This is a genomic window from Actinoplanes sp. ATCC 53533 (assembly GCF_003947245.1).
The window spans coordinates 1-91,802 of sequence record NZ_QHHV01000103.1; the positions used below are offsets into that span (position 1 = coordinate 1).

Genomic DNA, 91,802 nt, shown 5'->3' on the forward strand with positions numbered 1-91,802 from the left:
TGGTCGGCACGGACGGCGCGGGAAAGTCCACCGTCGCCGACGGCCTGCACGACCGGTTGCGCGGCTACGGCATCTCCACCAGCGCGGCGTACTTCGGCATGGCGCGCGGCAATCTTCCCGGCGTCGCCCTGGCCCGGCGCGTGTGGGGAGTCGGCGCCACCACCCCGCCGGCTTCGCCCGCCCGGATCCCCGACCCGGGCGGGGCGGCCGTTGTGCCGGCGGCTGACCACCCCCGGGCGCGGCGGGTCGCCGCCTGGTTCTACGCCGGTGAGTATCTCTGGCGCTACCTGCGCACCGTGGCGCCGGCGCTGGCCCGGCGCCGCGTCGTCATCGCCGACCGCTGGGTGTACGACCTGCGCGAGTCGCCGTGGCCCGGCTCGCGGGCCGCCCGGGCCGCCGAGTTCCTGGTGCCGGCGCCCGACCTCCTGGTGCTTCCGGACGCCCCGCCCGAGCTCATCCACGCCCGCAAGCCCGAACGCGGCCTCGCCGAGCAGGCCGCGCAGCAGCTCCGGTTCCGGCGGCTGCTGGCCGAGCACCCGGCCCGGGTGGCCGAGGTCGTCGTGGACACCTCCGGCGCGGCACCCGACCCGCTCGCGCTGCTCGTCGCGGCGGTGGTGCAGGCGGCGCACGGCCCCCGGCGCCGCCGCCGGTGACGCACGCCGCGGGCAAGCCGCACGCCGCGGGCAAGCCGCACGCCGCGGGCAAGCCGCACGCCGCGGGCAAGCCGCACGGCGCGGGTCCGGCGGGCAGGCCGCCGCCGGTGACGCACGCCGCGGGTAAGCCGGGCGCACCGCGGCGGGGGCCGAGACACCGGCGGCTGCCCGGCCTCGACAAGCAGGCGGCCCGGCTGACCGCCGAGTCCGCACTGCTCGGCCTCGTGGCCGGGATGGCCGTGGTCGCGCCCTGGACCCGCGACGGCTATCTACTGCTGCTGGACTGGGTGTCCGGACCGCACCAGGCCATCAACCCCGGCCTGTACGGGCTCGACCCCGCCGCGCTGGACGCGCTGCCGTACCGGCTGGTCACGCACGCCCTGCGCACGGTCGTCGGGTCCGGCGCGACGAGCTGGCTGATGATCCTGCTGTACTTCCCGGTGGCGGCCGGCGGCGTGGCCGCGCTGGTCCGCGGCGGCCGGCTTCGGCGGTACCCGGCGGCGCTTTTCGTCTGCTGCAACCCGTTCGTGGTCGAGCGCATCCAGGCGGGGCACGTGCCGTTCCTCGTGTCGGTCGCCCTGCTGTGCTGGCTGCTCGCCTCGGCGCTGCACGCCCGCCGCCGCGGCCACTGGTTCGCCGCCCGCCCGGCCGGCTGGTACGCGCTGGCCATGGCCGTCGGGCCGCACGCGGCCTGGCTCGGCGGCGCGGGGCTGCTCGCCATCGCGCTGCTGCCCCGCCCGCGGCGCGCCGACCTGGTCCGGACCGCCGGGGTCATCGCCGCCGCCGGCGGCATCTACGCGTACGCCCTGGCGGTGCTGGCCAGCGCGATCCTGACCGTCCGGGTCGGCGAGAACGACCTGCAGGTGTACGCGCCGCACGCCGGGCCCGGTGGCATGCTCGCGACGCTGGTGTCGTTGCGTGGCTTCTGGCGCGGCGCCGCCGACAGCAGCCCGCAGCTCGGCCTGGGCCTGGTGCCGGCCACGCTGATGGCGGTGGCCGCGCTCGCCGGGCTCGTGCGGCTGTGTCGCAGCGACCGCGCGGCCGGGGCGGCCCTGTCGGTGCTGGCGCTGGCCGGGGTGCTGCTCGGCGCCGGCATCCGCGGCCCGCTCGGCGCGGTATACCAGGCCGCCTTCGACGTCGTCCCGCTCTTCGTGGCCATGCGTGAGCAGCAGAAATGGGTGGCGCTGACGATGATCGCCTACGCCGTGGGCATCGGGATGGCGGTCGAGGGCCTGGCCGTCGCGTGCCGCCGTGCCCGCCTGCCCATGCAGCGGCTGACCGCCGCGGGGGCGCTGCTGGCCGTCGGCACCGTCTACGCCGCGGTCGCGCCATCGCTGTTCTGGGGCCTGGGCGGCAGCGTCCGGATCAGCAGCTACCCGGAGTCCTGGTACGCCGCCGACGACATCATGGGTGCCGGCGACGAGGCGGTGCTGTTCCTGCCCTGGCACGAGTACCAGCCGTTCGGGTTCACCGACTCCCGGACCGTCGCCACGCCCGCCGCGGCGTTCTTCCGCCGTCCGGTGCTCAGCAGCGACGCGGTCGAGCTCGGTCCGGTCCGGACGAACTCGGTGTCGCGGCGGATGGCCTACGTGCACCGGCTGCTGGCGGCCGGCGGCGCCGGCGGCCTCGGCCGGCTGGTGGCCCCGCTCGGGGTGCGCTACGTGGCGCTGGCCCGCGACCGGGAGGCCGAGTCGTACGCGTGGCTGAACCGGCAGGACGACCTGACCCCGGTGCTCCGTACCCCGAATCTCGACCTCTACCGGGTCGAGGTGGTCGGCACCGGGCGGGTGGTGTCGGCCCGGACCGGCGACTACGCCGAGGCGGTCGGCTGGGCGGCCCGCGGGGTGCTGGGCTCCGAGGCGGTGCTGGTGGACGGCCCGGACCGGGGTGCGGTTCCCTCGTCGTCGTCCGGGGGGATTCACCGGACGGGCTCGACGAGCTGGCAGGTGCGCCGCGGGGCGCCGGGCTGGGTGGTGATTCCGGAGGAGTGGTCGCCGGGCTGGTCCGCCGGCGGCCTGCCAACGCGGCGCACGGCGGCCGGAACGGTGGCCGTGCGGGTCGGTACCGGGGCGGTGGCGGTGCGGTACACGCCCTGGCGGTGGTTGCGGCTGGGACTGATCACGTCGCTGGTGTCGCTGGCCGTGCTGATCGCCGCCGGCCTGGTGGAGCACCGCCGGGACCTGTCGCAGTGGTGGGCGACCCCGGAGGGGGATGGTGTCCAGGTCAGGCGGCCTCACCGAACGCGCGGAGGGTGCTGAGGGCCTGCGGGCGGACGATGACGGTCACCGGCGCGACGGCCGGACGGTACTGGCCGGTCAGGTTGCGGCCGAAGATGACGAAAGTGTCGCGGATGGTGCGCAGGATGGCCTTGCCGGTCACCGTCGAACCGGCGACCCGCTCGCTGAGCCGCACCGGGGCGGCGACGAAGCCCTGGATGCCGGCGGCCTTGGCGGCGACGAAGAACTCCAGGTCGAAGGCGAAGCGACGCTCGCGCAGCCGGGGCAGCAGGTCGGCGAGCACGTCGCGGCGCAGCACCTTGCAACCGGTCTGGGTGTCGCGCATGCCGAGCACGAACAGCAGCGTCACCAGCGTGGAGTAGAAGGTCGAGACCAGCTTGCGGAACGGCGAGGAGGCGCTCACCGAGGCGGCGTGCCGCTTGTCCGCGTAGACACCGGCGTGCCCGCCGTCCCGGGCCAGCAGCAGGTAGTCGATCAGGTGCTCGGGGTCGATGTCACCGTCGGCGTCGACGAAGCCGACCCAGGAGCCGCGGGCCGCGGCGAAGCCGAGGTGCAGCGCCGCGCCCTTGCCCTGGTTGATCCGGCTGTCGACGACCCGGACCCCGGCGATGCCGTCGAGGCTGCGCTCGGAGCCGTCGGTGGAGCCGTCCGAGACGGCGATGACCTCGAACGCGACGTTCGCGTCGGTCAGGCAGCGGACCAGGCGCTCGACGGTGGGCCGCAGCGCCGCGCCCGGGTTGTAGAACGGGACCACGACGCTGAGCTCGACACCGGCGTCGGCTGGCGACCACAGGCGCGTGGCGTCGTACAGCTTGGCCGGGCTCGAGGGGGCAACGGTTGCGGTGGCGAGCGTCGTGATGGTCATGCCGCTCAGTTCGGCGGCGCACCTCAACGCAACCTCTAGGCCACTTAAAGGCTTCGGCAAGGCTGTCCGCAACCTGGGCCTGGCACTCTGAACGCCATGGGGGGACTTCGTTCGGGCAGGTCAGCGCCGCTGCTGCTGACCGCCGCCGTGCTCGCTGCGGTCGGCTACCCGGGCGCGGCGCTGGCGGACGGGCCCGGCTACGGCGGCACGGCCGACACCCTGACCGTGCAGTGGCAGCAGCCGGAGGGCGCGAGCGCCGAAGGACTGGCCGTCTACGCGCTCGGCTTCCGCGGCGGCTCGCCGGTCAGCCTGCGGGTGGGCTCCGCGCCGACCACGACGGTGAACGCGGACCTGTCCGGCGCCGTCCGGGTGCTCGTGGTGGGCCAGAGCCCGGCCCCGGCCACCCCGGCCAGCACGGCCCCCCTGGCCACCCCAGCCAGCACGGACGCCGCGGTGCTGCCGGTCGAGTACATCTCGAGCGGGCGGTTCGCCTCGGGGATGGTCGTGTCGGCGGTCGGCCGGACCCCCGCCGGGGTGATCCGCAATCTCGTCGGCGCGATCCCGCCGGCCGAGGCCGGCAGGGGGCGCGCAGGACGTGGTGTGGTGGGGAGCCGCCGTGGCGTTGCTCGCCGGGGCCGTCGGCTGGATCCGGCGCCGCGGCGTGGGCCGGGACACGATCCAGCGCTACCGGCACCCGGCCCGCCACCGGGCCTGAGCGGCACGCGAGGGGCCCTCACCCGGGGACGGAGTGCGGGCCTGGGCCATCAAGGCGGACCACCGGCTCGGTGCGCAGGCCGCCCAGCACGTGATCAAGAAGGTCTGCGACGCCTACAAGACCTGAAGGCGAACATCCGGGCTGGGCGCGGTGTCGAGGGTTGGGGCGCAGTCAACCGCCCGCACGCGACCTGACCTCGCAGCCAGCGAGGCAGAGACCTGCAAACCTACCCATTCATGGGTGTTGGGTGGTTGGCGGCTCGAAGCGGTAGCCGACGCCGCGCAGCGTGCGGATGTAGCGGGGAGCCGACGCCGACTCGCCCAGCTTCTTGCGCAGGTTGCCGACGTGCACGTCGATGATGTGGTCGTCGCCGTACCAGTTGTCGCCCCAGACGTCCTCGAGCAGCTGGTTGCGGGTGAACGTGCGGCGGGGCGCGGACGACAGCAGGTCCAGCAGGCCGAACTCGATCTTGGTGAGGTCGAGGACCTGCCCGTCGACGGTCACCTCCCGCACGTCCGGGTCGATGCGCAGCGTGCCGAACTCGCGGATCGCCGCACTCGGGGCCGCCGCCGCGGCCCGGGGGCGCCGTCGCATCGCCTGGATGCGGGCCGCGAGCTCGCGCGGCGAGAAGGGCTTGGTCACGTAGTCGTCGGCGCCGACGGACAGGCCGACGATCTTGTCCACCTCGTCGGTGCGGCCGGTGACCATCACGATGTAGGCGTCGGTGAACTGGCGGATCCGCCGGCACACCTCGATGCCGTCGACGCCCGGCAGGCCGAGGTCGAGGATGGCGATGTCGGGCCGCTCGCGCTGGGCCACCTCGACCGCCGAGATCCCGTCGGTGGCGACCACGACGTCGAAGCCCTCCTTCTCCAGCAGGTGCCGGCAGAGCAGCATGAACTCGGGTGAGTCCTCGACGACGAGCGCGCGTGGCCTGGACACACGACACCTCCGGTTCTCTGCGGGACGACGGGCGGCACCGCTGCGCGGGCCGGATGGGGCGGGGCTGACCCGAGACCTATCGGTCGCCCCGGTTGCCAGTGAAGGACTCGCCGGGCCCCACGCCGCGATCAGTAGGTGATCTGTGCCAGCGCCGGCAGCGGGCCGGGCCGGGCCATGAAGTAGCCCTGGCCGAGCTGAACGCCCAGCGACCGCAGCTTCTCGTGCTCGGCGAGCGTCTCGATGCCCTCGGCGATCAGGGTGGCGCCGATGTCCTGGGCGAAACCGACCAGCGACCGGGCCAGCGCCATCCGGACCGGGTCGACGTCGATGCCCCGGGTCAGCGTGATGTCGAGCTTGATGATGTCCGGGCGCAGCTGCAGGATGTGGCTGAGGCTGGCGAATCCCGCGCCCGCGTCGTCGACCGCGATGAGGATGCCCGCGGCCCGCAGTTCCTCGGTCACCTTGATCAGGGACGGGTAGTCGTGCACCTGGGTGTGCTCGGTCAGCTCGACCGCGATGCCCCGGTCCGCGTGCGCCAGCAGCGTCGCGATGACCCCCGGGGTCAGCAGGGCCTCCACCGACAGGTTGGCGCTCATCCAGGCGCCGGCGGGCATCTCGCCCAGGTGCTCGAACGCCCGCTCCAGCGCGACCAGCTCCAGCTCGACGCCCACCCCGCCGGCCATCGCGGCGGCGAACGCCTCCGCGGGGCCGGGGAAGTGCGACTTGTCGAACCGGGCCAGCGCCTCGTACGCGTTGACGATCCCGTCCTCCAGCCGCACGACCGGCTGGAACATCGGTTGGATCGCCTGGGAGCGGATGATCTCGCGGAGGCTACGCATGGTCGGCAGGGCGGGCATCGTCAGCGTCATGCACCTAGGTTCGGCCGTCACCCTCAAGGCAACCTCTGACCGGCTTCAAAACCAGGGCAAGCCCGAAAAACAATACGATAGCCCCCACACAGACCTGACCCCGGCACGCGTCAGACGCGGCCGGGGTCGTGTGGTGATCAGGGTGAAGTTGTGGGTGCGCGCGGTGGTTCAGACCAGCACGTCGACGCGCTCGCTCTCGCGGGCGCGGTGCAGGCACTCGACGAGCTCGTACGGGTCGACCTCGGTGTCGGCGTCGATGTCGACGAAGCCGATCCAGGCGCCGACCGCGGCGGCGAAGCCGTAGGTCAGGGCCGCGCCCCGGTCGCGGATGTCGGGGTCGCTGCTGACCCAGGTGCCGTGCAGCCCGGTGAGGGTGAGCTCGGAGCCGTCGGTGCAGTCGGCGGCGACGGCGATGACCTGGAACGAGACGTTCTGGGCGTACAGGGCATCGGTGATGCGCTGCACGGTGTGCCGCAGGGCGCTGCCGGGGTTCCGGAACGGGATGATGACCGAGAACTCGACAGTGGGCCGCGGGGTGCCGGCGGCGAAGACGACGGGCGGGTTGGCGATCATGTTCGCGATTGTCATGCCACTATGTTCGGCCCGCATCGTCAACGCAGCTTCAGCCCGAACTCAAGACCGGCGCAAGGCGCCGCGACCCGTCGCCACCTGCGGCGACGTAACCGGACACCGACCCTGAAGGCGGCATCATCCGGGTGATCTCTCCGCGGGGGTACCCCCGGAGTGATACACGGTTTTCACCGTCGTAACACGATCTACGCGCGGAGGTAATGCCTGCTGGGGAGCCTGCTCCCATGGCCGACCCGACCGGGCCGGTGACGCCCGCGGGCGTTTCCGGTCCATATCCCCCTGCCGGCCCGCTGGCCGGCTTCACCATCGCGGTGACCGCCGAGCGGCGCCGCGAGGAGCTGTCCGCCCTGTTCGAACGGCGTGGCGCCAAGGTGATCATCGCTCCCACGATCACGATCGTGCCGCTCGGCGACGATCAGGCGCTGCACGCCGCCACCGAGGCCTGTGTCGGGCTGGCCCCCGACATCGTCGTCGCCACCACCGGGATCGGCTTCCGGGGCTGGCTGGAGGCGGCCGAGGGCTGGGGGATGGGCGACACGCTGCGGGCCGCGCTCAACCGGGCCCGGCTCATCGCCCGCGGCGCCAAGCCGTGCGGGGCGATCCGGGCCGCCGATCTGCGGGAGGACTGGTCCGCCGTCACCGAGTCGTCCGAGGAGATCCTCGAGCGGCTGCTGGAGCAGGGCATCGCCGGGCGCCGCATCGCCGTGCAGCTGCACGGCGGGCCGCAGGCCGAATTCACCGGCGCCCTGCGGGCCGCCGGCGCCGCCGTCGTGGAGATCCCGGTCTATCGCTGGACGCTGCCGCCGGACGTGGCACCGGTACGGCGGCTCGTCGGCCAGCTCACGGCCGGGCAGATCGACGCCGTCACGTTCACCAGCGCTCCCGCCGTGCTGGCGCTGCTGGAGATCGCCGGGGACAGCGCGGGCGAGGTGCTCGAGCAGTTCCGGGGTGACACGATGGCTGCCTGCGTCGGCCCGGTGACCGCCGCCCCGCTCGTCGAGCAGGACGTGCCCGTGGTGACTCCGCACCGGTCCCGGCTGGGCGCCCTGGTCAAGACCGTCACCGACGAGCTGCCGCTCCGGTCGACCCGGCTCGGCGTCGCCGGCACGGTGCTGGAGATCCGCGGTCACGCCGTGCTGATCGACGGCCGGGTGCAGGCGCTCGCCCCGGCCGCGATGGCCATCCTCAGCACGCTGGCCGCCCGGCCCGGCACCGTGGTCTCCAAGGATCGCCTGGCCGCGGCCCTGCCGCGGGGCACCGACGGGCACGCCGTCGACGTCGCGATCGCCCGGCTGCGGACGGCGCTGGGCCCGGCGGGATACATCGAGACCGTGATCAAACGCGGCTACCGGCTGCGCGTCGACGAGCCCGCCGCGTGACCGGCCTGAGCGGCCGGAGCGGCCGGCCACTGGTCTCACAGGGCGCCCGTTCGGCGGCCGGCCAGGCGATCGGCCCGGCGGGTCAGCCGACGGGCCGGGAGGGCAGGCCGCCGGTGCTGCTGGCGGTCGCGCACGGCACCCGTTCGGCGGCCGGCCAGGCGCAGATCCGCGACCTGGTCGACCGGGTCGCCTGCCGGCGTCCCGACCTGGACGTCCGGCTGGCCTACGTGGACGTGCAGCAGCCGCGGGTCGGCGAGGCGATCAGGGGCCTGAACGCGGTCGTCGTGCCGCTGCTGCTGTCGGCCGGCTATCACGTCCGCGTCGACATCGCCGAGGCCGTCGCCGCGAACAACGCCGTCGCCACCGCCCCGCTGGGCCCCGACCCGGCGCTCGTGCGGAGCCTGGAGAGCCGGATCGGCGGAGCGGACGCGGTGGTGCTCGCCGCCGCCGGTTCCTCCGATCCGTCCTGGCGGGCCGACATCGCCACGGTCGCCGCGCGGCTGGGCGCGCACGTGGCCTACGCCTCCGGCACCGAGCTGCGGGTGCCGGACGTGGTGGCCCGGCTGCGTGCCCAGGGCGCCCGGCGGATCACCATCGCGGCGTATCTGCTGGCCGAGGGGCTGTTCTACTCTTCACTGCACCGGGCCGGCGCCGACGTGGTGACGCCGCCGCTGTGCGCGGATCCCGCCGTGGAGGAGCTGGTACTCGCTCGTTACCAGGACCTCACAATGGCTCCGAGCCGGTTGTAGGGATTTCCGAACGCCGTGGCAACCGCAACGGTCTGGTGGGGAAACGGTTACCGGCAAGAGTCATCCACGTGACGGTGACCGAGACGCATTGCCCGTACTGCGCACTGCAGTGCGGCATCTTGCTGACGCCCGGACTGCCGGGTGTCCGCCTCGAGCCCGCCGAGTTCCCGGTCAACCGCGGTGGCCTGTGCGCCAAGGGCTGGACCGCCGCGGAGCTGCTCGACCACCGGGACCGGCTGCTGACCCCCCTGGTCCGTAAGGACGCCGCCGACCGGACCAGCCCGCTGCGCGAGGCCACCTGGGAAGAGGCGTACGAGCGCATCGTCGCCGGCATCCAGCGCAGTCAGCGGGAGTACGGCCCGGACAGCGTGGGCGCGTTCGGCGGCGGCGGCCTGACCAACGAGAAGGCGTACACGCTCGGCAAGTTCGTCCGGGTGGCGCTGCGGTCCGCGTCGATCGACTACAACGGGCGCTTCTGCATGTCCTCGGCCGCCACCGCGTCGAACCGCGCCCTCGGCATCGACCGCGGCCTGCCGTTCCCGCTGGAGGACGTGGCACACGCCCGTACGGTGCTGCTGGTCGGCGCCAACCCGGCCGACGCGATGCCGCCGTCCATGCAGTACCTCGACGCCGGGCGGGCCGAGGGTGCCCGGCACATCGTCGTCGACCCGCGCCGGACGGCGACCGCCGCGGGCGCGTACCGGCATCTGCAACCCCTGCCCGGCACGGACCTGGCGCTGGCCAACGGCCTGTTGCACATCGCGGTCCGGGAGGGCCTGGTCGACGAGGACTACATCCGGGACCGGACCACCGGCTTCGCCGGGGTGCGCGCCTCGGTCGCCTCCTACTGGCCCGAGCGGGTCGAGCGGATGACCGGCGTCAGCGAGGCCGACCTGCACGAGACGGTCCGGCTGCTGGCCACCGAGCGCCCGTCGATGATCCTCACCGCCCGCGGCGCCGAGCAGCACAGCAACGGCACCGACACCGCGCAGGCGTACGTGAACCTGGCCCTGGCCCTGGGCCTGGTGGGCCGGCCGTACTCGGGCTACGGCACCATCACCGGGCAGGGCAACGGCCAGGGCGGCCGCGAGCACGGGCAGAAGGCCGACCAGCTGCCCGGCTACCGGCGCCTCGACGACCCCGCCGCCCGCGCGCACGTCGCCGGCGTCTGGGGGATCGACCCGGACGAGCTGCCGCAGCCCGGCAAGTCCGCCTACGAGATGCTCGACCGCCTCGGCACCGACGGCGGCGTGCGGGCCCTGCTGGTGCTGGCCAGCAACATGGCCGTCTCCGCCCCGCACGCCGGGCACGTCATCGACCGGCTGCGCGCGCTGGACCTGCTGGTCGTCTCCGACATCTTCCTCTCCGAGACCGCGGCGCTGGCCGACGTGGTGCTGCCCACGGCCCAGTTCGCCGAGGAGGAGGGCACGATGACCAACCTGGAGGGCCGGGTCATCCGCCGCAAGATGGCGCTCCCGCCGCCCCCGGACGTCCGCACCGACCTGCAGTTCCTCAGCGGGCTGGCGGACCGGCTCGGCCGCGGGCAGTTCTTCAGCGACGACCCGCGGACGGTCTTCGACGAGCTGCGCCGGGCCAGCGCCGGCGGGATCGCCGACTACGCCGGCATCACCTACGAGCGGATCGAGGCCGAGCAGGGCGTCTTCTGGCCGTGCCCGGCCGAGGACCACCCGGGTACGCCGCGACTGTTCGCCGACGCCTTCCCGACCGCCGACGGGCGCGCCAAGTTCATCCGGGTCGAGCACCGCGACCCGCACGAGATGCCGGACCGCGACTACCCGTACGTGCTGACCACCGGCCGCAACATGCAGCAGTACCAGAGCGGCAACCAGACCCGCCGGGTCGCCGCGCTGACCGTGTCGCTGCCCGAGCCCCGCGTCGAGCTGCACCCGGACCTGGCCCGCGGGCTCGGCGTCGCCGACAGCGACATGGTCGAGCTGGCCAGCCGCCGCGGCAAGGCCCGCTTCCGGGCCCGGCTCAACCCCGGTATCCGGCCGGACACCGTCTTCGCGCCGTTCCACTGGGGCGGTGACCAGGCGGTCAACCTGCTCACCGACCCCGCCCTCGACCGGCATTCCAAGATGCCCGCCTTCAAGGCCTGCGCCGTGAAGATCACCCTCGTTTCGGACTGAGCCCACCCGCAGCGGAAAACCCAGGCCAGTTCGCGGATCTGAGAGGAACACCTGATGCAGCGACTAGTGGTGATTGGCAACGGCATGGCCGGCGCCCGGACGGTCGAGGAGATCCTCGCCCGCGACGGCGCTGACAAGTTCGCCATCACGATGTTCGGTGACGAGCCGTACGGCAACTACAACCGGATCATGCTCTCCAACCTGCTCGCCGGGGTGGAGGACGAGGCCGGGATCTTCCTCAACGACCTCGGCTGGTACGCGGACAACGACATCACGCTGCACACCGGCGCCAAGATCGAGAAGATCGACCGGGACGCCAAGGTGGTGATCGCGGCCGACGGGACCACCACCCCGTTCGACAAGCTGATCATCGCGACCGGCTCCAGCTCCTGGACCCCGCCGATCAAGAACATCAGCAACCCGAAGCGCGGCTACCACCAGGGCGTCTTCGCCTTCCGCACGCTCGACGACACCCGCGGCATGATCCGGTACGCCCGGGACCACGAGCGCGCGGTCGTGATCGGCGGCGGCCTGCTCGGCCTGGAGGCGGCCCGCGGCCTGCAGAGCCACGTCAGCGAGGTGACGCTGCTGCACGCCATGGGCCACCTGATGGAGCGGCAGCTGGACGAGAAGGCCGGCCACATGCTGCAGGCCAGCGTCGAGAACAAGCTCGGCATCAAGGTCATCACCAACGCGATGACGACCGAGATCCTCGGCAAGGACCGGGTCACCGGGGTCAAGCTGGCCGACGGCACGGTCATCGACTGCGACGTGATCGTGGTGGCCGCCGGCATCCGGCCGAACACCCAGGTCGCCGTGGAGAGCGGGCTGACCGTCGAGCGGGGCATCGTGGTCGACGACCAGATGCGCGCCGCCGGCGAGGACGACATCTACGTGGTGGGCGAGTGCGCCCAGCACCGCGGCGACCTCTACGGCCTGGTCGCGCCGCTGTGGGACCAGGCGAAGGTGCTCGCCGACCACATCACCGGCCGGCACACCGAGGCCGCCTACACCGGCTCGAAGCTCTCCACCAAGCTGAAGGTCGCCGGCATCGACGTCGCCTCGATGGGCCTCATCGCGCCGGAGAGCGACGACGACGAGGTGATCATCTACAACGAGCCGAAGAAGGGCATCTACAAGCAGCTCATCATCCGCGACGGGGCGCTGGTCGGTGCGATCCTGGTCGGCGACAACAGCAAGGCCGCCGGCCTGATCCAGTCGTTCGACCGGGCCCAGGCCCTGCCGGAGGAGCGGGCCGAACTGCTCTTCGACATCGGCGGGCCGGCCGGCGAGGTCAAGCCCGAGGACATGCCGGACGACACCCAGGTCTGCAACTGCAACGGCGTCAGCAAGGGCGCGATCTGCGGCGTCGTCAACGCCGGCTGCAAGACGATCAGCGGCGTGATGGACAAGACCCGCGCCGGCAAGGGCTGCGGCACCTGCAAGCCGCTGGTGCAGCGGATCGTCGAGTGGGCCGCCGGCGGCGCCGTCGAGGAGGACCCCAAGGCGAGCTGGTACGTCCCGGGCGTACCGATGCCCAAGGCGGAGCTGATGGCCGCGATCCGCACACACGGGCTGCGCTCGGTCTCGTCGGTCTTCGCCAAGCTGGTGCCCGGCGGCGAGGAGGACGCCAAGAGCAAGATGGGCCTCGCCTCGCTGCTCAAGATGATGTGGGGCGCGGAGTACATCGACGAGCGGGACGCCCGCTTCATCAACGACCGGGTGCACGGCAACATCCAGAAGGACGGCACCTTCTCGGTCGTACCGCAGATGAAGGGCGGCGTGACCACCCCGGCCGAGCTGAAGCGGATCGCCGAGGTCGCCGAGAAGTACAACGTGCCGATGGTCAAGCTCACCGGCGGCCAGCGCATCGACCTGCTCGGCGTGCCGAAGGAGCAGCTGCCGGCGATGTGGGCGGACCTGGACATGCCCTCCGGGTACGCGTACGCCAAGAGTTTCCGGACCGTGAAGACCTGTGTCGGCTCCGACTTCTGCCGCTTCGGTGTCGGTGACTCCACCGCGCTGGGCATCGCGCTGGAGGAGCGCTACCAGGGTCTCGAGGGCCCCGGCAAGATGAAGCTCGCGGTCACCGGGTGCCCGCGCAACTGCGCCGAGGCGTACGTGAAGGACCTCGGGGTGGTCGCCATCGACGGCGGCCGCTGGGAGCTCTACGTCGGCGGGGCCGCCGGTGCGCACGTCCGCAAGGGCGACCTGCTCGCCACGGTGAGCTCACCCGACGAGGTCATCACGCTGACCGGGCGCTTCCTGCAGTACTACCGGCAGAGCGCCAACTGGCTGGAGCGCACCTACGCCTGGGTGCCCCGGCTGGGCATCGACCACATCCGCGCGGTGGTGGTCGACGACTCCGAGGGGATCGCCGCCGACCTGGACGCCGCGGTCGCCGCCGCGGTGGGTGCCTACCGGGATCCCTGGAAGGAGCGGGCCGAGCCCGCGACCCCCGGGCAGTTCCGCACCTCGCTTCCGCTCCTCGTGCTTCCGCAGGTTCCGATCAGGGAGACCGTATGACCCGCCTGGGCCCCGTAGACGACATTCCGATCGGCGAGGGACGCACCTACGCCGTCGACGGCGAGATGGTCGCGGTCTTCCGGCTGCGCGACGGCTCGCTGCGCGCCCTGCAAGCTCTGTGCCCGCACCGTGGCGGGCCACTGGCCGACGGGCAGATCGACAACAAGGTCGTCGTCTGCCCGCTGCACCTGAACGCCTTCGACCTCAAGACCGGTTGCTCGCTGACCGGCGAGAGTGATCTCACCGTTTACCACGTCTCCGTCGATGCCGACGGCCATCTCGTCATCTCCTCGCTAGCTGCTGCCTCGGAGGTCCCGTCATGACCGCTACCGCCACCCCGCCACCCCTGCTGGAACGACCCCCGCTTTCCGTCCGCGGCCACTGGATCGACGACTGGCGGCCCGAGGACAAGTCGTTCTGGGAGCGCACCGGCGCGCGGATCGCCCGCCGCAACCTGATCTTCTCGATCTTCTCCGAGCACATCGGCTTCTCGGTGTGGACGCTGTGGTCGGCGCTGGTGCTCTTCCTGGGCCCCGCGTACGGCATCGACCCGGCCGGCAAGTTCCTGCTCACCGCCGTGCCCGCGCTGATCGGCGCCGCGCTGCGGATTCCCTACACGTTCGCGGTGGCCCGTTTCGGCGGCCGCAACTGGACCATCTTCAGCGCGGCGCTGCTGCTGATCCCGGCGATCCTCGCCTCCTTCATGATCAAGCCGGGCGTCTCGTACACCACGCTGATCGTGCTGGCCGCGATCGCCGGTGTCGGCGGCGGCAACTTCGCGTCGTCGATGACGAACATCAACGCGTTCTACCCCGACCGGCTCAAGGGCTGGGCGCTGGGCATCAACGCCGGCGGCGGCAACCTCGGCGTGGCGGCCCTGCAACTGGTCGCCCTGTTCGTGCTCGCCTTCTTCGGCGCCGGGCACCCGGGCATCGTCGCCGGCATCTACATCCCGCTGATCGTGCTCTCCACCCTCGGCGCGGCGCTGTACATGGACAACCTGACCCAGGCGCGCAACGAGAAGCGCGGCATGCGCGACGCCGCCCGCGAGGGCCACACCTGGATCATGTCGCTGCTCTACATCGGCACCTTCGGCTCGTTCATCGGCTTCGGCTTCGCCTTCGGCCAGGTGCTGCAGGTGCAGTTCGCGGAGGACTTCAGCACCCCGGTCAAGGCCGCCTACCTGACCTTCCTGGGCCCGCTGCTGGGCTCGCTGATCCGCCCGGTCGGCGGGGCGCTGGCAGACAAGCTGGGCGGCGCCCGGGTGACCTTCTGGAACTTCGTCGCGATGGCGGGCGGCGCGAGCATCGTGCTGATCGCCTCGCAACTGCGCTCGCTGCCGCTGTACCTGGTCGGTTTCATCGCCCTGTTCGTCTTCAGCGGCATCGGCAACGGCTCGACGTACAAGATGATCCCCCGGATCTTCGCCCTGAAGAACCCGGGCGACGAACACGAGGCCCGCCGGCTGTCCGGCGCGGTGATCGGCATCGCCGGCGCGATCGGCGCCTTCGGCGGGGTGCTGGTGAACCTGGCCTTCCGGCAGTCCTTCCTGACCTACAAGACGGCGGACGCGGCGTACATCGCCTTCATCGCCTTCTACGCGCTGTGCGTGCTGGTCACCTGGGCGGTCTACCTGCGCTCGTCGAACCGCAAGCTCGTCGGCGTCTGACCTGACCTGATCCGACCGCGGCCGCCCGGGCCATCGACGTCCCGGGCGGCCGCGTTCTGCGTCGCATTCGAAGGACCGGCCCGATCAGCGTGGGTTCCACAGCTCTGTCGCGCCCAGTGCGATCTTGTACCAGGCGACGCGAACCAATACCCCTTCCAGCATTCCGCAGGGTCCCGTTTCTGGATCCGGGACCACCACCCCGCCGCGCACACGATCCAGGAGATCGAACGACCCAGTCGCTGCCTGGACAGCAATGGCGCCGGCGACCTCTACGGCATCCCGCCCGCCCGCAGGATGGCCGTCGGAGCCGCGAAGCTCGCCACGCCGGGGTCGGCTCATCCCCATTAGGAAAGATGCACTAAAAAGCTCCTAACACGATCTCCTGGCCGGGTCCAGTTGATCCGCAACACCTGGAGGCGGGCCGGGGAAGCTTTCGATCACGGATCGGGCCGGCCCACGCCGGTGGAGGAGTTCGCTGGTCGCGCGTGTGCTCGATGTAAGACCCCGTTCGAGTGTCCATCGGGCAGGGTCGCACGCCCAGTCGTGCTGAAGTTGAAGATCGGCCGGGATGGGCAGCCGTCCGTCCTTTCTGAACCGAAGACCCTTTTCATCAGCTTCCGGGGCGGTAATTCTGTTTTCATTCCCCTTAACCGGAGGTTCCTTTGAAAAAGCGACTTATCATGAAACATCTCGCAGCGACGGCGTCGACGGCTGTTCTGCTCGCCGGATCGGCGGCCTTCGGGGTCGCCACCCCGGCGGGAGCGGCGGGCCGCGAGTCCTGCTGGGAGTGGAGCAAGAGCAGTGCGTACAAGAACATGAAGGTGAGTCTCTGGAAGGGCAACATCACCTTCCGGTGGTGCGCCCAGGACAACCGGATCACGAAGTTCTGGATGCTGCGCTGCGACACCTCGGGCGGCCGTTCGATGTTCGTCAGGGAACTCGGTCCGGACAAGCCCGAGGGCGACTGCCAGCCCCGCATGGCCCTCGGCGGGCGGGATCTCCCGATCTACGGCGACATGTGGGTCGAACCCACGCAGTCGTTTGAGGACAAGTTCCACTGGAAGCCCGGCAAGTTGTCGATGCATTACGAACTGGTCCTGCACACCAACGGATACGTCACCGGCGGCGCGGACTGAGCTGAACCGTTTCCCGGGCCGGCGTGCGATGCACGCCGGCCCGGCGTGCGCAGCGACGAACGGTCTGACGAGACCGTCGTGGATGTCGAGGCGGCGTTCCCAACGCACGGCGATCCGGCGGAACTGGTGCAGCAGGGCGAAGGTCTGTTCGACGACGTAGCGCAGCTTGCCCAGACCTTTGATGTTCGGGGTCTTGGGCTCGGCGATGATCGGTTCGGTGCCGTACCGGCCGGCTTCGGCGCTCGATGGGCGCGCGGAAATCGGCCCGGCTCCGGAAAGAGGCTGGTCTCGTCCGGTGCGTCGAAGTGTTGCTCGAGGCGGGAAGTCCCTGCCCGCGGACCGGCGGCTCAGTGATCGGCCCTGGCCGGAGGCGACGCCCGCCCGGTGAGTGTCGCGGCGACGGCCGGGGCCAGCATCGGGGTGAGCGGCAGCCGGGCGGTCAGCGTCGCCTGCAGGCTGTGGTAGAGGTCCGGCTTGCCCGGCCAGACCGTGTCGGTCGGCGCGTTCTCCGCGTCGAGCTGGTGGAACCACGACCCGTGGTCGTGGTCGATCAGATACTCCGCCGCGTAGTCCCACCAGGTTCGATACCAGGTGGCGTACTGCTCGGTGCCGAACCGCCGGTGCAGAGCCGCGGCGGCGCTGATCGCCTCGGTTGTCACCCAGTGCATCCGGTCGCGGACCACCGGCGCGCCGGTGAAGTCGGTGGTGTAGACGAAGCCGGGCCGGCCGTCGACCGCCCAGCCGTCGGCCACCGCCCGGTCGAACAGGGACTGTGCGGCCTCGGCCAGCCACGGTTGCGACCCCGCCGGGCGGGCGGCCTCGGCGTGCAGGAGCAGCCGCGACCACTCCAGGCCGTGACCGACCGTCACCCCGTACGGCTTGAAGGGGTGATCCGGCCGGTCGCGGTGGAATTCCGGCAGCGGCCGCCAGTGCTCGTCGTAGTGCTCCGGGATGCGCCAGTTGTGCTCCCGTGCGGTGTCCGCCACGAACCGGCAGACCCGTAGCGCCCGGTCGAGCCACTCGTCGTCGCCGGTCACGCCGGCGACCGTCAGCATCGCCTCGACCGCGTGCATGTTGGCGTTGATGCCCCGGTAGTCCTCCAGGATCGTGAAGTCCGCGTTCCAGGTGTCGACGCACCGCCCGGCCTCGTCGTCCCAGAAGCGCCGCACGAAGACCGCCTCGGCCGCGGCGAGCAGCGCGGGACCGCCGCTGAGCCCGGCGCTGGTCGCGGAGGCGCCGGCGAGCAGCACGAACGCGTGGTCGTAGCAGGCCTTGACCGTGTGGTCGGTGGCCGTGGGGAACCAGCCGCCGTGCTCGGCGTCGCGCAGCCGGCCGGAGAGCCCGCGCAGGGACTGCTCCGCGACCGGGGCGGCGCCGGGCACGCCGAGCAGGGTGCCGACCGCGTACACGTGCGCCATCCGGGAGCTGAGCAGCGTGGAGGCCGGCTGCCGCGGGTCCGGCTGGCCGCGGGCGTCGAGCCAGCGGGCGCCGCCCGCGGGGTCGGCGGTCCGGCGCCCGAACGCCAGCAGCTCCCGGGTGTGCCGGTCGAGCCAGCGGTGATGGGCGGGGTTCGTCGGCCAGGGGGACATCTGGATCACTGTACGGCGGCCGGGGTGCCGGCCGGGTCGACACTCAGGGCCATCAGGGCGACGTCGTCGTCGAGCTCGTCGAAGGTGCCGAGCAGGCTGACGAGGGCCGCGACGGCCCCCGGCGCGTCCGTCGGCCCCAGCTCTTCGACGTACTCCTGCAGCGCCTCGCCGCTGTAGCGACCCGCCCCGATCCGCGCGTCCGTGAGCCCGTCGCTGTACAGCACCAGCGTGTCGCCCGGGCCCAGCCGCAGCGTGCGGCTGACCAGCCGGGGCGCCGCGATGATCCCGATCAGGGTGCCGCCGATGGTGTCCTGGTAGCCGGCGGTGCCGTCCGCGCGCAGCAGCAGCGGCGGGGGATGCCCGCCGCCGGCGATGGTCGCCGTCCAGCCGTCCCCGTCGGGCGTCAGCAGGCCGAAGACCACCGTGCAGTGCCGGTGCGCCCGGCTGCGGTATTCCTGGTGGAGCACCGCGTTGAGGTTGCCGAGCACCGCTTCCGGCGTCGGGTCGTAGACGGCGGCGGCGCGCAGCGTGTATCGGGCCGCCGCGGTGACGGCCGCCGCCTCCACCCCCTTGCCGCAGACGTCGCCCAGGAAGAAGCCCCAGCGGCCGGCGCCGAGCGGGAACAGGTCGTAGAAGTCCCCGCCGACCTCGTCGGCCGAGGCCATCCGGTAGTGACCGGCCGTGCGCATGCCGGCCGGGGTGGGCAGGCTGACCGGCAGCAGGCTGCGCTGCAGGCCGGCCACCAGCCCGCGCAGGCGTTCCCGCTCGCCGTCGGCGTCGCGACGGGCCCGGAGCAGTTCCTGCTCGTACGCGCGGCGCTCCCGGGCGTCGAAGACGGTCATGCGCACGATCAGCGGGCGGTTGTCGGCCCCGGTCTTGACCGTGGCGGTGACCAGCACGGGCAGCCGGGCACCGTCGGCGGCGCGCAGGTCCAGGGCGATGCCGTTGATCTCGCCGCGCATCCGCAGCAGCGGCGCCAGGTGGGTCTCGTGGAAGATCTGGCCGCCGACGGTGAGCAGGTCGCTGAAGCGCCGCCGGCCGACGAGCTCCCCGCGGGTGTGGCCGAGCCAGCCCAGCAGCGTACGGTTGATCTTGACGATCGTGCCGTCGGGCAGGGTGGCGAGGTTTCCGCAGGGTGCGTTGTCGTAGAGCTCGTCGGTGTCGTCCCCGATGAGCGCGGCGAGCTCCGTGCTGTCCCCGGCGTCGCGGGACGAGACCGCGTCCATCCATGCATCCTGTCACCAGCCCGGACCGGGGGCGAATCGCGGCGAGCGGGGCCGAACCGGACATGATGGCGAAATACCACGACCTGACCCGGCGGCCCGGCAACCGATAGAGCATTGAGGAGTCTCACCGGGCGAGCGGCGAAGGAGCGGTGCCTGTGATCTCTCGTGCCCTCGGCCCGCTGTTCCGGCCGGCCGCCGCGCTGATCGGGCGGCTGCGGTACGCGCAGAAGTTCGTCGTGGTGGGCCTGGTGCTGCTGGTGCCGCTGGGGTTCGTCGCGACCGCGTACGTGGATCTGCAGCGCGACCAGATCGCCTTCAGCGCCAAGGAGCGCAGCGGCGTCGCGGTCATGGCACCGCTGGTCGAGCTCGCCGGCCGGATCGCCCAGGGCCGGCACGCCGCGGTCACCGCTGGCGGCGGCGAGGCCGTTGTCAACGAGGCTGTTGTCAACGAGGCCGCGATCGACCGGGCCGCGATCGACCGGGCCATCGCCGTGGTGGATGCCGCCGACCGGCGGACCGGACCGACGCTCGGCACCGCCCAGGGATGGGCGGCGAGCCGCCGGCTGGTGCTGGCCGCGCGGCACGCCACCGGTACGGCCGCCGACCGGTACGCCGCCTACGACGCCGCCATGGCGGCCCTGCTCGGCCTGATCGTGCGGGTCGGCGACGAGTCCAACCTGACCCTCGACCCGGATCTCGACACCTACTACCTGATGGACACCCTGCAGTTCCGGCTGCCGGTGGTGCTGGACAACGCGGGGCGCGGAGTGGACCTGGCGCTGCTCGCCGACACCCGGCCGGCCGGCGCCCGCACCGACGCGCTGATCCAGCTCGGGTTGACCAACGGGGTGCTGATCGCCACCCGCGCCACGATCGGCCGGGCGGTGGCGACGGCCGTCGCCAAGACCGCCGACGACGCGGTGCGGCGCCGGACCATCGCCGACTTCCGCCGGCTGGACGACGCGACCGCCGCGCTCACGGCGATCCTGACGACGGCGGTCAAGGACCGCCGGCCGGGCCGCGTGCCGGCCGGCGCCTCCGACGCGGTCCGGGCCGCGGCCGCCGACTTCGCGGCGAACGCGGCGACGTCACTGGACCGGTTGCTGCGGGCACGGATCGAGGGCTTCTCCGGGCGTGCGTACCGGGTCCAGCTCGCCGCCGGGCTGGCCGCATTGCTCGGCGCGTACCTCTTTGTCGGGTTTTATCTGTCGGTGGTGCCGCCGATCCGGCGGATGGTCGCCGCGCTGCACGCCGTCGCGGCCGGCGATCTGACCCGGCGGGTCGTGGTCGACACCCACGATGAGCTGAGTGTCGTCGCGCGGGCGCTCAACGACACCGTGGCCAAGACCGAGATCGCCACCGACCGGCTCGCCCGGGAAGCCACCCACGACATTCTCACCGGGCTGCCGAACCGGGCGCTCGCCCTCGACCGGCTGGACCAGGCGCTGGCGGCCGGGCGGCAGCGCGGCGCCCTGCTGGCGGTGCTCTTCATCGATCTGGACCGGTTCAAGCCGATCAACGACTCGCTCGGTCACCACGCCGGCGACGCGGTGCTGTGCGAGATCGCCGGCCGGCTGGCCCGGCTGCCCGGCCTCGACACCGTCGCCCGGCTGGGCGGGGACGAGTTCCTGGCGATCTGCGAACGGCTCGCCCACCCGGCGGTCGCCGTCGAGCGCGCCGACCGGGTGGTGGCCGAGCTGAGCCGGCCGTTCGTGCTGGGCGCCGGCGCGACCGCGCGGGAGGTCAGCGTGGGCGCCAGCATCGGGGTCGCCTACGCCGACGGGAGCACGGTGCAGGCCCCGGCGGACCTGATCCGCGACGCCGACGTCGCCACCTACGAGGCGAAGCAGCGCGGTCGCGGCCGGGCGGAGGTCTTCGACGACCAGCTGCGCACCGCCATCGAACGCCGGCTGCAGACCCACGTCGACCTGCGGCACGCGATCGGCAGCGGGCAGATCCGCGCGTTCTACCAGCCGATCGTCGACGGCGGCACGGCGGCGGTGCTGGGGTTCGAGGCGCTGGCCCGCTGGCAGCATCCGGCACGCGGCCTGCTCACGCCCGACCAGTTCATCGCGGTGGCCGAGGAGACCGGGCTCATCGTGCCGCTCGGCGCGGAGATCCTGACCCAGGCCTGCGCCCAGGCCGTCCACTGGCGCCGCGAGCACCCCCGGGCGCACGTGGCAGTCAACGTGGCCAGCGCGCAACTGGCCCACGAATCGCTGGTCCCGACCATCGCGCGGGTGCTGGCCGACACCGGTCTCGACCCGGACGCGCTCTGGCTCGAGATCACCGAGACCACGATCATGGCCGACACCGAGGCGGCGGTGGAGACCTTGCGCGCTGTCCGCGCGCTGGGCGTGCACCTGGCCATCGACGATTTCGGTACGGGCTACTCGTCGCTGGCCTACCTGCGCCGGTTCCCGGTCGAGATCCTGAAGATCGACCGGTCCTTCGTCGCCGGGCTCGGCCACGACCGCGAGGACGAGGCGATCGTCGGCATGATCCTCAGCCTGGCCGGCGCGCTGGGCCTGCGCGTCGTCGCCGAGGGCGTGGAGTCGGCCGAGCAATGGGGGCAACTGCGTCAGCTGGGGTGCGGGTTCATGCAGGGCTTCTTCTTCGGCCGCCCGATGCCGGCCGCCGAAACGCACACCCTGCTGACCCGCCCCCAGCCGATCCTGTCCTGAGCCACCCTCAGCGGCGCGCCTCGTACACGTTGTTGAAGGGTGTCTCGCTCGCCCGCCGGAAGCGGGTGAAGCCCGCGTCGGTCACCAGTTGCCGGATGGCCGCCTCGCCCGCCTGGGCGCCCAGGGCGTAGCCGCCCGGCTGGGACATCGCGTTCGGTACGCACAGGAACGTGGAGAACGAGTAGTAGACCCGCCCGACCGGGTTCATGTTGTCCTCGACCGTGTCGCCGGCGGCCGGCTCGACGATCATCCAGGTGCCCTCCGGGGCCAGGGCGCCCAGGATGTGCCGGGCCGCGCCCAGCGGGTCGCCCATGTCGTGCAGGCAGTCGAAGGTGGTCACCAGGTCGTAGCGCTCGCCGCCGAACTGCTGGGCGCCGGCCGCCTCGAAGCTGACCCGGTCGGCGACCCCGGCGTCCGCCGCGCGCTTGTGCGCCAGATCGATCGAGCCCTGGTGGTAGTCGGAGGCGTGCACGGTCGACTTCGGGTACGCCTTGGCCATCAGCACCGAGGACGCGCCCAGGCCGCAGCCCACGTCGGCGATCTTCGCGCCGGCCCGCAGCTTCGCCTCGACGCCGTCCAGCGCCGGGATCCAGCTCGGGACGAGGTTGCCGATGTAGCCGGGGCGGAAGAATTGCTCGCAGCCGACGAAGACGTCGGCGTCGTGGGCGTCCCAGGCCAGCCCGGCGCCGCTGCGGAAGGCCGCGGTGATCCGGGGCTCGGCCCGCAGGGCGCCGAGGGCGAGCAGGAAGGCACCCGGCATGTACAGCGGGCCGTCGGGGTTCGCCAGCGCGAACGCCTGCTCCTCGCTCAGGGTGTAGCGGTCGCCGTCGTGGTCGACGTAGCCGCCGGCCGCCTGGCCACGCAGCCACTCGGCGACGTACCGCGGATCGGTCTCGGTCCTCGCGGCCAGCTCGCCGGGGGTTGCCGGGGCCTCGGCCAGCGCCTTGTAGTAGCCGAGGCGGTGACCGATCACGACGTTGCCGGCGGCGACGGTGGCGCCCAGGTCGCCGACGAACTTGTTGATGAACTCGTTCAGCTTGTCTTCGTTGATAGCCATCCCGCCACCGTGCCGGTGGGCGTTGCGCCACCGTTGCAACCGGGCTGCAATGGCGGGGGAGAGGGTGGCGCGATGAGAGCACGGGAACCCGACGCCGAGGGTTACGTCAACCATGACGGTGTCAAGGTCGGCTACGCGGTCTACGGCGAGGGCGACCGCACCGTCCTGCTCGCACCGGGCTGGCTGGTCGTGGACTCGCGGATCTGGAAGCTCCAGGTCGCCTACCTGGCCCGGTACTTCCGGGTCATCACCGTCGACCCGCGGGGCAACGGACGTTCCGACCGGCCGACCGACCCGGCGGCGTACACCGACCGGGCGCACGCCATGGATCTCGTCGCGGCGCTCGACGCGGCCGGTGCCGACCGCGCGGTGGTCGCCGGGCTGAGCCGGGGCGGGTGGCGGGCCGCGATCGCCGCGGCGGAGCATCCCGAACGCTTCACCGGCCTGGTCGCGATCGCACCGCGGGTGCTCGGCCTCGCCCCGCCGCCGCCGGAGCGCGCGGTGGTCGACTTCGAGGCGGTGCGGGAACGCTACGAGGGCTGGCAGCAGTTCAACCGGCACTTCTGGCGCCGCGACTACCGCGCGTTCGTGGAGTGGTTCTTCGCGATGCTGCTGTCCGAGCCGCACTCCACCAGGCAGTTCGAGGAGTGCGTCGGCTGGGCGCTGGAGACCGGTCCGGAGGCGCTGATCGCGGGCGAGGAGGCGCCGGCCTCGGTGCCCGGGCTGCCGGCGACCGAGGCGCTGCTGCGCGGGCTGCGCTGCCCGGTGCTGGTCATCCACGGCGAGAACGACCGCTGCGTACCCGTCGGCGTGGGTGAGCGGTTCGCGGAACTGACCGGCGGGCGGCTGATCCGGATGGCCGGCGCCGGGCACCTGCCGCCCGCACGGCACCCGGTGCCGGTCAACCGGTGGCTGCGAGGCTTCGTCGACGAGTGCGGCCCGCCCTCGCCGCAGCCGCCGCTGCGCTGGTCCCGCGCCCTGGACCAGCCGCGCCGGGTGCTCTACCTGTCCTCACCGATCGGGCTCGGGCACGCCCGCCGCGACCTGGCCATCGTGGCGGAGCTGCGCCGGCTGCGCCCCGGCGTGCGGGTCGACTGGCTGGCGCAACATCCGGTCACCGCGCTGCTGGCGGCGCGCGGCGAGCGGGTCCATCCGGCGTCGCGCTGGCTGGCCTCGGAGTCGCGGCACGTGGAGGCCGAGGCGCACGGGCACGACCTGCACGCCTTCCAGGCGATCCGGCGGATGGACGAGATCCTCGCGGCCAACTTCATGGTCTTCGCGGACCTCGCCGAGGAACGCCGCTACGACCTCTGGGTCGGCGACGAGGCCTGGGATGTCGACCGCTTCCTGCACGAGAATCCGGAGCTGAAGCGCGCCGCGTACGCCTGGCTGACCGACTTCGTCGGCTGGCTGCCGATGGCCGCCGGCGGGCCGGCCGAGGCCGCCCTGACCGCCGACGCCAACGCGGAGATGATCGAGCACATCGAGCGCTTTCCCCGGGTACGCGACCGCGCGCTGTTCGTCGGCGACCCGGAGGACGTGCTGGCGGGGCTGTTCGGCCCCGGCCTGCCCGCCATCGCCGACTGGACGGCCCGGCACTACGACTTCACCGGCTACGTCACCGGCTTCCCGCCCGCCGACCTCGCCGACCGGCAGGCGGCGCGGGCCGAGTTCGGCTGGGGGCCGCAGGAGCGGGTGTGTCTCGTCGCGGTCGGCGGCACCGCAGTCGGCGTCCATCTGCTGCGCCGGGCCCTGGCGGCGTACCCGTCGGCGGCCCGGCAGGTGCCCGGCCTGCGCATGGTCGTGGTCGCCGGGCCGCGCATCGACCCGGGCGCCCTGGCCGCGCCGCCCGGCGTCGACGTGCACTCCTACCTGCCGGAGCTGCACCGCTACCTGGCCGCGGCCGACCTGGCGGTGGTGCAGGGCGGGCTGAGCACCACCATGGAGCTGACCGCCGCCGGCCGCCCGTTCCTCTACGTGCCGCTGGAGAACCACTTCGAGCAGCAACTGCACGTGCCGCACCGGCTCGCCCGCTACGGCGCCGGACGCCGGGTCGCCTTCGCCGACACCGGCCCGGAACAGCTCGCCCGGGCCATCGCCGAGGAGATCGGCCGGACCGTGCGGTACCGGCCGGTCACGCACGACGGCGCCGTCCGGGCGGCGAACCGGCTGGCCGAGCTGATCTGACAACGAACCCCGCCTCACCGGCAGCCGCTCCGATCGCCTGTGGTCAGGTGGCTCCTGGTCCAGACCCGGTCAGGTCCGCACAGCGTCACGACGCCCCAAGCGCCCGCTGCGCCTTGACCACGGTATGAGCGGATGTCGTTGGGGTCGGCGTCACTTGGCCGGTAGTGATCGGGCGTAGCGCACGCCCCGGGCAACCCACGATTCCAGCTGGCGCTTCGCAGCCAGCTCGGTCGCGTCGATGCGGAGCCAGCCGTCCATTTCCCGTCCGCGCATCTCGAACCGGCTGGCCTCGGGACGCCCGATCAGGGTCGGGGTATCCGCCGGATCGACCCGCAGCAGCATGCCGCCCTGGCCGCTGGCACTCACCGCCATGTTGCCGTTGATCAGGAACGCCAACCCGCCGAACATCCGCTTCTCCGTCAGACCCGGTTCGCCCTGCACGATCTCCCGGATGCTGTTGGCGAGGTCCTCGTCGTAAGCCACGACGGGTAGTGTCCCACCGCTTGGCGGCACGGTGTTGCTTCCTTGCGCGACCTGATCTCACCGCCCGGGTCTCTGTCCGATCGCCGGACCGGCTACCGAAGAACCGTTCGGGTATGAGCATTCGGGGAGCTGCAACGACGATGGACGAATCCAGGGTGAGCCGCGGCCCGACATCGGCCTACCGAATAACGTACCGCTGCTCACCTACCACGACCTGGACAACTATTTGTTTCCTTTGGTCCCGAAGCTCACCGCGAGCACCGGGCGGCAGTTTGTCTCGGTGTGGGCGACCAAGCGGCAGATCCGTATGCCTACTCGATGCTCATTCAGGCGAAGGATCGGCGAAGGAATCGGCGACCGGCCGCCGGGCCCTAGTGTCGCGTGTCTGAAGTTGTTTTGTGGTGTGGGTGCGGGACAATGAGGTATGTCTGTCGCTGCCGCGCTGGTTCTTCGTCCTGGTGATGGTGCTCGTCTGCGGGAGTTGACCCGTTCATCGACGGCGCCGGCAGGATTGGTGCAGCGAGCGAGGATCGTGTTGCTGGCCGCGGACGGGACGGCGAACGCGGCGATCGGCCGGCAGGTCGGGGTGTCCACGCCGACGGTCCTGGCGTGGCGTAACCGCTACGACGCTGGTGGCATCGACGCTCTGGTTGATCTGCCTCGTTCGGGTCGCCCGCCGGTGATCGACGAGGCGGCGATCATCACCCACACGCTGAACCCACCACCCGATGATGTAGCCGTGACGCACTGGTCCGCCCGACTCCTCGCCGATCACCTGACCAAGGCGGGGTTGCCGGTCAGCTTCGCCGAAGTGGCCCGGATCTGGCGAGACTGGGGCCTGCAACCACATCGCGCGGAGACATTCAAGTTCTCCACCGACCCCCACCTCGAAGCGAAGATCCGCGACGTCGTCGGCCTCTACCTCGACCCACCGGCGAATGCGGTCGTGGTCTGCATCGACGAAAAGAGCCAGATTCAAGCCCTGGACCGGACCGCGCCTCTGCTGCCGATGCGGTTCGACCAGGCCGAGCGCCGCACCCACGACTACCGCCGACACGGCACCACCACGCTGTTCGCCGCCCTCGAAGTCGCGACCGGGAAGATCACCGCGGACGCCTGCTACCAACGGCATCGCAACGGCGAGTTCCTCGCCTTCCTCAAACAAGTCGCCAAAGCCCACCCGAGGGTGAAGCTGCACGTCGTGTGCGACAACTACGGCACCCACAACCACCCGAACGTCAAAGCCTGGCTGGCCAAACACCCACGCATCACCATGCACTTCACCCCGACCAGCGCCTCCTGGATGAACATGGTCGAAGTCTTCTTCGGGATCATCACCCGCCAGGCCATCCGCCGCGGCACCTTCGCCAGCGTGCCCGACCTGATCGGCGCGATCCGCGCGTTCATCGACGCCTACAACCAGCGCTGCGAACCGTTCCGCTGGACCAAGACCGCCGACCAGATCCTCACCAAAGCCAACCCGAAAAAGACTTCAGACACGCGACACTAGTTGTCGGCTGGCTGTGCTACCTGAGAAGTCGGTCTCCGACCACCGAAGAGCCAAGGTAAATCGAGGGCGTACGCGTTCGGAGCTATGCCATCCTGCCCGGATGGAATGCTGGGTCCACGCCGACGAGACCTACCAGATGAACTCGATGTACCTGCTGCCGGACGATGCCTGGGCGTACGAGATGACGCCGGCTGCCCGCGACCGCGGCAGGATGAGCCTCATCGTGTTGATTCCGGACGCCACCCCGGATGACGGGCCGTTCACGCCAAAGGGCTCGACCCACGCTCGGGTCGTCCTGGAGGAGGGCAACCTGCCGTGGCCCGTGCTTTCCCGTTTCCTGCAGTCGGTCGACTCCTCCGGTGACATCGTCGACGACGAACTGGGCGAAGTCGTTGGGGATCTGTCCCTGTCGTGCAACACGTGGCGCTTCGCCGGCCGGTCCTTCGAGGTCAACTCGTACTATCGCTGCGACCACGACTGCTGGTGTTACGAGATCTACGAGACCAACAGCGCGAACTCGAACAACGAGTACCTCGAAGTCCGTATCCCTGACCTGCAACCAGTTGGTGGGTCGTTCGCTCCTGCCGCAGCTGCCCAGGTCATGATGCGCGCGCAGGGATCATGGCTGGTTCCGTGGCCGGTCTTCCGCCACTTCGTCAACGCCATCAGCAGCAGCGGCGACATCATCGAAGATCTACCAGCGCGCGGGTAGCCGCGACCGCGGCGTCCCAGGAACGACGGGGCCGCGCCCACACCGACCCGCGCGTTTGTCGCGGCAGAGATGAGGTCGTCGTCTTCAGCGCCGATCCGACCTCGATAGACGGAAGGCGTTTCCTTCGAGATGCGTAAGCGAAAGGGAGGGCGGGCTGCTCTTCGGCCAGGGCGCTAGCCGCTGGCTGAGCAGCCAGCGGCCGACGTCAGCGCTCCGGAGCTCAGTGCATCTTGCCCAGAAGGATTCGGACAACGGGATCACGACGCGTCCGAAGTCCATAAGATCGACAATGACATGGCTCCAATCGGGCGAAAAATGCGAATCCCGATCTTTGGGTGATACGCGAATGCCATATCCAGCCCCCGTCGAACGGTGTGATCCGTTGTTCCAAGCAGTCGCCCGCATCTCGACCCGTCCTCCTCGGGGGCGAGGATCCCAGAACGCACCGTAGCTGTCGAGGCCGGCTGCAGCCATGAAGGCGGACAGATTCTGGCAGACTATGTCGCTCGCGGCGCTTCCGGACCGTACTTTCGACTCGTGGACGTCTTCCTGCTGTGGCACGTCAGACACGCACCCTTTGCCGGTGGACGCCCGACTCGGCATCGCGACGAAGATGGCGAACTGGACTGGGACGAGACAGCGGGCGACGACGCAAAGATCCTTGGTGCCTACTCCACGAGGGAGAAGGCCGAGGATCGCATGGTCCGGGCGCGATCACTCCCCGGATTTCACGAGGAACCGGACTGCTTTCTCATCGACCGGTACTCCCTCGACGAGGACCTGTGGATCGATGGTTTCGTCACCGTGCTCCACAGGCCGTGACCTCGGCCGCCTCGACCAGTCCGGGATTACCCGCTGGCCTGGTTCCCGAGGCGTAATTGCGGGAAGGCGCCCCATAAGTCGGTGAGGAACTGGGTGTACTGATCGGCGCCGTACGCGGCTGCGGTGTGCTGTACGGCGTTGAGTGCCGCGCTGAGGGAGTCGCTGTTGTTCGTCGCGGTCACGGCATATAGCGCCGCTACCGAGCGTTCTTGCGGTCTGTCGTCGCCGGGCTCGCAGGTCCATGGCAGCCTGGGGACACCGACGCCATCGGGGATGTGATCCTTGTAGGCTGAGTAGTCGGGCACCTGCTCGTCGAATGGTGCCGGCGGGTGCTCTCCTTGCTGTAGCGCGGACACCGTTGGTGCGACCATCGGGTTGGCGGTGAGCTCGGCGATACTCAGAGCGCGAAGCGCCGCCCATCGCGCGACGGCTCGATGCAGTTCGTCGTCGGCGCCGCCCAACGCCCACATCAGGTCGTCGTCGAGGGCCCGGAAGCTGGGGATGTAGGTCTCGGCATCGCGGAGCCGGTCGTTGGGTACTCGGTCTCCGAACCGTGTCCGGTCGTATTGTTCCTGCTCGGCGGCGATGCGCCGCTCCTCGACCAGGCGCTCGTCCGGCGGGATTTCGATATCGCGGTCCTGGCGGTGCCAGTAGGCCGCAGCGTTGCTGGTCTGCCTCAGGATGCGGTCCGGTGCTGGTGGGCGTGACGGCCAGAACTGGAGCAGGTAGAAGTCGATCGGCTGCTCACCGCTGAGGGTGTCCTCCTCCTCGCCCTGCTGCATGCCGCGCGCGCAATAGCGGACTCGGTAGTCACCGGGTGGCAGGCTGAACTCATAGCTGTCATCGAAGGCGTGCAGTCCCATTTCGGCGGTGGTGGTGCGGAAGGAGACCTCGACGGCCTCCTCCCAGCGGGCACCGAGCGGTGGCTCTTTCGTGTGGAGCTCGATGCGGAAGCCCACATCTCCGGTGTGCAGGCCCGTCACCATGTGCAGCTGTCCCGGCACCTCCGCACCGCACAGGCCGTTTCGCTGCCCGCGCCGCTGAGCGGCAAAGTCGCCGCGCGGCTCGTCGTCGATGCCGCGCACATCGATGAAGCGGTAGTGCACATGCGCGTGTCCCTCAAACAACACCTGCGCCGCCATGCCGTTGCCCCCGTCCGTATCGTCGTCCCCATAGTCGCAGCCCGGGTGATCGCCGGACGCTACCGTCTGATGAGCCAGCTCGGCCGTGGCGGGATGGGTGTGGTCTGGCAGGCGCGCGGCGAACCCGCCCGCCGGCGACGTCACGCCCAACGGGCCTGGGGTTTCCGCCGCCGGTGGGCTCAGTCCCCGGGGAGCAGGTAGGCGCGGTCGGAGTCGAAGGTGAGTTCGACCGCCGTTCCCTCGGCCAGTGCGTCGCGCGGGTCCCCGCCCTGGTCGGTGGCCGCGATCGTCCCCGCCCTCGTCTCGATCTCGTAGTCGAGGCTCGGGCCGTGGAATGTCGAGCGCAACACCGTGCCGTTGCCGCCGCCGGTGACCGGGGTCAGCCGGACGTTCTCGGGCCGGACCATCAGGTAGGCGCCGCCCGTCCCGGCGATGGTCCGCGGATGGGCGGCGACGGTGACCTGCCGGCCCAGCACGGTGAGGGTGGCCCTCCCGGCGACGATGCGCTCGGGCGCGGCCGCCAGGAAGTTGGCCTGGCCGATGAAGTCGGCCACGAACACGCTGGCCGGCCGGGCGTAGATCTCCCCGGGGCTGGCCACCTGCTCCACCTTGGCCTTGTTCATCACCACGATCCGGTCCGACATGCTCATCGCCTCGTCCTGGTCGTGGGTGACGTAGATGCTGGTGATGCCGAACATCTTCTGGATCCGGCGGATCTCCGCCCGCATCGCGGTGCGGAGCTTGGCGTCCAGATTCGACAGCGGCTCGTCGAAGAGCAGCACCTTCGGCTGCACCACCAGGGCCCGGGCCAGCGCTACGCGTTGCTGCTGGCCGCCGGAGAGCTCGTGCGGGCTGCGTTCCTCCAGCCCTACGAGGTTCATGCTGGTCACCGCCATCCGCATCGCGGTCGCGATCTCGTCCTTGCCCCGGTGCGCGCGCTGCAGGCGCAGACCGTAGGCGATGTTCTCGGCCACTGTCAGGTGCGGGAACAGCGCGTAGCTCTGGAACACCATGGCCATCGGCCGCCGCTGGGGCGGAAGATGATCGATGGCCCTGCCGTCGAGCTCGATGCGGCCACCGGTCGCTTCCTCGAAGCCGGCGACCATCCGCAAGGTGGTCGTCTTGCCGCAGCCGGACGGCCCGAGCAACGTGATGAACTCTCCCGGCAGCACGTCGAGGTCGACCCGGTCGACCGCGGTCACCGTCCCGGTGCGGCCGCGGAACTGCTTGGTGAGCCCGTCCAGTCGCAGATGCCCGGCGCCGTTCTCCGGGTGCGGGGCGGCGCCCGGCTCGACGACCGGTGCCCCGGTGTGCGCTGCTGGGGTCATCTCTTCTGCCTTCCGGACGTGGCGGTGCGCTGCAGCGAGGCTCCCGCGCCGACGATGACGCGGATGAGCAGGAAGCCGGCGAGCACGATGGCGGTGAGCACGGCGCAGTAGGCGAACGCCACCCCGTACCGGCCGGTGCTGGCGGCGCTCATCACCTGGGCGGTGATGATCTTCGTATCCGGGGTGACCAGCAGCACGATGGTCGACACGGAGGTCATGCTGCGGGCGAAGCTGTAGCTCAGCCCGGTGAGCAGGGCCGGGCGGATCAGCGGCAACGTCACCCGGCGGAAGGTCTGCAGCGGGCTGGCGCCCAGGTCGGTGGACGCCTCCTCGATGTACGGATGCAGCTGGGTCAGCGCCCCGACCGCCGTGCGCTGTCCGGCCGGCACACTGCGGATCACGTAGGCCAGCACGATCACGACCGCGCCCGCGGCCAGCGCGCTGCCGCCGACGAGGCTGGGAAACACCATGACGTCGCCGACGTACCGGTCCGGGCGGTAGGCCAGGACGAAGCCGATGCCCAGGACGGTGCCGGGAACCGCGACGCCCAGCGTGCCGCCCAGGTCCAGCAGCCAGGCGGTGTGCCGCAGGTGCCTGACGACCAGCCAGGCCACCACCAGGCCGGCCGCGCCGGCGATCGGGGTGGCGATGGCGGCGAACAGCAGGGTGTCCAGGACCGCCTCCACGCCGGGGCCGGCCAGGACCTCCCGCAGGTAGTCGAGGGTGACCGTGTTGTCCACGCCGAAGACCCTGGTCACCGATCCGGCGATCACGGTGCCGTACAGACTGACGATCACCGCGGCGACCAGCAGCGCGAGCCCGTAGATCGGCCAGCGGCCCCAGCCGGTGAGCAGGTGCACGCTGCCCGACGGCCGGCCGGTGATCGTGGTGCGCACCTTGCGGTTGAGCCACCACCGCTGCCCGAAGTACAACGCCAGCGACGGCACCAGCAGGATCACGCAGTAGACCGAGGCGCTGGTCAGGTCGTACTCGCCGGTGACCGCGAGATAGGCGCGGCTGGCCAGGACCGTGTAGTCGCCGCCGAGCACCAGCGGGTTGGCCAGGTCGGCGATCGCCTCGACGAACAGCAGGAGGAACGGGGCCACCAGGCCGGGCGCCAGCAACGGCAGAATCACCGTACGGAGAATGTGCCACCGGCTGGCGCCCATGTTCATGGCCGCCTCCTCCACCGCCGGGTCGAGGCCGCGCAACATGCCGAGCAGGCCCAGGTAGGCCACCGGGAACAGGGACAGCGAGAGGACGAACACCAGCCCGTCCAGGCCGTAGATGTCGTACTCCAACCCGAACACGCCGTTGCTGATGGCGCCGCGGCGCCCGTAGAGCACCACGGTCGCCGTCGCCACCGCGAACGGCGGGCTGACGATCGGCATCATGGCGATCACGTGCAGGATCCGCTTGCCCGGGACGTCGAGCCGGGCCTGCACGAAGGCGAACAGGAAGCCCAGTGCCGTACCGCCGGTGCCGACCAGCAGGCCGAGCACGAGCGTGTTGCGCAGGATGGCCAGGTCGACGGGTGAGGTGAAGAATTCCGCGTAGCGCGGCAGCGCATCCGGCGCGAAGGCGGTGGCCAGGACCGCGATGAGCGGAACGGCCGCGCCGAGCGCCACCAGCAGCACGCTGGCGGCGATCAGCGACCGGATCCCCAGGTCGCCCCGGCGCCGCCGGCGGCCGGTGGGCACCGGCGGCGGAGCGGAACGTCCCTGGTCGGGCAGCAGCGTCGTCATGACTTCGGCGCCTGGGTGACCTCGGCGTCGAACCGCTTGTTCAGGGCCGTCTTCGCCCGACCGGCGGCCGTCGCGTCGTAGTCCACCATGGTGATGGTCGACAGCTTGACCACCTTGTCGGAAACCTTGGCGTCGGGATGGGTGGGGAACTGGTAGGCCTTGACCGACGGGCCGATCTCCTGGGCCGCCGGGGTCAGCGCCCAGTCGACGAACTTCTTGCCGCTGACCGGGTTCTTCGCGCCCTTGACCAGGGCGACGCCGCCGGTCTCGTAGCCGGTGCCCTCGGCCGGGAAGCTCACCCGCAGATCCGGGAAGCCGGCCTCGATGGTCGCCACGCAGTCGTGCGAGAAGATGACCCCGACCGCGACCTCGCCCCGGGCGGCCATCTGCGCCGGCGCCGCGCCGGACTTGGTGTACTGCAACACGTTCGGGTGCAGCTCGCGCATGTAGCCCAGGGCCTTGCTCTGGTCGCCGCCGGCGAGCTGGACCTGGGTCCACAGCGCCGTGTAGGCGGTGCCGGAGGTGGAGGGGTGTGCCATCCCGATCTCCTTGGCCAGCTTCGGGTTGAGCAGGTCGGCCCACGACTGCGGCACCGGCACGCCCTTCTCGGCGAGGATCTGGCTGTTGCTGCAGAAGCCGAGCGCGCCGACGTAGACGCCGGTCCAGAGGCCGGCCGGATCCTTGTACTGGGTCGGGATCGCCGCGGCGCCGGCGGAGACGTAGGGATCGAGCAGGCCGTCGACACCCGCCGCGGCGTAGCCGTCGGCGGGTCCGCCGTACCAGACGTCGAACTCGGGGCTGCTCTTGCCGGCCTTGATCCGGGCCAGCGCTTCGCCGCTGGACAGCCGGACCACGTCGGCCCGCACCCCGGTGGTCTCGGTGAACGTCTTGGTGGTCGCCGCGCACCAGTCCTCGGTGGCGCCGCAGACCACGTGCACGATGGTGGCGTCGCCGGCGCTGTTGTCACCGCCGGCGTTCTGCTTGGTGCAGGCCGGCACGGCGACTCCGGCGAGCATGAGCGTGACCGTTAGCGTCGCGAGACGACGCGTGCGTGGTGCCTTCACGGACTCGACCTCCTTGGCGATGGCGGATCGCTACGATGCGATGCGGTGCTGCGGTCAGGCTATGAGCGCGTGAGCGCCGCCACGGTGACACTCTCGTGAGTGCGGGTGACAGTCCTGTCACCAACCGGGCGCCCCGGCGGGGCCGCGGGAATGAGACCATGGACGCCCTGGAACTGCGACAGGGGAAGCGCGGTGACGAGCGCCTGGTGGGGACTGGCCATCGCGGTGATCGGTGCCCTCGGCGGGGCCGCCGGGACCGCGCTGGTGCTGCGCCGCGGCGCCGGCCGGATGCGAGCCGAGCTGGCCGCGCTGGAGCTGATGGTGCAGAGCCGTGCCGACCAGGTCAATGCGCTCAGCCACGAGCTGCGCACCCCGCTGAGCATGATCAAGGGCGCGGTCGACCTGCTCCGCGAAGGCACGCCCGGCCCGCTCACCGGGGCGCAGGAGAAGTTTCTCCAGGTGGTGGACAACCAGTCGACGCAGGTGATCAGCCTCTGCGAGAGTCTGCTGCTGCAGGCGAAGATCGAGGCCGGCTTGTTCACCCCGCGTCCGGAGAAGACCGATGTGGCGGTGATCGTGCGCGATGTCACCGCCGCCATGCGGTCCCTGTGCGAGCAGCGCGACCAGCGGATCACTCTGGACACCCCGCAGGTGATGCCGCGCATCCTGGCCGACCCGATGCTGCTGACCCAGGCGATGACCAACCTGCTGTCCAACGCCAGCCGCTTCACCACCACCGGCGGCAGCATCGACGTCCGGGTGATGGTGGTGGACTCCGGGGTGGCCGTCTACGTCACCGATGACGGGGCGGGGATGACCCGGACCGAGCGGGAAAGGCTCTTCCAGCGCTTCGCCACCGGCCGGCCGCTGCTCGACGGGACCGGCCTCGGCCTGGTGATCACCAAGATCATCATCGAGCTGCACGGCGGCGAGATCCTTGTGCACACCGCGTCGACCCGGGGGACGACGTTCCTGCTGACCCTGCCGAGCGGGTCATGAGCGCCCCGCCCCGGCCCACCGCGCTGGTGGTCGACGACGAGCCGCAGATGGTGATCATCGTCGAGTTCGCGCTCCGGACCCAGGGCTTCGACGTGCTCACGGCGTCGGACGGAGCCACCGCGCTGCACCTGCTGAAGACCCGCCGGGTCGACCTCGCCATCCTCGACATCCTGATGCCGACCATGAGCGGGCTGACGCTGTGCCAGCTCATCCGGGCCCGCTCCGATACGCCGGTCCTGCTGCTCAGCGCGCTCGGTCAGCAGCAGGACGTGATCGCCGGACTGGAGCACGGCGCCGACGACTACGTCATCAAGCCGTTCCATCCCCGCGAGGTGGCGTTGCGCGCGCAGGCACTGGTCCGCCGGCGGCGTGACCACCCGGGCCTGATCACCGTCGGGCAGCTGGTGATCGACCCCGCCACCCAGAGCGTGACACTGGGCGGCCAGCGCATCGACCTGCCCTTCACCGAGTTCAAACTGTTGCTGCACCTGGCCAGCCGGCGGGGCGTCCCGCAGTCCTGGCAGGACCTGCTGCGCACGGTCTGGGGAACGCCGGACCTGCTCGGCGGCCGCGACGTGGTGAAGTCCACGGTGTACAGGCTCCGCTCCCGGCTGGCCGCGCTGCCGGGCGGAAGCAACTATCTGTGCACCCTGCGCGGCGTCGGCTACCTCATGCCGGACGTCCCGTCGCCGTAGCGCCGTCCCGATGCCGACGCCCATCCGGGACCGTGCGCGCGACCGGCGGGTCAGCCCAGCAGGTGGGTGAGGCCGAACCGGCGGGCCAGCCGCTCGGCCGCGGCGGCCTGCGGCGCGGACTCGGCGCCGGCCGCTGCCGCCGCCTCGGCGTCGAGCAGCAACGCCGGCACCTGGACGGGCCGCCACCGGACGCGGCCCGCGGCCGCCAGCAAGGGCGCGATCACGGTACGGGCCCGGGCCGGCTCGCCGTGCCGCAGCCACCCGCGCCCGACCGACAGATACGCGTCAGCGCCGAACAGCCAGGCGCTGCCCGGCGGCGTCTCGATCCCGGCGACCAGCCCGTCCGCCTCCTCCAGCAGGGCGCGCGAACCGGTCACCGCCGCGAGCGGGCCCAGGCAGCGCACCAGGTAGGCCGCGCCGCCCTCGCCGCCACCGCGGTCGCAACCCTCCTCCAGCAGCGCCACGGCCTCGGCGTCCGCGCCGGCGGCCAGCAGCGAACCCGCGAGCTGCGCGCACGCGGCGACCCGCCACCACGGGTGGTTCGCGTCGCCGGTCAGCGCGTACGCCTGGCGCCCGTACCCGATCGCCGGCCGGTACGCGCCGCGGAGCTGGTGCACCCAGCCCAGGTTGCCGACGAACCAGCCGGCGTAGGCGCCGTACCCGCTGCGCCGGTTCACCTCCCGGGCCGACTCGATGCGGTCGATCGCGTCGCCCCACCGGGCCGCGGCGATCGCCGGGAACGCGCCCTCGAACAGCGCCCACTGCAGCCGCCACAGGTCGTTCTGCTTGTGCAGCAACGGTTCCAGCTCGTCCAGCACCGGGATCAGCCGGCCGATCTCACCCAGGTAGGCCCAGCTGGTCTTCACCCCGTCCAGGGCCACGGCCAGGGCCCGCTCGTCGTTGCCGGGCCTGGTGGTCTGGACGGCGCGCTGGGCGTACCCGAGGGCCGTGGAGAATTTGAGCCGGCTGCTGGAGACGATCGCGAGCCGGCTCAGCAGGTCGGCCTCCATGGTGCGGTCCGCCAGCGACTCGGCGATGGCGAGACCGCCCCGCAGATGCTCGACGCACCGGGCGATCGGCTGGCCGAGCGCGATCGGCACGTCCCCGCCGAGTTCCCGCAGCCCGATCATCTCCAGCCGCCGGTCACCGACCCGCCGGGCGGTGCGCACCGCCGCGTGGAAGTCGGCCAGCGCCGCCGGATAGGCGGCCAACGCCTCCCGGACCCGGCCCCGCGCCTGGTACGCGCGCCCGGTCACCTCCGGCGCGCCCGCCCGGTGCGCCGCGTCCAGGGCGCTGGTCAGCAGCGCCTCGGCGTCCGCCGCGGCGAACCGGCGGCCGGCCTGCTCCCCGGCGACCAGGAACGCCCGGGCGGCGCGATCCCAGTCACCGGCAGCCCGGGCGTGCGCGGCCACCTGCTCCGGGTGATCGCTGAGCAACTCCGCCGCCCGCCGGTGGTACGCCACCCGGGCCGGTGCGGGCGTCGTCGTGTAGAGCACCTCGCGGATCAGATCGTTGGCGAACTCGTACGCCCGGCCGGCCACCACCAGCAGCCGGGCGGTCAGCGCCTGCTCGCAGCGTCGGACGGCCTCGGCGGGCGGGACCGCGAGCAGGCCGGCCAGCAGGTCCGGCTCCATGGTCGCGTCCAGGGTCGACGCCGCGCGCAGCAGCTCCTCGACCGCCGCGCCCGTGCGGGCCACCCGGGCGAGCACCGCCGCCTGCAGGGAGTCCGGGATCCCGTCGTCGCCGGCGGCCAGCGCCCGCAGCGTCTCCACCACGAACAGCGCGTGCCCGCCGGTCCGGTGCAGGATCCGCGGGGCCAGCTGGGCCTGCCCGGCGCGGGTGGCGAGGCTGGTCACGGCGTCGGCGGGCAGGGGGCCGAGCTCCAGCCGGGTCGCCACCTCGTCGAGGGTCCGCAGGGTGGCGGCACCTTCCTCCGCCCGTACCGTGGCAAGAATGAGCAGCCGGCCGCGGGCGTGCCGGGCCAGGTAGTGCAGCAGCTCGACGGTGGCCAGGCCGGAATTGTGCAGATCGTCGAGCAGCAGCAGGGCCGGCTGCCGGGCGGCGATCCCGGACAGATATCCGCTGACCGCCTCGTAGGCGCGTCCCCGGGCGAGTTCGGGCGCGACCACCGGCGCTGGCGAGTCCCCGAGCAGGGCGCCGACCTGCGGCACCAGCTCCGCCAGCACGGGCGCGGCCAGCGCGCGCACCAGCGCGGCCGGTGACCGCGCGGCGTGCGCGCCCAGCGCGTCGACGAACGGCTGCAGGAACAGCGAGCTCTCCGCGGCGTAACAGCGCACCGACAGCACCACCCCGCCGGTGCGGCCGGCCAGGTCGACGGCCGCACCGGCGAGCCGGGTCTTGCCGATCCCGGCCTCCCCGCTGATCAGCACCAGGGCCGGCCGGCCGGCGACCGCGTCCCGCCAGGCACCGGCCAGGCGGGCGGTCTCCGCGGCGCGGCCCGCCAGCGACGATTCCGTGGTGACGGCGGCCGGGCCGGAAGTGGCCGGGCCGGCCGCCTGGGTGGTCGGCGGCTTCTCCTCGCGGAGGATGCCGAGGTGGACCGCTCGGGTCTCCGGGGCCGGATCCGTGCCGAACTCCTCGGCCAGTGCCACCCGCAGCCGCTCGTAGGCCGACAGCGCCCGGGCCGGCTGGGCCAGGGCGGCCTCGGCGCGCATCAGCAGCCGGCAGGCGGCCTCGTCGTAGCCGTCCGCCGCGATCGCCGCGACCGCCAGCTCCCGCGCCGTCTCGGCGTCGGCACTGGCCAGGGCGGCCTCGGCGGCCAGCTGCCGGGTGCGCCGGAGCAGCTCGCCCGTCTCGGTGCGGGCGGGCCGGGCCCACTCCGCGTCCCGGTCCTCCGGCAGCGCCTCCCCGCCGCCGAGCAGGTCGAGCACCCGGCCGGCCACCGCGGCCGCCAGCCCGGGCTCGGCGGCGGCCAGGTGCCGGGCCGCGGCGGCGAGATCGGCGGCGGCCAGATCCAGGTCGACCAGGACGGCGGGCGGGCGGCCCAGCCGGTAACCCTCGCGGCCACCGGTGACGATCTCCGCCCCGAACCGCGACCGCAGCCGGCTGACCAGGGTGGCGACGTTGTCCGCGGCCCGTCGCGGCGGGCTGCCGGCCCAGAGCACCTCCAGGACGCGGTCCATCGGCACCGGCCCGGCGCGGTGCACGGCGAGCAGCTTGAGCAGGGTGCGCGCCTTGCGGCTGCCGACCATGGGCACGCCGTCGGCGGCACCGCCGGCGCGGATCGCGAACGGACCGGCCAGGCGCAGCCACACCGCGCCCGCCGTCTGGGTGGCCACGCCGCCAGCCTACGAGGATCACCGGCCCGGTGGATCGCCGCCGGCGGCCGGATTCCCGACAGCTTCCGGCGCGATTCTCGGCAATACGGTCAATGCCGGATAACGCTGTTCATCGCTCGGCGGTGGCCGCCGGGACAATCGCCGAAACAGCGCTGCTCCGTCGTCGGTCATCGTGGTTCCGTGGTGTCGGTGATCCGGCTGACCAGCAGTTATCCGATGGTTGCCGTGACCGCGTGCCACCAGGCGGTCGCCCGTGGGGGGAGGCCGGCAACCGAACGGCGACCGGGAGGCAGCCAAGCTGCGATCAACGCGCCCGGAGCAGGGCCGAAGGGAACAGTGAACCTGGCAGCAAGCCAGGCGCCGTTCTCCGAAAGGGTCCTCCTTGCGCTCGCTGCTTCGCCGTTTCGCCCTGGCCGCCCTCATCGCCCCCGCCGCCGCTTTCGGCGTCTCGATGTTCGCATCCCCGGCCGAAGCCGCCCCCGCGGCGGTGCAGGAGCAGAGCCTGCAGACCGAGGTCACCCGCCTCACCAACGCCCAGCGCACCGCCCACGGCTGTGCCGCTGTCACCGTCAACGTGCGGCTGACCGCCGCCGCGGTCGACCACAGCGCCTGGATGGCCCAGACCGGCACGTTCTCGCACACCGGCCGCGCCGGCTCCACCTTCCTGGTCCGGGCCCGGGCCGCCGGCTTCGCCCGCCCCGCCGGTGAGAACATCGCCTGGGGCTACCGCACCGCCGCGGAGGTCGTCAACGCCTGGATGAAGAGCCCCGGCCACCGCGCCAACATCCTCAACTGCAAGTCCAAGACCGTCGGGGTCGGCGCCGTCCGCAACGCCGTCGGCGCCCCGTACTACACGCAGGTCTTCGGCTTCTGAGCAGGCTTCTGCCCCGCGTCGGCCCGGCCGGCGCGGGGCATCGCCGCGTCCCTCGAACGGGGGGAAAGCGGCTGTTTCTTCTCGGCGGGACGTCATGACCTGTCTCCGCCGGCCTCTCCTCACCATGGCGAAATCCTCGAAACTCTTCCGCAAGGCGGGGGTGGCCGGCCTGGTCGCCGCCGCACTTTCCCTGCCCGTCCTCGGTGGGGCCGCCGGAGCGGCTCCGTCCGACCCGGCCGCTCCCGCGGCGGCCGTCCAGGCCCCGGCGCTGAGCAAGGCGGCGAAGTCTCAGCTGGCGCGTCCCCGCGGCGCCGTCTGCGTCAACGCGCACATCCAGAACATCGGCTGGCAGGGGTGGCGCTGCTCGCGCGGCGGTAGGCCCGTGCTGGCCGGCACCGTCGGCCAGTCGCTGCGCCTCGAGGCATTGTCGATCTCCACCAGTCGTACCGGTGGCGTGTGCGCCCAGGCGCACGTGCAGGATCTCGGCTGGCAGCGGACGCGCTGCGGCCGCGACAATGAGCAGATCACGGTCGGCACCGTCGGGCGCTCACTGCGCCTGGAGGCGCTGCGGCTCAGCACCCGCACCGGCGTGTGCGCCCAGGGGCACGTGCAGAACATCGGCTGGCAGCCGTGGCAGTGCGTGCCGCGCTCCGCCACCGCCACCATCGGTACGGTCGGGCAGTCCCTGCGCCTGGAGGCGCTGCGCGTCCGCGTCTGACCCCGCCGACGTGAAGACGGGAACGGGAGCGCTGAGAGCGGATCCTCAGCGCTCTCGTTCCCGGTGGTGGACGATGTTGATGACGTTTCCGTCCGGCGCGCGCACGAAGAAGCGGCGCACGCCCCAGGGCTCTGTCGTGATCGGGTGCACGATCTCGTAGCCGAGCCGCTGAGCCTCCGCATAGGCGGCTTCGATGTCATCGGTGTGTACGGAGATCACCGAGTCTTCCGGTGCGGTGGCGTCGCGAGTGACGAGCTGGACGTGCGCCCCGGTGTCGGGAGAGGTGTATCGGGCCACCCATCCCATGTTGAACTCCTCGGTGCTCAGCCCGAGGTAGCCGCTGTAGAAGTCCTTCGCCGCCGCGACCTCGGGCACGCGCAGGTTGGCCGTGATACGGGTGACGCGCATCCCCCGAGGCTAGCGGCAGGTGCGACGAGGTGCAGCGCGGCCGGGGTCAGGCGCCGGTCGCCTTGCTCAGGTCGTTGCCGTAGTAGGCGCCGGCGCCGTGCTTGCGGGTGAAGTGCCGGTCCAGCAGCCACTGCGGGGCCGAGGCCGCCGGGTTGAGGGCGAGCGTCTTGAGGGCCATCTCGGCGACGGCCTCGCAGATGATGGCGTGCTCCACCGACTTGCCGGCGTCCTTTCCCCAGGTGAACGGGCCGTGGTTCGCCGCGAGGGCCGCCGGGGTGGCCTGCGCGTCGGCGTCGGTGCCGATGAGTTCGATGATCGCCCGGGCGGTGTTGAACTCGTACTCGTGGGCGCATTCCTCGGCGGTCAGGTCGCGGGTCACCCGGACCGGGCCGCTGAAGGTGTCGGCGTGCGTCGTGCCGAAGACCGGCACGTCCCGGCGGGCCTGCGCGAACGCGACAGCGTTGGTGGAGTGGGTGTGGGTGATCCCGCCGACCGACGGCCACGCCAGGTAGAAGGCGCGGTGGGTCTCGCTGTCCACCGACGGCTTGAGCCGGCCGGACACGACGCGGCCGGACTCGAGGTCGACCGGCACGAGCAGGTCGGCGGTCAGGTCGTCGTAGGCGACGCCGGACGGCTTGATCAGGTAGATGCCCGCCGCGCGGTCGACGCCGCTGGCGTTCCCCCAGGTGAGCGCGGCCAGGCCGGCCTTCGGGATGAGCCGGTTGGCCCGCAGCACGGCGTCGCGCAGGGCCTGGTCGTCGGCGTTCGTCATCCGGTCATCCTTCGGTCTCCGTGTGCGGTGGGCAACCGATGTTAACGTTCACATCAGGTTGCGTCCAATGAAAGCCCGGACTTCCCGCCCCCGGCACGGCGGGCGCCGTACCGGGGGACAACCCGCCGGTCAGCCGGGCAGGCCGACCAGGGGGACGACCTCCGGCGCGCCCAGCCGGGCGGCGTCGGCGGTCTCGTCGTCGGGTTGTTCCTGGGATGCCCGTTCCGCCCGCACCCGGGCCGTGTAGTGCTCGACCTCGCGGTCGGTCTGCTCCGGGCTCCAGCCCAGCACCCCGGCCATCAGTTCGGCGGCGGGCCGGGCGGCGGCCACCCCGCGGTCGAAGGTCTGCACGGAGATGTGGGTGCGCCGGGTCATGACGTCCTCCAGGTGCCGGGCGCCCTCCAGCGCGGCGGCGTACGCGATCTCCGCCCGCAGGTAGTCGCCCGCCCCGGCCAGCGGCTCGCCCAGCGACGGGTCCCGGCGGACCAGCGCCAGCACCTCCTCGACCAGCGTGCCGTACCGGCGCAGCAGGTGCTCGACCCGCGCCACGTGCAGGCCGGCCTCGCGAGCCAGCACCCGGCGCTGGTTCCACAGCGCGGCGAAGCCCTCCGCGCCGAGCAGCGGCACGTTCTCCGTGCACGAGGCGGGCACCCCGTCGCCGAGGCCGTGCGCCGCGGCGTCGACCGCGTCGCGGGCCATCACCCGGTACGTCGTGTACTTGCCGCCGGCCACCACGACCAGGCCCGGGGCCGGGCTGCCGACCGTGTGCTCGCGGGACAGCTGCGACGACATCTCCGACTCGCCGGACAGCAGCGGGCGCAGTCCGGCGTAGACACCCTGCACGTCCTCGCGGGTCAGCGGGGTCACCAGGACCTTGTTGACCTCCGTCAGCAGGTAGTCGATGTCGCGGCTGGACGCGGCCGGGTGGGCCTTGTCCAGCGCCCAGTCGGTGTCGGTGGTGCCGACGATCCAGTGCCGGCCCCACGGGATGACGAACAGCACGCTGCTCGCGGTCCGCAGGATCAGCCCGGTGCTGGAGTGGATGCGGTCGCGCGGCACGACCAGGTGCACGCCCTTGGAGGCGCGCACGTGGAACTGCCCGCGCTCGCCGACCAGGGCCTGGGTGTCGTCGGTCCACACCCCGGTCGCGTTGATCACCTGACGGGCGCGGATCTCGAACGGGACGTCGTGTTCGAGGTCGACCGCCGTCACCCCGGTGACCCGCTCACCCTCGCGCAGGAAGCCGGTGACCCGGGTACGGGACGCGACGTGCGCGCCGTACGCGGCCGCGGTCCGGGCCAGGAACATGGTGTGCCGGGCGTCGTCGACCTGGGCGTCGTAGTACTGCAGCGCGCCGATCAGGGCTTCCGGCTTGAGCCCCGGGGCGACCCGCAGGGCGGCGCGGCGGCCGAGGTGCCGGTGCCGGGGCAGGCCGCGGGCGTTGCCGCCGGAGATGCCCATCGTGTCGTAGAGGGCGACGCCCGCGCCGGCGTACACCCGCTCCCAGCCGCGGTGCTGCAGCGGATAGAGGAACGGCACCGGGCGGACCAGGTGCGGGGCCAGGCGCTGGATCAGCAGGCCGCGTTCCCGCAGGGCCTCGCGGACCAGTCCGAAGTCGAGCATCTCCAGATACCGCAGGCCGCCGTGGATCAGCTTGCTGGAGCGGCTGGAGGTGCCGCTGGCGAAGTCGCGGGCCTCGACCAGCCCGACGGACAGCCCTCTGGTCACGGCGTCGAGGGCGCTGCCGGCGCCGACCACGCCCGCGCCGATCACCAGCACGTCAAGTTCCTCGCCGCCGGCCAGCGCCGCGATCGCCTGGGCGCGGGCCTGCGGAGACAGTGTCCCGGTTTTCATGACCGATTCCCTTCTGTGGGGCCGGATGCGGCCCTTTCCTCAGTGGTGCGGCTCATCCGACGTCGACCCAGTCGAGGGTCCGCTGGACGGCCTTCCGCCAGCCCGCGTACCCGTCGGTCCGCTGCTCCGCCGACCAGCCCGGGACCCACCGCCGGGCCTCGCGCCAGTTGGCGCGCAGCTCGTCGGTCGAGGACCAGAAGCCGACCGCGAGACCGGCCGCGTAGGCCGCGCCGAGCGCGGTGGTCTCGGCCACCGCGGGACGGCTCACCGGTACGCCCAGAATGTCGGCCTGCAACTGCATGCACAGCGCGTTGGCCGTCACCCCGCCGTCGACCTTCAGCACGTCCAGCCGGACGCCGGAGTCCTGCTCCATCGCCTCGATGACGTCGCGGCTCTGGTAGCAGATGGCCTCCAGGGTGGCCCGGGCGAGGTGCGCGCCGGTGTCGTACCGGGAGAGCCCGACGATCGCGCCGCGGGCGTCCGAGCGCCAGTAGGGGGCGAACAGCCCGGAGAACGCCGGGACGAAGTAGACGCCGCCGTTGTCGCGCACCCGGGCGGCGAGTTCCTCGCTCTGCGCCGCGTCGGTGATGATGCCGAGCTGGTCGCGCAGCCACTGGACGGCGGCGCCGGTGACGGCGATCGCACCCTCCAGGGCGTACACCGGGGGCTGGTCGCCGAACCGGTAGCAGACCGTGGTGAGCAGCCCGTGCTTCGAGCGCACCGGCTCCGTGCCCGTGTTGAGCAGCATGAAGTTGCCCGTACCGTAGGTGTTCTTGGCCTCGCCGGGCGCGAAGCAGACCTGGCCGACGGTCGCCGCCTGCTGGTCGCCGAGGGCGCCGGTGAGCGGCACCTCGCCGGCGAGCGGGCCGTCGGCGCGGGTGACGCCGTAGCCGGCCGGGTCGCTGGAGGGCCGGATCGCGGGCAGCATGGCCCGCGGCACGCCGAAGATCGCGAGCAGCTCGTCGTCCCAGTCCAGCGACTCCAGGTCCATGAGCATGGTGCGGCTGGCGTTGGTCACGTCGGTGACGTGCGCGCCGCCGTCGATGCCGCCGGTGAGGTGCCACAGCAGCCAGGTGTCGATCGTGCCGAAGGCCGCGTCGCCGCGCTCGGCGGCGGCCCGCAGCCCGTCGACGTTCTCCAGCAGCCACTGCAGCTTGCCGCCGGAGAAGTACGGCGCCGGCGGCAGCCCGGTGCGCTCGCGGATCAGCTCGGCGCGGCCGTCGCGGTGCAGCGCGGCCGCGATCCGGTCGGTCCGGGTGTCCTGCCAGACGATCGCGTTGTAGTAGGGCCGGCCGGTCCGGCGGTCCCACACCACGGTGGTCTCGCGCTGGTTGGTGATGCCCAGCGCGGCCAGGTCCACCGCGACCAGCCCGGCGCGCGACAACGCGGTGCCGATCACCGTCCGGGTGTTCTGGATGATCTCCACGGGGTCGTGCTCGACCCAGCCGGCCCGGGGCATCAGCTGCCGGTGTTCCAGCTGGTGCCGGCCAACCTCGGCGCCCGACCGATCGAAGATCATGAACCGGGTGCTCGTGGTGCCCTGATCCACCGCGCCGACGAAGTCCGCCACCGGCCTGGCCCCTTTCGCGTCCGAAGGTTTGATCGAGACGGTAGGCAGGCCGGCGGGCCGCGGCAACGCGCCCGGTTCGACGATGTCGAACGTTTTCGCGCACCGGGCGGGCTACCATCGCGGTCGTGCCCGGCCTGATCCAGTCCATCCAGCGCGCGGCGGCCGTCATCCGGCTGCTCGCCGCCGGGCCCGGCTGGCTGCGCGCGAGCGAGATCGCCGCCTCCCTGGGCCTGGCCAAGGCCACCACCCACGGCATCCTGCGCACCCTGCAGCACGTCGGCTTCGTCCAGCAGGACGCGGCCTCCGGGCGCTATCAGCTCACCGCGTCGGTGCTGGTGCCGGGCACCCGGCCGATGGACCGCAACGAGCTGCGCTCGCGGGTGATCAACTGGGCCGACCCGCTCGCCGCCCGCAGCGGTCAGGCGGTCCGGGTCGGCACGCTGCTCGACGGCCAGGTGCTGGTGGTGCACCACGTGTTCCGGCCCGACGACACCCCGCAGGAGCTGGAGACCGGTGCGCTGCTGCCCGCGCACGCCACCGCCCTGGGCAAGGTGCTGCTCGCCCACGACGCCGGCAGCGCGCGGGCGGCCGGGGCGGGGCCGCTGACCGCGTACACCCGGCGCACGGTGCGCCGGGGTGTGGCGCTGCGCCGGGCGCTCGCCGAGGTCCGCGACCAGGGCTGGGCCGCCGACGTCGAGGAGTCGGTGGCCGGGCAGTCCGGCATCGCCGCGCCGATCCGCACGTACGGCGGGCTGGTGGTCGGCGCCATCGGCGTCTCCGGTCCCACCGACCGGATCTGCGACAGCGCGGGCCGGGCTCGGCCCGCGCTGGTGGCCCTGGTCCGCGAGATCGCCCGCGCGGTCTCCCGCGACCTGACCAAGGCCGGCACGTGACCGAGACATACGTGGTCGCGATCGACCAGGGTACGACCAGCACCCGGTGCATCGTCTTCGACCGGCAGGGCCGGCTGGTGTCGGTGGTCCAGCGCGAGCACCACCAGTCGTACCCGCGGCCCGGCTGGGTCGAGCACGACGCGGCCGAGATCTGGCGCAACGTGCGCAAGCTCGCCCCGCAGGCGCTCGCCGAGGCCGGCATCGCCGCCACCCAGGTGGCCGCCGTCGGCATCGCCAACCAGCGGGAGACCACGGTGCTCTGGGACCGGCACACCGGCGCCCCGGTGCGGCCGGCGATCGTCTGGCAGGACACCCGGACCGCCGCGATGGTCGCCGACCTGGCCCGCGAGCCGGCGGCCGCCGCCGTGCGGGAGCTCTGCGGGCTGCCCCTGGCCGGCTACTTCTCCGCCCCGCGGATCCGCTGGATGCTCGACGACACCCCGGGCCTGCGCGAGCGTGCCGAGCGCGGCGACGTGCTGTTCGGCACGATGGAGAGCTGGCTGATCTGGAACCTCACCGGCGGCCCGGCCGGCGGCGTGCACGTCACCGACGTCACCAACGCCAGCCGCACCATGCTCATGGACCTGAGCACGCTGCGCTGGCACGACGATCTGCTCGCGTTCTTCGGGGTGCCGCGGGCGATGCTGCCCGAGATCCGGCCCTCGGCCGAGGTCTACGCCACAGCCACGGCGGCGCTGCCCGGCGTGCGGATCGGCGCCGCGCTGGGCGACCAGCAGGCCGCCCTGTTCGGGCAGACCTGCTTCGCGCCCGGCGAGGCCAAGTGCACCTACGGTACGGGCGGCTTCCTGCTGCTCAACACGGGTACGGCGCCGGTGCGCTCCCGGCACGGGCTGCTCACCACGGTGGCGTACCAGATCGCCGGCGAACCGGCCGCGTACGCCCTGGAGGGCTCGATCGCGGTGACCGGCTCGCTGGTCCAGTGGTTCCGCGACGGCCTCGGCCTGATCGCCAGCGCGCCCGAGATCGAGACGCTGGCCCGCACCGTCGACGACAACGGCGGCTGCTACATCGTCCCCGCGTTCGCCGGCCTGTTCGCCCCGCACTGGCGCAGCGACGCCCGCGGTGTGATCGCCGGACTGACCAGCTATGTCACCAGGGGACACCTGGCCCGTGCGGTGCTGGAGGCCACCGGCTGGCAGACCCGCGAGGTGGTGGACGCGATGAACGCCGACTCCGGGCTGGCGCTGCGCTCGCTCAACGTCGACGGCGGCATGACGTCGAACAACCTGCTGATGCAGTTCATCGCGGACGTGCTGGACGTGCCGGTGGTCCGCCCGATGGTGGCCGAGACGGTGTCGCTGGGCGCGGCGTACGCGGCCGGGCTGGCGGTGGGCTACTGGCCGGACGTGGCGGGGCTGCGGCGCAACTGGCACCGGGCGGCACAGTGGACCCCGGCGCTGGACCCGGCCCGGCGCGCGGCGGAGCACGAGAACTGGCGGGCGGCGGTCGAGCGCACGCTGGGGTGGATCCGTACGCCGGAGGCGGAGCCCGATATCCGGCATTGACCGGCCGGCGAGGCCGGCGGCCGCTACCGTGGAGGCGATATGTCGTGAATTGCGGGAGAAGCGATGCGGATCGGCCTACTGCGCTCTTTCGGCTCGGTGCTCGCCTCGGCCGCCATGGCGGTGCCCACCGTCTGGTTTCCCGCTCCGGCGGGCGCGGCCCCCGGCGACGACCCCGCGAAGATCCGGGCGTACGTCGCCAACTTCGGCAGCAACTCGGTGTCCGTCATCGACATGAGCACCGAGACCGTGGCGGAGACCATCGCGCTGAGCGGCGACTACTCGTTTCCGGTCGACGTGGCGTTGTCCGCGGACGGCACGACCGGCTACGTGGTCACGGCCGACGGCTCCCTGGCGGTGCTCGCCACCACGCCCAACCTCCTGCAGGACACCGTCGCGGTCCCGGGCCAGCCGAGCGCCGTGGCGGTGGCACCCTCGGGAGAGCGGGTCTACCTCACCGACCGCGCCGGCGACGCGCTCACCGTCCTCGACGTCGCCGACCTCACCAACCCCGGCACGGTCCCCGTGGGCGACGAGCCCGCCGACGTCGCGGTCTCGCCCAGCGGTGCCGCCGTCTATGTCGCCAACTTCGGGTCCGACACCGTGTCGGTGCTCGACGCCGCGACCGCGACCGTCGTCGCCACCGTCCCGGTCGCCGACGAACCCGCAGGCGTGACGGTGTCGCCGGACGGCACCCGGGTGTATGTCGCCACCGCGGCCAACACCGTCGACGTCATCGACGCGGACACCAACACCGTGACCGCCCGCTACGCCGCGGGCGGGGCGGTCCACCACGTCGCGGTCGCCCCGGACGGCGTCACCCTGTACGCCGCCACCACCGGGATCCGCGCGATCCGCGCCGCGGACGGCGTGACCGAGCACACGCTCGCCGCCGCGTCCGGCCCGGGCGGCGCCGAGGTCACCCCGGACGGCGCCGCGGTGCTGGTGAGCGCGCAGGCCACGGACCGCGTGACGGTGTACGACACCGCGCTCGGCGCGGCGGGCGCGGCCCGGCACATCGCGGTCGGCGAGCAGCCGGCCGGGATCGCGGTCGCCGCCGTCCCCGCGCGGCTCTATCCGGAGAACCTGACCGCGGCGCCGGCGCCCGGCACCGGGGAGATCGGGCTGAGCTGGGACGCGCCGTCGGACGACCCGGCGTCGTACCGGGTCTACGCGGGCACGGCGAGCACCGGCCCGTTCGCGGAGGTGACCGCGGGGTCGTGCACGGCGGTGGCGGGCACCGACACGTCCTGCACGGTGGCCGGGCTGACGCCGGGGACCGAGTACTACTTCACCATCATCGCCCAGGCCGGCGGCTTCGACAGCGCCGAGTCCGACAGAGTCTCGACCCGCGCGATCGAACCGCCCGCCGCCCCGGTCACCCCGTCCGCCGCGGTCACCGCCTCCCGGACGATCACCGTCACCTGGACGGCCGCGACCTCCACGGACGCGGCCCCGGTCGAGGAACACCAAATGGAGATGTCCGACGACGACGGCGACACCTACGGCGCGATCCCGGCGGGGACGTGCGTGTCGATGGCGGCGAGCCCGTGCACCGTGACCCTGCTCGGCAACGGGATCACCTACCGGTTCCGGGTGGTCTCGGTCAACAGCGCCGGCACGGGGGTCTCGGCCGGGTCCACCGGCGTCACCGCGGTCAGCGCGCCGGCGGCGCCGAGCAACGTGGAGGTCGAGACCGCCGGCGTGGCCGAGGTGGAGGTGTCCTGGACGCCGCCGGGCGGCACCGTCGACAGCTACCGCGTCTCGGTGGCCACGGCGGCGCCGTCCGGGCCGTACACGAAGGTCACGAGCGGGGCGTGTGCCACCCCGGCGGCGAGCCCCTGCCTGCTCACCGGACTGACCCCGGGCACCGTGTTCTGGGTCAAGGTCAGCTCCGTGCGCGGCGGCGTCGAGGGCACCCTCTCCGGCGTCTCCACCGGAATCTGGGCGCTGGGCCTGCCGGGCCGGCCCGGCACCCCGGCCGGGGCCATCGCCGGCGACAAGGCGCTGGCGGTGACCTGGTCCGCGCCGAGCGCGCCGGCACCGAGCGACGGCACCCCGGTGGACGGCTACCGGGTCGAGGTGGCGGCCGGCGCCGGTGGCTACACCACGGTGTCGACGGGCGGCTGCGCCGAGCCGGCCACGAGCCCCTGCACGCTGACCGGGCTGACCGCCGGCACGAGCTACAAATTCCAGGTCACGGCCGTCAACACGCTCGGCCCCGGCCCCACCTCCCCGGAATCGTCCGCGCTGACCGCGGCCACCACGCCGAGCGCGCCGACCCTGCTGACGGCCACCCGGGGCAACGGCTCGGTGAGCCTGGGCTTCACGGCGCCGGCCAGCACCGGCTGGAGCGACCTGACCAGGTACGACGTGTCCACCGACGGCGGATCGACGTGGGCGCCGCTCACGGTCGTCGACGGTACCGGCGGCGCCCGGACCGCGACGGTGCCGGGCCTGGCCAACGGCACGACGTACGCGGTGAAGGTGCGCGCGGTGAACGCGGTCGGGGAGGGGACGGTGGCCGACGCGGGCTCGGTGACACCGGCGACGTTCCCGGCGGCCCCGTCCAGCCTGACGGTCACGCCGGGCGACGCCGGCGGTGCCCTGTCGTTCGTGCCCGGCGGCGACGGGGGCGACACGGTCCTCCGGTACGAGGTGTCGACCGACGACGGGGCGAACTGGGAGCAGGTGAGCACGGAGCCGGGCCCGGGCGGCACCCTGACGGCGACGCTGACCGGACTCGCGAACGCCACGTCGTACCCGGTGCGGGTGCGTGCGGTCAACGGCGTCGGCGGGGGCACGGCGAGCGACGGTCAGTCGTTGACACCCGTAGCCGCCCCCACCCCTTCGGCGTCGGCCAGTCCCTCGGTGTCGGCCAGTCCCTCGGCTACGCCTTCTGCCACGGTCTCGGCCACTCCCTCTTCCACGGTCTCGGCCACTCCCACGGCTACTGCCACCGCTGATCCCACTCCCACGGCTACGCCGACTCCCACTGCCACGGCTACGGCTACGCCGACTCCTACCCTCACGGTTACGCCGACTCCTACCCTCACGGCGACACCGGCTCCCACCGCCACGGCGACACCGGCTCCCACCGCCACGGCGACACCGATTCCCACCGCCACACCGGTTCCCACCGCCACGGCGACCCCGACTCCCGCTCCCACCGCGGCTTCGCCCGGTGTGCCCACCGCTGTGTCCGCGGCCGCCGGCACCTCCTCGATCACCGTGCGCTGGGCCGCGCCCACCGAGAACGCCGGCCTGGTGACGCGGTACACCGCTTTCGCCGACCCGGGACCGGCCTCGTGCACCACCGCGACGGCACGGGAGACCACCTGCACTCTCGGCGCGGTCGCCGGCACCTCCTACACGGTCACGGTCGTGGCGCACACCTCCGCCGGCGTCGACTCGGCGCCGTCCCGCCCGTCCGCCCCGGTCACCGCGACGCTCCCGGCCGTCCCGGTGATCGTCCCCGACACCGACGCCACCATGACCACGGACCAGGGGCCGATCAGCGCCGCGGCACCCGGCCAGCAGATCGTTCTCATCGGCACCGGCTTCGCCCCGCACTCCACGGTCACCATCGCCATCTACTCCGCGCCGATGCTGCTGGCCACGGTGACCACCGACGCCCGTGGCGACTTCACGCACGGCGTCACCGTGCCGGCGGACCTGCCGGTCGGGGAGCACACGTTCGTGGCCACGGGCGTCGACGCGGACGGCGATCCCTACGCCATGAAGCTTCCCGTCGCGGTCGCGCCCACCACCGGCACCGGCACCCTCGCCGCGACCGGCGCCGGAACCGCACCCCTGGTGGCGACCGGCCTGCTCCTCATCGTCGTCGGCGCGATCGCCCGCCGCGCCGGCGTTCGCGCGGGACCGGTGCGACGGCCCGGCTGAGCCGCTGCGCGCCCCGCCGGTCGCCGATCCGGTGCTGAGGCTGGCCCCCGCGGGGCCACGATCGGGTGCGGAGACGGCACTAGGCTGCGGTGGTGAGCACACCGGTGAGCAACAGTGAGCTGGGCGCCTTCCTGCGCGGCCGCCGCGAGGCGTTGTCCGCGGCCGAGGCCGGGCTGCCCACCGGCAGCCGACGGCGCACCCCCGGCCTGCGCCGCGCCGAGCTGGCCACGCTAGCCGGGGTCAGCGTCGACTACCTCACCCGGCTGGAGCAGGGACGCGACCGCCATCCGTCCGCCGAGATCCTCGGTGCGCTCGCCGACGCGCTGCGGCTGTCCGCCCCGGAGCGCATCCACCTGCGGATGCTCGCCAAGGTGACCGGCGGCCCGGCCTGCCGGGGCATGGCGGTCGAAGCGCCGAACCGCACGGTCCGGCCCACCGTCCGGGCGCTGCTGGACCGGCTCGAACCGGCCCCGGCGTACGTGGTCAACCGGCTGGGCGACGTGCTGGCGTGCACCACCGGCTACCGGCGGCTCGCGGCGCCGCTCGGCCTGCTGGACGGCGAGCGGCCCAACCTCGCGCGGTTCGTGTTCACCGACCCGCGGGCGCGGGCGGCGTACCCGGAGTGGGAGCGCGTCGCGGGCGAGTTGGTCGCCGCCCTGCCGGTCGCGGCCCGCCACTCCGATCCGTATCTGGCCGACCTCGTCGACGAGCTGACCGTCGCCGCCGGGGCGGCGTTCACCGACCGGCTGGCCTCGGCCGAGCCCGCCCGCCGGGCCGGGGTGGAACGCCTGGCCCATCCCGGCGTCGGCGAGCTGCGGCTCGCGTACGAGATGCTCGAACTACCTGACGCGGACGACCAGCGCCTCGTCGTCTACCTGCCCGCCGACGACGCCTCGTCCGCCGCGCTCGACCGCCTCAGCGGGCTCCGGCCGGGCGGCCTGCGCGCGGTTCCCGGGAGGTCCGCCGGCACCAGGTCGGCCTGACCGCCGGGTGCCGCGGCCCGGCGGGATTCGTTCAGGTCCGGTTGCCCGGTGTCGATAGGGGGAGAGGAAGGCGGCGAGGGGCGGCACGCGATGAGACCAGGTCGACGGTTGACCGTGCGCAAGCGGCTCTTCGTCATCGCGCTGATCGGCGCCCTGCTCACGGGAGTCGTCGGCGGCGTCGGGCTCTCCGGGTACGCGCGGCTCACCGCCGCCAGCCGCGCCGAGGCGCGGCTCGGCACGATCCAGGCGCTCACCCTGGTGTCCCAGTCGCTGCAGCACGAGGTGCGGGCGCAGGCCTGGTTCGGGGTCGCGATCGCCGAGGGCGACACCAGGCGGTCGAGGGTCGAGGTACGGTCCGAGTTCGACGAGGCCCGCACCACCATGCTCGCCACCAACGCCCAGCTCTCCGCCCTCACCGACGGCACCGTCTACGAGGCGGAGCTGCGGGAGATCGGCGCGGCCCAGGACCGGCTGCTCGGCCGGGCCGACTCGGTCATCCGGCTCAGCGCCGCGGACCGTCCCGCGGCGTTGACCGGCATCGGCATCTTGGAGGACCAGGCCGACACGCTCAACGACCAGATCTCGGGCCTGATCGAGAAGCTGTCCGCCGACCGGGCCGAGCAGCTCGCCGCCGCGGACCGCATCAAGCAGACCGACGCCCGGCGGCTGCTCGCCGCGGCGCTGCTGGCCGCGTTGCTGGTGCTCGGGCTGTCGGCCCGGCTGACCCGGTCGATCCTGCGCGACCTGCGCGCGGTCGACGAGGTGGCGCACCGCGTCGGCGCCGGCGACCTGGACGCCCGCGTCGAGAAGCCCCGCGACGACGAGATCGGCGCGCTGGCCCGGTCGTTCAACCACACCGCGGAACGGCTGAGCGAGACGGTGCAGCAGCTCACCGCGGAGGCACGGCGCGAGAAGCTCGGTAGCCAGCTCGCCGACGCCTTCGACATGGCCGAGACCGAGCACGACGCGTACGAGGTCGTCGCGAACACCCTGACCGTCCTCGGCCCGGACCGGCCCGCCGAGCTGCTGCTCGCCGACCACTCCGAGGCCCGGCTGACCACGCGCGCCACCGGCCGTACCAGTGAAGCGCCGTGCTGCCCGGTCACCTCGCCCTTCCATTGCGTCGCGGTGCGCCGCGGCCACCTGGTGTCGTTCGACGACAGCGACGCGCTCGACGCCTGCCCCAAGCTCCGGAACCGCCCGCAGGGCCGGGTGTCGGCGGTCTGCGTGCCGGTCACCTTCATGGGCCGCTCGCTGGGCGTCGTGCACACCACCGGCCCGGCCGGCCGGATGCCGGCCGGGGAGGCCCTCGCGGGCCTGGCGCTGCTCGGCGCGCAGGCCGGCAACCGGATCGGCACCCTGCGCTCGTTCGAGCTCGCCCAGCTGCAGGCCAGCACCGACGCGCTGACCGGGCTGCCCAACCGGCGCGCGTTCGAGAGCGAGGCCCGGGAACGGCTCCGGGGCGGTGGCCGGCTGGCGTTCGTGATGGCCGACCTGGACAAGTTCAAGCTGCTCAACGACGCGCACGGCCACGAGGCCGGCGACCGGGCGCTGCGGCTGTTCGCCCGGGTGCTGCGCGCCGGGCTGGGCAAGGACGACCTGGCCGGCCGGCTCGGCGGCGAGGAGTTCGGCATGGTGCTGAGCGAGGTCACCGTGGACCGGGCGGTGCTGGTGCTGGACCGGATCCGGGCCGCGCTGAGCGACGCGATCGACGGCGGCACGCCGCGGTTCACCGCCAGCTTCGGCGTGTGCGGCAACGACGGGCAGACCGGTTTCGAGGACCTGCTCCGGACCGCCGACAAGGCCCTCTACCGGGCCAAGCGCGAGGGCCGGGACCGGGTGGTCGCCGCCGGTGCGCCGAACCACGACCGGCAGCCGCCGGTCGAGGCCCCCGCGCCGGTCTACTCGCCCGCCGGTTAGCGGCCGGAGCCGTACCCACCCACCGTCGGGTAGCAAGATCGATAGCTTTATGATCTTGCCGCGTGATCCACAAAAGACTGTCCATAGTGGTAACGATCGGATTGATCGCGTTATCCACCCTCATGCCCGTCGAACCCGCCCTCGCCGAGGAGCCGTCCACGGCTGAACCACCCCGGGTGGAGCTGGTCCTCGACGTCAGCGGTTCGATGCGGGCCGCCGACATCGACGGCGCCACCCGCATGTCGGTCGCCAAGCGCGCCTTCGCCGAGGTCGTCGACGCCCTGCCGGAGACCACCCAGCTCGGCATCCGGGTGCTCGGTGCCACCTACCCCGGCGACAACAAGAAGGTCGGTTGCCGCGACACCCAGCAGATCGTCGAGGTCGGTCCGGTCGACCGGGACCGGGCCAAGGACGCCATCGCCACCCTGCGCCCGACCGGGTTCACCCCGGTCGGCCTCGCGCTGCGCTCGGCCGCCCAGGACCTGGGCACCGGCGGGTCGGCCCGGCGGATCGTCCTGATCACCGACGGCGAGGACACCTGTACGCCGCCCGACCCCTGCACCGTCGCCCGCGAACTGGCCGCCCAGGGCACCAGCCTGGTCGTGGACACGCTGGGCCTGGCGCCCGACGAGAAGACCCGCGAACAGCTCGTCTGCATCTCCACGGCCACCGGCGGCACGTACACCGCCGCGCAGAGCGAGCAGGAGCTGACCGGACGGATCAAGCAACTGGTCGAGCGGGCGGCCGTACCGCCAACGGTGGCTCCCGCACCGGTGGCCGGCGCCGCGGACTGCGCGACCGCGCCCATGCTGGCGGCCGGCGTCTACACCGACCGTGAGCGCATCGGCGAGCACCGGTACTACCGGGTGCCCGTACCGGCGGATCAGGAGCTGCGCGCCGCGGTGAGCGTGGCGCTCGACCGGCCGCTGAACCGTGATTACGGCGTACTGCTGAAGGCCGCGACCCTCGACGGCCGGGAGTTGGTCCGGGGCACCGACGCGGGCAGCGGCCGGGCCGACGTCCTCTCGGCCGGCCTGCGCTGGTCGGGCGACGAGGAGACCGGGCCCGCCGCTTCGTCGCCGCCCGGAGACGAAGAGCCGGCTCCGCCGGCGGAGGTCTGCCTGATCGTCAGCAACTCGTTCGCGTCGTCGACCGCGGCCACCGCGCCCGGCATGCCGCTGGAGCTGAGCATCGGCCTGGTCGAGGCGTCGTCCGCCCCGGACGCTCCCGGGCTCGGCCGTGGCTGGCTGTTGCTGCTCGTGCTCGGCGCCGCCGGGCTCGTCGCCGGCGTGCTCGCCGGCTGGCTGACCCGCTGGTGGGTCGCCACCTGGAGGGAGAACTGATGCGGCACACCCTGACCACCGCCGGGCTGATCGCCGCCGTGGCACTCTGCACCGCGGCGGCCACGCCCTCGCCGGCCGCCCCCGTCGGCAGCGCCGGCACCACCTTCCTGACCGCCGTCGCCGTCGCCCCGGCCCAGCCGGTGCACGTCGCCGCGGTCACCGGCGACTACCTCTACTGGTCGTTCACCGCCGAGGCCGGGCAACGGCCCGACGTCACCGCGACGGTGCGGTTGCCGCCGGCCGCCGACCGGCACGGCGCCCAGGCCTGGACGGTCGAGGTCTTCGACGGCCTGCGCCGCCGGCAGTCCTGCGTGGCCGGCGAGCAGAGCCCGCTCGCCGCCGCGGCCGCCACCCAGGTGGCGCTGCGCTGCCAGCTGCGGCAGGTCCGCTCCTGGGCCGAGCCGTGGGACGGTGACCCGCTGCCCGGCACGTACTACGTGCGGCTGTCCAGCACCGAGCTGCCCGACCGGGACCTGGGCCTGCCGGTGCAGGTCGACCTGCTGCTCGCCGCGCCGGCCGGGGACGACGGCGCCGACCAGGGCGTCCTGGCCGCGCCCCTGGTGCCGGACAACCGGCCCGGAAGCGTGCTGACCGGCTCCGCGCCGGCCTCGGCGGCACCGGTCGCGGACGACGACGACGGCGGGAGCTGGCTGCCGGCCCTGGGCTCCCGGTGGTTGTGGACCGCCGGCGGGGGAGTCCTGGCCGCGGTGGCCGGCCTGTTCGGTTTCTCCCTGACCCGCCGCCGCCCCCGGGCGGCCTGACGAATTCCGTGCTGCCCCCGGTCGCGGGCTTCGTGTCGCCTCGGTCGCGGGGCTTCTTGTTGCCCTCGGTCGTGCGGCTTTGTGTTGCCCCCGGTCGTGGGCCGGGGGCAGCCGGGAATCGCGTCGCCGGTCAGCCGGTGGCGGACGCCTGGTGCTGCTCCGCCGCGCGGCGCTCGGTGGCGTCGATGTAGTCGTGGAGGAGGCCGCGGGAGCGGGTGAGGGTGCCGATGCGCTCGTCCAGCTCGTCCCGGCGGGCGCGCATCGTGGCCAGCAGCTCCGGGCAGGGCGCGAGGTCGGGGGTGGTGCCCGTCACACACGGCAGCAGGACGCCGATCTCCTGGGTGGACAGCCCGGCCTCGAGCAGCTTCCTGATCTGCGTCACGGTCACGACGGCCTCGTCGGCGTACTCCCGGTAGCCGCTGGGGCCGCGGCCGGGACTGAGCAGGCCCTGGGACTCGTAATACCGCAACAGGTGCGCGTGGACTCCGGTCCGCCGGCTCAATTCCCCGATCAGCACGCGCACCCCGCCTTGACCTTCATACCGGTGTGAACGTCGATGATTCTGCCATGACATCTCCCGGCGACGCCGCACCGTTCGATCCCCGCTCGCTGCTCGCGGAGAGCCGCCTCGGCGTCCTGGCGACGATCAAGGCCGACGGGCGGCCCCAGCTTTCCCCGGTCACGCCCTACTACGACCGGCAGGCGGACCTGCTCTACGTCTCGATGACCGAGGGCCGGGCCAAGACGGCCAACCTGCGCCGGGACCCCCGGGCCGCCCTCGAGGTCACCAGCCCCGAGGGGTGGTCCTGGGCCACCGCCGAGGGCACAGTGACCCTCACCGGGCCGGGCACCGACCCGAACGGTCCCGAGGTCGAGGCGCTGGTGGCCTACTACCGCGCCGCGGCCGGCGAGCACCCGGACTGGCTGGAATACCGGTCGGTGATGGTGTCCGACCGACGGGTGCTGATGACGATGACGGTCGACCACGTGTACGGCGCCAGGATCCGCTGACAGCCCGCTCGTCGACACCGGTCTCGGCCCCGAGCTAGGGCCGTCAAGCCGGCGGAGGGCCCGGGGTCGACGGGCGCTGGGTGCCGCCGCCAGAATGACTTATGCGCGGAGTTGCGACGGTGACGGGAAGTTCGGGGCGGGTCGGCGCAGCGGTGGCGGTGGCCTTGACCGCCGCCGGCTGGTCGGTTCGGGGAGTCGATCGCGCGCCGGGGGGCCGGACCAGCGTCATCGGCGATCTGCGAGATCCGCGGGTGCACCGGGCCGCACTTCGGGAGTCGCAGGTCGTGGTCCACGCCGCCGCGCTGCACGCGCCGCATGTCGGCCGGGTCGACGACCGGGAGTTCCACGCCGTCAACGTCGGCGCCACCGAAACGCTGCTCGAAGAAGCCGAGCGCACAGGCGTCCAGCGCGTCGTCTACATCAGCAGCACCAGCGTCTACGGGCACGCGCTGATACCCACCGACCGTGCGGTCTGGGTCGACGAGGGCCTGGAGCCACGCCCCCGCGACATCTACGACGAGACGAAACTGGCCGCCGAGCGGCTCGTCGCTTCGGCCGCCAGTTCCTCGGCCGTCCTGCGCATCGCCCGCTGTTTCCCGGAGCCCCTGCCCTTGCTCGCCTCCCACCTTCTGCATCGGGCTGTCGGGCTGACCGACGTCGCTGCGGCCACCGCGCGCGTCGCGGAGCAGGACGCCGCGACCGGGACCTTCAACATCGCCGGGCCGTACCCGTTCACCCGCGCGGACTGCCCAGCCTTGCACCATGACGCGGCGACCGTGATCGCCGAGCGGCTCCCTGACGTCGCTGCGGCGTTCCACGCCAGGAACTGGCCACTGCCGCGAACGCTCGACCGGGTCTACGACTCCGGCGCCGCCGCGGCGGCGTTCGGATACCGGCCGGTCCACGGAATCCAGCAGATGCTGCGCACGCGGGGCAAAGGATCAGAACCCACCCCGCCGGAGTGACCTGGCGGCGCCGGACCGAGCCGGCTCCGGGCAGGCGCTCAGTCAAAGTCGTAGTCGCTCTCCGGCCGCAGCGCTCTGACGAAGCCGACGAAATCCGGCGCCAGCACGGTGATCCGGTAGCCGACCTCCTGATCGACATGGACGACGCGCGGTTCACCCTCCGGCCCGCAGTCGCGGTAATCGAACGCGATCATGTCGTGGCCCGCCGAAGGACAGTCAGCGAAATACACGCCGATCGCCGGATAGCCCCACTCCTCGATGAGGAAACGGCTGCCCGATCGCCCCGCCAGCGAGCACTCCTTCTCGCGACCGATCCCCATGATCGCGGTGAGGGCGACGTGGTCCTCGGACCAGGTCGTGCTGCTCGGCGCCGGACAGCAGGTGTTACGGGGCATTCCGCCGTTGCGCGCCCGCATGAGCGCCACATACGAGGCCGGCAGCCGGAACCCCAACTCCGCCTCGACCGACACGACCACCTCATCAGTGGGAAACCCGCCACGATAGGTGTCCTCCGCATACTCGCTGTCCTCCCAGAACGCGTCGAGGTCCAGATCCGGAAACATGCGTTCGAGCTGTTCGTCGGCCATACGTCTCATGATCCGGCAATCGTTCTCAGCGGGCCCGTCCACCTCAGATACCGGATGCTTGCTGCCTCCGGGCCGGCGTTTAGGTCACCGGCGGTGCCGGGCGTCGAGGTCGGTGACCTGCACGGCCGGCGCTCTGTGGCAGCCTCGGCGTCCAGGCGTCATGGCGTGGTCGGCGCGATGCGACCAGATCGGGCGCCGGCCGGCGGGGCAGGCGCTGGCCTGGTTCGAGGTCGCACGCGACTTCTGAGCAGCCCGTTCCTTGTTGTCGGCGGTCGCTCACGGCATCGTCAACGTCCTGCCGGACGGCCGACAGGCACCTCAGACCTCGCCGAGGTCGGTGCAGTGCGCGATCGTCGCATCGTCGGACGCCTCCGCGTGGCGCGCCTCCGCCTGCCGGACCCGGCGGATGATCTCGGCGGGACCGTTCGCCGCGAGGACGGCCATGACCTCCGGCCAGTCGGCGAGCCGGAACCGGTCCACGATGCGGCTGGCGCCGTTGCTGAGCAGAACGGCGCCGGTCACCTCGGAGACCGGGCAGCTGCCGGTGATCGCCTCGGCCGCCGCCCGCGGGTCGTCCTTGGCCACCCAGAAACCGCCCGGCCGGTTCCGCTTGGCGCGCAGGTCGCGCAGGATCCGACGGTACGCGTCGGTGCCCTCGGCGGCGGCACCGAGGGCGGATTCGTACGACCGACTGATGATCACCTCCCGGGGATCGGTGACGACGAGCGGCGGACCGGCCACCTTGTCGAGCACGAGCACCGCGTCGCCGAGCACCAGGTGCTCGATGACGCCGCCGGAGCGGCGCAGGATGGCGACGGTCGCCGAGGGACTGATGGGGTCGGCGACGGCGCAGGTGGCCCGGTGATCGTCCGTCACCTGCTCGATTGCCTCGGCGAGCAGCGCCGACAGGCTCCGGTCCGGCGCCAGTGCCAGGAGGCTGAGGAGGCTGCCTCCGAGCCGGCCGGCATACCAGGCCACGCCGTGCCGGCAGATCGCCTCGGCGCCGGGGATGCCGGCGCCGTCGATCAGCACCGCTGCCATGGGTACGGCGCCGGCGAAGTCCTCGTTCACCCGGCCGGGCCGGGCCGACGCGGCGCTCGTCATCGTCACCCGCATGTGCCGCCGCCGTCCTCCCGCCGATCAAGGCGTCAACAGTAGCCACCCGCCACGGGCCGGCGGAGTTGTCGGACCCTCGTGCGATGCTCCTGCCGTGGTTGTTGAATTTGAAGCCGAGCTGTGGCTCTGGCAGGCGCGGCGGCCCGAGAGCTGGACCTTTGTCAGCCTGCCCGCCGACGCCTCCGAGGAGATCCGGGAGCTGACCGGCGGGCAGGCGCGGGGCTTCGGGTCGGTCCGGGTCCGGGTCACGGTGGGCGGCAGCGTCTGGACGACGTCGATCTTCCCGGGCAGCGCGCAGGCCGGCTACGTGCTGCCCGTCAAGCGGGCGGTCCGCAAGGCCGAGGCCCTCGACACCGGCGACACCGTGAGCGTGACCGTTGAGCTCGTCGACTTCTGACCCGCGTCCTCCGGCTCGCGTCGCTGACTCACGTCGTGGCTCAGCCCCGGCGCAGCACCAGCGTCACGAAGCCCAGCACCTTGCGATATCCGCGCAGCCACTGGTCGCGGTGCTCCCGGGCCAGGGCGAGCGCCGCCTCCGCGTCGGGGTGGCCGGGGTTGTCGAGCGCCCATTCGGTGAGCGACCCGGTCCACGACCACTCGTAGTTGTCCCATTCGGCGGTGTCGCTGACGTGGGCATAGACCGGGGTCCAGCCCGCCTGCTCGGCGGTCGCGACCAGATCGGCCAGGCCGGTGTAGTCCTCCGATTTCACCCCGAGTGCCGCCAGCGCCTCCGGCGTCGGCGGCACCTCCCAGAAGCATTCACCGAGCAGCAGCACGCCGTCCGGGTGCACGTGCCGGCTCACCAGGTCCAGCGTCTCGGTGAAGCCGCCGAAGGCGTGGGTCGAGCCGACGCAGAGCACCAGGTCGTAGTCGCCGTCGGGCACGTAGGTGCGGGCGTCCCGTTCGTGCAGGGTCAGCCGGTCGGCGAGGCCGCGCTCGGTCGCGGCGGTCGCCGCGCGTTCGAGGCCGTAGCGGTCGATGTCGACGCCGTCGGCGTGGCCGTCCGGGTAATGGGCGAGGGCCTGCAGGGCCCACGCGCCCTCGCCGCAGCCCAGGTCCAGGATCCGGGCCGCCGGTTGCCGGTCCGCCCGGCGCAGGAGCCGGTTGACGTTCACCCCGAGGATCGGGGCCGCGATCGGATGGTGCGAGTGCGCGATGCTGCTGAATCGGCGGTCCACCCTTGAAGTCAACACCAATGGCGCCGCAGCCAGGGGACCAGGAGGGGGAGCACCTTGTCCGCCTGCATGGCGCTCATGTGGTCGGTGCCCGCGACCAGTTCCACCGCCCAGCCCTGCTTGGTGAGCTCGTCGCGGTTTTCGCGCACGGCGTCGGCGATGGCGACGTAGGCGTTGTCCCACCGGGGTCCGTATCGAATGTTGTCGTCGGCGCCGGCGAACACCAGCCGGGGCAGGTCGAGCCGGCCGAGGGCGGCCCGCTCGTCGAAGCCCCGCAGCGATTCGTAGAGGGTGACGTACTGCTGGATCTGCTCGGGGGCCTGGGTGGTCTCGGCCGAGTCCCAGTCGCCCGGCTGCACCTCCGCGGTGCTCGGCGGCTTGCCGACGTTGGCCACCGCCTCCCGGTGGCTGGCGTGGGTGACGGTCAGCATCGGGCCGTAGGGGCCGTCCAGCGGCGGAAAGCCGCCCATCGCCAGGGCCGCGAGCCGATCGGTGCGGGTGGCGAGTTGCAGGCCGGCCAGCGCGAGCCAGGAATAGCCGTAGTAGGCGAAGCGGTCCGCGCCGGCCGCGTCGGCGACGGCGAGCAGGTCGGCAGCGACGGCCGTGGCGGTGAGGGTGCGAGCCTTCGGATGCTGCGCGAGGTGACCTTCGTAATCGGCGGTGATCACCCGGAAGCCCGCGTCGGCGAGGCCGATGGCGAGGGTGTGTCCGAGGTTCGGATCGGTGCCCCAGGCGCGGATCCGCTCGGCGGCCTCGCCCTCGAGCAGGGCCGTGCCGACGGGAACGACGACCGCGGGTCCGTCGCCCCGGGTCGACACTTCCAGCGTGGAGTCGTCATGCAAGTGAGCGGTAACCATGAAAACACTATACACTGTAAGGACTATGGATGTGAACGCCCATGTGCGCCGGCTCTGGCGGCACCGCGGCACGACCCTGCCGACCCCGCGCCGGGGCCCCCGGCAACAGCTCGACCTGGACGAGATCCTGCGGACCGGCATCGCCATCGCGGACGCCGACGGCCTGGCGGCGGTGTCGACCCGGGCGATCGCCGCGACGTTCGGCAAGACCGCGATGGCGCTGTATCCCTACGTCGGGTCCAAGGAAAACCTGCTCGCCCTGATGCAGGACCACGCCTCGGCCGTGCCGGAGTGGGCCGATCCCGGCACGAGCCTGGCCGACGACCTGCAGGCCTGGGCCGCCGCGCTGTACGAGGTCTACCTCGCCCACCCGTGGCTGGCCGAGCGGCCCTGGTCGCAGGCCACCCAGGGCCCGCACGAGCAGGACTGGCTCGAGCGGCTCCTGCGGATCCTGGAGGGTTGGGCCGTCCCGCCCACCGTCCGTCCCCCGGCGATCACGATGCTGTATGCCACGGTGCGCGCCACCGCCGAGACCACGGCCGCCTACCGGCGGCTGGACCAGCAGGGCATGGCCGCGTGGCGCGAACAGGCGGAGGAGACCAGGCAGCAGATTCCGGACCTGGGCCGGCGCTACCCGCTCTCGACCAGCCTCGCGCCACTCACCCCGGACTGGCAGGACAATCCCCGCGCCGCGCTCACCGGGGCCGTGCGACTGCTGGCTGACGCCCTCGCGAAACGGTCACCTACCCGCCCATGAACCGCCGGGTTCGCGGGCCTCTGCTCTGGCCGGCTGCGTGGTCAGGCCGCGTGGGGGCGGTTTGACCGCGCCCCGGCCCTGGACACCACGCTGGGCGACGGCGTGGGCAACGACCGCACACGACCGACAGGCGAAGGTTTCCTGATCCGGGCGATTCCGCTTGTCGCGGTGCCTGGATCGGTGGCAGGTTTGCGGTGTGCGAGGGGTCGACTTTGACCAGCGGCACACCGGCCTGGCGGGCCGGGAGCGCGCCGAGTTGGTGGAACGACCACGGGGAAAGGGTGACCCGTTGGGGCTCGCAGGATGAGTAGGCCTCCTGCAGGCTTGCGGACCCCGGGTCCGGACCCGGACCCGGACCCGGTTGCGGTCCCGGTCGCGGTCCCGGACCCAGACCCGGTCCCGGTTGCGGTCCCGGTCGCGGTCCCGGACCCAGACCCGGTCCCGGTTGCGGTCCCGGTCGCGGTCCCGGACCCAGACCCGGTCCCGGTTGCGGACCCCGGTTGCGGTCGCGGTCCCGGTCGCGGATGCCCGGCAGGTCTTCGACGGCGACGCCGCGCCCGGCACCGCACCGGGGCCGCTGTCCTCCCGGCTGTCAAGGCCCCGAGGCTCAGCCTCGCTCACGGCTGAAGCACGCCAGGGCCGGCCGGGGCTTGCGCTCCCCGGCCGGCCCCGGCGGACCACCAGCCTCGCCGACGCGACCAGGACCTCGCCGTGGGTCGCTACCCACCCGGCGACTGGCCGACCATCGCCACGGGCCGATCCCCCGTTGGCTCTGGTCGGCCGGCAGCCGTGCCCCTACTGCGGGTCGCTTCCCGGCTGGCCCTGGCGCCGCGTCGGTCAGAGACCGATGGTGGCCTGCGGTCCGGCGTACTGCTTCAGCAGTGCGGGTACGTCCGCGGCCTTGTCCAGTGTGTATGAGTAGTAGCTGCTCGGGGTGAATGCGGAGCCGAGGGTTGTCTGCTTGCCGGTGGAGTTGACCACGATGCTGCCGCTTTGCTTCAGCTGTGCTGTGGCATCCGGGTAGTAGGGGTCTTTGACGTTTTCGAAGTAGCTGTTCTCGAGGACCATTTTGGTGGCGCCGCGGGCGTAGTTGCCGTAGGAGGTGATGTTCTGCAGGTAGTTGTTGTAGAGGTGGGCGAGGGCGACGTTGTCGGTGCTGGGGTTGCGTTGGTTGGTGTTGTGGATCCAGTTGTGGTGGATGGTCATGCGGGCGGTGACGTTGTCGGTCCAGCCGATGCCGAAGGTTTTGTTGTTGCTGGCGAGGATGTTCCAGGAGACGGTGAGGTGGGTGGTGTCTTTGCGGCTGTCGATGAGGCCGTCGTTCATGCGGGTGAGGGTGTTGTGGTCGATCCAGATGTGGTCGGCGGTGTCCATCTGGATGGCGTCGTAGTCGTAGGTTTTGTCGTCGGGGTCGTCGTCGGTCATCTGGGTGTCGCGGATGGTCAGGTTGCGGATGATGACGTTTTTGATGCCGGTGCCGAGGAAGAAGCCGCCGCCGACGATGTGGCCGGTGGTGCCGATTCCGATGATGGTTTTGTTCGATTGGACTTTGAGTTCGGTGCCTTTGGGGGTGATGGTGATCGCGCCTTGGACTTTGATGGTGTAGGGCGTGGTCGCGGTGACGTATTTCTGCAGGTCGGCCATGGTGGTGACGGTGACGGTGGGTCCGGCGGCGCCGCCGGTGGTGCCGCCGCCGGTGGAGGCGAAACCGTCCGCGGTGTTCGACCACGTGCGGCCGCTCGTCGTCGGCGCCGGGGTGCCGCCGGTTACAGCGGTGAAGGCCCACTGCTTGTTGCTGTTGGCCGTACAGGTCTCCTGGATGACCGCTGCTCCGGAGGCGGTCGAGGCGTCCTTGTCGCTGATGCAGAGGCCGCTGTTGACGTTGATGATCTGGAAGGTGTTGGTGCCGCTGGCGGTGAGTTTCCACTGCTGGTTGGTCTGGCTGGCGACGCAGGTGTATTGCTGCAGTTGGACGCCGGAGGTCTTGGAGAAGCCGGGCACGTCGACGCATTTGCCGCTGTTGACGTTGACCAGTTGGTAGTTCGAGCCGGCGGCGGTCAGCTTGAACTGCTGCCAGGCCGCGCCGGTGGTGCAGCCCCATTGCTGCAGGGCGGCGCCGTTGCTGGTCGAGGCGGCGGGCACGTCGAGGCACTTACCGCTCTTGGTCACCGCCAGTTGGTAGGTGCCGCCGGTGGCGGGCAGTGTCGCGGCCTGCGACGGCAGGATCGAGTAGCCGACGATCGCGGTGGGGACGGCGAGCACCGCCGCCACCAGAAAAGCGCGTTTCCTGGACATTATGAAGTCTCCTCGAGGAAGGGGAGCCGGCGAAAAGCGGGAAGGGGGAGTCAGCCGACCGGGTTCCAGCCGTCACTGCCGGCCAGATACTTCTGCGGGGTGTAGTTGGCGGCGGCCGAGTCGCTCAGCTGCGGCCGGTTGCCGTTGATGCCGGCGCCCGCGCCGGTGTTCTTGTATTCGAGGAACCGAGCGTTCTGCCACGAGTTGCCGGACATGTCGGTCCAGGGCTGGGCGGTCCGCATCGTGGCGCCGAGGCTGGACTCGCGGAAGAGCACCTGGGCATCGGCGCCCCACGGGCGGCCGAGCTGGGTGACGTTGTTCGCGGCGCCCGTGACGGTGCACTTGTAGAACAGAATCCCGTACGGGTTGGCCGCGCCGGTCCGCGCCGCGGTGATCGGTCCGCCGCTGGTGCGCCGCTCGTGGATGGTGCTGGACTGGAAGACGGAGGTCCCGCCGCCGAAGATGAAGTCCACGGTGCCCTCGACGTACGAGTTCTTGACGTACGAGCGGAAGTTGTTGAGCAGCAGGGTGTCCTGGTTGCCGAGGAAGCGCACGTTGTCGAAGACCGCGCGGTCGGCGTTGAGGTTCGCCGCGACCGCCTGGCTGCCCTCGCCGTAGTCGTTGGAGATCGTCAGGTTGCTCGCGGCGAAGTCGGCGCCGTTGACGAACACCGACGCGCTGCCGGAGGTGCCGTAGCCGCCCGCGGAGCTGTGGTTGTTCACGATGACCGTCTGAGCGGCCGACGAGCCGAGGCCCTGCAGCGTCACGTACGGCTTGTTCGCCGGGATGGTGACGATCTCGCGGTAGGTGCCGGCCTTGATGGTGATGACGCGGCGGGTGGTGTTGTTCGCCGGCACCGCGTCGATCGCCGCCTGCACGGTCGCGTACTGGCCGGTGCCGTCCTTGGCCACAGTGCTGCCGGCGCCGCCGCTGACCGGGGCGAAGGCCCATCGCTTGTTGCTGTTGGCCGTACAGGTCTCCTGGATGACCGCCGTGCCGGAGGCGGTCGAGGCGTCCTTGTCGCTGATGCAGAGGCCGCTGTTGACGTTGATGATCTGGAAGGTGTTGGTGCCGCTGGCGGTGAGTTTCCACTGCTGGTTGGTCTGGCTGGCGACGCAGGTGTATTGCTGCAGTTGGACGCCGGAGGTCTTGGAGAAGCCGGGCACGTCGACGCATTTGCCGCTGTTGACGTTGACCAGTTGGTAGTTCGAGCCGGCGGCGGTCAGCTTGAACTGCTGCCAGGCCGCGCCGGTGGTGCAGCCCCATTGCTGCAGGGCGGCGCCGTTGCTGGTCGAGGCGGCGGGCACGTCGAGGCACTTACCGCTCTTGGTCACCGCCAGCTGGTAGGTGCCGCCGGTGGCGGGCAGCGCCGCGGCCTCCGACGGCAGGACGCTGTAGGCGATCGCGGCGCTGGGGATGACGATCGCCAGTACGGCCACCAGGAGACGTCGCGGGGACGTGGATCCAGACAACTTCCGATCCTCTCGTACGGGACCGGCGAGAACGGGAGCGCTCCCAGCCGGTCACGTTCAGTCAGCGCCGCCCGGGGGTGAGGCGGCACTGTCGTAGATGCTCGGCCGGCCGCTGGACAACAGAAATCCCGGAAAATACTTCTGCGGGTCTTTGCTTTACAGCTCAATGGGGCTGTGTCACGATACGGCGCTCCGGATCGTGGGCGCATTCAACGACATTCGTCGATGTTGACCGCCCGGCGCCGACCACGACGCACGAAACCAAGGGGGAAGCCCGGTGACGCAGAGTCAGGCCGTCGGACATGACGTGACCCGGCTCGTCCGCGACGCGCAGGGCGGCAGCGCCGGCGCCCTCGACGAACTCGTCGCCGAGCACCTCCCGCTCGTCTACAACATCATCGGCCGCGCCCTCGACGGCCACCCGGACGTCGACGACGTCGTGCAGGAGACCATGCTGCGGTCCATCCACGCGCTGCCCTCGCTGCGCGAGCCGGACCGCTACCGGTCCTGGCTGGTGACGATCGCCTACCGGCAGATCCAGCAGCACCTGCGGTCCCGCACGGTCACCCGGACGCACCGCGCCGCCGAGCCGGAGGACCTGGCCGACCCGGCGGGCGACTTCGCCGAGCGCACCACGGCCGAGCTCGTCGTCGCCGACCAGCGCCGCGAACTCGTCGAAGCCGTCCACTGGCTGGACGACGGGGACCGTACCCTGCTCGGGCTCTGGTGGCAGGAGGCCGCCGGCGAACTGACCCGCGGCGAACTGGCCTCGGCGCTGCGGGTCAAGCCCAAGCACGCCGCGGTCCGGGTGCAGCGGATGAAGGCCCAGCTCGACGCCGCCCGCGGCATCGTCCGGGCGCTGCGGGCCCGGCCGCGCTGCGCCGACCTGAGCGGCCAACTGCGCCGGTGGGACGGCGCCGCGGATCCGCTGTGGCGCAAGCGGCTGGTCCGGCACGTCCGCGAATGCCCGCAATGCGGCCCGCGCGGGCACGGGCTGGTCGCCCCCGAGGAGCTGCTGCTCGGCTTCGCCGCGCTGCCGGTGCCGATGCTGCTGCTCGCCGGGCTGAAGTCGGGACTGATCGCCAAGTCCGGGCTCTCCGCGGGCGCCTCGGTGCTGGCCCACCTGCAGGCGTTCCTGCACCAGAAGGCCCTGGCCGTGGGCACCGCCGCGACGATGGCGGTCGGCGGCGGGGTGGTCTACGCGGTCTACCAGACCGATGCGCCGCCGCGGGGCGCCGACAGCGGGATAGCGGCGCCCACGCTCACCACGCGGCCGCTCACCCCCGAGACGGCACGCCCGGCCGCCTCCGCCGCGCCGCCGCCGAGCGCCACCCCTACCGCGCGCGTCGCGACCGGCCTCGGCGTGCGGCAGGCGGACATCTACGTGGCGCCGGACGGCAAGGACTCCGGCGACGGCAGCTTGCGCCGGCCGTACGCCACGCTGCAGCAGGCGGTGACGGCCGTCCGGCCGGGACAGACGATCGCCCTGCGCGGCGGGACCTACCGGCCCGCCGCGGGGATCACCATCACGACCAACGGTACGGCGGCCAAGCGCATCGTCCTCAGCGGCTACCGCGACGAGCGGCCGGTCATCGACGCCGCCGGCATTCCCGCCGACCAGTGGGCGATCACCCAGCAGACCGCGTTCTGGACGGTCCAGGGGATCGAGGTACGGGGTTCCAAGAGTCACGCGTACGTCTGCCGGGCCTGCCGCGACAACGTCTTCCGGCGCCTGTCGCTGCACGACAACGTGCGTTCCGGGATGCTGCTGCGCGACCCCGGCACCGCCGGGAACCAGGTGCTGGACAGCGACTTCTACGCCAACCGCGACCCGGCCGGCGCCGACGGGGTGGGCATCGGGCTGGGCGTGCAGTTCGGCGCGGGCGACGGCAACGTGCTGCGCGGCAACCGCGCCTTCGGCAACGGCGGCACGGGCATCGAGCTGGGCTCGTTCGGCAGCCCGGTGACGGTCGAATACACCTGGTCCTACGGCAACGGCGCGAGCGGCTTCACCCTCGGCGGCGGCGACCCGCCGGTCGCCGCGCCGCACCGGCTGCGCCACGACGCCGCCTGGGACAACGCGGGCCACGGCTTCACCGACGAGCGCAACACCGCGGCGCTCACGCTGACCAACAACACCGCATTCCGCAACCGGGGTACGGGCTTCGCCATGCCGGACGCCGCCGCGGTGCTGCGCGCCAACGTGGCGATCGGCAACGCCGCGGCGGAAAGCCTGTCTCCGTCGGCGACCGCGGTCCGCAACAGCTGGCAGCAGGAAGGCTGGAGCGCGGCGAGGTTCCGCTCCACCGACCCGGCCGGCGCGCAGGGCCCCCGCCCGGCGACCGGCCGGCTCCCAGGAACCGACTTCATCACGACGGGCAACGGCGTGGGCGCGTCGATGGCCGGCACCTGAGAGCCGCCTCCGCCCGCCGGGACCGGTACGCGCGGCCTTGATGGTCGGCAGCTGAGACACCACAGTCCCGGAGCCGCTGGGGCGATGGCAGGACGCGGACGGCAGCGACCTGTGGGCGACCCCGGACGAGACGCGCGAACAGATCATCGACTTCTACCAGCGCGCCTGGCAGTACGCGGACGCGACGATCGAAGAGCTTCCCCTCGACGCGCCCGGCCACGTGCCGTGGTGGTCGTGGTCCGATGTCAAGCTGTTCAACATCATGATCCACGTCCTGCAGGAGACCACCCGGCATGCCGGCCACGCCGACATCCTGCGTGAGCAGCTCGACGGCCGGACCGGGCTGAGGGCTGAGCACGAGGAAGAGATCGACACGGCGGCCCGCGCGACACACCGCGCGAAGATCGAGCGGGCCGCACAGGCAGCGGCCGGCGGCGCGGCCCATGCCGGCCGAGCTGCCCCACCCGGCGCAGCCGAGCCTACGCCCCGACCAAACGTCGATGGATGGTCCAACGCACCCTCGGCCGGGTCATGCGACACCGCCGGCATGTCCGCGAACCACTCTGAAACACCAAATAACACAGAAACTGAGAATCAGACGTCCTCTTAAGTCGAAGTGAAGTCGAAATGAAGCCGATCGGTCGTAGTGTTCCACCATCGGAAACCGTTGACGCCAATCGATGACGTGCGCGGCCCGGGAGTCACCGGACGTACGAGCCTGCCCCGGATTTCCGCGATGCTGCCATTAGTGCAGGGGGCGTCCGCGCCCCTGACAACCCACCGGAATCAACGGGAGGACCACGATGCACAATCGAAGAATCGCCCTGCTGCGTGCGATCTGCGTAGTCGCCACGATCTGCCTCGGTATCCTCGCTCCCAGCGCGGCTTCGGCAGCCAAGACCGCCGAAACGCTCGACGCGTCCAACTGGGTCTTCAACGGCACGCCGATCGGCATCGGAGTAATGCGCTACTGGGACGGCGACTACGACCACGGCAAGTACGACGCCGTCCTGCCGTCGCTGACGTTCTCCGACCTCGAGTTCGGGTGGAACGAGACCAGAGGCGTATACATCGGCCCCGGGTATCGGGGTCAGATTTCGAATGTCGGGACGGGGGCGGTGTCGTCTTACGGCTGCTCCACGACAGGGCATCAAATCCACCTCCGCGAAGGCTACAACTACGTCGTTCAGAACGTGTCCCGCTGCTAGTCAGCCATTCCGCGGAACGATGGGTCGTGCCGTATGGTCGGCCGTCGGTGGGTGCGGTGACACGCCGGATCCGTCGTGGTGCGACGAGAAGACGCAGAACCCCGGTATGAAGTGGTCCTTCCGCGGATCACCTTCATATGGGGTTCCGCGTCAACCCCGGCCGCGAGCACGACACCACCGCGCCGCGTTCGGCGCACGGATCTGCCGCCGAGGTCCGCGTCAATCGGTGACGACGTCGGCCCACGAGGCGCGCAGGAGCCCGACCAGGCCGGTGTTCGCCGAGTGCAGCGCCGCCGTCAGTTGCGACTCCGCGGCACGCGCTTTCTCAGCCAGAACGGTGGCGGTGACCGTCTTGAGACGCGCCTCCTCCTGAACCCGCGCCGCCTCGGCCTCGGCCTGCTCGTGCCGGCGCCGGGCCTCGCGCACCCGCAGTTCCCATGCCAGCGGCGGAACCGAGGCCGGGCTCGGTGCGGGTTCGACCATCACCTGCGCGTGCTGCCAGATCCGGTTCAGCTCTTCCACCGACAGCTGCCTGCTCCGGTACGCGTTCAACGCCGCCCGCTGGACAAGCCGATACGGTTCACCGGCCGCGTGAGCCTGCTTCAGCGCCAACCGGTAGCGTCGCTCCGCCATGTCGCGTGCCGCGGCGGCGTGCACTGCCTGATGCTGAGCCTGGTCGGCCTCCTCCAGGGCTCGTTCCGCCGCAGCGGCTGCCGCCTGGGCATCAGCCGCCACCATGTCAACCTCGTCGGTGATGGGCACGCCCCATCCGCCATCCGATCGCAGGTTGGCGTACTCAAACTGCCGACGGGCGATGATCCCCAGCAGCACCAGAGCCACCAGCAAGGTGACTTGGATCGCGCTGAGGATGAGGATCACGAGCGTCGACACCGCTGTCCTCCTCCTCGCCGGCCGGTGAGATCCGGCATTCCATTCGACCGTATTGCTGATCTTCGGGTCTCGCACGGCGGAACGGCTCACCAAGGAGTGGGAAAGACCACCCGGGCGGGCCCATCTGGCGAACATGGGCGGCCGGAACGGACAGAGCACCCTGATGTGCAGCCAGTGCACCGAGCCAGGAAGCGGTCGACGCCAATCGAGTCGGTGACGGAGCGTAGGCCCGCTGGCGGGTAGATCCTGGCGCTGACCCAAGGAGTCGCAACGGACCGCCCGTGGCTGGATCCGCCCCGTTCGGCAGCGGCGCCGGCAGGGCCGTCACTCGTCAGCGTGCCCGGGAGACAGAGTTCGGTGGCATACGGACACGTGGCGGGCTTTGGCGGTCGGCGGCTGAGAGATCGTCCGCCGCCGGCTCAGTGCGCCCGGTCGGCCTCGATGGCCTGCTTGATCTCCACGATGCCGCGTTCCACCCTGGCGCGGACCGCGCCGGCCTGGTCGTGCGGCAGCACGTCGGTCAGCCAGACGAGCCGGGCCCGGTCGCCCTCGGCGAAGACCTGGAAGGACGCGTGGTGGTAGGTCAGCGGCAGCCGCTGCCCGCCGGTGACCGCGTACGCCAGCCGGCGGATCGGATGATCGACGGCGAGGATGAGCTCGCGGATCTCCGAGCCGTCCGGCATGCTCAGGATGCGGGTGTCGCCCTCGACCCGGGCCCGCGCCACCCGCCCGGGCAGCAACCGGCGGTGCACGGCCGCGACGTCCGCGACCGCCTCCCACACGGCCTGCGCGGGCACATCGATGATCGCTTCCACGCAGACGGTGGCCACGGGGAGTCCTTTCGTCGCGGGGGACCGGCCCGGCTGAGCCGGACCCGGTTTGATCGAGGGGCAGGCTCAGCCGAGCGCGGCGCCCAGCAGGTCGGTGAGCGCGGCGACGCCGGTCGACTCGGAGTTGCTCAGCATGACGATGCGGCAGTCCAGCGCCGGCAGGCAGGCGTCGAAGGCGCGAAAGCCCCGGTTGTCCCCGGAGTGGTGGAACCAGCTGTGACCGGCCATCGAGCCGACGTACCAGCCGTACGAGTATCCGCGGGCGTCCGGCCCGCCGCCCGTCGGCGCCTGCTCGCTGAGCATGAGGGCACGGTAGCGTTCGCCGAGCACCCGCCCGGCGCGCAGGCCATCGATCCAGCGGACCAGGTCGGCCGCGGTGGACCAGATGTCGCCGGCCCCCATTCCCACGACGTCCAGCTCCCACGACGGGACCGGGCGCCCGTCCCGGTCGTGGCCCCCGGCGACGTCGGCCCGGTCGCCGGGGGAGCCGGCGAAGGTGCCGGCCATCCCCAGCGGCGTGAAGATCCCGCCGGCGAGCACGTCGCGGTACGGCGCGCCGGCGGCCAGTTGCACCACGTGCGCGAGCAGCACGTAGCCCGGGCTGCTGTAGTGCCAGCCGGCGCCGGGCCGGAACAGGGGCGGCACCCGATGGAAGGTCTCCAGCAGTTCGGCCGGCTCCGTCCGCCGGGCCAGATCGATCATCGGGTAGTCGGGCCAGTGGCCCAGCCCGGACGTATGGGTGAGCAGGTGATGCAGCGTGACCTCCCGCCACGCCGCCGGGCAGCCGCCGAGCCGGCGCCCGACCGGGTCGTCGAGGCTCAACTCACCGCGTTCGGCCAGCAGCAGCACAGCGGCGGCGGTGAACTGCTTGCTCACCGACGCGAGCTGGAAGCGGGTGCGGTCGGTGCAGCCGTCACTGGTGACCGCCGCGACGGTAGCGTCGCCCCGGACAATCAGCACCGAACCGGAGATCTGCGGCACGGCTGGCGTCGGTCCAACTTAGACCCCGCCGCCGCGTGCCGCCGCCGCGTGTTGCCGCCGCGTGTTGCCGCCGGGTGCCGTTGCCGGGTGCCGCCGGGTGCCGCCGGGTGCCGCCGGGCGCTGCCGGGTGCTGCCGGGTGCCGTTGCCGGGTGCCGTTAGCGGGTGCTGCCGGGTGCCGCCGCCGCGTGCCCGCGCTGCTGTGTCCGCCGTCGAGGGACCCCGACTCTCATTGCTGCTTGCTCTGCTTCCCTATCGGACCTCGCGGTCGATGCCGCGCATCAATCGAGGCAGAGCCCGTGTTTCCCGTCCGTGTTTCCGATAGGGAAGCAGAGCAAAGTCACCGCAATACCCTTCCCTGACCCTTCCCGGCAGCCAGACCGAGGGTGCGAATAGGCCTGAAAGCCTCAGCGGGGCCCTGTCTGTGAACCAGCCCGGTGCCGGTGCCGGTGATTGAGCGGTGGTTGAGGCCGGGTTTGGCGGGAGCGAGGCGACTGACCCGATTCTCGGCTGCTCGGCGTCAGACCGATGTTGTGGCGTGGCGGTGCGGAGAGCTCGCCCGATGCCTGCAAGATCCTCGCTGGCCCCTGACCTCATTCGAGCTCGTTCACGGCCCGTGTGTCGAGTCGGGAGGCGGTGCTGCGGGGCTGCTCGCGATCTTGGAACGCTGACCCCGCCCTCGGCGCGCCCTAGCTCATCAAGGTCGCGCCGGGTGGCGACGAAATGGGTGGTTTGAGAGGGTAGGACCATCCGCCTCGCAGAGCGCGACGCTGACCAGGCCAGGCCAGGCCAGGCCAGGCCAGGCCAGGCCGCGGCGCGCTGGTGCGCCGCGGATTCGTCGACCCCGGTAAGGCCGTAACGCGGGGCGGGGTCGATCGTCAGCGGCTTCGGAGGCCGCCTACCTCCGCCGCTACGTGCTTTTCGATTGCCGCGAGGGCGTTGTCGTCGAGTTGGTGGTCGGTGCGCATCCGGTCGGCCAGGATCCGGATCGGGTCGTGCAGCGGTTCGGTGTGCTGGGCGTACGTGCGGAAGTGGAGCAGCCGGGGACCCGCGCCGGCGCGTACCGGATGGACCGCCGTCAGCGCGGCCAGGGCGACCGCTTCCACGTCCGTGCCGTCCACCGTCTCGGTCTGTAGGGCCTCGGCGCCCGCCGGGTGGGCGTCGTGCTGGTCCGCGCAGCAGAACAGGACCGGCAGCCGGTCCTCGATCGCGTGGTCGAGGGTGGTGGCGAGCCCGGGAGTGCCGTGGGCGCCGACGAAGCATACGACCACCGCGGACCTGTGTCGCAGGACGTCGTCGTGCGCCAGCTCCACGGCCAGGGCGGGACCGTCGCGGCGGTGTGCCGGCACCAGCGTGTCGGCCGGGCCGAGCGCGCAGCGCAGGCCCACCGCCACCGCCTCGTCGCCCTCGCCGAGGTCCGCCGCCGGCTCCGGGCTGTGCCGCAGCAGCAGCATCCGGTGCAGCAGGTCCGTGCGTTGCGCGGCTGTCGCCGGATGTCTACCGGTCATCGCGGACACCTCCGTCGGTGCGTTCTCCCCGAGTATCGTCGGGCACGCCGGGGCGGGAAAGGGGCGGAATTCCCGAACCGGGGGGCCGGGTGCCAGACTGCTCCGGTTGTGAGTGACTCGATCAGCGGCCGGGGTGGCGCGGGTGCGTGAGGTCATCACCGGCTTCGCCGTCGTGTGGACCCTCGTCCTCGGCGGGTATCTGATCGGTCGGTTCGGGCTGCTCGGCGGTGCCGGGCTGGAGACGCTGACCCGGCTCGCGTTCTTCGTGACCGCCCCGGCTCTGCTGTTCGTCACCCTCGCCACGTCCACCCTCGGCCGGATCTTCACCGGGGCGCTCGCCGCGTTCGTGCTCAGCACGCTTGCCGTCGCCGCGCTGTACGTCACGATCGCCCGGCTGCTGTGGCGGCGCAATGTCGCCGAGCTGACCGTCGGCGCGCTCGCCGCCGGCTATGTCAACGCCGGCAACCTGGGGATCCCGATCGCCGCCTACGTGCTCGGGGACGTCGCGTTCATCGCGCCGGTGCTCATGTTCCAGGTGCTGCTCGCCGCCCCGGCGGCGCTCGCCGTGCTGGAGGTGGCGACCGGGGAGAGGCGGCCGACGCTGCGCGTGCTGGCCGGGATGCCCGCCCGGAACCCGCTGATGATCGCGTCGGCGGCCGGTATCGCCGTGGCGGTGTCGGGGTGGCAGGTGCCGGCACCACTGCTCCAGCCCTTCGTGCTGCTGGGCGGTGCAGCCGTGCCGATGACCCTGCTGGCGCTCGGCATGTCGCTGCGCGGCAGCCGGCCCCTGCGGCCCGGACCCGACGCGCCGGACCGGATGCTGGCCGTCGTGCTCAAGGCCGTTGTGCACCCGCTGCTGGCGTACCTGATCGGCCGCTGTGCGCTCGGGCTGGCCGGGCCCGCGCTGCTGGCCGCCGTGGTCACGGCGGCGCTGCCCACCGCCCAGAACATCTTCGTCTTCGCCAGCCGCTACGGCCGCGGCGAGGGTTTCGCCCGGGACACCATCGTGCTGTCGACGGCCGTCGCGGCGGTGACGCTGGTCGGGGTGGTCGCCTGGCTGGGCTGAGGCCCGTCATGCCTCCCCGGCCCGGATGAGCCGGTCCACGAGATCCGCCCGCTCCGCCGCCGGTCCCGCGGGCACGTCGACCAGCTCGAAACCGTGGCTACGGTAGGCCTGCTCATGGCAGCGCTCGAACCGGACCGACTCGGGATAGGTGATCCGGCGCGCCGCCGTCGGGGTGATGAAGCCGAGCAGCCGCACGAAGAAGACGCGCGGCCGGTAGATCGCCTCCGCGAGGACCCGGTCGACCTCCTCGGCCAGCAGCGGCGTCACCGGCCGTTCGAGGTAGTGGGCCAGCGCGAGCGTGCAGATCGGTGAGCGGTCGAACACCTGGACCGTGGCCCCGGCGGGTGCTGGCAGCTCCCGGCGCTCGTGCTGCAGCAGCGCGATCTTGTCGAGGAAGTCCGCTTCGCGCCACGGCTCGGCACTGCCCGTGGCCTGTTCCCGGGCGATGACGTCGGTCGCCGCCTCGTCGACCACGGCATATCCGCGCTGCCGCAACGCCGCCAGGATGGTCGTCTTGCCGGCGCCCGGCGCACCGGTGATGACATACCGCCGCATGACGTCAGCGCCGTAGGGCCCGGCCGGCGCCGGCGACCACCGTGGTCGCGAGGATCCAGCCGATCGCCATGACCGTGAGGGTAACGGCCTTGTCCGCGCCGACCGGGTCCCAGGCCTTGTCGTGGCCGAGGTCGACCAGCGGCACCAGGACGTCGAGGGTGTAGAGGAACGGATCCCAGGTGGGCGCCTCGCCGGGCTTGACGGCCCGCAGCGGGCCGGCGACCGCGAACCATCCCGTACCGGCGGCGATGACCGCCACCAGCCAGAGCAGCGCCCGGACCGGGTGGTAGCCGAAGCCGATGCCGGCGTTCTGGACCGCGCCCCACGCCGCGCCGAGCCGTCCCATCGCCTGGTGGCGCAGGCGTTCCCGGACCAGCATCACCTGACGGGCCTCCTGCTCCCGGCCGTCGCGGCGCAGGGCCGCGGCGAGCTGCTCGTACGGCCCGGGCGAGAAGCCGGTCGAGTAGCGTGCCATCCAGGCCAGCCGCTGGCTCGCGGTCCACTCGGCGACGTCCTCCGAGCGGCGGGTCAGGCGGTCGTACGTGAGACCGTCGAGCTCGATGCGGCAGCCGGCCGGCCAGGTGACCGGGTCGTCGACCACCCGGCCGAAATGCGCGTCCCGGAGGCTGATCGTGCCCGCCGACTCCGCCGCCGGACGCAGCGTCAGCAGCCGGGCCTGCGCCTCGATCAGCAACAGGGCGTAGCCGTCCGGGCGGAGCAGGACGCAGTCGTGGAACGCGACGCCCCCGCCGAGCTGGGCGCCGATGAGGTTGACCCCGCCGTCGGCGTGCATCCGGTGCGCGAGCAGGGCGCCGCCGACGTGCAGGCCGGCGGCGGCCACGGCCCAGGCGTCGCCGGTCGAGCCGATCCGCGCGTGGGTCAGCGACAGGTCGGCGCCGACCCGGGAGCCGCCTAGGGTGATCCCGCCGTCGATCCGTACGCCCTCGCGCAGGTGCAGACCGCCGCCGATGACCGCCCGTTGCAGGTGCACCGTGCCGCCGACGGTGCTGCGATCGAACTCGACGGTCCCGTCCACCCGGGCCTGGGTCAGCCACACGTCGCCCGCTATCCGGGCGTCGCGCAGGCCGAACCCGGTCGCCACCCGTACCGCTTCCGCCTCGATGGCGGGCAGGACGCTCCCGTCGAGATTGAGCGACACCAGGTCGGCGTGATCGAGCTGCACCTTCTCGTCGAAGACGCACCGGCGCAACCGCAGCGGGGTGTCGATCCGGGCGCCGGTCAGGTCCAGCCGGCCGGTGATGCGCGCACCCGCGAGGTCGACCCGGGCGATCCGGCCGCCCGCGGCGCCCGGGCCGTCCAGGAGCAACCCGGCCAGGAACTCGGCGCGCACGACGGTGTGGGCGGCGCCGGTCAGGTCCAGCACCGTTCCTGTCCGGAACGCGCGGCGCAGCTGCCGCTCCGCCGTCGTCACCACGGCACTCTAACCTTGCCGGCGGCGGCCGGGCCGCCGCGGGTGCGCTCAGTGCCCCTGGTCCAGGAAGGACAGGGTGACCGCGGCGAACAGCGGGGACAGGAAGAGGTCGTAGTGGGTGAGGCCGGGCAGGATCGCCAGGGCGTGACCGCCCTTGGGCCGTCCCTCGCCCGTCCAGCCGCCGTCCCGCAGGCCGCCGTCGAGCAGGTTGAAGATCTCGACGTAGTGGCTCGGCGGCGCCATGTCGGCGTCGGCGGCGATCACCAGCGTCGGCATCCGCAGGCCGCGGACCTCCTCGGTGAAGTCGAAGTCCTGCGCCATCGCCACGCCGATCTTGTCGAGGAGCCGGGGGAAGTCCTCCGGCCGGGGCGCGACCCGCTGGTAGAGCTCGTACATCGGGGTCTCCTTCATGAACTCCGCGGCCGCCGCGCCCACCTGGCCCTGCTGGCGCAGGATGTCCGGGTAGGTCGCCTCGCGGCGGATGCCCGCCGACGCGGCGACCAGGCGGCCCACCTTCTCCGGGTGCCGGAATCCGACCTGGAACGCCACCGCGCCGCCGAGCGAGTAGCCCACCACGTCCGGCTGCCGCAGGCCGAGGTGGTCGATGAGCGCGGCGACGTCGTCGGCCATCAGGCGTACGTCCAGCGGCCGGTCGATGTCGGCGGTGCGGCCGTGCCCCTGCAGGTCGACGGCGATGACCTGGTGGCGGGCGGTCAGCGCGGGCAGGATCGGCCCGAACATCTCGCCCGAGCCGAGGCCGCCGTGCAGGAGGATCAGCGGGCTCCCGGTCCCGGACGTCTCGTAGTACAGGTTGATCCCGTTGACGTCGGCGTACCGGCCCGAGCCGGCGTTCTCGGCGGTCCATTCCGTGGCGGTCATGGTGACTCCCTGGGTGCGTGTGATCGAGGTGACGCCGGTGTAGACCGGCCGGGCACCGGAAACTCATCGCCGCCGGTGACTCGGTTAGGTTGGGCGGGTGGATGACACGGCGATCGAGTCGCGGCTGGAGGTCTACCGGCCCGAGCTGACCGGATACTGCTACCGGATGCTGGGGTCCGCCTTCGAGGCCGAGGACGCCGTCCAGGACACCATGGTCCGCGCCTGGCGTGGCTTCGACAGCTTCGAGGGGCGCTCGGCGCTGCGCTCGTGGCTGTACCGGATCGCCACGAACGTCTGCCTGACCATGCTGGACAGCGCCCAGCGCCGGGTGCGCCCGATGGACCTCGGCCCGCCCGGGTCCGGCCGGGCCACCCACCCGGGCGAGCCGCGCCCCGACGAGATCTGGGTGGGCCCGGTGCCCAACACCCGGCTGCGGCCCGAGGGTGCCGACCCGGCCGATCTGATCGCCCAGCGCGAGTCGGTGCGGCTGGCGTTCATCGCCGCGCTGCAGCACCTGCCGCCGCAGCAGCGGGCCGTGCTGATCCTGCGCGAAGTGCTCGCCTGGTCGGCCCAGGAGGTGGCCGAGCTGCTCGACACCTCGGTCGCCGGCGTCAACAGCGCCCTTCAGCGGGCCCGGGCCGCGATCGCCGCCGCGGACATCACGGCCGGCGCCGAAGCGCCGCTGGACGACGACCAGCAGTCGCTGCTCGCGCGGTATGTGGAGGCGTTCGAGGCGTACGACCTCGAGGCGCTGACCGCCCTGCTGCGGGACGACGCGACGCTGTCGATGCCGCCGTTGCCGCTGTGGCTGCGCGGCCCCGCCGACATCCACACCTGGATGGCCGGCACGGGCAGCGGCTGCCGCGGGTCGCGCCTGGTGCCGGTGGCGGCCAACGGCATGCCGGCGTTCGGGCAGTACCGGGCCGCCTCCGACGGCCGGGGGCACGATCCGTGGGCATTGATCGTGCTGGAGACCTCAGCGGGGCGCATCACGGCCGTCAACAACTTCCTCGACACCGATCGCCTGTTCCCGCTGTTCGGCCTGCCCGCCCGCCTCGGGTAGCAGGTCGGTCAGGCCGAGCAGCCGGATCAGCCGGACCAGATCCGGGCCGGCGCCGCCGACGGCCAGCCGCCAGCCGTGCCGCCGCGCCGTCAGGCGCAGCCGGGCCAGCGCCTCGACCGTCGCCACGTCGGGCCGGGTCACGCCGGCCACCTCGCAGACCACGACGCCGCCGGCGCGTCCGCGCAGCAGCTCGGCGAGGCCGGCGCACAGGGCGGGGATGTCCGCGCGGGTGACCGTCGGGCCGACGGCGAAGGTGGCCGCCATGGCGGTAGGACCGCCGCCGGCCCGCGAACTCATCGTTCGGCGGGGCCGATGACTCCGCGTACGGTCGCCCGGACCCGCCGCCACCGGGCGCTGGGCGGCCTGACCCGGGCGTGGGGCAGCGCCGAGCGGGCCTCGCGCCGGGTCATCTCGATGCTCAGGATCAATGCCACAGGTTCCATGAGTCGCTCTCTCTCGCCTCCGTTAACGGTCACGTGACCGTTAACGGAAGCCTGCACCCGGTGCCGCCGTGCCGTCAACCCGATTCCGATTACGATGCGGGGATCGTGGGAGACAAACAGCAGGACAACGCCGGGCCGGGTGCCGCCAGACGGGTCACCCTCCGGGACGTGGCGCAACTGGCGGGCGTCTCGCACCAGACCGTGTCGCGCGCCATCAACGACAAGGGCGAGATCGACCCGGCGACCCGCCGCCGCGTGCTGGACGCGGCCCGGCAGCTGCGCTACCGCCCGTCCCGGTTCGCCCGCGGCCTGGTCCGGCCCGGCGCCACCACGATCGGCCTGATCGTGTCGGACGTCGTGAACCCGTTCTTCCCCGAGCTGATCGCCGGCGTGATCGAGGCGGCCGAGCAGCGGGGCTGGCAGGTCGTCGTCGGCAGCACCCAGGACGACCTCGAGCGGGAGCCGGCGCTGCTGCGCTCGCTCGGCGGGCAGGTGGACGCGCTGATCGCGTACCTCTTCCAGCCGGACGACGTGCTCGCCGCCGCGGTCGAGGGCGTGCCGCTGGTCGTCATGAACCGGCGGGCCCAGGACCCGGCCTTCGGCGCCGTCGACATCGACGTGGACCGGGGTGTCCGGGCCGGCGTGCGGCACCTGGTCTCCCGGGGTCACCGGTTGATCGGGATGATCGACTGCCCGGACGCCTGCGACTCCGCCCGCCGGGACGCCTTCCTGTCCGAGGCCGCCGCGCAGGGTCTGACGGTGGCGGCGGACGCGATCATCGGCGTCGAGCAGTCCATGGCGGGCGGCGAGGCCGGCTTCGCCGAGCTGCACGCCGCGCGCCCGGACCTGACCGCCGTCTTCGCCTTCAACGACCTGGTGGCGCTGGGCGCCTACCGTGCCGTCCGCCGGCTCGGCCTGGCCATTCCCGGCGACGTCGCCCTGCTCGGCTTCGACGGGCTCAGCCTCGGCGAGCTGCTCGACCCGCCGCTGACCACCATCTATCTCGACAAGCGGCGGATGGGTGAGCTGGCGGTGGCCCAGGTGCAGCGGATGCTGGCCGGCGAGCAGCCGGGCCTGACCATGTTGGAGACGGAGCTGCTGGTTCGCGGCTCGGCCTGATCCGCCGCCGCGTTGACAGTGGCGGACGGCGCTCTCTACGGTGCGAAGGCATCGATAGAGGGGAATGTATGAAGCGGCGCGCGTTTGTCACGTTGCCCACCCTGGCCCTGGCCTCCGGCGCGGTGCCGGCCGCGGCCGAGGCGGCACCGCCCACCGGTCCCGGCGTGCCGGGCGTGGCGCCCGGGTTCGAGGGACCGTCGGTCGTCGACGGCATGATGCCGGTCTTCGCCGACCGGCTCAAGGCGGAGCTGGACTTCCCGCTGGCCTGGTCCGGCAACCGCGACGGCGGCTTCCGGGCCTGGAAGCGGCGGGCCCGCGCCAAGGTCGAGGAGCTGCTGTGGCAGCCCGAGGACCGCTCCGCGTTCGACGTCGAGATCGTCGACGAGCAGCCGCGGGACGGCTACCGGCAGCGCCAGGTGCTGTTCAACGTCACCGGACACAGCCGGGTCCGGGCCACGATGCTCGTCCCGGACGGGCCCGGCCCGTTCCCGGCGGCGCTGCTGCTGCACGACCACGGCGCCAAGTTCGACATCGGCAAGGAGAAACTGATCGAACCGTGGTACGACGAGACCCGCCGGGCGTCGGCGCGGGCCTGGTCGGAGCGGTACTTCGCCGGCCGCTTCATCGGCAACCGGCTGGCCGCCCGGGGATACGCGGTCCTCGCCGTGGACGCCCTCGGCTGGGGTGACCGGGGCGGCCTGACGTACGAGGGTCAGCAGGCCCTGGCCGGCAACTTCTTCAACCTCGGGTCGTCGCTGTCCGGACTGATGGCCCGCGAGGACGTCCGCGCGGCGGCCATGCTCGCCACCCTGCCGGAGGTCGACGAACGGCGGATCGCCGCGGTCGGCTTCTCCCTGGGCGGGTTCCGGGCGTGGCAGGTGGCGGCGCTGTCGAACACCATCGCGGCGACGGTGTCGGTCTGCTGGATGACCGGGCTGAGGGAGATGATGGTCCCCGGCAACAACACGCTGCGCGGCCAGTCGGCGTACTACATGCTGCACCCCGGGCTGTACCGGTACCTCGACATCCCGGACGTGGCCAGCATCGCGGCTCCCAGGCCGATGATGCTGCTCAACGGCGAGACCGACCCGCTGTTCACCGTCGCCGGGGTCGAGGCCGCGTACGCCAAGATGCGGGCGGTCTGGGCCGCCCAGCGGGCGGGGGACCGGCTCAGCACCAGGATCTGGCCGGGCCTGGGCCACGTCTTCGCCGGTGAGATGCAGGATGAGGCCTTCACCTGGCTGGACCGCAGGCTCCACCGCCGCTGATCCCGCCGGCCGCGGGCGGCACCTGCGGATCCGCGGGCACGGATCCAGGCGGCAGGCCCCAGCAGCCGGGCCGAACGGTGCTCAGCGGGCTTCGGACCGCGGCATGATCTCCCAGGTCCGGACGGTGCCGGCCCAGTCGCCGGCCGCGCCGTACGTGCGGCCGTCCGCCTCGACCGCGGCGACGCAGGTGATCGAGCCGGTCAGGCTCTCCACGGGGGGCGCCGCCCGGTGGCCGGTGGCCGCGTCCCAGGTCACCACGGCGCTCTCCGCCGCCACCAGGACCAGGTCGTGGTCGCGTACGCGGGTGATGAACAGTTGCTGGTTGAAGCCGGCCTCGGGCCGGAAGTCGGTGCCCAGCTCTCCGGTGGTCAGGTCGCGCAGGTAGATGTCGCCGGTCTCCTCCGGCCAGAGGCCCGGACCGTCCTGCTCGTCGTTCTTGCGCGCGTCGACGCCGTGTGCGGCCACCAACCGGCCGCCGACCCGGCCGAACGCGCCGTGGCCGCCGTCGTCGCTGGTCAGCATCGGCGGGAAGAGCGGCTCGGCGGCGGGCACGTCCCAGATGGTGATCTGCTCGCCGTCCACCCGGGCGGCTTCCGGGAACAGGTCCGCGTCCGGGTCGCTCACCGTCAGCGCCAGCAGCCGCCCGTCGTGGACCGCCAGGTCCTGCAGGACGGCCGGTCCCGGCAGGGGCATGGTGGTGTGCGGCTCGCCGGTCGCGGCGTCCCACACCCGCAGCCGCTCGCCGGCGATCGCGGCGACCAGCGCGCGGCCGTCCAGTTCGGCCGTCGCCAGGCGCCCGGACCCGGACAGCGGCCCGCCGACCGGCTCGCCGGTCGCGGGGTCCCAGCGCCGCACGACGCCGTCGACGCTGGAGACCAGGATGTCCCCGGCGAACGCCAGCCCGGCGACCGGGCCGGACCGGATCGGCTTCCCGACGCCGGTGCCGGTGACCGGGTCCCAGAAGCAGATCGTGCCGTCGTCGCCGCCGGACGCGAAGACCGGACGGCCGGCGCGTACGCCGGCCGCGACCGCGCTGACCCGGTCGGTGTGGCCGGCGTGGCGCACCGAGCCGCCGATCACCCACATCCGTGCCGTGCCCGACGCGTCGGTGGACAGCACTACGGCCCGGCCGCGCCACCGGGTGAGGGTCACGGCGGTGACCGCGCCGGGGTGGCCGTGCCACGGGCCGCCGATCGGCTGGCGGGCGGAGACGTCCCATACGCGTACGGAGCCGTCGGCGCCGCCGGTGGCCAGCAGCGCCTTGTCGTCGGTTTCGCGGTATCCGGCCGCGGTGACGGCGACGGTGTCGTCGCCGTGCTGCCCGTCGCGCCGCAGCAGCTCTCTTTCCCTGACGGTGTCCCACAGCCGGAAGCCGCCGCCGTCGACCACGACCTCGACCGGGCTGTCCGGCGCGTAGTCCGGCAACGCGACCCGGGCGAAGGGCCGCCCGGCCTCGATGTCGTAGAGCATGGCCGGGTCGCCGGAGAGCACGGCGAGCATGCGGCCGGACCGCTTGGCCCACCCGCCGAACGACCGGACCGGCCCGCCGTAGTACGGCGACCGGGCGCCGGTCACCGACAGCGCGCCGGACCGGCCGGCGACGGCGGTCAGCAGCCGCCCGCCGTGCGACAGGACGGCGGCGGCATCGGCGTCGGGGAGCGCGCTCCGGCGGGGCCCGTCGGGGCCCGGCAGCCACAGCTCGGTCCGGTCGCCGCCCGACGGGAGCTGCCACGTCACGGTCGCCGCCAGGCCGTGGTCCGCCTCGGTGAGCGCGAGCCGGCGGAGCGTGGCCGCCCCGATCTCGCCGGTGGGCCACAGGGGAACGAGCGCCGTCTCGGCGCCGGCCGCCACGTCCCAGGCCCGCACGGGTTCGCCGGGGGAGACGACCAGCACCCGTCCGAGGTGCACGACGGCCGCCACGATCGCGCCGTGGGCGGGGAACGGCGCACCGTACGCCTCGCCGGTCAGCACGTCGCGCAGCCGCCACGTGTCCTCGCCGCCGGACACCGCCAGCAGGCGCCCCTCGTACGCGACCAGCGCGTGCCCGCCGAATCCCGGCGCGGCGACCTCCGCGCCGTCGGCCGGGTCCCAGACCCGGGTCTCGTCCCGACCGGACACCGCGACCAGCTCCCGGCCGCCGGCCACGCCGGTCACGACCGCCAGGGGTGATCCCGGCCCGTGGATCGCGGGACCGATCGGCTCGCCGGTCTCGGCCTCGCGCACCGCCACCGTGCCCCGGAGCGTCACCGTGGTCAGCAGCGTGCGGTCCGCACCCCGGCCCAGCCCGACGAGGTGCGGGCTGTGCAGGAGGGACCGGTCCGGCAGCAGCGCCCCGCTGTCCAGGTCGACGAATCGCGCCGGCAGGGACTCCTCGTCGGTGCCGGCGAAGACCACCACCTCCCGGCCGTTGGCCGTGGCCGACGTGATCGACTCCGGCCGCAGGGTGCCCAGCGGGGTGCTCAGCAGGAGGTGCGGTGGCTGCGTGGGATCTTCGGCCCAACCGGTCTGCTCCGACATGCGCGCCAAACTACCGGCAGAGATCAACCCGAATGGTCCTCCCCTCAGAGCTTCTGGAGCTGGGTGATCACCATGGCGACGGCGAAGAACCCGTAGAAGCCGATGGCGACGAGCAGGCCGCCCAGCCGCCAGCCCCGGATGCGGACGGCCGCGGGCAGGTCCCGCAGGTTGAGCCGGACCAGCAGGACGGAGTAGAGCAGGGTGACCACCGAGGCGGCGCAGGTCGAGACGATCAGCAGGCCGAGGGGCTGGGTGAACCCGGCGAGCAGGATGAGCGAGCCGAGCACGATCTCGGCCCAGACGATCGCCAGGTAGAGCCGGGATTCGGTCCAGCGCGCCGACCCGGCCAGGTAGTTGCGGCGGACGAAGTCGCTCGCGACCCGGCCGATGACGTCGAGCAGACCCATCGCGGCGGCCCACAGCGAGACCGCGGCGATCGCGAAGAACAGCAGCTTGAGCCAGCCGCCGACCTGGTCGGCGAGCACGCCGCCCTCGATGGAGAGGAAGGACGGATCGGACTTGAGGTCGTCGCGGCCGAAGAGCGTCTCGTACGCGAGCAGGCTCATGATCGTGATGGTCAGGAAGCAGACCAGCAGGAACGCGAAGAAGTGCTCGATGTTGGCGCGCTTCCACCAGAGCCGCCAGCGCATGAGGTTCGCCTCGTCCTGGGGGAAGGTGTACCGGTCGCCGCCGGTGGCCTCCTCCTGCCCGGTGATCGGGGAGATCAGCCGCGGGACGTGCGCGCCCATGCCGTACCGCTTGTCGCGGATCCAGTTGCTGAGCACCAGGTTGTGCACCCCGCCGGCCCCGGCGGCGCCGATCGCGCTGAGCAGCAGGGTGAAGGTGACGCCCTCGGGGATCTGGCCGAACCCGGTGACCGTCTGCTCGGCGCCCTCGCCCCAGGTCGCCGCCGAGATGACGAAGACCACGACGACGGCGAGGAAGAACAGCGTCAGGGCCACCTTGACAATCTCGACCCGCTCGACCGTCCGGTAGATGATCTTCGACAGGGACAGCAGCACGCCGATGGCGACGAGCACGGCCACCGTGATCCAGACCGGATCGCCGCCGCCGACGAGATAGGTGAACACCGTGGAGCCGCTGGTGGCCCAGCCCGGCCAGACGTACTGGAAGGCGCCGGCCAGGCAGATGACCACGCCCCAGCCCTTCCACCAGCGGGAGAAGCCGGCGACGGCGGTCTGGCCGGTGGCCAGGGTGTAGCGCTCGATCTCCATGTTGATGACGAACTGGACGGCGAGGGTGGCGAAGGCCAGCCAGAGCAGGCCCAGGCCGCCGATCGCGGTGAGGTACGGCCACAGGATGATCTCCCCGGCCGCCATGCCGATGCCGACCGCGACGACGCCGGGGCCCACCATGCGGCGCAACGACATCGGTTCCGGAAGGTCTCGGATGGCGGCGGGGCCGTCGGCCGGCACGGCCTGATCTGATCGCTTCGTCGGTTGGCTCATCGGATACTCCTTTGGCTTCGCCGGGGGGTGAGCTCAGGCGTGGACGTGGCGCTCGCTGCCACGCAACAGCCGGTTCAGGTGGGCGAGCATCCGCCCGGTGTCGGGGGTACGGCCGGTGAAGAGCTCGAACGCGGCCGCGGCCTGGAACACGCACATGGCCGCGCCCCCGATGGCACGCAGGCCGCTCGCCCGCGCGACGCGCAGCAGCCGGGTCTCGACCGGCATGTAGACGATGTCCACGACCCACATGCCGGGGCGCAGCAAGGCGCTCGGCAGCGGCAGCCCGGGGGTGGCCAGCATGCCGACCGGGCTGGCGTTGACGAGACCGTCGGCGGCCTCGAGCGCCGCGGGCAGCCCGTCGGGCGGCGCGACCGCGATGCGCTCGACCTCGAACCGCATGCTCAGCGTCTCCGCCAGCAGGCCACGCCGGCCGGCGTCGGGATCGACCACGGTGAGGTGCCCGACGCCTGCGCTGAGCTGCGCGAACGCGCAGGCCGCCCCCGCGCCGCCGGCGCCGAGCTGCACCACCCGGCCGACCGCGGCGCCGGGCAGGCCGAGCCGGAACGACTCGGTGAACCCGTACGCGTCGGTGTTGAAGCCCAACCGTCGCCCGCCGCGGAAGACGACGGTGTTGACCGCGCCGATGTCGCGCGCCTGCGGGGAGAGCTCGTCGAGCAGCCCGACCACGCGCTGCTTGAACGGATGGGTGACGTTGACGCCGACCAGGCCGCCGGCCTCCGCCTCGGCGAGCAGGCGATCCAGGTCGGCCGTGGCCCCGGCGACGTCGATCAGCCGGTACGACAGGTCCAGGCCGTGCCGGCGACCCTCGGTCTCGTGCAGCGACGGCGACAGCGAGGCCCCGATCCCCGAACCGATCAGGCCGTACCGGCAAGGTTTCATGGGCGTGAAGCTCCCGTCTCCGCATGATGTACGAACTAGTACGTTAGTAAGCGCCAGGGGTCTCGACCGTGTCAAGTAGTCGCGGTTGGTCCCGGCACAATGTGACCATGGTCGATGCCGTCGCTGCTCGGCGGCGCGCGACCCTGCCGGATTGGCGGGGACGAGGGCAGGGTTCCCGCAAGCTGGAGCAGCTTGCGGGAACCCTGGATCACCTCACGTGCGGTGCGCCGGCCGCTGAACACCGTCGCGCTGATTGTCTGCGGGCGCCCGCGAAGGGACGGTGCCGCGGTCATCCGTCGCGCCGGACCGGGGCACCGTCCCGTATCGCTGAGATGACGTCCACGAGGGTGTCCTGGCCGCCGACGTTGCCGGGAACCACGACCTGGACGGTCGCGTCGTCGTGGTCCCACACCGAGATGCCCGCGGCCAGCTGGCCGCGCACCCGTGCCCGAGTCGCCCTGAGTGCCGTGCGGGCGACCTCGGCGGAGGTTGTGCCGCCCTTGCAGACCACTGTGCCCACCAGTTCGACGACCTCGGCGGTCGCCTTCATCAGGGCCTGGTTCACCAGCTCGCCGTGCCGGAGCGAGTCGTGGTCGGGGCGCCGGACCCGTTCGGTGCTGACCACCGCGAAGCCGTGGTCGCGTAGGTCGCCCCGGAGGCGTTCGGCGGCGAGCAGCCCGGCCGTCACCGGATCGGCCAGGGCGTCGTCGGTCGGTATCTGCACCGGTTGCCGGCCCAGCCGATCGGTGAGGGCCGCCAGCTGGGCGGTGGCGGCCGAGGTGTGCGAGCCGCAGACGACCAGCAGGCCTGGGCGCTGAGCGACCAGTGGGCGGTGGAGGTAGCCGGTGCTGAGGCAGCCGGCGCAGCTCGCCGCCAGGGTCGCGGCGCAGCGCACCACGATGTCGTCGCGGGTGGCGAGGGCCTCGCGCAGCCCGGCGTGGATGAGGTCGATGTCATGGTCGGTGACGGCGTCGGGCACGACGAACTCGCCCGGGCCCGCCGCGAGGAGCGCGACCGCGACGGCCCGGCCGGCGCTTTCGCGCAAGGCCTTCAGCGGTACGGGGCTCCCGTGCCGCCCGCCCTTCTCGCGGACGTAGTCGACGAGGTTCGAGCTTCGGTAGCCGAAGACCGGGTCGCGGGCGAACTCGGTCTGCCCGACCGGGGTGTCGATCCCGTCGATGACCACCCGGTGCACCGAGCCGACGGTGGTCCGCCCGCCCTGCGGGAAGGCCGGCACGAACAGCACACAGCCGGTTTCGCCGGTGAACACGTCGGACTCGGCGAACACGTGACCCCGCAGGGTGGAGTCGCCGCGCAGCACGGGCAGGATCGGTTGGCCCAGCTCCCGGGACGCGGCACGCAGCTGCTCCCGGGTGCGCCCGGCGAGCGCGACAGCGTCGACCGGGGCGATCGCCCGCGAGTTGGTCTGCAGGTAGACGCCAGGCCGGGTGCGTAGGGCGGTCACGATCGCGGCGGTGTCCCAGTGGAGCAGGACGGTCACCCCGGTCGCTGACTGGGTGCCGGTCGGATCGTCGTCGATGACTGCGGTCAGCATGCTCAGTGGAGGTGGGATCCACCGTTGACGTCGATCGTCGCCCCGGTGAGGTAGGAGGAGTCGGCAGAGGCGAGGAACACGATCACGCCGGCCACGTCGGCCGGAGTTGCCAACCGGTGGAGCAGCGTGGTCGCGGCGAGCTCGGTCTTGCGTTCCTCGGTCATCGCACCGCCGGTGATGTCCGTGTCGACCATGCTGGGCGCCACCGCGTTGATCGTGATGCCCTGGCCCTCGAGCTCGCGGGCCAGCGACTTGGTCAGCCCCAGGATCGCGGCCTTGCTGGCCGAGTAGTGCGAGGCACCGAAGACGCCACCGCCGCGCTGACCGGAGACCGACGCCATGGTGACGATCCGGCCGTGACCACGCGCTCGCATGCCGGGCAGGACCGCCTGGGTGACCAGGAACGTGCCGCGCACGTTGACCGCGAAGACCCGCTCCCACTCGTCGAGGGTGATGTCCTCGAACCGGGTCGGCGCGGAGATCCCGGCGATGTTCGCCAGCACGGTGACCGGCGGCAGAGCGGCCTCGGCGGCCCGCACCGCCTCGTTGACCGAGGCCTGGTCGGTCACGTCGGCGTAGGCGGAGAAGACCTCCGGGCTGCCGGCCTTCTTCGCCTCGCGGGCGGTGTCGCCCGCCGCGTCGGCATCGATGTCGAGCACGGCGACCGCATAGCCCAGGGCCGCGAACCGCAGGGCGGTGGCCCGCCCGATACCGCGCCGGGAACCGCCGCCGGTGATCAGGATGGCGCCGGGATCCGCTGAGCTCATCGTGTTCCTCCGATCGAACAGCCTGGTGAGAGTCATCCATCTCGCCGAGGCCCAGCTCAGCGATTCGCCCGGCGTCAGCCGGGCGGTTCCGCGATTCGCTCGGCGTCGGGCGGGCGACTCCGCGATTCGCTCGGCGTCAGGTGGGCGACTCCGCGCGAGGCGACCCCGCAGGAAGTGCGGGACATCTTCGAGGTTCGCACAGCTCTGGAGCAGCTCGCCGCGCCGAAACGCGACTTCGGCTACGTGGTCGACTATGCCACCGCCCGGGTGTCACGGCCCTGGCTGTTACCGTGCGTAAATGATGACGGGGCAGCCGGTCCTGGGCGCCTATTTCGCCGGTACGGACGAGAACACGCACCCGATCGACGCGCTGCCCATCGGCCTGCTGACGCATGTCTTCTACGCGTTCGCCACGATCGAGAACGGGCATCTTCGGCTGCCACCGCACGCGCCCGCGCACCTCGCGGCCCTCGCCGCGCTCAAACAGGCCGACCCCGGCCTGCGGACTGTGCTCTCGATCGGGGGCTGGGGCGCCGGCGGATTCTCCGACGCGGCGCTCACGCCGCGGTCCCGGACCGGCTTCGTCGACGAGAGCCTGGCACTGGCCGCCGGCTTCGACGGCCTCGACCTGGACTGGGAGTTCCCCGTCTCGGGTGGCCCGGCCGAGCTGACCCACCGTCCCCAGGACCGGCGCAATCTCACGCAGCTGGCCCGGGAGCTGCGCCACCAGCTCGGGCCGGCCAGGCTGCTGACCGCGGCGCTGCCCGCCGGTCGCCTGCAGGCAGGAGGCACGTACGACCCGGCCGAGAGCTACGAGCTCGCGGCGCTCGCCGGCCTGCTCGACTGGGTCAACCTCATGACCTACGACTTCGGCACCGGCTTCGCACCGATCGCAACGTTCAACGCGCCGCTGGCCGAGGTGGCGCAGGACCCGCTCGAAGCCGGGCTGCGGCGGTGGAACAACGTCACCGGCGCCGTCGACTACTACGAGCATCACGGCGTACCGCGGGACAAGCTCGTACTCGGCGTGCCCTTCTACGGCCAGGGCTTCCGCGTCGCCTCGGCCGGCGAGCAGGCCGGGCTCTACCAGCCCCAGGTCGGCACGGTCGAGGTCGGCGACTGGCGCGACATCAAGCGCGACCTGCTCCCCGACTCAGCCTGGCACCGCCACCGCCATCCGGTGGCCCGCTCGCCATGGCTCTACCACCCCGGCACCCAAACGTTCGTGAGCTACGAGGACGCCCAGTCCATCGAGGAGCGGTCCGCGTTCGCGGCACGTCACGGGCTACGCGGCGCGTTCACCTGGCAGTTGGCCGCAGACGACGACGAGCACACACTACTCACCGCAATGACCCGACCGTTCCAGCCCGAAGCCTAGGCCCACGCGCCGGCCGCTACACGCGGTTATCGCCGTAACGCTCACCTTTGCCGACGTGAGCGCGGCCTGTTGGGCAGGATGGGGGTATTCGGTATGCCGCGGCGGATATCACGGTGGGATATGTTCGCGGCAGTTTCTCGGTATCGGCATCGGTATCGGTGTTCGGCCCGGGCGTGGTGAAAGTGGTGTTCCTTCGCCGCTGGTGTGCATTCTTTACGCCCGCCGTGCCCGCATGTCTTCGTGCCTGGTTCTTCGGAGATTTCGGGTCTGTTCCTGGGTGGATGTGGGGAGTTGATTCCGGCCGGTGCGGCCGGTGTGGTCCTTTCCTCGCCGGCCCGCGAGGTCTTCCCGGGCGGCTCGATCGGCACCTTCCCGGGCGCCCGGATCGGCGCCTTCCCGGGCGGCTCGATCGGAAACGGGGATCCGGGCGTCGGCCGGCGTTTCCTGCCCCGCTCAGGCCGCGCACACTCGCCGCGTCCGCCACGCCCTCGGGCTCCACACACTCGGCGTCGACCTGCTCGGGCTGGGCGTCGACCTGCTCGGGCTGGGCGTCGACCTGCTCGGGCTGGGCGTCGACCTGCTCGGGCTGGGCGTCGACCTGCTCGGGCTGGGCGTCGACCTGCTCGGGCTGGGCGTCGACCTGCTCGGGCTGGGCGTCGACCTGCTCGGGCTGGGCGTCGACCTGCTCGGGCTGGGCGTCGACCTGCTCGGGCTGGGCGTCGACCTGCTCGGGCTGGGCGTCGACCTGCTCGGGCTGGGCGTCGACCTGCTCGGGCTGGGCC

General features: G+C 72.3%; 76 protein-coding genes and 2 pseudogenes. 40 read left to right on the forward strand and 38 right to left on the reverse strand.

Annotated elements, in window-relative coordinates; translation table 11 throughout:
- Both DMB66_RS30115 and DMB66_RS30120 read left to right on the forward strand, forming a co-directional pair.
- Positions 1–653 (forward strand): annotated as a pseudogene (locus tag DMB66_RS30115) (thymidylate kinase); the annotation flags it as partial.
- Entirely contained in the window at positions 650–2,911 is a 2,262-nt protein-coding gene (locus DMB66_RS30120) for a hypothetical protein (RefSeq protein WP_125807496.1), read from the forward strand. The pseudogene DMB66_RS30115 and the gene DMB66_RS30120, both read left to right, overlap by 4 nt.
- Here DMB66_RS30120 and DMB66_RS30125 read toward each other — a convergent pair.
- Complete coding sequence (locus DMB66_RS30125) at positions 2,877–3,755, reverse strand: glycosyltransferase family 2 protein (protein WP_125807497.1); 879 nt, start codon at positions 3,753–3,755, stop codon at positions 2,877–2,879. The genes DMB66_RS30120 and DMB66_RS30125 overlap by 35 nt on opposite strands.
- A gap of 96 nt (positions 3,756–3,851) precedes the next feature.
- Between DMB66_RS30125 and DMB66_RS61490 the strand changes: the two genes are divergently transcribed.
- Positions 3,852–4,664: a hypothetical protein gene (locus DMB66_RS61490; protein WP_158647409.1), complete on the forward strand. Its 813-nt coding sequence runs from the start codon at positions 3,852–3,854 to the stop codon at positions 4,662–4,664.
- A gap of 40 nt (positions 4,665–4,704) precedes the next feature.
- On the opposite strand, the gene DMB66_RS30140 is transcribed toward DMB66_RS61490, so the two are convergent.
- The 3 genes from DMB66_RS30140 to DMB66_RS30150 form a co-directional block, all read right to left on the reverse strand.
- Positions 4,705–5,412: a response regulator transcription factor gene (locus DMB66_RS30140; RefSeq protein WP_125807499.1), complete on the reverse strand. Its 708-nt coding sequence runs from the start codon at positions 5,410–5,412 to the stop codon at positions 4,705–4,707.
- Positions 5,413–5,540: 128 nt separating this feature from the next.
- The gene (locus DMB66_RS30145) at positions 5,541–6,281 is read right to left on the reverse strand and encodes an EAL domain-containing protein (protein ID WP_125807500.1); all 741 of its coding nucleotides are present in this window, start codon (positions 6,279–6,281) and stop codon (positions 5,541–5,543) included.
- A gap of 168 nt (positions 6,282–6,449) precedes the next feature.
- Positions 6,450–6,869 carry a glycosyltransferase gene (locus tag DMB66_RS30150; RefSeq protein ID WP_158647410.1) on the reverse strand — a complete coding sequence of 140 codons (420 nt, stop codon included), beginning with the start codon at positions 6,867–6,869 and terminating at the stop codon, positions 6,450–6,452.
- A gap of 227 nt (positions 6,870–7,096) precedes the next feature.
- On the opposite strand from DMB66_RS30150, the gene DMB66_RS30155 reads away from it, so the two are divergent.
- From DMB66_RS30155 to DMB66_RS66065, 8 genes are all read left to right on the forward strand, one after another.
- Complete coding sequence (locus DMB66_RS30155) at positions 7,097–8,251, forward strand: uroporphyrinogen-III synthase (RefSeq protein ID WP_125807502.1); 1,155 nt, start codon at positions 7,097–7,099, stop codon at positions 8,249–8,251.
- The gene (locus DMB66_RS30160) at positions 8,248–9,000 is read left to right on the forward strand and encodes a sirohydrochlorin chelatase (RefSeq protein ID WP_233624937.1); all 753 of its coding nucleotides are present in this window, start codon (positions 8,248–8,250) and stop codon (positions 8,998–9,000) included. Before DMB66_RS30155 ends, DMB66_RS30160 begins: the two co-directional genes overlap by 4 nt.
- Positions 9,001–9,068: 68 nt before the next feature.
- Positions 9,069–11,150: a molybdopterin oxidoreductase family protein gene (locus DMB66_RS30165; protein WP_125807503.1), complete on the forward strand. Its 2,082-nt coding sequence runs from the start codon at positions 9,069–9,071 to the stop codon at positions 11,148–11,150.
- A 54-nt stretch (positions 11,151–11,204) separates the two neighbouring features.
- Complete coding sequence (gene nirB, locus DMB66_RS30170) at positions 11,205–13,676, forward strand: nitrite reductase large subunit NirB (RefSeq protein WP_233624938.1); 2,472 nt, start codon at positions 11,205–11,207, stop codon at positions 13,674–13,676.
- The gene (locus DMB66_RS30175; protein ID WP_125807505.1) at positions 13,673–13,999 is read left to right on the forward strand and encodes a Rieske (2Fe-2S) protein; all 327 of its coding nucleotides are present in this window, start codon (positions 13,673–13,675) and stop codon (positions 13,997–13,999) included. Before nirB ends, DMB66_RS30175 begins: the two co-directional genes overlap by 4 nt.
- Positions 13,996–15,345 (forward strand): NarK/NasA family nitrate transporter, encoded by a 1,350-nt coding sequence (locus DMB66_RS30180; RefSeq protein WP_125807506.1) that lies wholly within the window; start codon positions 13,996–13,998, stop codon positions 15,343–15,345. The genes DMB66_RS30175 and DMB66_RS30180 overlap by 4 nt, the downstream gene beginning before the upstream one ends.
- Positions 15,346–16,025: 680 nt before the next feature.
- Positions 16,026–16,481: a hypothetical protein gene (locus DMB66_RS30185; RefSeq protein WP_125807507.1), complete on the forward strand. Its 456-nt coding sequence runs from the start codon at positions 16,026–16,028 to the stop codon at positions 16,479–16,481.
- A 45-nt stretch (positions 16,482–16,526) separates the two neighbouring features.
- Positions 16,527–16,835: a hypothetical protein gene (locus DMB66_RS66065; RefSeq protein WP_125807508.1), complete on the forward strand. Its 309-nt coding sequence runs from the start codon at positions 16,527–16,529 to the stop codon at positions 16,833–16,835.
- Here DMB66_RS66065 and DMB66_RS30195 read toward each other — a convergent pair.
- Both DMB66_RS30195 and DMB66_RS30200 read right to left on the reverse strand, forming a co-directional pair.
- Positions 16,829–18,070, reverse strand: a complete 1,242-nt coding sequence (locus DMB66_RS30195; RefSeq protein WP_233624939.1) for an AGE family epimerase/isomerase — start codon at positions 18,068–18,070, stop codon at positions 16,829–16,831. The two genes, DMB66_RS66065 and DMB66_RS30195, sit on opposite strands and share 7 nt — an antisense overlap.
- A gap of 5 nt (positions 18,071–18,075) precedes the next feature.
- Positions 18,076–19,296, reverse strand: coding sequence for a PP2C family protein-serine/threonine phosphatase (locus DMB66_RS30200; protein ID WP_125807510.1), 1,221 nt, complete (start codon positions 19,294–19,296; stop codon positions 18,076–18,078).
- A 155-nt stretch (positions 19,297–19,451) separates the two neighbouring features.
- On the opposite strand from DMB66_RS30200, the gene DMB66_RS30205 reads away from it, so the two are divergent.
- The gene (locus DMB66_RS30205; RefSeq protein ID WP_125807511.1) at positions 19,452–21,980 is read left to right on the forward strand and encodes a bifunctional diguanylate cyclase/phosphodiesterase; all 2,529 of its coding nucleotides are present in this window, start codon (positions 19,452–19,454) and stop codon (positions 21,978–21,980) included.
- A gap of 7 nt (positions 21,981–21,987) precedes the next feature.
- On the opposite strand, the gene DMB66_RS30210 is transcribed toward DMB66_RS30205, so the two are convergent.
- Entirely contained in the window at positions 21,988–23,037 is a 1,050-nt protein-coding gene (locus DMB66_RS30210) for a class I SAM-dependent methyltransferase (RefSeq protein ID WP_199752693.1), read from the reverse strand.
- Positions 23,038–23,109: 72 nt separating this feature from the next.
- On the opposite strand from DMB66_RS30210, the gene DMB66_RS30215 reads away from it, so the two are divergent.
- Complete coding sequence (locus DMB66_RS30215; protein ID WP_125807512.1) at positions 23,110–25,224, forward strand: alpha/beta hydrolase; 2,115 nt, start codon at positions 23,110–23,112, stop codon at positions 25,222–25,224.
- 150 nt (positions 25,225–25,374) lie between these two features.
- Here the strand turns inward: DMB66_RS30215 and DMB66_RS30220 are convergent, their stop codons facing one another.
- Complete coding sequence (locus DMB66_RS30220; RefSeq protein ID WP_125807513.1) at positions 25,375–25,707, reverse strand: TfoX/Sxy family protein; 333 nt, start codon at positions 25,705–25,707, stop codon at positions 25,375–25,377.
- A gap of 424 nt (positions 25,708–26,131) precedes the next feature.
- Between DMB66_RS30220 and DMB66_RS30225 the strand changes: the two genes are divergently transcribed.
- The 3 genes from DMB66_RS30225 (at position 26,132) to DMB66_RS30235 (ending at position 28,751) form a co-directional block, all read left to right on the forward strand.
- On the forward strand, positions 26,132–27,217 hold the full coding sequence (locus tag DMB66_RS30225; RefSeq protein ID WP_125807514.1) for an IS630 family transposase: 1,086 nt from the start codon (positions 26,132–26,134) through the stop codon (positions 27,215–27,217).
- A 145-nt stretch (positions 27,218–27,362) separates the two neighbouring features.
- On the forward strand, positions 27,363–27,929 hold the full coding sequence (locus tag DMB66_RS30230; RefSeq protein WP_233624940.1) for a hypothetical protein: 567 nt from the start codon (positions 27,363–27,365) through the stop codon (positions 27,927–27,929).
- 537 nt (positions 27,930–28,466) lie between these two features.
- Positions 28,467–28,751 (forward strand): hypothetical protein, encoded by a 285-nt coding sequence (locus DMB66_RS30235; protein ID WP_125807516.1) that lies wholly within the window; start codon positions 28,467–28,469, stop codon positions 28,749–28,751.
- Between the two features lie 26 nt (positions 28,752–28,777).
- Here DMB66_RS30235 and DMB66_RS30240 read toward each other — a convergent pair whose 3' ends face one another.
- From DMB66_RS30240 to DMB66_RS30255, 4 genes are read right to left on the reverse strand one after another with little or no spacing between them, the layout of a single operon-like run.
- On the reverse strand, positions 28,778–30,037 hold the full coding sequence (locus DMB66_RS30240) for a hypothetical protein (protein WP_158647411.1): 1,260 nt from the start codon (positions 30,035–30,037) through the stop codon (positions 28,778–28,780).
- Between the two features lie 35 nt (positions 30,038–30,072).
- Positions 30,073–31,221: an ABC transporter ATP-binding protein gene (locus DMB66_RS30245; protein ID WP_125807518.1), complete on the reverse strand. Its 1,149-nt coding sequence runs from the start codon at positions 31,219–31,221 to the stop codon at positions 30,073–30,075.
- Complete coding sequence (locus DMB66_RS30250; RefSeq protein WP_125807519.1) at positions 31,218–32,966, reverse strand: iron ABC transporter permease; 1,749 nt, start codon at positions 32,964–32,966, stop codon at positions 31,218–31,220. The genes DMB66_RS30245 and DMB66_RS30250 overlap by 4 nt, the downstream gene beginning before the upstream one ends.
- Positions 32,963–34,030: an ABC transporter substrate-binding protein gene (locus tag DMB66_RS30255; protein ID WP_233624941.1), complete on the reverse strand. Its 1,068-nt coding sequence runs from the start codon at positions 34,028–34,030 to the stop codon at positions 32,963–32,965. The genes DMB66_RS30250 and DMB66_RS30255 overlap by 4 nt, the downstream gene beginning before the upstream one ends.
- 192 nt (positions 34,031–34,222) lie before the next feature.
- Between DMB66_RS30255 and DMB66_RS30260 the strand changes: the two genes are divergently transcribed.
- Both DMB66_RS30260 and DMB66_RS30265 read left to right on the forward strand, forming a co-directional pair.
- Positions 34,223–35,029, forward strand: a complete 807-nt coding sequence (locus tag DMB66_RS30260; RefSeq protein WP_158647412.1) for a sensor histidine kinase KdpD — start codon at positions 34,223–34,225, stop codon at positions 35,027–35,029.
- Complete coding sequence (locus DMB66_RS30265; RefSeq protein ID WP_125807522.1) at positions 35,026–35,724, forward strand: response regulator transcription factor; 699 nt, start codon at positions 35,026–35,028, stop codon at positions 35,722–35,724. Before DMB66_RS30260 ends, DMB66_RS30265 begins: the two co-directional genes overlap by 4 nt.
- 50 nt (positions 35,725–35,774) lie before the next feature.
- Here DMB66_RS30265 and DMB66_RS30270 read toward each other — a convergent pair whose 3' ends face one another.
- Entirely contained in the window at positions 35,775–39,023 is a 3,249-nt protein-coding gene (locus tag DMB66_RS30270; RefSeq protein WP_125807523.1) for an AAA family ATPase, read from the reverse strand.
- 382 nt (positions 39,024–39,405) lie between these two features.
- Here DMB66_RS30270 and DMB66_RS30275 point away from each other — a divergent pair, with 382 nt between their 5' ends.
- Both DMB66_RS30275 and DMB66_RS30280 read left to right on the forward strand, forming a co-directional pair.
- On the forward strand, positions 39,406–39,897 hold the full coding sequence (locus tag DMB66_RS30275) for a CAP domain-containing protein (RefSeq protein WP_233624942.1): 492 nt from the start codon (positions 39,406–39,408) through the stop codon (positions 39,895–39,897).
- 124 nt (positions 39,898–40,021) lie between these two features.
- Entirely contained in the window at positions 40,022–40,615 is a 594-nt protein-coding gene (locus DMB66_RS30280; RefSeq protein ID WP_158647413.1) for a hypothetical protein, read from the forward strand.
- Positions 40,616–40,660: 45 nt separating this feature from the next.
- Here DMB66_RS30280 and DMB66_RS30285 read toward each other — a convergent pair whose 3' ends face one another.
- From DMB66_RS30285 to glpK (DMB66_RS30300), 4 genes are all read right to left on the reverse strand, one after another.
- Positions 40,661–41,023 (reverse strand): VOC family protein, encoded by a 363-nt coding sequence (locus DMB66_RS30285; protein WP_125807525.1) that lies wholly within the window; start codon positions 41,021–41,023, stop codon positions 40,661–40,663.
- A gap of 46 nt (positions 41,024–41,069) precedes the next feature.
- Positions 41,070–41,795 carry an L-ribulose-5-phosphate 4-epimerase AraD gene (gene araD, locus DMB66_RS30290; RefSeq protein WP_125807526.1) on the reverse strand — a complete coding sequence of 242 codons (726 nt, stop codon included), beginning with the start codon at positions 41,793–41,795 and terminating at the stop codon, positions 41,070–41,072.
- Between the two features lie 129 nt (positions 41,796–41,924).
- The gene (locus tag DMB66_RS30295) at positions 41,925–43,649 is read right to left on the reverse strand and encodes a glycerol-3-phosphate dehydrogenase/oxidase (protein ID WP_125807527.1); all 1,725 of its coding nucleotides are present in this window, start codon (positions 43,647–43,649) and stop codon (positions 41,925–41,927) included.
- A gap of 52 nt (positions 43,650–43,701) precedes the next feature.
- Positions 43,702–45,219, reverse strand: a complete 1,518-nt coding sequence (glpK, locus tag DMB66_RS30300; RefSeq protein WP_125807528.1) for a glycerol kinase GlpK — start codon at positions 45,217–45,219, stop codon at positions 43,702–43,704.
- Between the two features lie 125 nt (positions 45,220–45,344).
- Between glpK (DMB66_RS30300) and DMB66_RS30305 the strand changes: the two genes are divergently transcribed.
- The 7 genes from DMB66_RS30305 to DMB66_RS30335 all read left to right on the forward strand — a co-directional run bounded on the left by DMB66_RS30305 (position 45,345) and on the right by DMB66_RS30335 (position 56,545).
- Positions 45,345–46,112 carry an IclR family transcriptional regulator gene (locus DMB66_RS30305; RefSeq protein WP_125807529.1) on the forward strand — a complete coding sequence of 256 codons (768 nt, stop codon included), beginning with the start codon at positions 45,345–45,347 and terminating at the stop codon, positions 46,110–46,112.
- Positions 46,109–47,638, forward strand: coding sequence for a glycerol kinase GlpK (gene glpK, locus DMB66_RS30310; protein ID WP_125807530.1), 1,530 nt, complete (start codon positions 46,109–46,111; stop codon positions 47,636–47,638). The genes DMB66_RS30305 and glpK (DMB66_RS30310) overlap by 4 nt, the downstream gene beginning before the upstream one ends.
- Positions 47,639–47,701: 63 nt before the next feature.
- The gene (locus tag DMB66_RS30315) at positions 47,702–51,538 is read left to right on the forward strand and encodes a fibronectin type III domain-containing protein (protein WP_125807531.1); all 3,837 of its coding nucleotides are present in this window, start codon (positions 47,702–47,704) and stop codon (positions 51,536–51,538) included.
- A gap of 92 nt (positions 51,539–51,630) precedes the next feature.
- A complete protein-coding gene (locus tag DMB66_RS30320) occupies positions 51,631–52,521 on the forward strand; it encodes a helix-turn-helix domain-containing protein (RefSeq protein WP_233624943.1) in 891 nt (296 codons plus the stop codon).
- Between the two features lie 114 nt (positions 52,522–52,635).
- Positions 52,636–54,441: a diguanylate cyclase domain-containing protein gene (locus tag DMB66_RS30325; protein WP_233624949.1), complete on the forward strand. Its 1,806-nt coding sequence runs from the start codon at positions 52,636–52,638 to the stop codon at positions 54,439–54,441.
- 62 nt (positions 54,442–54,503) lie between these two features.
- Positions 54,504–55,784, forward strand: coding sequence for a VWA domain-containing protein (locus DMB66_RS30330; protein ID WP_370319490.1), 1,281 nt, complete (start codon positions 54,504–54,506; stop codon positions 55,782–55,784).
- Positions 55,784–56,545, forward strand: coding sequence for a peptidase (locus DMB66_RS30335; RefSeq protein WP_125807534.1), 762 nt, complete (start codon positions 55,784–55,786; stop codon positions 56,543–56,545). Before DMB66_RS30330 ends, DMB66_RS30335 begins: the two co-directional genes overlap by 1 nt.
- A gap of 130 nt (positions 56,546–56,675) precedes the next feature.
- On the opposite strand, the gene DMB66_RS30340 is transcribed toward DMB66_RS30335, so the two are convergent.
- Positions 56,676–57,068 carry a MerR family transcriptional regulator gene (locus DMB66_RS30340; protein ID WP_233624944.1) on the reverse strand — a complete coding sequence of 131 codons (393 nt, stop codon included), beginning with the start codon at positions 57,066–57,068 and terminating at the stop codon, positions 56,676–56,678.
- A gap of 44 nt (positions 57,069–57,112) precedes the next feature.
- On the opposite strand from DMB66_RS30340, the gene DMB66_RS30345 reads away from it, so the two are divergent.
- Positions 57,113–57,556: a PPOX class F420-dependent oxidoreductase gene (locus DMB66_RS30345; RefSeq protein ID WP_125807535.1), complete on the forward strand. Its 444-nt coding sequence runs from the start codon at positions 57,113–57,115 to the stop codon at positions 57,554–57,556.
- A 119-nt stretch (positions 57,557–57,675) separates the two neighbouring features.
- Entirely contained in the window at positions 57,676–58,521 is an 846-nt protein-coding gene (locus DMB66_RS30350; protein WP_233624945.1) for an NAD(P)-dependent oxidoreductase, read from the forward strand.
- Between the two features lie 38 nt (positions 58,522–58,559).
- On the opposite strand, the gene DMB66_RS30355 is transcribed toward DMB66_RS30350, so the two are convergent.
- Positions 58,560–59,108 (reverse strand): SMI1/KNR4 family protein, encoded by a 549-nt coding sequence (locus DMB66_RS30355; protein ID WP_233624946.1) that lies wholly within the window; start codon positions 59,106–59,108, stop codon positions 58,560–58,562.
- 318 nt (positions 59,109–59,426) lie between these two features.
- On the reverse strand, positions 59,427–60,224 hold the full coding sequence (locus DMB66_RS30360; RefSeq protein WP_125807537.1) for a protein phosphatase 2C domain-containing protein: 798 nt from the start codon (positions 60,222–60,224) through the stop codon (positions 59,427–59,429).
- A gap of 94 nt (positions 60,225–60,318) precedes the next feature.
- On the opposite strand from DMB66_RS30360, the gene DMB66_RS30365 reads away from it, so the two are divergent.
- Entirely contained in the window at positions 60,319–60,621 is a 303-nt protein-coding gene (locus tag DMB66_RS30365; protein ID WP_199752694.1) for a DUF1905 domain-containing protein, read from the forward strand.
- A 40-nt stretch (positions 60,622–60,661) separates the two neighbouring features.
- On the opposite strand, the gene DMB66_RS30370 is transcribed toward DMB66_RS30365, so the two are convergent.
- The gene (locus DMB66_RS30370; protein WP_125807539.1) at positions 60,662–61,402 is read right to left on the reverse strand and encodes a cyclopropane-fatty-acyl-phospholipid synthase family protein; all 741 of its coding nucleotides are present in this window, start codon (positions 61,400–61,402) and stop codon (positions 60,662–60,664) included.
- Positions 61,403–61,410: 8 nt separating this feature from the next.
- A complete protein-coding gene (locus tag DMB66_RS30375) occupies positions 61,411–62,256 on the reverse strand; it encodes an alpha/beta hydrolase (protein WP_125807540.1) in 846 nt (281 codons plus the stop codon).
- Between the two features lie 31 nt (positions 62,257–62,287).
- Between DMB66_RS30375 and DMB66_RS30380 the strand changes: the two genes are divergently transcribed.
- Positions 62,288–63,013, forward strand: a complete 726-nt coding sequence (locus DMB66_RS30380; RefSeq protein WP_233624947.1) for a TetR/AcrR family transcriptional regulator — start codon at positions 62,288–62,290, stop codon at positions 63,011–63,013.
- Between the two features lie 837 nt (positions 63,014–63,850).
- Here the strand turns inward: DMB66_RS30380 and DMB66_RS30390 are convergent.
- Both DMB66_RS30390 and DMB66_RS30395 read right to left on the reverse strand, forming a co-directional pair.
- Positions 63,851–65,308, reverse strand: a complete 1,458-nt coding sequence (locus DMB66_RS30390; RefSeq protein ID WP_125807542.1) for an RICIN domain-containing protein — start codon at positions 65,306–65,308, stop codon at positions 63,851–63,853.
- 50 nt (positions 65,309–65,358) lie between these two features.
- The gene (locus DMB66_RS30395; RefSeq protein WP_125807543.1) at positions 65,359–66,780 is read right to left on the reverse strand and encodes a pectinesterase family protein; all 1,422 of its coding nucleotides are present in this window, start codon (positions 66,778–66,780) and stop codon (positions 65,359–65,361) included.
- A gap of 277 nt (positions 66,781–67,057) precedes the next feature.
- Here DMB66_RS30395 and DMB66_RS30400 point away from each other — a divergent pair, with 277 nt between their 5' ends.
- The 3 genes and pseudogenes from DMB66_RS30400 (at position 67,058) to DMB66_RS30410 (ending at position 70,401) form a co-directional block, all read left to right on the forward strand.
- A complete protein-coding gene (locus DMB66_RS30400) occupies positions 67,058–69,193 on the forward strand; it encodes a sigma-70 family RNA polymerase sigma factor (RefSeq protein WP_233624948.1) in 2,136 nt (711 codons plus the stop codon).
- Between the two features lie 67 nt (positions 69,194–69,260).
- A pseudogene (locus DMB66_RS30405) lies at positions 69,261–69,644 on the forward strand (DUF664 domain-containing protein); the annotation flags it as partial.
- Between the two features lie 352 nt (positions 69,645–69,996).
- Complete coding sequence (locus DMB66_RS30410) at positions 69,997–70,401, forward strand: hypothetical protein (protein WP_125807544.1); 405 nt, start codon at positions 69,997–69,999, stop codon at positions 70,399–70,401.
- A 219-nt stretch (positions 70,402–70,620) separates the two neighbouring features.
- Here DMB66_RS30410 and DMB66_RS30415 read toward each other — a convergent pair whose 3' ends face one another.
- From DMB66_RS30415 to DMB66_RS30430, 4 genes are all read right to left on the reverse strand, one after another.
- Entirely contained in the window at positions 70,621–71,292 is a 672-nt protein-coding gene (locus DMB66_RS30415) for a hypothetical protein (RefSeq protein WP_125807545.1), read from the reverse strand.
- Between the two features lie 419 nt (positions 71,293–71,711).
- Positions 71,712–72,122, reverse strand: a complete 411-nt coding sequence (locus tag DMB66_RS30420; protein WP_125807546.1) for an SRPBCC family protein — start codon at positions 72,120–72,122, stop codon at positions 71,712–71,714.
- Between the two features lie 66 nt (positions 72,123–72,188).
- Complete coding sequence (locus tag DMB66_RS30425; RefSeq protein ID WP_199752695.1) at positions 72,189–73,082, reverse strand: serine hydrolase; 894 nt, start codon at positions 73,080–73,082, stop codon at positions 72,189–72,191.
- 897 nt (positions 73,083–73,979) lie between these two features.
- The gene (locus tag DMB66_RS30430; protein WP_125807548.1) at positions 73,980–74,609 is read right to left on the reverse strand and encodes a hypothetical protein; all 630 of its coding nucleotides are present in this window, start codon (positions 74,607–74,609) and stop codon (positions 73,980–73,982) included.
- 142 nt (positions 74,610–74,751) lie between these two features.
- Between DMB66_RS30430 and DMB66_RS30435 the strand changes: the two genes are divergently transcribed.
- Positions 74,752–75,675 (forward strand): AEC family transporter, encoded by a 924-nt coding sequence (locus tag DMB66_RS30435; protein ID WP_125807549.1) that lies wholly within the window; start codon positions 74,752–74,754, stop codon positions 75,673–75,675.
- 6 nt (positions 75,676–75,681) lie between these two features.
- Here the strand turns inward: DMB66_RS30435 and DMB66_RS30440 are convergent, their stop codons facing one another.
- From DMB66_RS30440 to DMB66_RS30450, 3 genes are read right to left on the reverse strand one after another with little or no spacing between them, the layout of a single operon-like run.
- Positions 75,682–76,230, reverse strand: a complete 549-nt coding sequence (locus DMB66_RS30440) for an AAA family ATPase (RefSeq protein ID WP_125807550.1) — start codon at positions 76,228–76,230, stop codon at positions 75,682–75,684.
- 4 nt (positions 76,231–76,234) lie between these two features.
- Positions 76,235–77,662, reverse strand: coding sequence for a hypothetical protein (locus DMB66_RS30445; protein ID WP_125807551.1), 1,428 nt, complete (start codon positions 77,660–77,662; stop codon positions 76,235–76,237).
- Positions 77,663–77,710: 48 nt separating this feature from the next.
- The gene (locus tag DMB66_RS30450) at positions 77,711–78,541 is read right to left on the reverse strand and encodes an alpha/beta fold hydrolase (protein WP_125807552.1); all 831 of its coding nucleotides are present in this window, start codon (positions 78,539–78,541) and stop codon (positions 77,711–77,713) included.
- A gap of 97 nt (positions 78,542–78,638) precedes the next feature.
- On the opposite strand from DMB66_RS30450, the gene DMB66_RS30455 reads away from it, so the two are divergent.
- The gene (locus DMB66_RS30455; RefSeq protein WP_199752696.1) at positions 78,639–79,604 is read left to right on the forward strand and encodes a sigma-70 family RNA polymerase sigma factor; all 966 of its coding nucleotides are present in this window, start codon (positions 78,639–78,641) and stop codon (positions 79,602–79,604) included.
- Here the strand turns inward: DMB66_RS30455 and DMB66_RS30460 are convergent.
- A complete protein-coding gene (locus DMB66_RS30460) occupies positions 79,518–79,901 on the reverse strand; it encodes an STAS domain-containing protein (protein ID WP_199752697.1) in 384 nt (127 codons plus the stop codon). The genes DMB66_RS30455 and DMB66_RS30460 overlap by 87 nt on opposite strands.
- Positions 79,898–80,047, reverse strand: a complete 150-nt coding sequence (locus DMB66_RS61495) for a hypothetical protein (RefSeq protein WP_158647415.1) — start codon at positions 80,045–80,047, stop codon at positions 79,898–79,900. Before DMB66_RS61495 ends, DMB66_RS30460 begins: the two co-directional genes overlap by 4 nt.
- A 105-nt stretch (positions 80,048–80,152) precedes the next feature.
- Here DMB66_RS61495 and DMB66_RS30465 point away from each other — a divergent pair, with 105 nt between their 5' ends.
- On the forward strand, positions 80,153–81,166 hold the full coding sequence (locus DMB66_RS30465) for a LacI family DNA-binding transcriptional regulator (protein WP_199752698.1): 1,014 nt from the start codon (positions 80,153–80,155) through the stop codon (positions 81,164–81,166).
- 68 nt (positions 81,167–81,234) lie between these two features.
- Positions 81,235–82,434, forward strand: coding sequence for a dienelactone hydrolase family protein (locus DMB66_RS30470; protein ID WP_125807553.1), 1,200 nt, complete (start codon positions 81,235–81,237; stop codon positions 82,432–82,434).
- Between the two features lie 81 nt (positions 82,435–82,515).
- Here DMB66_RS30470 and DMB66_RS30475 read toward each other — a convergent pair whose 3' ends face one another.
- The 5 genes from DMB66_RS30475 to DMB66_RS30495 all read right to left on the reverse strand — a co-directional run bounded on the left by DMB66_RS30475 (position 82,516) and on the right by DMB66_RS30495 (position 89,642).
- The gene (locus DMB66_RS30475) at positions 82,516–84,951 is read right to left on the reverse strand and encodes a hypothetical protein (RefSeq protein ID WP_125807554.1); all 2,436 of its coding nucleotides are present in this window, start codon (positions 84,949–84,951) and stop codon (positions 82,516–82,518) included.
- Positions 84,952–84,995: 44 nt separating this feature from the next.
- Complete coding sequence (locus DMB66_RS30480) at positions 84,996–86,420, reverse strand: Nramp family divalent metal transporter (RefSeq protein WP_125807555.1); 1,425 nt, start codon at positions 86,418–86,420, stop codon at positions 84,996–84,998.
- 33 nt (positions 86,421–86,453) lie between these two features.
- Positions 86,454–87,320, reverse strand: coding sequence for a shikimate dehydrogenase (locus DMB66_RS30485; protein WP_125807556.1), 867 nt, complete (start codon positions 87,318–87,320; stop codon positions 86,454–86,456).
- Between the two features lie 289 nt (positions 87,321–87,609).
- Positions 87,610–88,875 (reverse strand): four-carbon acid sugar kinase family protein, encoded by a 1,266-nt coding sequence (locus DMB66_RS30490; RefSeq protein ID WP_125807557.1) that lies wholly within the window; start codon positions 88,873–88,875, stop codon positions 87,610–87,612.
- Between the two features lie 2 nt (positions 88,876–88,877).
- A complete protein-coding gene (locus tag DMB66_RS30495; protein ID WP_125807558.1) occupies positions 88,878–89,642 on the reverse strand; it encodes an SDR family NAD(P)-dependent oxidoreductase in 765 nt (254 codons plus the stop codon).
- A 298-nt stretch (positions 89,643–89,940) separates the two neighbouring features.
- Here DMB66_RS30495 and DMB66_RS30500 point away from each other — a divergent pair, with 298 nt between their 5' ends.
- On the forward strand, positions 89,941–91,020 hold the full coding sequence (locus DMB66_RS30500; protein WP_125807559.1) for a glycoside hydrolase family 18 protein: 1,080 nt from the start codon (positions 89,941–89,943) through the stop codon (positions 91,018–91,020).
- 313 nt (positions 91,021–91,333) lie between these two features.
- Positions 91,334–91,802 (forward strand): hypothetical protein (locus DMB66_RS62825; protein ID WP_199752699.1); only part of this gene is annotated, 469 nt, incomplete at its 3' end.

Bases quoted from the DNA above. Each gene is read 5' to 3' on its own strand.
- DMB66_RS30125 (WP_125807497.1), bottom strand. From the start codon at position 3,755: ATGACCATCACGACGCTCGCCACCGCAACCGTTGCCCCCTCGAGCCCG.
- DMB66_RS61490 (WP_158647409.1), top strand. From the start codon at position 3,852: ATGGGGGGACTTCGTTCGGGCAGGTCAGCGCCGCTGCTGCTGACCGCC.
- DMB66_RS30145 (WP_125807500.1), bottom strand. From the start codon at position 6,281: ATGACGCTGACGATGCCCGCCCTGCCGACCATGCGTAGCCTCCGCGAG.
- DMB66_RS30150 (WP_158647410.1), bottom strand. From the start codon at position 6,869: ATGACAATCGCGAACATGATCGCCAACCCGCCCGTCGTCTTCGCCGCC.
- DMB66_RS30155 (WP_125807502.1), top strand. From the start codon at position 7,097: ATGGCCGACCCGACCGGGCCGGTGACGCCCGCGGGCGTTTCCGGTCCA.
- nirB (WP_233624938.1), top strand. From the start codon at position 11,205: ATGCAGCGACTAGTGGTGATTGGCAACGGCATGGCCGGCGCCCGGACG.
- DMB66_RS30175 (WP_125807505.1), top strand. From the start codon at position 13,673: ATGACCCGCCTGGGCCCCGTAGACGACATTCCGATCGGCGAGGGACGC.
- DMB66_RS30180 (WP_125807506.1), top strand. From the start codon at position 13,996: ATGACCGCTACCGCCACCCCGCCACCCCTGCTGGAACGACCCCCGCTT.
- DMB66_RS30185 (WP_125807507.1), top strand. From the start codon at position 16,026: ATGAAACATCTCGCAGCGACGGCGTCGACGGCTGTTCTGCTCGCCGGA.
- DMB66_RS30195 (WP_233624939.1), bottom strand. From the start codon at position 18,070: ATGTCCCCCTGGCCGACGAACCCCGCCCATCACCGCTGGCTCGACCGG.
- DMB66_RS30200 (WP_125807510.1), bottom strand. From the start codon at position 19,296: ATGGACGCGGTCTCGTCCCGCGACGCCGGGGACAGCACGGAGCTCGCC.
- DMB66_RS30210 (WP_199752693.1), bottom strand. From the start codon at position 23,037: ATGGCTATCAACGAAGACAAGCTGAACGAGTTCATCAACAAGTTCGTC.
- DMB66_RS30215 (WP_125807512.1), top strand. From the start codon at position 23,110: ATGAGAGCACGGGAACCCGACGCCGAGGGTTACGTCAACCATGACGGT.
- DMB66_RS30225 (WP_125807514.1), top strand. From the start codon at position 26,132: ATGTCTGTCGCTGCCGCGCTGGTTCTTCGTCCTGGTGATGGTGCTCGT.
- DMB66_RS30230 (WP_233624940.1), top strand. From the start codon at position 27,363: ATGTACCTGCTGCCGGACGATGCCTGGGCGTACGAGATGACGCCGGCT.
- DMB66_RS30245 (WP_125807518.1), bottom strand. From the start codon at position 31,221: ATGACCCCAGCAGCGCACACCGGGGCACCGGTCGTCGAGCCGGGCGCC.
- DMB66_RS30250 (WP_125807519.1), bottom strand. From the start codon at position 32,966: ATGACGACGCTGCTGCCCGACCAGGGACGTTCCGCTCCGCCGCCGGTG.
- DMB66_RS30265 (WP_125807522.1), top strand. From the start codon at position 35,026: ATGAGCGCCCCGCCCCGGCCCACCGCGCTGGTGGTCGACGACGAGCCG.
- DMB66_RS30280 (WP_158647413.1), top strand. From the start codon at position 40,022: ATGGCGAAATCCTCGAAACTCTTCCGCAAGGCGGGGGTGGCCGGCCTG.
- DMB66_RS30285 (WP_125807525.1), bottom strand. From the start codon at position 41,023: ATGCGCGTCACCCGTATCACGGCCAACCTGCGCGTGCCCGAGGTCGCG.
- araD (WP_125807526.1), bottom strand. From the start codon at position 41,795: ATGACGAACGCCGACGACCAGGCCCTGCGCGACGCCGTGCTGCGGGCC.
- DMB66_RS30295 (WP_125807527.1), bottom strand. From the start codon at position 43,649: ATGAAAACCGGGACACTGTCTCCGCAGGCCCGCGCCCAGGCGATCGCG.
- DMB66_RS30315 (WP_125807531.1), top strand. From the start codon at position 47,702: ATGCGGATCGGCCTACTGCGCTCTTTCGGCTCGGTGCTCGCCTCGGCC.
- DMB66_RS30335 (WP_125807534.1), top strand. From the start codon at position 55,784: ATGCGGCACACCCTGACCACCGCCGGGCTGATCGCCGCCGTGGCACTC.
- DMB66_RS30345 (WP_125807535.1), top strand. From the start codon at position 57,113: ATGACATCTCCCGGCGACGCCGCACCGTTCGATCCCCGCTCGCTGCTC.
- DMB66_RS30355 (WP_233624946.1), bottom strand. From the start codon at position 59,108: ATGGCCGACGAACAGCTCGAACGCATGTTTCCGGATCTGGACCTCGAC.
- DMB66_RS30360 (WP_125807537.1), bottom strand. From the start codon at position 60,224: ATGCGGGTGACGATGACGAGCGCCGCGTCGGCCCGGCCCGGCCGGGTG.
- DMB66_RS30375 (WP_125807540.1), bottom strand. From the start codon at position 62,256: ATGGTTACCGCTCACTTGCATGACGACTCCACGCTGGAAGTGTCGACC.
- DMB66_RS30390 (WP_125807542.1), bottom strand. From the start codon at position 65,308: ATGTCCAGGAAACGCGCTTTTCTGGTGGCGGCGGTGCTCGCCGTCCCC.
- DMB66_RS30410 (WP_125807544.1), top strand. From the start codon at position 69,997: ATGCACAATCGAAGAATCGCCCTGCTGCGTGCGATCTGCGTAGTCGCC.
- DMB66_RS30430 (WP_125807548.1), bottom strand. From the start codon at position 74,609: ATGACCGGTAGACATCCGGCGACAGCCGCGCAACGCACGGACCTGCTG.
- DMB66_RS30440 (WP_125807550.1), bottom strand. From the start codon at position 76,230: ATGCGGCGGTATGTCATCACCGGTGCGCCGGGCGCCGGCAAGACGACC.
- DMB66_RS30450 (WP_125807552.1), bottom strand. From the start codon at position 78,541: ATGACCGCCACGGAATGGACCGCCGAGAACGCCGGCTCGGGCCGGTAC.
- DMB66_RS30460 (WP_199752697.1), bottom strand. From the start codon at position 79,901: ATGAGTTCGCGGGCCGGCGGCGGTCCTACCGCCATGGCGGCCACCTTC.
- DMB66_RS61495 (WP_158647415.1), bottom strand. From the start codon at position 80,047: ATGGAACCTGTGGCATTGATCCTGAGCATCGAGATGACCCGGCGCGAG.
- DMB66_RS30470 (WP_125807553.1), top strand. From the start codon at position 81,235: ATGAAGCGGCGCGCGTTTGTCACGTTGCCCACCCTGGCCCTGGCCTCC.
- DMB66_RS30475 (WP_125807554.1), bottom strand. From the start codon at position 84,951: ATGTCGGAGCAGACCGGTTGGGCCGAAGATCCCACGCAGCCACCGCAC.
- DMB66_RS30480 (WP_125807555.1), bottom strand. From the start codon at position 86,420: ATGAGCCAACCGACGAAGCGATCAGATCAGGCCGTGCCGGCCGACGGC.
- DMB66_RS30485 (WP_125807556.1), bottom strand. From the start codon at position 87,320: ATGAAACCTTGCCGGTACGGCCTGATCGGTTCGGGGATCGGGGCCTCG.
- DMB66_RS30490 (WP_125807557.1), bottom strand. From the start codon at position 88,875: ATGCTGACCGCAGTCATCGACGACGATCCGACCGGCACCCAGTCAGCG.
- DMB66_RS30495 (WP_125807558.1), bottom strand. From the start codon at position 89,642: ATGAGCTCAGCGGATCCCGGCGCCATCCTGATCACCGGCGGCGGTTCC.
- DMB66_RS30500 (WP_125807559.1), top strand. From the start codon at position 89,941: ATGATGACGGGGCAGCCGGTCCTGGGCGCCTATTTCGCCGGTACGGAC.